We start from the raw sequence: 115,343 nt of genomic DNA on the forward strand, positions 1-115,343 counted from the left end.
AGATACGACGATCGTAGAAGCGAAAGGGTTCAGTTTTCCCATCAGTAAGGAATCCGTCGGCGATCCCGAGATGAACACGCAATATTTGAAGCCTGATACGAGTATTTATTACAATAAAAGCGATTATAATGATCAAATGACGAAGCTGATGAAAAAATATGAGACAGATCAGAAATTGGAGATCACTGATGAGAATTACTTAGAAGTGATGGAATTGATTTACAATTACCCCAATTCCTTTGTCGGTAAGAAGATTTCTTTCAATGGATTCGTGTACGAAGCTGGCAAGAAGGATCAAAAATATGATTTTCTGTTCCGCTTTGGTATTATCCATTGTGTCGCCGATTCCGGTGTCTTTGGTTTGATGACTAAGCTGCCAGATAATCTCACGGTAAAAAATAATCAATGGCTGCATGTTGAAGGAACGATCACTCTTGATTTCTTTGAACCTTTTGATCGGCAGATCCCAGCGGTTGAGGTTAGCAGCGCACAAACCGTCAGCGCGCCAAAAAATCAATATGTTTATCGCGCATTTTAGCAGTCAAAGTCTTCCTGAATAAAGGGAGGCTTTTTTTATTTTGCCACGCTTAACGGAATAGATTTTTTAAGCTGGTTCGTTTAGAATTCAGAAAATTTTTTCGTTAATCTGAGATAGCTGCCGAATTCTGTTGATTTTCTAGTATAATTAAAAGAAAAAGTAGAAGGAACTATAATGACGAATAAAATTTTTCTTGTAGAAGATGACACAACGATCGTTTCAGTCATTCAACAACATTTGACGCAGTGGGCGATGGATTGTTATGTGGCGAACGATTTTCAGCATGTATTTGAGGACTTTCAAAGGATACAGCCGGATTTAGTGATCTTAGATATTTCTTTACCTTATTTTAATGGCTTTTATTGGTGTCAGGAGATCCGGAAGGTTTCTGAAGTGCCGATCATTTTTCTTTCGTCTGCGAAGGATCAGATGAATCAGGTGATGGCTTTGAATATGGGGGCGGATGAATTTATCGAGAAGCCCTTTGAGCTGACTATTTTGTTGGCGAAAATCCAGGCATTGCTGCGCCGCAGTTATCAGTATGGGCAGCAGCTGTCTTATTCCTTTGGCGAGTATCAATTTGTACCGGCAACCAATCAAATTCAATCTGCTACGGATAATCTGCCGCTAACACCGAATGAATCACGAATTTTAAGTGTTCTGTTCGCCACTCAGGGCCAAATCGTTCCCCGAGAGCAAATTATCGAGACCTTGTGGCAAAGCGACGATTTTATTGATAACAATACGCTAGCAGTCAATCTAACACGTTTACGTAAAAAGCTGAAAGATTTTGGAATCGATAGCTTGATTCAAACGGTAAAAAACAAAGGATATATAATAGAGGAAAAAAGATGAAACTACTAAAAAATTTTCTGTATGAACGCCGAATCATCTACAGCATGTATCTGATTTTCTGGGGATTGATCTTTTTGACCTTCTATCTCTATGAATTTAGCTTCGCACCTTTTTTGGATGGTTGGCTGTTTACTTTGTTTGCTCTCGTCGTATACTCTCTAATTGCCTTTTATCGCGCTTTTCGCAGGCAAAAGCAATTGGAACTCTTGGCGACAAAGGATTTACAGTTAAATAGTTTGATTTTTCTACCGAAAGCGGAGACCCTGAGTGAACAGACGTATCAAGAAGTGCTGCGTTTAGTTTTGGAAACCAAGAATGATCAGCAAGAAGAACTCCTGCAAAAACAAAAAAATATGTTGGATGATTTCGGATTATGGCTGCATCAAATCAAAACACCCGTCGCGGCACTGGATTTGTTGATCCAATCGGGGCAGCTAGAACCGCGGACTATGAAAAATGAACTCTTCAAAATTAATGAATATCTGCAAATGATCTTGAATTATATGCGCCAAAACTTAGATCAAGCAGACTTGGTCTTCCAGCAATTATCCATTGAAAAGATCCTAAAGTCTGTCGTGAAAAAATACGCGACGTTCTTCTCCCAAAAGAATCTGAGCTTGCAGTTTGGAGAACTTGAAGGAGTGGTTTATTCAGATCAAAAGTGGTTGATTTTTATTTTGGAGCAGATCATTTTTAACGCAATTAAATACACTGAAAACGGAACGATCAGTATTTCTTTTTTGGATAATCAGTTAACGATCCAAGATACCGGGATCGGGATTCGAGCCGAGGATTTACCAAGAGTCTTCGAAAAGGGATACACCGGAATGAATGGGCGAGAACAGCAGCGAGCTAGCGGACTTGGTTTGTATCTCAGTCAAGAAGCAGCCAGCAAGCTAGGCTGCCAGCTCTATATTGAGTCACAAATAAAACAAGGGACGAAGGTTACGATCGTCTTTCCAGAAGAAATATCTGCCTTTGAATAAATCCAAACTTTCATGATTGTAAGTTTGGATTTATTTTCGTAAGTAGTGTTTTTACAGGAGAGCTTCTATGATGAAGTAGAGGGGATGACCAGTAGTAATGGTCGTTAATTTACTTCAAAAGAAATGAGGGGGAATTCACCGTGAATGAACTACTAAAAGTGGAAAGTATTAAAAAAATTTATCAAACTCAGTTCAAAGGAATGCCTGTAGAAGCATTGCGAAGCATCGATCTATCGGTTGAAAAGGGCGATTATGTAGCGATTATGGGAGAATCAGGGTCAGGAAAAAGTACCCTGCTGAATCTGATTGCTACCTTAGACAAACCTTCAGCGGGGAAGATTCTGTTAGATGGAATGGATTTGAATACCATCAAGGAACATAACGCCGCCGCCTTCCGACGTGATCATCTAGGCTTTGTCTTTCAGGATTTCAATTTGCTCGATACTTTTTCTGTCAAAGATAATATCTTGCTGCCGCTGGTGTTGTCGCGGACACCAGTCAATCAATTAATGAGCGAGCTCAAACCGGTGGTGAAGGCTCTAGGCATCGAAAAACTATTGGAAAAATACCCTTATGAATTGTCCGGCGGGCAAAAACAGCGGGTAGCTGTTGCGCGAGCGATCATTACGAATCCGGAACTATTATTAGCGGATGAGCCGACAGGGGCGTTGGATTCCAAAACCTCTGAACAGCTGCTGCAAATTTTCCAACGTTTGAACCATAATGGACAGACGATATTAATGGTGACCCACAGTTCGATCGCGGCAAGTCACGCAAAACGTGTGCTCTTTATAAAGGATGGGCAGGTCTATCATCAACTGTATCGTGGCAACAAGGATAACTACGAATTTCTCGAAACCATCAACGAGACATTGACAGCCTTGCTATCAAAGGAGGCGTAGCAGATGTTTTATGCAAAATTAGCATTCACAAACTTAAAGAAAAACCATCGCGGATATTTGCCCTTCTTGATATCGATGCTGTTTCTTGTAGCTATCAATACGATGACTCAGATCATTGTCAATAACGAGGGAATGCGTGCTTTACCAGGCGGCGGCTCAGCCAGCGCGATGTTTGGCTTGGGTCATATTATCATTATGATATTTACCGTGATCTTTTCCTTCTATACTAATAGTTTCTTATTGAAACAGCGCAAGAAGGAATTGGGACTCTATAATATTTTAGGCTTGGGGAAGCGTGAACTTTATCAACTATTGATATGGGAATCATTTTTTAGTTTCCTAATAGTCATCTTCAGCGGTTTGATTACCGGTTTAGTTTTATCAAAATTAGCTTTTCTAGTGCTGCATCGAATGATTGGGGTCGGCACGGATTTTGTCTTTAAAATCTCACCGATGAGTCTGGGATTTGTAACGCTCCTATTTGCCGGAATTTTTTTCCTGCTGTTTCTGATCAACTGTCTGCAAATCAGACGAACGAATCCGATCGCTCTTTTACATGGAAGCAAAAAGGGAGAAAAGGAGCCGAAAGCCCGTTGGATTTTGGCTATCATTGGTCTGATATGTATCATCAGCGCTTATTGGATCGCGGTTACGATCGACTCGCCTTTAAATGCATTATCACTATTCTTTGTAGCAGTCATCCTAGTGATTTTCGGCACCTATTTTTTATTTACCGCTGGGAGTATCGCGCTTTTAAAGCTTTTGAAGAAGAATCAACGCTTCTATTATAAAACGAATCACTTTATTTCGGTTTCAAGTATGATGTATCGAATGAAGCAAAACGCGGCTGGGTTAGCGAGTATTTGTATTCTATCAACAATGGTATTAGTCACGGTGGCAACGACTGCGAGTCTCTTTTTAGGAAAAAAGGATGTGGAGCAATCACGTTATCCACGGGATGTTTCAATTTCGACGAATGCCCATCCAGAGCGGGTCAAAAAGACAATTGAAAAGGTTAGTGCTGAAAAGCAAACCCCACTTTCTGATCAAGTTTATTTAACGTCAACTCAAAGCATCATGTTCTCACCTAAGGGCAGTAGGTATAACTATATCGATTTAAAAAATTATTATAGTTCGGAATCCTCAAAGGCTGTTTTAATGCTCTTTATGACCGCGCAAGAATACGAGAAGCACACGAATGAAAAAACAAAGTTGGCTGATGATGAAATTTATTTCTACCCTGTTAGCGGAGAACACAAAGAAAACCAATTAAAAATTGAAAATCAAAGCTTTAACATAAAAAAACGAATCAATAAATTTCCCGGGATCAATCAACAGGCCGAATTGACGGATTCTTTTGTCATAGTAATGGCGAATCAAGAGGTCATCGATCGTTGTTTAAATGAGTGGCTTCCAAAAGATACTGATTCTAAAGAAAAACTGCCTAAATACAGCTTTCTGTTCAACTTTGATAAAAAGAACGAAGAGCAGCGTCTGAATTTTGCTAGAACTTTACGTGAGCAATTGACTCAGGAGTTAGATGAGGGTCAGTATAGTTTTGATGATAAGACCACCTTTGTTGCTGAAAATCGATTGATCACGGCTGGGTTTATGTTCTTAGGAATCACATTTGGTGCCACGTTTATACTGGCGACCGCCTTAATCATCTATTACAAACAAATTTCTGAAGGAATGGACGACCGGGAACGATTTGAGATCTTGCAAAAGGTAGGGATGGGGCATAAAGAGGTCAGGAAGGTTATTCGAAGCCAAGTATCGTTGGTTTTCTCTTTCCCATTAATCATCGCTGTCATTCACTTAGCATTTGCTTTTCCGATCATTCGAAAATTACTTGTCCTGTTCGGCTTAGTAAACTGGCAGCTGTTTTTAATTATTTCAGGAGTCGTTACTATCATTTTTGCGATACTCTATTTTATTGTTTATCGCTTAACAGCTAGAACGTACTATCAATTAGTTGAACGAAAGAGTTAAAAAGCATTGGTCAACGACCAATGCTTTTTCATAGTAGGTAAGTTCGATCGAAGGTGATGCTCAATTTTGCAGGTTCGCTTTGGCTAATAAAGCGGCTGCTGATTTGATCCTGTAATTGCGAATTTGTGGTTTTCTTTAAATCCTCGGGAACAACTAAATCAAAATAAATTGTTTCTGGGGTAGTTGTTTTATCGACCCGCAAATCGTGAAAGCGTAGGTTTTGATGGATGCCTTTCAAAATTTTTTTTAGTTCAGGAGCGATTCGTTTAAAATCGGGATCATCGATGGGGTAAGGATCAAGGTGGCAAACCAGATCAACACCTAAATGTTGTTTGACGTCGTATTCGATCGCATCAATTACCTCATGAGCGTGAGGCAAGCTCCAGTCTTGATTCACTTCGATATGAACAGAAGCAAAAACGCTGTTTGGCCCATAGCTGTGAATCAGCAGATCATGATAACCAATGATATCTGGATAGTTGTCTAAGTGCTGGCGAATGGCTAAGACCTCTTCTTCACGAGGACGTACTCCCATCAAGTCATTAATGAATCCCATAATCATTTTAATTCCTGAATAAATGATATACAGCGCAATCAAGAAGCCGATAAAGCCATCGATGCGCCAACCACTAAACCATTCGATAATTGCGGAAATCAACACAGCAATCGTAGTATAGACATCGTTGATACTGTCTTGAGCAGTGGCCTTTAACGTATCGGAGTCAATTTCACGGCTCAATTTTTGATACATATAAGACTGCCAAAACTTCATCAAAATAGAAATGATCAAAACAGTGTACACGATCGGAGAAAGTAAAATACTGCTCGGATGCAGAATTTTGACGAAAGAACTGTCTAAGAAGCGGAATCCGACATAAGTCACTAAAATAGAAATAATGAATCCGCTAATGTATTCAAAGCGCTCGTGCCCATAGGGGTGATCCTCATCCGCAGGTTTACCCGCGATTTTAAAGCCCGCGAGAGTAATAACAGAGGAGGCCGTATCAGATAGGTTGTTCATGGCATCGGCCATGATTGAAACACTACCTGAAAGTGAACCAATAAAAAATTTGGCGAGGAATAGCATAAGGTTCGAGAACAACCCTAAAATTCCTGCCAAAATTCCAACACTGGTTCGTTTGTTTCCTTTCGAACGTTCAGTAATTTTGTTTATTAGAAATGTCAGCATAAAAATCATCCTTATTAGTCAAGTACTACCAGTATAACTGAAATACTAAACAATAAGAAGTCAAATCCATTGATGAAATAAAGAGGTAAACTTTAAATAAAAAAGTTTACTTTAAATCAACGAGTTCTTTTTTGACATTTTTTAATAGAAAATTTGCGGATATCTCAGCTATTTAAAATGAAAACACTTTATAATATAAGATGTAAAGGGATTCAATAATGGAGGGATGACTATGGAAAGTCAAGTAGATATAACATTATGGAAGATTCAAACGAGTAATGTAGTAACGGCGTTAGAAGATTTTATTGAAGACTGGAAGGTGTCTCACAATAGCGATCTAGATGAATATTTACGCAGCTATCCAGGTTATTTCAAGAGTGATGACTCAACCCGCGAAGCGATTCGCCTTGTGTTGGGGTACGCTAAAGAGCTAATGGATGGCAAACGGGATAGTGTCGGCTTTTACGAAAATAAGATTTGGCGCACAGAAAATGGCGAGAGTGTCCGTATGACGCATTTTCATGAACGTTCAATTTCAAAATTGATGCAAAAAATCGTTAAAGAAAAAGTTTAAAGGCCAATGAACCTGAATAGTCAGCTATTTAGGTTCGTTTTTTGTAACAGTTTAATGACGAAATTCTCGACATTGTATTTGCCGCAAATTAGGAAAATACGGTTTTTGACGTTTGTGGAAGAGTGATGTCATTAATCTGGAATATTATATAAAAATCCTTGAATTATCAGATTGGTACTGATAATTCAAGGATTTTTTTAGTTTTTGCGTATGTTTTATATATAAAATTATTTATTTTGATTGAAAACAACATTTCGAATCCTAAAATTTATATTAAAAAAAAGGTTTTAGTGTTAGACTGGAGGTGAAATAATGACGTGATACTGTTTTTATATTTTGGTTTTATTAGGAGATAATTGCTGTTTTACCAGTCTTTTGAAGAATTTTGCTCATTATTATTCTAAAGAAAATTTTAAAAATTGTTGCTAATTTTGAAGATTTTATGAACTATGCTCGACTCTTTAGACAGGCTTTCAAATTAATGATATTATAGTAAGTAATTAAGGAAAATAATTATATATAGAAATAAATGTAAATTAGAAATGAGGTATAGATGTGAAGTACAATAAGATTGTAAGTTTATTAGCGCTGGGAACTCTATTTGGCCCGACCCTTTTATCTTCACAACAGGCTTTTGCTGAGGAAAGTGGTGTTGTTGGCAGCGAATCTGCCACGACGTCTTCAAGCCAACAAACAACTGAAAGTTCGACTCCGGGAAGCACAGATAGTTCTGAAGAACCGGCTCCTGAACCAGAACCGGCTAAACAATATAATTTATTAGCTAACGGAAACCCTTTTGCCAATAATGCTTTTAGTGATGCTCATGGAAGTCAAATCAGTTTCCAATACACATCAGAAACGGGATTGGTGGCAAATACAGCGGTTCACTATACAGTGACATTAGCTGAAGGGTACAAAGTAAAAGAAGTTAAAGTGATCAATACAGCGACACAGGCGGTAGTTTTATCAAGTACTGATGTTAATGGTGTGTTTACGATGCCGGAATCGGACGTATCCATTCAATTTGAAACGGTGAAGGAAGAAAAGCCAACACCTACACCAACTCCAAAACCAGAGGAGAAACCTAACAATAATACTGGTAACAACAACAGCAATAATCAAAATAATAGTAATCAAGGGACAACTAGCAATAATTCAAGCAATCAAAATACGCAACAGCCGGCTGCCAGCGCTCCGTCTGCGAATCAGGATCAAACTGCAGCGGCAGCTCGACAACCAGATGCGTCGGCGTCAGATGTTCGTGTGCCATCTAATCAAACTGCACCAACCTTTAGTAATGAAGTTCAAACAGCGATTGTTCAAGAAGCGTATCGCCATCTTGGCAAACCGTATGTTTGGGGTGCAAAAGGACCAAATGCCTTTGACTGTTCTGGTTTAGCATATGTTGTTTATGCGAATGCGACTGGTCATAACATTGGTGGCTGGACAGGCGATCAACAATATGCAGGAACTCAAATCCCTGTTAGTGAAGCGCAACCGGGAGACCTATTGTTCTGGGGAGCACCAACAAGTGTTACGACTCACGTAGCGATTTACATTGGCAACGGTCAATATATCCATGCGCCGCAACCAGGCGATGTGGTGAAGATCGGCAGTATCAGTGGCTTTACTCCAACATTTGCGGTTCGTGTAAATGTTTCTGGTTTACCAAAAGCAACCGGCTCATTATCGAATGCCTTTGGCGAATATAGTACAAATCAGCCGTTTATTTTTAATAAGAATCAAACGACGGATCAATTCATCAAGAAGATCGGCGAAACTTCTCGTGAAATCGGGCAAAAGAATGGAATCTACTCTTCAGTTATGATCGCACAAGCGATTTTAGAAAGTGGATCAGGAAATAGCTCTTTAGCAAGCGAGCCAAACTATAATCTATTTGGTATCAAAGGCAAGTATAAGGAGCAGGGCGTTTCTTTCCAAACGTTGGAGCAGGATGCTGGTGGCTCAAGCTTCCAAATTACTTCTGAATTTAGAAAATATCCTTCTTATAAAGAATCATTGGAAGATTACGCGAAATTGATCAAGAAAGGGATCTCCGGAAATACGGATTTCTATAAAGATACTTGGAAAGATCAAACAGAATCCTATAAAGACGCTACCGAACGTTTGCAAGGACGCTATGCGACAGACAAGCAATACGCAGAAAAATTGAATGCGATCATTAAAGCTTATGAATTAACAGAATTTGATCAGGCGAAAGAAAAGACGAATGGACCAGAAGTCAAAACAACGAAAGCTTCTTTTGACGTGAATGACCAGATCCAATCAAAATTGATTGCCAGCATTATCAATAGTCCTCGTATTCCGCAATTGATGTCAACAAAACACTTTGTAAATCTTTTCCGTGGAGAAAGCTTGATTGCCTTAGCTGCAACTGCTTTGCCTGCGAAGAAAGTTTCGGGTCAAGTGTTCCCAACGACATCTTCTAGCTACATCACATTGAGCAACGGACTGTTGGCGGTTATTCCACCAATGAAATAATTTCCAAGCAACTTTTAGCTGTCGAGTGAAAACTTGACAGCTTTTTTCTCTTTAAAAAAGGATCAACTTGTGTGAAAATGGAATCGTATTCATTTTTTTAAAATCGGATTTATTAGTGAATAAAGAAAAGAAAAATTTCACAAGCGAATCGATTTCGTGAAATTTTATAGGAAACTAAAAAAAATTCAAAATACGGTTTATTCCGGCCATTTTTGTTTTTTTAAAACGGGAGAGATGACAATGAAACGAAAACAAGACAGTTTGATAACGAAGCAGCGTTTACTGGAAACAGCATTTCAAAACTTCTATGAAGTGGGTTTTGAAAACACCTCTTTGGATAAAATATCAAAGGATGCAAATGTCAGCCGAGGAGCTGCCTACTGGCATTTTAAAAATAAATCGGAAATTTTTGGCGAGGTCGTTCACATGACGATCGAGAAAATAAAGGCTGAAAAAAAAGCAATCATGCTTGCTGAAGACTTGAGCTTCGAAGAGAAAGTTGTGCAGATACTAGTTGTACCATCGCGGAATCAGGAAGGATTCAAATTCATGCAGCAATCGCTGAAAACCTTAGAGGTCTATCCAGAGTTCGCAGAGCTGCGGGAAATTTTTCGCGAAACCCGCGGTCGACTATATGAGTTTTTCTTAGAAGGATTGAAAAAGGAAGGGCTAAGTGAGAATGATGCTTCAGCGGTTTCCAGTATGCTTTACAATTATTTTGAGGGAATGTATGGTTCTGGAACCCCCGATAACGTTACAAAAAATTACACGGTCGAAGCTATTAGACGCAGTATTTCGATTATTTTTACAAACATTTAAAAAAATGAGGAACTTGTTTGCAGCAACATTTTGCGAACAAGTTCTTTTTTTCACTAATTTGACAGCGCTTTCATAACTTGGTTATATAGGGTTGTAGGATACATACACCGATGTATGTAAAAATGAAAGGGGCTTACGAAAATGGCAATTGAACAAATGGTACAACGGGCACGTGCTGCAATGGAAGAAATCAGTGGTTACGATCAGGCAAAAGTAGATAAGATGCTTTACACAATCTCGAAAGCGGTTTTTGAACAGGCGGAGCCACTAGCTAAGTTGGCGATCGAAGAAACTCGTTTAGGTCGTTTGGATCACAAGATCGGTAAGAACCAAGGAATGGCAACCAATATTTTTGCTAGTTTAAAAGATAAAGCATCTGTCGGTGTGATCAGAGAAATACCTGAAGAAGGGCTAATCGAAATCGCGCATCCAAGAGGAGTTATTGGTTCAGTAACTCCGACGACCAATCCGACGATCACACCGTTAGGAAATGGTTTGATGGCCTTGAAGGGTAAAAACGCGATGATCGTTTCTCCACATCCTCGTTCGAAAAATACCACGAAGGAAACGATCGAATTGATGCGGGAAGCACTTATCAGCGTCGGGGCTCCGCGGGATTTATTGCAGGTAATTGAAGAACCGAGTATCGAATTGTCACAAGAATTAATGAAATCAGTCGACTTGATCGTAGCTACCGGTGGTCCGGGCTTGGTAAAATCGGCTTATTCTAGCGGTCATCCAGCATATGGAGTAGGGCCAGGGAATGTACAGGCGATTTTGGATCGTGATTTTGATGTCGAAGCTGCCGCGGAATTGTCCGTTATTGGTCGTTCCTTTGACAACGGGATTGTCTGTGCTTGCCAACAAAGTTTGTTCTATCCAGAAGAAAAGGAAGCAGAAGTGCTTGAGGCATTACGTGGAAAACAGGCCGCCGTTATTACTGATACTGATGAACTGAATAAATTACGGAATATACTTTTTGTGGACGGAAAAGCAAATCCGGCGATGATCGGGCAAGATCCGAAAGTAATCGCTGGAGCCGCTGGCGTAGAAATTCCGGATGACAGCCAGATTATTGCGGTAAAAGTTGATGCTGTAGGAGAAGCAGAACTGTTCTGCAAAGAAAAAATGGCACCTGTTTTAGCATTAAAAGGCTACGAAGATTTTGAAGAAGCAGTTGCTTTTGCTCGTGAAAATCTATTACTGGAAGGAGCAGGTCATTCGGCGGGCTTGTTCAGCCATACTAAAGAGCATCATATTTATGCAGGAGAAGTATTGCCAGTCAGCCGTTTGGTTATCAATCAGCCAACGATCGACGCGGGCGGCTCACCTGCCAATGGCTTGAATCCAACTGTTTCACTTGGGTGCGGTTCTTGGGGAAATAATATTATTTCGGAAAACTTGACCTATACTCATTTGATCAATATTTCTCGTATCGCGACGCCGATTTCGCCGAAGCATGACGGCAATCCATGGAACTAGGTGAAGGTCATGCGAAAATTTGAGGAATTACTTGCCAACTTTTCTAGTGAAGAAAGGATACGGATCGGTGTTGTTTGCGCCAATGATGAAGTGACGATCCAATCGGTATTTAATGAAAAAGTCAGAGATTTTTTAGAGCCGATTCTAATTGGTAATGAAGAAAAAATAAGCAGAATTTTAGCTCAACAGGGTTTAACCGCAAGAATTGTTCCTGCAGATACGGAGGAAGAGTGTGCCGCGATCGGTGTAGCACTCGTTCGGAGAAATGAGATTGATTTCCTGATGAAGGGGCACATTCAAACACGGACCTTCCTAAAAGCTGTAGTGGATCGAGAAAAAGGAATTGCCTCGAGCAGTTTATTAAGTCACGTAGCGTTGAATGAAATTCCGGCTTACCATAAACTTTTGCTGACTACCGATGGAGGCATGGTCACGAATCCAAGCAAAGCAGATAAGAAAATTTTGATCAAACATGGAATCGAAGTCATGAATAAACTTGGGATCGAAAAACCGAAAGTCGGTTTATTAGCCGCCGCAGAAAAGGTTAATCCGAAGATTTCTTCCAGCGTGGAAGCGGAGGAGATCATGGGCGAGATACGGTCCGAAGCACCTGATAGCTGCTGGATCGATGGACCAATCTCGTTAGATCTTTCCTTAAGTAAAAAAGTAGCAGAGATCAAACATTATGAAAGTCCAGTTGCCGGTGATGCAGATATCGTTGTAGGTCCAGATATTACCACGATGAATGTGCTGGGAAAAAGCTTGACGATTTTGGCTGGGGCTAAAATGGCTGGTTTGATCATGGGGGCCAGTGTACCGATCGTCATGGTATCCCGCGGTTCAACAGAAGAAGAAAAAGCGTATTCGATTCTAGTCGCTATGTATTGCAGCAAGAGGTGATAGCAGATGAAAATTTTAGCAATTAATCCCGGATCGACCTCCACCAAAGTTTCTTATTATGTGGATGGTGAGATCATCAAGGAGCAAGGTATTTCTCATTCAACAGAAGAAATTCGCAAATTTCAGAATGTCGTCGATCAAATGGAATTTCGGAGGGATATTTTATTAGCTTTTATGAAAAGGGAAGGAATCGATCCCAAAGAGCTGGATGCAGTGGCTGGTCGCGGTGGAAGCTTGCCGCCGGTTTCTTCAGGGGCATACGAGGTTAATTCTGAGATGATCGATTATTTGAGAAATGTTACTCAGATTGATCATCCATCCAATTTAGGTGCGATTTTAGCCAATGAGATCAAAGAACAGGGTAACGAAAAAACTATCGCCTTGATTTATGATCCGGTATCGGTGGATGAATTTGAAGAGGTGGCTCGTATTTCAGGCTTGAAAGGAATTGAACGAAAGAGCATCGGACATGCGTTAAACATGCGTGCGGTGGCGATGAAGGTCGCAAGAGAAGAAGGGCTAGATTATCAAAGCACAACTCTGATCGTAGCCCATCTAGGCGGCGGAAATACGATTAGCGTTCACCATAAAGGCAAAATGATCGATTTAATCTCAGATGATGAAGGGCCGTTTTCAACGGAACGGACAGGTGGTCTGCCGTTGAAATATTTGATGCCGATGTGTTATGAGCATTCGTTGAAGGAAATGCTGAGGATCTATAAGCGTGAAGGCGGCTTGAAGTCCTATGCGGGTACAAGTGACGCAAGGAAGATTGAAGAACGTATCCTTTCTGGCGATGAAGAGCTGAAAATCATTTACGACGGTTATATTTATCAGATTGCTAAAGGGATCGGAAGCCTTGCAACGGTAACAAACGGTGTAGTTGATCGAATCGCTTTGACGGGCGGTGTTGCCTATTCGAAAATGGTCGTTGCTGAATTAAGAAAACGAGTCGGATTTATCGCTCCAATCATCGCCGTGCCGGGGGAACACGAGATGATTGCTCTATCAAAAGGAGCGGAGCGGGTAGTGCTGGGGGAAGAGGAATTGAAACAATTTAACAGTCCGACTCTCAAAAGTTAGATGGGCAATAATTTGTCTGAGCAGTTGTTTTGGATAATATCTGTGCAAAATTGAATCGCTAAATTGAGAAAGGAGCAACATAAATGAAAATCAAAGCAGCTTTAGTAAAGGAAAAGGGCGCGCCATATGAAATCACTGAATTGGAATTAGCGGAGGTTGGCTCGAAGGACGTACTGGTAAAAATCGTGGCATCGGGGTTATGTCGTTCAGATTATGGGGAAAGAAATGGAAACAGCATCAATTTTCCAAATGTTTTAGGGCATGAAGGTGCAGGGATCGTTGAAAAAGTTGGAAACGCGGTAACGTCAGTAGCGCCTGGTGATCACGTGATTTTATCTTATGCCTATTGCGGCGAGTGTAAGCACTGTGTGGAAGGCCATCCTTCTTCTTGTGAAAAATGGTTCACTGTAAATAACCTTGGAAAAAATCTGCGGGGAGAATTTATTTTGCATACGGATGATGGCACTGAGGTCAATAACTTCTTTAACCAATCCTCCTTCTCAACTTACAGCTTGACGGAAGAATCCAATGTCGTGAAAGTTGATAAAGATGTCGACTTGCGTTTGCTTGGTCCGTTGGGCTGCGGTCTGGGGACAGGCAGTGGCGCTGTATTGAGTGTATTGCAGCCAAGAGTTGGAGAAGGAATCGCTGTTTTTGGAACTGGCGCGGTAGGGTTCTCAGCTGTTATGGCGGCTAAAATTGCTGGCTGCTATCCAATTGTCGCGATCGATATCAACGATCAGCGTTTAGCGAAGGCGAAAGAACTGGGAGCCAGTCATATCTTCAACAGCAAAGAAGAGGATCCGGAAAAATTCATCATGGATTTGACGGAGGGCAGAGGGCTTGATTATGTTATTGATTCGACTGGTGTGCCGCCTGTGATGACTAAAGCCTTGCATTCGGTTAGTAATTCAGGAACTTTTGTACCATTAGCAGTAACACAGAAAAATTTAGAAGTGAATACTTTCTTCGATCTCGTCTTCGGAAATAAAAAAGTTCGCGGTGTATTGATTGGAGATACCATCGCTAAATATCATTTGCCAAACTTGATCGAATTTTATAAGCGCGGCGAGTTTCCATTTGATCAATTTGTAAAATATTATGATTTTGAAAACATCAATCAAGCGGAAGCAGATTCCATCAGCGGCGAGGTCATCAAGGCAGTTGTAGTAATGGACAAAGATTACCAGCCGCCTAAGTGATTGGAGGAGATATAATGAAAAAAGGGGACATTGTTTGGGCTCTTCTGCTGGCTGGATTACTTGCATTATTCGTTATTCCAGCTACCAGAGATCCCATCCTAGCAGCAAGCGGCGCCCATCCCTATCTGGGCGGCTTTATTCAATTTGCGATCTTAGCGACGATGGGGGATCTTTTTGGGAAACGTATCGCTTCAGGAGATTATCAATTTTCGACGCAAGTATTACTACGAGCGGTTGTTTGGGGAATCATAGGCTGCATGGTCACCCTTGTTTTTCCAGTATTTATGGGAGGCGCCGGACTGGCGCAAGCAGGGAAGTTACTGCCGTTCGCCGGTGTTTCCTTTGTTCAAGCTTTCTGCGGCAGCAGTATCATGAATCTGACTTTTGCCCCGGCGATGAACACCTTTCATCGAATGATGGAATTGTGGATCGAAGCGACCGCAGCTAAAGAGCCAGTGAGTCTAAAAGGATTAATCGGTAAAATCGATTGGGTGGCCTTTGTCACCTTCAACTGGTTGAAAGTCGGGATTTGTTTCTGGATTCCGGTACACACGATTGTATTTCTATTACCAGAAAATGTTCGGGTCGTAGTAGCGGCCTTCAGCTCAATTGCTTTAGGGATTATTCTCTCTTTCGCATCGAAAAAAGGCAGTAATTCGCCGGAAATGACGGAGAAAGAAGCGCTGTAAGATAGATTATGGAAAGAGGCTGTTCTAATCCCTTGGAATGGCCTTTTTATCGTGAGAAGCTTCTCATTTAAGTATCTGTAAAACGGTTGCATGGTATGCTGATAACAGGTGAACTATGCGAGAAAAACGGAAATAGTTGAGGAGAATACTCAGCTTTTTTTGTGTCAAGAAAGGGGTAGTGAAATGTACGAAATCAAGGATTTATCTGGTATTGAATTCTCAAAAATTGCTGCATGTATGAGAGAAGCCTTCTCTGATTACTATGTGAAAATGGAGTTAGGCGATGACGCTCTTTACCATCGTTTTCATAGTGAAAATGTTCGGTATGATTTATCCTGCGGCGCCTTTGTCGGCGATGAATTGGTGGCGGTCTTGCTGAATGCCGTCGGGGAATACAATGGGGAAAAGGTTGCATTTGACGCGGCAACGGGTGTTGTACCTGCGCATCGACGTAAGGGACTTTACTCAAAAATGATGGATTTTTGTATGGAATTATTAAAACAGCACAACTTTGCTTATTATGGGTTAGAAGTAATCCAAACGAATGCGCCAGCAGTCGCGACTTATCGGAAAATGGGCTTGGATGTCGTTAAAGAATATGCCTGCTTCCGAGGAAATGCGAAGGAAACCACTGAAGGGATCGAGGAGTTTCAAGAGCTGCCGATCACCGAGTTCCCATTAGAAAATTTAAAACCACTGCTGCATGACGCCCCTTCTTTTGAAAATCGCATCGAAATTCTGCAGGTTTTTCCTGCTGATTATACGATCATGTATACTGGAACACCGAATCGGTGTGCGGCATTTATTATCTATCAGAAGGAAAATGGCCATGTAAAACAATGGGGAAGACGTGAAGGAAAGCTAACAGAATTGGGCCAGTTGATGGTTAATTTGAGCGGCCGTTATCAAGATGTGCGTCTTCATAATATCAATTTTACTGATCAGGCTTGGATCGAGCGATTAGAAGAATTAGGTTTTGATCATTTTTGTGATCAGTACGAGATGAAAATGGATTGTTAAAAAATGGAGTCCCCGCTAAAAGATGAGCATTTCTTTTAGCGGGGACTTTTTATGGATTGATATTGAGCTCCATTTCCGGTGCATTGACGATCGTGTCTTTGACCGGGCAGGTTTTTTCAATAAAGGCGACAAGATCTTGAATCTCTTCGTCGCTATTGTCCGCCTCAATGTAATAGTTAGTAATGATTTTTGAAAAACCGATCTTTACATCTGGCTTGCCCTTCAAGCGATCTGAATCAATTTCACCTAAGATTTCTACCCGCATTGATTTCAATTTAATCTGTTTTGCCTGATAAAAGAACCGTACTACCATCATTTTGCAGGCTCCTAAAGAACAAAGCAGAGCCTCCAGCGGATTCATCGCTTCATTGCTTCCTCCGACGTTTTTTGGTTCGTCGATCATAAATTCAAACCCGCGAGCCGAGCATTTCAGCTGTAATCCGCCTAAAGATTCTACTTCTGCTTTTAACACTTGTTTTACCATCAAAATCCCTCCAGTCTCTTTTACTTAATCATACGGTTTTTACTCAAAAAATTAAATAACTTGTGCAATTTTTCTCAATATTTCATTTTTTTGCATGTTTTTATTGAAAATAAGGTGAAAATCTTGTATGATACCTGTACATTATGGCTTCGGCCGAGAAGGAAGGAACCTTATGAAATCGGATTTATTTATGGAAATTGACGAAACACCTGCGACTGAAAGCGAAAAGCATGTGAAAACTCACTCAACTTTGATGTCTCAGCTGGAGTATTCAATCAGTAAAAAAATTGATTTGTTTAATTCGAGTTTGCCTCGTTATGCAGTACGTTCAATGTTAGCTTGCTTGTTTTTAGCTTTAGGAACGGCTATTGCTTTTTATATTGCCATTCGCATGCAAGAAGCGATTCCTGGTTTGGAAAAAATGGCGTATGCCTTCATGTTCAGCTGGTCATTGGTTATGATTTTGTTCATGAATGCAGAATTAGGAACATCTAATATGCTATACACGACGATCGGCGTATATAAGAAAAAAATGTCTGTCTCGTTTGCCTTAAAATTATTATTTACCTGTATCTTTTTCAATTTGATCGGCGGGGTACTTTGCGGGTATTTATTATCCTTAACAGCACCTTTTGGCCACTTAGAAGCGGATAACTATATGTTCACCGGAATCGTTTCTAAGCTGACGAAATCAACTACTCAAATTTTAGTAGAAGGCATGTTTGCCAACATTGTAGTAAATACTGCTGTATTGGTAAGCCTGAGAATGAAGGATGATGCAGCGAAAGTTATGTCAATCATCTTTATCATTTTCATCTTTGCTTTCTTGGGTTATGAGCACGTGATTGCCAACTTCCCAGCCTTTTCTCTAGCCTATTTCGCATCTCATGGAACAATCGCTGAAATGACTGCGGGAAATGTGGCTCATAATTTATTCTTCACTTTGATTGGAAACTTTGTCGGGGGCGGACTTGTTATGGGTCTTGGCTACGCATGGTTGAATAATACAGATTCAAAATATGTTGACTAGAAAGAGGTTGTGACAGAAGTGGTCAGCTTCAAGAAATAAGACGGAATTTCCGGAAATTGCCAAGAAACACAGTGACGTAGGAACTGATGTTGAATGGTACCTACCTGGTGCTTCTTAAATTTTTGTGAAATTTCGGCTTATTTCCGAAGAAGCTACTTCTGAAACACCGTTTGTTCGGAAAAGGGACCTGTGACAAGACTTTTGTCACAGGTCCTTTTTTGCGAGTTCTACTTTTCGTGATTTGCTAAAGAATGGGGATAGATTTCAATTTATCAGAGTAAACATTCTTCAAAAGACGACGCGTACGCTTGCGAAGAGACTGAAAGAATCATATAGTTGAATAAATGAATGATTGACGGTTAAGGAGGTTGTTGTATGGATTTGTATTCAAGTATGTTTACCCGTAAGTCGACCCGCAATTTTACATCAAGACCGATGCCTGAGAACAAGCTTAAAGATCTCGATGGCTTTATTGAGACGATCAGGCCGCTTTTACCGAGTGCGAAAATTACTTATAAGCTGGTAGGGCCAGAAGGGGTCAAAGGTATGGGAGTTCCTAAGGCCCCCCATTATTTATTGATCTATGGTGCGGAGCAGCCGTTGAGAAATACTTGTGCGGGTTTCTTATTTCAGCATGTTGATTTATATCTATTCTCTCAAGGTTATGCCTCTCGTTGGATAGGGATGATTAAGCCAAAAGAGTCAGCTGCTGACTTTATTATTGGGATGGCTTTCGGCGAACCTCAGGAACCTGTAAATCGAGGATTGGCCGATTTTGATCGAAAGTCACTAAAGGAAATAGCTGAAGGAAAAGATTCAAGAATCGAAGCGGCGCGTTTAGCGCCATCTGGGTTGAATGGACAGCCGTGGCATTTTATTGTTAATAATGGCATGATTTTTGTTTACTGCAAGAAAAGAATTAATGGATTGCCTGGAATGATGTACAAGCTGACCGACTTGGATGTGGGTATCGCTCTTTGTCATTTGGCAGTTGCGAGTGAACATGCGGGAAAACCTTTTGAATTTGTAATCAGTAAAGGTGCCCCAGCAGCACCAGACGGTTTCATTTATCTTGGTACAGTGAAATAGAAAGAACCCACCAACAGTTTTACTGATTGGTGGGTTCTTTTGTGAGCAAGGTATTCAAATCTAATTGACAAATATCTTTCATGACAAAAGGTGTTTTGCTGCGGTAAGCGGCGGCACCACTTTCAAATAAGACGAATAGCTGATCGTTCTCGACATAGATTTGTTCCAAATAGGGAGGCGTTGCAATGATTTTTATCGCCTGGTCAAGATCAGAAAAATCGGTTGTTCGCTGGATATCGAAAATAAATATTTGTCCCGGCTGTTTGCCCCAAGATTGAGAGAGGAGCAGGTAGTTTTTATAAAAAGTGACACCTTGGATCTTCTGCGGGATCGACAATGTTCCAAAGGGTGATGTTATCACAGCACTATTCGTTGGATTTGCTAATTCCCCATTATCATTGATCGGATAGCAAACAATTTGACCCAGCGTTTGCAAGGAAAATAATGCGACAACCAGATATTCGTGATCGTAGGTCAATGCGGATGCTCGCGGCAGCTCCTTTAAGACAGTCTTTTGCTGATACGAGATTGGAGCAGAATCCGTTGAATAATTTTCGATTTGCTCAAGACTGATTGTTGTTACAGCAGCGTGTTTTCCTGAATTATTACTGATCCAGATTTTTTGATGAATCGGATCATAGGCCAATCCGCCAACGTGAGGCAAGTCAGGTAAAATAATTGTTTTTAGTTTAACGCCAGTGAGGCGGTCTAATACATAGATGACGGAGTTGTGTTGATGATTGTGACAGTAAGCGGAGATCAGCAGGTATTTTTCTGTTAAAGTCATCCCTTGAGGTGTCATCGTCAAACAATCCGTCGGTTCTTTTTTTAGGTTTAAGGTACGTGTTTTCGTTAAGCCAGGAACACGATAGGTTTGTTCAGTTGCGGCATCGAAAAATTCTGGGAAGGCTTGCCAGACGTTTCTGCGATAGTAAAAGGAACCTGTCAAAAATCGATGCAGCCAGTTAATTAATCTAAAAAAAATTTTTTTCATCAATTTCGCCTCCAATGCTTTTATTTTAACAATTTCCGTTGATTAGGAACAGTCAAAGGAATTCAGAAAAATGGAACTTTCTGTTAAAAAATGTTGACAACCTGAAAAAAAGAGCGTATTATTCAAAAAAATAAATGTCTAACAAAAGAGAAGTAACATAAATAAGCCTTTTCAGGGAGCTGATGGTGCTGCGAATCAGTAGGGATTATTATGCGAATGGACTTTTGGACGAAGTTTTGAATGGATAGTAGGAACTTCCGGGAACTCCCGATACAGAGTAAGGTCGTTGTTGGACGACTGAATGAGAAATGCCTTGTTTGGCATATTATTGAGGTGGCACCGTGGATCAACCGCCCTCAAGTCGAGTTTATTTCGACTTGGGGGCTTTTTTGCGAGTTCCACTTGGTGCTTCAGCACCTTAGTGGAATCGTATGCGTGGTGAAAACAAAACATTTTTCGTGGTCCAAGAAAAATGCCCTCTTCAAAGAAGTAGCGGCGAGTTCCACTTGGTGCTTCAGCATCTTAGTGGAATCGTATGCGCAGTGAAAATAAAACATTTTTTCATGGTTCAAGAAAAATGCACCCTTCAAAGAAGTAGCGGCGAGTTCCACTTGGTGCTTCAGCACCTTAGTGGAATCGTATGCGCAGTGAAAATAAAACATTTTTTCATGGTCCAAGAAAAATGCCCCCTTCAAAGAAGTAGCGGCGAGTTCCACTTGGTGCTTCAGCATCTTAGTGGAATTGTATGCGTGGTGAAAGAAAAAATCATTTAAAAATCAAATCATAAGCAAGAGAAGTAGCTAGAAAAGAAAAAATCACAGAAAGTTTCGGTTGATGAGAAGAAACATTTTTTCCCTAGTGAATGGACTTGCTGAAGCGTTCTTGAACAGCAGTAGGGAACGACGGGTGCTCCCGTTACAGAGTACGATCGTTGTTAGACGATTAGAGTTGCTGTGTTCTAACAGTAAAAAGAGGTGGTACCGTGCTGCTTGCGCCCTCAAACCAAAGTTTATTTTGGTTTGAGGGCTTTTCTGCGTTTTATGGCAAAAATTATCAAGTAAAGGAGTTTTATCGTTATGAAGAGAGTAAAAAAGATAATCAATAAAAAGATTAATCCGTTGACGATTTATTACAGCTTGAAGGATGACGGAACATGTTTGTTTGAGAGGAAATCCGAAAAGAAGGATTACGCGATCATAGCTTTCGCACCAGTTAAGCGACTGACCTTTCAAAATGGTGAATTTTTCAATGGGAATGAACACTATCCTTGTTCTGACCCACTAAAGGAAGTTGAAAAATATGTACTTGAAGAGGATGAACATCAATCGGATCTGCTTTTTCAGGGTGGTGCACTTGGCTATGTCGGCTATGATGTAGCGGCTTGCTATGAAACTATCGGTGAGATTCCAACGGATGAGTTAAATGTTCCAGATCTGCAATTTTATCTTTATGAGTCCTACGTGATTTATGACAAGCAAAAGGAAAGCTGCACATTGATCGTTGGCAATACGTATAGCAAGGTGGGAGAAATAGAACTAGCTGCGCGTCTAAAGGATTTGGAACAGAAACTGCTAAAAGAAGTTGCGCTGCCGGAGCTTGAATTGAGTCCCCTGCACTTCACTAGTAATTTCTCTCAATCGGAGTTTGAAGCTGTCGTTAAGCTGGCGAAGGAAAAAATCGTTGCAGGAGATTTATTTCAAGTGGTTCCTTCACAACGGTTAAGCGCTGAATTTTCAATGGAGCCCTTTACCTATTATCGCCAATTAAGGGCCACCAATCCTTCCGCGTATTTATATTATCTTGATTTTCCGGATGTTCAGGTGATCGGGAGTTCGCCAGAAAGTTTGGTAACTGTTGAAGGAAACCTAGTAACTACAAACCCAATTGCGGGAACTAGGAAACGTGGAGCAAATGAGCAAGAAGATGAAGAACTAGCGAAGGATTTACGAAGTGATCCGAAAGAAATTGCAGAACATCGTATGCTGGTGGACCTTGGCAGAAATGACCTCGGGAAGGTTGCAGTAAGAGGAACGGTGGAGGTGCCGACTTACTTAACGATCGAACGCTATCGATACGTGATGCATCTGGTTTCAGTAGTAACCGGAAAGTTGAAATCAGAGCATACAGCCATGGATGCGCTTAAAGCGACGCTGCCTGCAGGGACGGTTAGCGGCGCGCCGAAAATTCGAGCGATGACCCGCATTTATCAATGGGAGACCGTCAAGCGCTCGATTTATGCGGGAGCTGTAGGGTTTTTAGGTCAAAATGATCAGGCTGATTTTGCTATCGCGATTCGTACGATGATAATTAAAGCTGGAATGGCCCATGTCCAAGCGGGAGCAGGAATAGTTTATGATTCAGAACCAACTAGTGAATATTTTGAAACCATGCAAAAAGCCAAAACATTGATGGAGGTAGCGCAATGATTTTGTTAGTCGATAATTATGATTCATTTACCTATAATCTGGTCCAGCTTTTGCCGGAGAATGTCACGATTTTACGCAATGATGATCCGAATTTACTCACTACTGCGGAGGAGGCCGAGGCGATCATTCTTTCGCCGGGTCCGGGAAGACCGGCCGAGGCTGGAAAAATCGAAATGCTGATCCGATACTTTTACCGCAGAAAGCCGATCTTAGGAATTTGTCTTGGTCACCAAGCGATCGGCGAAGTCTTCGGCGGGAAAATTGTCAGTGCGCCAACGATCATGCATGGTAAGCAGTCGCGCCTGCAGGGGCAAAAGGAGCAGAAAGTCATGCGTTATCATTCCTTGATGATTGATCCGAAGGAAGTTCCTCGAGACTTGGAAGTAACTGCTGAGGCTGACGGCTGTATCATGGCAATTCGTCATAAACGTTACCCGGTGTTTGGGCTGCAATTTCATCCGGAATCGATTGGAACGGAGAATGGCGCAAGCTATCTCAATCATTTTTTACAGAAAGCAGGGATTTAAATGCAAGAATTATTCGAAAAAGTTTATCGCGGAAACGATTTAACCGTTCAGGAGATGCAGCAGTTGGGCAAAGCAATCTTTGAACAAGAATTAACTGATAGTCAAATCAGCGGTCTGCTGGTTGGTTTGAAGGTCAAAGGCGTGGCTGCGACGGAACTGACGGGACTGGCGCAAGTCATGCAAGGAAAAGGTACACCGATGCTGACTGCGCCGGCCGGGGTGATGGACAATTGCGGAACCGGCGGGGATCATTCCCATAGCTTTAATATTAGTACCACTGCAGCTTTTGTTTTGGCCGGTGGCGGGATTCCGATGGCAAAGCATGGCAACCGCAGCATTTCCAGTAAATCTGGCAGTGCAGATGTACTAGAGGCATTGGGGATTTCTTTGACTGTCAGTCCTGGAAAAATCGATTATTTACTGAAGGAAGCAGGGATCGCGTTTTTATTTGCACCAACCTTGCATCCGGCGATGGGTGCGGTGATGCATATCCGCAAAGAGCTGGCAACACCAACGATTTTCAATTTGTTGGGACCAATCATTAATCCTTATCCGTTAGAACATCAGTTGATGGGGACTTACGCTGGAGATTCTTTGGTAGAATCAGCGAAAACATTGGGGCAGTTAGGACGGAAACGGGCAATCGTTGTTCATGGTCATGGCGGAATGGATGAAGCAAATTTGGCGGGCACAACTCATTGCGCGCTATATCGAAATGGTGTAGTGGAGGAATTTACTTTTAATCCGGAGGAAGTCGGCTTTAAGCGAGTACCATTAACGGGGATTGTCGGGGGTTCCGTTGAAAAGAATAAAGACATTCTATTATCCGTTTTACGCGGAGTTCCATCTGCTTATTATGAAACGGTCTTACTGAATGCAGGGCTAGGATTTTTAGCCAGCGGACGTGTGAAAAGCTTGAATGAGGGAATCACAGAAGCGGAACATTCGATTCTTTCAGGAGCTGCCTATGACCGCTTAGAACAATTGATCGCAAAACAACAGGAGGTGGCTTAATTGGATTTTTTAACAACAATCTTAGCGGAAAAGGAACAGGAAGTTGAAAATCTAACACCTGTTCAAGCGGTACCAGTCAAACAGCGCCCTTCTTTCTATCAAGTAGTCAAAGAAAATCCAGAAAAAATGCATGTGATTGGAGAAATCAAACGTGCTTCTCCTTCAAAAGGAGCAATCAATGAAGCAGTAGATATCCTGCAGCAGGCTAAGAGCTATGAGCAAGCCGGAGTCAGTGCTATTTCCGTCTTGACCGATCCGGTTTTCTTCAAGGGCAGGATCAATGATCTGGCGGCGGTTGCTCAGGTGGTTGACGTGCCGATTTTGTGCAAAGACTTTATCATTGATGAACGGCAATTAGATCGGGCCAAACAGGCCGGGGCAAGTCTAGTTCTGTTGATTGTTGCGGCTCTTTCAGATAGTCGACTAGCGGCGCTTTATCATAGGGCGGCGGATCGAGGACTTGAAGTTTTGGTGGAGGTTCATGATGCCACCGAATTGGCGAAGGCTCAGGTGATCGGTGCAAGAATCATTGGAATCAATAACCGCAATCTAAAAACGTTTGAGGTTTCGATTCAAACGAGTTTGGATTTGGCGCAACCAGAAGATGAAGCAATTTATATCAGTGAATCCGGCTTTAAAACAGGCGAAGATGTAGCGCAAGTCAAACAGCGTTATCACGGTGTTTTAGTCGGTGAAACATTGATGAGAGCGGCCGAACCAGCAGAAAAAATCAGGGAATTGCAGGTGTGCAGAGAATGACTCAGATCAAAATCTGTGGTTTAAAAAGCCAATCAGCAGTCGACGCAGCAGTGCTGGCTGGAGCAGATTATTTGGGCTTTGTTTTCGCTGAGAGCCCGAGGAGGATGACGCCGAACAAAGTACGTGAGTTGACAAAAGATTTACCGGAAACAATCAAAAAAGTTGGTGTTTTTGTTTCACCGCTTCAAACTGAAGTCGAAGAAATCGCTGATATTGCTGGCTTAGATATGATCCAAATCCATGGGGAAAGTAAACTGACTAAGCTTTCACGACCAATCATTCGAGCTTTCAGCATCAAGGATCAAGAGTCCGTTTATTTTTATCACTACCCGCATCTTTTACTGGACGCCCCGCCAGCTAAGCTGATGGGAGGAAATGGGCAGACCTTTGATTGGCACCTGGCTGATCAAAGACGGTTACCCAAAGAAAAGCTTTGGCTGGCTGGCGGACTGGATGCTGCAAATGTCGGCGAAGCGATTCGCTTTTTTCAGCCTCGAGTGGTGGATGTTTCTAGCGGAGTTGAAACAGCTGGTGAAAAGGATTTAACTAAGATCAATGCTTTTTGCCAGGCAGTAAAAGCAGCGGATGTTCAATTTTAGAATCGATCAATAAAGAATAGATAGTAACCAATTTAAAGGAGTGATCTCATGTATCAAGAACCAAATCAGGAGGGCTTTTACGGGGAATATGGCGGGAAGTTCGTTCCCGAGACATTAATGTACGCGATCCAGGAACTAGAAAAAACGTATGAGGATTCGAAACAAGATCCAGAGTTCCAAGAAGAATTGAAGTACTATTTGAAACAATACGTAGGGCGGGAAAATCCTCTTTATTTCGCGGAACGCTTAACCAATCATCTAGGGGGCGCTAAGATTTATTTGAAGCGCGAAGACTTGAACCATACCGGAGCCCATAAAATTAATAACGCCTTAGGCCAAGTATTGCTGGCAAAAAAAATGGGCAAACGCAAAGTTGTTGCTGAAACAGGCGCTGGTCAACACGGAGTGGCAACAGCTACTGCCGCCGCACTTTTCGGCATGGAATGTACGATTTTTATGGGGGAGATCGATGTGCAGCGTCAAGCTTTGAATGTCTTTCGAATGGAGCTTTTAGGGGCGAAAGTTGAGAGCGTGACTTCCGGCAGCAAAACGCTAAAGGATGCTGTAAACGAGGCGCTGCGGTATTGGGTCGCAACTGTTGAAGACACGCATTATGTCATGGGATCGGTGTTAGGACCGCATCCGTTTCCTGAGATTGTTCGGGATTATCAAAGCGTAATCGGAATCGAGACGCGCAAACAAATTTTGGAAGCAGAAGGGCGTTTGCCTGATTTGGTAATGGCCTGTGTTGGCGGCGGAAGCAACGCGATGGGCATGTTTTATCCATTTATTGAAGACGAGGCAGTTCGCTTGATGGGGGTGGAAGCCTCCGGACATGGATTGGACACTGAGGAGCATGCGGCTTCTATTAATAAAGGAAGTGTCGGAATTTTGCATGGAGCTAAGATGCACCTGCTGCAAGATGATGACGGACAAGTTATAGAAGCCTTCTCGATTTCTGCTGGGCTAGACTATCCCGGAATCGGTCCGGAACACTCTTTCCTGCATGATATCGGTCGGGCAGAATATGCGGCGATCAATGATGAGGAGGCGGTCGAAGCCTTCCATTGTCTCTCTCGCTTGGAGGGAATCATTCCGGCATTGGAGAGTTCCCATGCGTTGGCGCAAGTCGTCAAAGTCGCGCCAATGATGGAAAAAGACCAAATTATTATCGTGAACCTTTCTGGACGCGGCGACAAGGATGTTCAGCAAATTAAAGAACGGATGGAGGCAGCCAAATGAAACCATTGACTCGCACATTAAAAAATAAAGCAAAATCTGAAAAATTATTCGTGCCTTATATCATGGCGGGCGCCCAAGGCTTAGACAAGTTAGAGGAAGAAATCGAAATGTTGGTGGAACAAGGTGCCGCTGCTATTGAACTTGGTGTGCCGTTTTCTGACCCTGTCGCAGATGGTCCGACGATCCAAGCTGCCGGATTACGAGCATTTGAGCAGCAGGTTACATTAAAAAAATTAATTGCTGCTTTGCACGGCATCCACTCGGAGGTTCCATTGATTTTGATGGGCTATAGTAATTCCTTTTTTCATTACGGTATCGAGGAGCTAGTTCGTGATCTGCAGGGGACGGATGTCGAAGGCTTCATTATTCCCGATCTGTCTTATGAGCATCGTGAGCTGGTTCTCCCTGATTTAGGGGATATGGCATTATTGACATTGGTTTCATTAACCAGTCCAACAGAGCGGATCGAACAATTAGTCGCGGAAGCAGAAGGTTTCATTTATGCCGTAACAGTCAATGGCATTACTGGTGCGGATCAAAACTTCCGTGATGACTTGATGGAACACCTCGCGCAGGTCAAAGCAGTCAGCAATATTCCTGTCTTAGCCGGCTTTGGCATCGCCACTAGAGAACATGTTAAAAATTTCCAACAGGTCTGCGACGGTGTAGTGATCGGTTCAAAAATCGTGAAGTCCCTTGAAGAGCAGGGAACCGAAAAAACCGGAAAATTGGTAGCCGAAATCGTTCAATAGGATTTCGTTTGGTGTTTAAATTTATTAGCGTTATACTTGAGGTACCATGAAAAGGGAGAGTGTTTCAAGTATGACAAAAAGAGTAAAAGGTTCATGTACCACTGTACTAGTCGGAAAGAAAGCATCAATTGATGGCTCAACTATTATTTCAAGGAACGATGACGGGCATGAAGCTCTAGACCCGCAACGTTTTGTGGTAGTTCAACCAGAAGAACAGCCAAGACATTATCAAGCAGTAATCAGTGGCGTGAAAGTTGATTTGCCTGACAATCCACTGCGTTACACATCTATGCCAAACTCAATTTTAACGAACGGTATTTGGCCGGCTGCCGGGATCAACAGTGAGAATGTTGCGATGTCCGCAACTGAAACAATCACTACGAATCCGCGAATCCAAGGACTTGATCCTTATGTTGAAGGCGGCATCGGGGAAGAAGATATCGTTACGCTAGTATTGCCTTACATCCACAGCGCGAAAGAAGGGGTCGAACGTCTAGGTTCGCTATTGAAAGAATATGGAACGTATGAACCGAATGGCATCGCCTTTTCTGACCAAGACGAGGTTTGGTGGTTGGAAACAATCGGGGGCCATCACTGGGCAGCCGTTCGTATCCCGGATGATGCCTATGTCGTTGCGCCAAACCGGATGAACATCGATGACTTTGATTTTGATTCAGCAGATACGCTTTGCTCTGACGATCTAAAAGCTTTGATTGAAGACAATCATTTAAATCCTGATTTTGACGGCTACAATTTACGTCACATTTTTGGAAGTTCTTCTATTAAAGATACGGTGTATAACAATCCGCGGGCTTGGTATGGTCAAAAATACTTCACACCAGAAGTGGAACAAGATCCAATGGATCAAGATTTACCGTTCATTTGTCGCGCCAACCGTAAAATTTCGATTGAAGACGTGAAATTTGTGTTAAGTTCTCACTTTGAGAATACGAAATACGATCCTTACGGTGACGGTACTGAAGCAGAAAAAACATTGATTCGTCCAATCGGGATCAACCGAAATCATAATGTACACATTTTGCAAATTCGCAACAATGTACCCGCTGAAATCGCTGGCGTTCATTGGTTAGCGTATGGTGCAAATACATTTAATACGGTTGTACCATTCTACTCAAACGTCAACGACACGCCTACTTGCTATAAAGATGCAACTGGCACCTTTGACATGAACAACATGTACTGGTTAAGCTGTGCGACTGCGTTACTTGGTGATACAGACTACAACTTCTATGTTGATTTCCGTAATACCTTTGAGTTGGAAGCAATGTCCGCTTATCACGGTATCCAAAATGAAACCGATAAAGCTGTTACTGATCAATCCGATGTCCAAAAATTCTTGGAAGCTGCGAATGAAAAACTAGCGGAAGAATCATTTAAACGTCAAACGAAGCTATTCGGCGATATGGTCATTTCTGGTTCAGAACACATGAAATTACGTTACAATTTAAATGACTAACGGGTGTTAAATCTTAAAGGACCTGTGACAAAAGACTTGTCACAGGTCCTTTTTCCGAACAAACGGTGTGTCAGAAGTAGCTTCTTCTTCGCAAGCTACGCATACTGTTACTGCTAAGTTTCACTAAGCAGAGCTAGCATTCGGAAATAAGCCGAAATTTCTTGAGGCTGACCACTTCTGTCACAACCTCTTTTTTTGTCAATGTTTTTTTGCACATTTCTAGAAAAAGGCGAAAAATGTCACAGATTTAGGACATTTTTTTCCGATACTCAAAGACTGATTGACTTTGAATCTTTACCTAGAGTATCGTTTAAGTGTGGTCACAAGCAAATACAAAAAAGGAGGCGACAGCCAGCATGGCCGAATTAAATTTAACAGCCAACCAAGTATTTTCTCTAAAAAGAAAAACACTTGAAAAACGTCTGATGGCTTATTATGAAGAGACCCGTGATGGGAATAAAATCGTTAAACTATTGGTAGCGCTTCAGGTGAGAGATGAGTTGTGTGAAGCAGATTTTTCCTATTTCTTAAAGGAGTTAGTCCGTCATTTATTTTTGAAAACAAAATCGACGCGGGCTTTGCGTCGTTACTTTGTTTATTTGCTGAATTGTCAAATTAATTGCAACATTTCTTCTTGAAAGACTTCCCAACAATTTTTCCAGTTCAATGTTTTTTTAGGACGCATATTTATCTTGCGTAATGCTTCCTGTTTCTCCGTAGGGGGTACCTTTGAAAAATCAGTTCCCTTAGGGAAGAATTCTCTAAATAAACCATTCCCATTTTCGTTAGATCCGCGTTGCCATGGGGAGTATGGATCACAAAAATACATAGGTACGTCTAAATCTTTCTCAATTTCTTTCCAGCAAGAAAACTCTTTCCCACGGTCGACCGTAAAGCTTAAAAATGCCTTGTGACTCCCTAGGTCTTGCACAAAAGCTTTAATCGCTTGTGCCATTGACTTCGCGGTACGATCCCTCATTGAGATCGCCCAATAAAAGCGTGTTTTCCGTTCAATAAACGTTGCTTCGCAGGCTTTGCTTTCCCCTCTGCTAGAAACAACTGTGTCCAACTCCCAATGTCCAAATTCTTCTCGAGTTGACACAGAAGCTGGGCGTTCATCAATGGTATGCCCTACAGTCATTTTGCCTCGTGCCTCTTCTTGTTTTTCTTGTCTTCTGCCTTTATGTCTCAGACACTGTTTAGACACATTAAGAATACCGGCATAGAGCCAATTGTAAATGGTTTTGAATGAAACTATTTGACGATCATTCGCAATTTGTTCAGGGGACCAGCTGTCTTCAAGATCACATTCAATCTGATAAGCGAATTCAGAAGTCCATTTGGACTTCGCACCACAGGCACTGCGCTTCATTTCCGCATCTAATTGCGCATTGTCGGCATTATAGATCAAATCTTCGGGTACTCGTTTCAACTCACGATCAATCGTTGTTCGGCTAACACCAATTCTGTCCGCTATTTCTTGAATACTCTTGGCATCATAAATCATCGTCTCTATACATTTTCGATTATCTCGTGTAAGCTTTTTGTGTGAACCCATCAAAATCACTCCTAGTAGTTTGTTATCCTAAACTCATTTTACTAGAAATTTTTGATGGGTTCTTTGTTGCGATTAATATTACAATTCAGCATTTTAAAGACTATTTTGAGGCAAAAGAGTGGCGGTTATTGAAGCTGCGTTTGCGTTCGATCAAAACATATATCGCTGAAAAGCTTGAGCAATTATATACGCAATTTATCAAAGAACCGCTGCAAGGCTTAGTAGGTTCTTGACGAATAAAATAGCCAATTTAGCTGCAGCCTTTAAAAATAGCAAAGGAAGTGCCTACATTGATGTGTGTAGGATCAAGATACCAGAAAAAGCAAAAAAATTAACGACAATCAATTTATTCAAAAGATTGACGGCGAAAAGCTTAGACGATTTTTTGCTGTAAGAATTGAGCTGTCGATTTTCAATAAAAGAATACAACAGGTGGCGTCTGCCCTGAATAGGGACAACGTATCTGCATAAAATAATTCGACCATTATTTTCCAACTATCTGAAGTATTGAACGAGTTGTGGTAGGAGCTCACTGCTGCTCGGCCAAACAGAGATCGATAAGGATGAAACTGCGCAGTTCAGCCTTATTATGAAAATGGAGAGCCTGATTGACTACCTAAAAGATGATTTTGTCTTAATGATAAATCCAACGTTGGTTAAGACGAGGTCCGTAATAGAACTTCAATAGAATAAAACCTGATCAGTGAGAGTCTCGTAGAAAAAAGATTCTTTCGGTTTCGGGCTATTTTTTGTGCCTGAATTTCTGCTGTGTGATAAGTCGTCTTGCGAGGTGAGACGCTTGCTGCCTGTTATACTGAAAAGAAATAAAAATACGCAGTCAGTAGTTTTCCAGATAGGCGAAAAGGGGAGAGTAGAAACAATGAAAAAAGCAGTATTGATTGTCAATCCCAGCTCTGGGAATGCAAAAGCAAAGGACTATGAACAGCAGGCACGAGAAAAATTGCAAAGTTTTTTTGATGAAGTAGAAGTACGAGAAACTAAAAAGGGCGGAGATGCGACAACCTTTGCAAAAGAAGCCGCGGAAGAAAAAGTGGACAGCGTCTTTGCGATGGGTGGCGATGGAACAGTGAATGAAGCGATCAATGGTTTGGCGGAACAAGAATATCGACCAAAGTTTGGCTTTTTTCCGCTAGGGACAGTGAATGATCTGGGGCGATCATTGAAGATCTCAATGAATCCAGAGGAAGCAATTGCATCATTCGATAGTGAACGCAGGACGAGTTTGGATATTGGCAAAATCAATGACGATTATTTTATGAATGTCGTGTCAGTCGGCAGTATTCCCGAAGCGATCAGCGATGTAGGGGTTGAAGAGAAGACGAGGTTCGGCAAGTTGGCGTATTTCTTGAATGGTATTAAGGAAGTATTCAATGAGGAGAACTATCACTTTACTTTGGAAATCGACGGAGAGCAGACAGAGATTGAAAGCAGCGCGGTTGTCATCGTATTGACGCGAACGATCGGCGGTTTTACTCATATCGTCCCTGAGGCCAAGAATAACGACGGCAAATTGTACTTGCTTTATTTGAAGGATCAAAATATTGCGGATCGGCTGAAAAGTGTACCTGATATTATTAAAGGCATTGATCAATCAACTGAAACGATCGGTTATAGGCCTTTTGAAGAAGGACGATTGACAGTAAGAGAGAAAGCGGAGTTGCATCCGAGTGTGGATGGCGATGAAGGCCCAGAACTGCCGCTGACCTTCAACATATTGCCGCGACATTTGGAAGTCTATTATGGTGCGGAGTAAAAAATAATAAAATGAATCCTTTGCCGATCTAGGTGAAGGTTTTTTTAATAGAAGGATGTTATCTACTTGAGTTTCTCATTAAAACTCTAGCAGTAAAGGGTGTTTAATGTGAGAACGAACCGCTTAAACGAAGAGATGTGGAATAATTTTCGGCAAAATCTATCATTTTTTTCTTCTATTATAGTTATTTTCTTTTTTTCTCAAATATCGTAAATCAAAAGCGCTAGGCTGAACATTTGGCAATTTATAGGTTAAGGATTATAGTTATTATAGAAAGGGTTTTATTTTAGTTTTGTTATTCACAATTGTAGGGAGGAATTAAAATGGATATAGTGACGTTGGCCCGTTTTCAATTTGCCATGACAACGGTTTTTCACTTTTTCTTCGTACCATTCTCGATTGGGATGGTTTTGGTTGTTGCCATTATGGAAACTTTATTTGTTAAAACGAAAAATGAAAAATACCGTCAATTGGCGAAATTCTGGGGGAATATTTTCCTTTTGAGTTTTGCGGTGGGCGTCGTGACTGGGATCATCCAAGAATTTCAATTTGGGATGAACTGGTCAGATTATTCACGGTTCGTCGGAGATATTTTTGGCGCGCCATTAGCAATTGAGGCTTTATTGGCCTTCTTTATGGAGTCGACTTTCTTAGGACTCTGGATGTTTACATGGGATCGCGTGAAACCACGGACACACGTCATTTTTATTTGGTTAGTAACCATTGCTTCGATGTTATCAGCTTTCTGGATTTTAGCGGCAAATAGTTTCATGCAGCATCCAGTTGGTTATGCCCTTCGTAACGGTCGAGCAGAAATGACTGATTTTGGTGCAGTAATCGCCAATCCAAAAGTTTGGTATGAATTCGGTCACGTAATCGCGGCGGCGATAACAATGGGCGGAATGATTGCGGCTGGACTTGCTGCATTCCAATTGTTAAAACGTAAAGATAAAAAGATGCGCGAGTTCTTTATGAAATCCATGCGTATCGGACTAGTCGTCACTTTATTTGGTTCGATCATGGTTTTAGGCGCAGGTGACGCGCAAATGAAGGCCTTGATTGAAGGTCAGCCAATGAAGTTTGCGGCGATGGAAGGAACCTATGAGGATACGGGAGACCCGGCTGCTTGGACCTTGATCGCATGGGACAATGAGCGTGAGCACAAGCAAGTCTTCGGTGTTCAAATTCCATACATGTTAAGTATTCTTTCCTATAATAAACCTTCTGGTTCTATCAAAGGAATGGATACTGTCAACAAAGAATTAGTCAAAAAATACGGCGATCGGAATTATTATCCGCCAGTCAATGTCTTGTTCTGGAATTTCCGGATCATGGCTGGTTTTGGGATGCTGATGCTGCTAGTTTCGATACTCGGCTTGTTCTTCACTCGGAAGAAGAAACCGATACTTTATGAAAAACGCTGGATGTTATGGGTGATGGGGCTTTGTACCTTTGCGCCGTTCTTAGCAAATACAGCGGGGTGGCTAGTCACTGAATTAGGTCGCTATCCTTGGACCGTTTACGGTTTGTTTACGATCGAAGACAGTGTTTCGCCAAATGTTTCTGTTACTTCTTTATTGATCTCAAATATCATTTACTTCCTGTTATTCTCAGGCTTAGCAGTAACGATGATCTATCTGGTGAGACGGGAATTAAATAAGGGACCAGAATTGGAACCAATCAGCGAGGATCGCGATTCGATTGATCCTTTCGACAAGGGGGCGTTCACTCATGAGTAGTTTACAATTATTATGGTTCTTATTGATCGGCGTCCTGTTTTCCGGCTTCTTCTTTTTAGAAGGTTTTGACTTTGGTGTTGGGATGTCTGTGCAAACATTGGCGCATGACGAACATGAAAAAGATCAGATTGTGCAAACGATTGGACCGGTTTGGGATGGCAATGAAGTTTGGCTATTGACGGCTGGCGGTGCGATGTTTGCATCATTTCCATATTGGTATGCGTCATTGTTCAGCGGCTACTATTTGATTCTGTTTATCATTTTATTTGGTCTGATCATTCGCGGCGTATCCTTTGAGTTTCGCGCCAGTATGCCGAAGGAACGTAAACAAATGTGGAACTGGACATTAAGTATCGGCAGTTTTATCGTACCTTTCTTCTTTGGAATTTTGTTTATCAGTATGATTCAGGGGATGCCGTTGGATGCGGATCATAATATGATGGCGACTTTTACTGATTATATCAATTTGTATTCCATCGTTGGTGGAGTAGCGTTGACTTTATTGTGTTACCTGCATGGGTTGAACTATATCGCATTGCGCACGGAAGGTCCGGTTCGTTATCGGGCAAAAAATTACGCGCAAGTTTTATACGGTGTGTTGTATTTTGGGTTAGTTGTATTTACTGTATTGATGTACTTCAAAACAGACTTCTTCCAAAATAACTTCGCGGTAACATTGATTCTATTGGCGGTGATCGTCTTACTAACAGTAATCGCAAATGTCGCGGTCTTTAGAAATAAAGAAATGCTGGCGTTTATGATGAGCGGATTTACATTGATCGCTTTAGTCGTGTTATTGTTCAGCGGATTGTTCCCACGAGTATTAATTAGCTCTATTCCAGGCAATGATTTATTGATCGAAAATGCTTCATCAAGTCCGTACACGTTGAAGGTTATGTCTTACATTTCATTGACGATCTTGCCTTTTGTATTGGCGTATACAGCTTGGACGTACTATATCTTCCGCAAACGGATCAAACATCCTCATGCGGTGGAGGTTCAACAATGATCGACAAGAAGTTAATCCAACTTCCCGGTATCAAAAAAATTCTGATGTTGCTTGCAGGATCTGCTATCCTGCAAGCAATCTTTATAATTGGGCAAGCGTACGGGCTCTCTATGACGATCACCCATTTATGGAACGGTGAAGGGCTAGATAATCAATTCAAATGGATGGTGCTTTTCTTTGGTTCTTTTGGATTGCGTCATTTAATGACTTATTTGCGGGAGCATGTGTTGGAAGAATATGCTTATCAGCAGGCTAAGGATTTGCGCGGTCAATTGCTGCGGAAGATTTTCCGCTTAGGACCGCAGGTGGTACAAAAACAAGGAACCGGCAGCGTGGTCACGACTGCGTTGGATGGTATCGATCAAGTGGAGGAGTACTTGCACTTGATTTTACCGAAAATGCTGAACATGATGATCATTCCATGGATTCTATTAGTCGCGATCTTTCTATTGGACTGGGAATCCGGGGTGGTCCTATTAATCGTCTTTCCGTTGATCATTATTTTTATGATTATTTTGGGGTATGCGGCTCAAAGCAAAGCGGATAAGCAATACAAAGTATTCCAAGTGTTATCAAATCATTTCATTGATTCTCTGCGGGGGATTGATACGCTGAAATTTTTCGGTATCAGCAAGCAATACAGTAAAAGTATCTATATAACGAGTGAACGGTTCCGAAAGGCGACGATGAGTACCTTAAAAATCGCGATTCTTTCAACCTTCGCATTGGATTTCTTTACGACACTCTCCGTTGCGGTGGTGGCAGTCTTACTAGGATTGCGCTTGATTAACGAGGCGATTTTCCTGTTTCCAGCGTTGACTGTCTTGATCTTGGCACCAGAATATTTTTTGCCGATCCGTGATTTTTCAAGTGATTACCATGCGACATTGGATGGTAAAAACGCGATGGATGATGTTAATCAAATTTTGGATTTGCCGGAGAGTCAAGATGTGACTATTGGTTTACCAACTTGGTCCGCAGATAGCCGCCTTGATGTGGCTATGAGTTACAGTTATGCGGATAAACTGGGCTCAGAAGTTGATTTTTCGGTGCATGGATATAAAAAAATTGGGATCATCGGCATGAGTGGTTCAGGAAAATCCACATTGATCAATCTGCTGAGCGGCTTTTTACGGCCTGATGATAGTCAGATCCGCTTTAATGAACAGAAGATCACTGCTTTTGACCAGCCTCAATGGCAGGAACAGTTGATCTACATTCCGCAAACCCCTTACATTTTCCAACGCTCAGTTCGCGAAAATATTGCTTTTTATCATCCTGAGGCTAGTGATGAAGACATCTTAAAAGCCATTGATGTCACTGGTTTAACCGAATTGCTGAATGAATTACCTGAGGGTTTGGATACTAAATTAGGGGAAGGTGCTCGCACATTAAGCGGCGGACAAGCACAGCGAATTGCATTAGCTCGAGCATTCTTGGATCAAGAACGAAAGGTCTTATTGTTCGATGAGCCGACTGCCCATTTAGATATCGAGACGGAAGTAGAGTTAAAAGAGCGGATGCTTCCGTTAATGAATAACCATTTAGTGTTTTTCGCAACACATCGACTGCATTGGTTGGCGGAAATGGATTACTTGCTGGTGATGGATCACGGCAGGCTTGTCGAACAGGGAACACTGGAAGAACTGAAGCAAAAAAATGGCGCCTTTACAAAATTAAGTCAAGCATTGCGAGGTGATGGAGCATGAAGCACATCGGATTATTCGATGTACTAAAAACGGATGAATGGGTCAAACCGTTTTTCAAGCAGTATAAGAAATCTTTGATTCTGGCTTTAACGTTAGGTTTCATCACTTTCTTCTGCGCCGGCGCTTTGATGTTTAATTCAGGCTTCTTAATCAGCCGGGCCGCTTCATTGCCGGAGAACATTCTGCTGATTTATATTCCGATCGTTTTGACTAGAGCCTTCGGAATTGGACGTCCAGTCTTTCGTTATGTGGAGCGGCTTGTCAGCCATAATTGGGTCTTAAAGATGACGTCAAATTTACGAGTGAAGCTGTATGATTCATTGGAACAGGATGCAATATTCTTCAAACAGAATCATCGCACAGGAGATATTCTCGGCTTGCTTTCTGAGGATATCAATCATATTCAAAACTTGTATCTGCGGACGATTTTTCCAACGATCATCGCTTGGCTTCTGTACGTTTTTATTATTATCGGAATAGGCTACTTTTCACCTTTCTTCGCGTTAGCAATGCTGCTGCTATTAGGCATCGTGGTGTTTTTACTGCCGTTGTGGTCAGTAATTATTAACGGTGCACGGCAAGAGCAGCAGAAACAAATGAAGAATCAGCTATATAGCGACTTAACGGATAATGTTTTAGGTGTGTCGGATTGGATATTTAGTCAACGGGGGCAGGATTATGTGAACCATCACGAAGCCTCTGAAGAAGCTTTGCGTGAGGTCAATCGCAAGCTTCAAAGCTTCCAGCGAAAACGCAACTTCATTTTGCAATTGATGTTTGGTGTGATTACAATCGCGCTGTTACTGTGGACTAGCCGTCAATTTCCGGGCAATCACGGAGGAGCGGCCAATTGGATCGCTGCATTTGTTTTATCGGTCTTTCCATTGATTGATGCCTTTGCACCACTACCGGCCGCAGCACAAGAGACTAACAGCTATCAAGATTCGATTAAGAACCTGAACGATTTGCCTCAGATTCATGAGAATCAAGCAGCCGTTCCGGAAGTTTCTGGTCCACTGACATTGAAGATTGAGGATGTTCATTATCATTATCCTGGAAGTAAAAAAGCTGTTTTAGCAGGAATTGATTTGACGCTCCAGCATGGGGATAAAATTGCGATCTTAGGCCGCAGCGGTTCAGGCAAGAGTACGTTGGCCAATTTGATTCGCGGTGATCTGCGAGCGACTGAAGGAGCAGTAACGTTAAATGGGGAGAACACCTCTAAATTTGGCGACGATATCAGCCGTTATCTTGGAGTTATCCATCAAACACCGTATTTGTTTCATACAACGATTGCTAACAATTTGCGAATCGGAAATGAGGCGGCAACTGAAGAAGAGCTCTGGGAAGTATTGAGTCGTGTTGAATTAAAAGAGCTGGTAGAACATTTGCCGGAAGGATTAGCGACGATGGTTGATGAAGCCGGATTACGCTTTTCTGGTGGTGAGCGTCAACGCTTAGCCTTAGCTCGAATTTTATTGCAAGAAGCGCCGATCATTTTGTTGGATGAACCAACTGTCGGGCTTGATCCGGTGACGGAGCAAGCGCTAATCAATACCTTTTTCCATGAACTTCAAGATAAAACAGTGATTTGGATCACCCACCATTTGCAAGGGATCGAGGCCATGGATCAAGTCATCTTTATTGAAGATGGTCACCTGACGATGCAGGGCAGTCCGAATGAATTAGAACAAACCAATGCTCATTATCGTAAATTAAAACAAATCGATAAAGGTATTGTATAAAACTCGAAGGACCTGTGACAAAAGTCTTGTCACAGGTCCTTTTTCCGAACAAACGGTGTGTCAGAAGTAGCTTCTGTCACAACCTCTTTATTTGTTAGCCAGACTAAAATGAAAAGGATAGTGTGGTTTGACGATTATGCATATTAAGCCTTACTATTTAAGTAATATAAGGGATCGAATGAGTATTCATTAATCGAAAAAGGAGAAGTGAGGGATTTGAATAGATCAAAAAATGCGACGAATGAGTTTATTGAAAGTGATTGGAAACTATTTAGAAGTAAAATTGGCGGATGGCAAGAAAACTATCTGGACGGATTGATTAAAGAGTATCTTAAACTTTTAACACAAGAGAAGCAGTCATCTGAAAAATTTTGGACACTTGAAAAAAGAATAAATAAGGATAAAAGAAAATCGGGCGCGGCAATTGAATTGAGACGATCAACGATGATACTAAGCATTTTAGAACTACTCCACGATGAAGTGATCGAAATGGAAGATTTGAATGATTTCAGTCCAACACTTAAAGCGACAATAAATTTTTACAAGAACTAAAGTAGCCGCTTGATGGAAAAAAAAAGTTCAACTTCTCTCTTGACTCCCACGTTACGTGTTGGTCCATACTGATAATAAAGAAAGAATAATGAGGAGGAAATAATTATGGCACGACCAACAACAAAAATTGATTTGATCCAGGTAGGAAATGATGGTTACAAAAAAATGGACGATTTACTGGGCACGATTCCAACGGAGCATTTAAATACTACGTTCACCTTTGATGTTGAAAAGGAAAAGCAGGCTCATTGGAAACGGGATAAAAATTTGCGAGATGTTCTAATTCATTTGTATGAATGGCATCAATTACTGTTGCATTGGGTAAAGGCAAATCAGGCAGGTGAGACGCAGCAATTTTTAAAAGAAGGCTACAACTGGAAAACTTATGGAGCGATGAATATTGAATTTTTAGAAAAGCACCAAACAACTAGTTATGAGGAGGCGCGGGAGCTTTTAGCAGAAAGCCATCAGCAGGTGATGGCGCTGGCCGAAGATTTCTCAAATGATGAATTGTTTTCAAAGGGTGTCTTTCCTTGGGTGGGCGGCAGCCCTTTAGGCAGGTACTTTGTATCAGCTACATCAAGTCATTATGATTGGGCAACCAAGAAAATCAGAAAGTTCAAAAAATCCTTATAAAAAGAAGCAAGAATCGAGAGTAGTTCAAGCTGCTCTTTTTTCGTGTCGTCGAATACATTAAAAATATCGCAAATAAAATAATTCAAAAACAAAATAATTCCTGCTTTTAGGCGAATGACCGACCACCATTTTTTTTGGTACAATGAAAGAAAATGGTGGTTGGAGGTAGGGTATGAAAAAGAGCAAGGTTGTTTTGGCTGCGGGTGTACTAGGTGCCGCAGCAATCGTAATGAAACAAAAGTTGAAAAAGGAGACAGTCACCAAGCATCTGATTCCTCGACATTGGGATGAAGGGGAAATCAATGAGCGGCTGCAGACGTTTACTAAGAAGCTAGCGGCAGGCGACGAAGAAGCGCTCGAAACTTTCGTTTTAGGTAAGGAAGGAAAGTATTTCGCTCCATTAAAGGGGCAAGAATTGCTATTTTTAGAAGCGCATTTTCTGAGCCTATACAAGGTTAAGGAGAATAGCAGCAATAATCTTCGCGGTTTGGTTTCTTATCGTGTGGCAACGCCGAAAAAGGAATATACTTATTTAATCAAAGCGGCTCGTCTGAAAATCGGTGACCATTTGGATTGGTATATTCAGGAGACTATTCAGCAGGATTATGGCATTAAGTATCCTAACCAATACCTGTTGCAGTTGACGCCCGTTCGACCACATGAAGAGCTTTGCCAGGTCGAGACAGATGCGGGAACGATTACCATCAGACTGTTTCAGCAAGATACGCCGAAAGCAGTCAAAAACTGGCGTGGACTTGTTAAGCAAGGTTTCTACGATGGAACGCCTTTTGCACGAGTGATCAAGGATTTTGTAATCCAAGGCGGTGCATTAGACGGATCAGGACAAGAAAATCAGTCAATCTATGGCGGATTTTTCGAGGATGAAGTCGATGAGGGATTGTATCATTTTGATGGGGCGGTATGTCTCGGCAATCATGGCCCTAATACCAATGGCAATCAGTTTTATATTGTAGAGCGGAATCATGTAGACAACGAACAATTGTATCGCATGAATTTGCCGCAAAAGGTTCGGTCACATTATGAAGCGGTTGGCGGCATCCCTGAACTGGATGGACGCTATACCGTATTTGGCCAGGTTATTGAAGGAATGCCTGTTGTTCGTACGATCGCCAACCAAATGACCGACGATGAGGACGCACCGTTAGAACCGATCATGATTCAAAAAATCACGTTTAAAAAGCAAGTCAGAAATAATCTGATATGCTTAGACTGTCGATAAAAGCTGTTCCAAGCTCAAATTACGAGCTTGGAACAGCTTTTTATCTTTTAATTTCTAGCGTTTTATTTTACTGAATTTCGTTGTTTACGAGAACTGGCACATTGTTTCTAATAAGGAGTCGATTATTCCTCTTCAATTACGTGTACGATTGCTTTTTCAAATAATTTCCCATTAGTAATGAATACACGATCCAGCTTATTCAAGACATGATGGATATCAAATTCAATCAATCGCTCTTCGCCGGCCGTCAGTTGATGGTGATGGCGATAATCCCTAGTACGTTTTGGGATATCAATCCAACAGCCGCTATCACGGCTATAAACTGAGTGAGTCACATTGACGGTTCCTTTATCGACTTTAATTCGATATCTTTTAGGTCCAAATGTTTCGATCGGTAATTGATGAGAATGCTTTTTCCAGAATAAATGATGCAGTTCGACGGTTTCCTGCTTATTCGCCATTTTTAGCGGCCTCCTTGATTGTTCCGATACGATACCCCTCATGGTGCTTCAAGAAGACACTCTTCGCCCGTACGATTGTTTGCGAGGTATAAATACCTTGATGTCCGGAAACAAAGTAACTGATGAAGGCGGCAATAATGAAATAGGGCAATGCCTTTGCACCGAAAAGGTCGATGCCCAACATGATCGTTGTCAATGGGGCGTTTGCCGCACAGCCAAAAACGGCGATCATTCCTAGTGCGGCTAAGAAGGCAGGAGAGATGCCAAACAAATTTCCCAGGCTTCCACCCAATGAGGCCCCGATTGAAAACAACGGAGTTACTTCGCCCCCCTGCAAGCCGGCGCCTAAACTCAAGCTAGTTGTGAGCAACTTGATGATTGGATCAAGCAAAGTCGTTTTCCCGACAAAAGCATCATCAATCAATGGCAAACTTAAGCCCATAAACTTTTGACCGTGCATGAAAAAAATAGCGGCTGTCACGATCCCTGATGCAACAAATGCCCGCAACAGGTAGTTTTTGAATAAGCTAGCGTAGAAACGTTTCAATGAATGAGTCAGCAGCGCAAAAAGATGGCCGAAAATGCCGAATAAAGCCGACGCGAAAAGGATGATCGCTAAAAGTTTCAAGTTAAAATGAGGAATCACGCCGATTGGATGCCCTTCATGAACAGTACCTAAGGATTTTGACACATAGTCTGCTAGATAAGAGGAAAAGAAACAAGGGATCAGTGCCTTACGTTCTAAATTTCCAACATATGCCATTTCCATACCAAAGAATCCCCCAGCTAACGGGGTCCCGAAAATCGATGAAAAACCTGCACTAATTCCTGCATGAACCAATTGCTTTCGACAATTTTTTTCCAAATGAAAAGCGTCCGCAGCCTTATTGGCAAAAACGCCCCCGATTTGTACAGCACTTCCTTCACGACCAACAGAGGCACCGAATAGGTGAGAAAGAATCGTGAAAGCAAACGTAAAAAGTGCCATTCGACTCGGCACATCAGTCTCTTTCTCGGTACTTTCAATAATCAGATTATTTCCTTTTTGTGCGCCTTTTCCAAAGGATTGATAAATAAACGCCGTCAGCAGACCGAGAACAGGCAGGAAAAAGAGTAAATAGTGATGCGTTTGACGATAATCTGTCACAAAATGCAATGCCTTCAGCAAATAATGGGAGATCAAGCCAGTAAAAACACTAATAAGTGCAATCAAAAAATAAAGCAGTAGTAAATCCTTTAACTCCTTTCTCGCGTTTTGTTGTGATTGTTGTCGTGTTTCTTCCATTCCAAGACCTCCTAGATTTACCACGCTTATCAGCTGACATTGCGGCTAATAAGCAAAAAAAAAGCCAATGATCCCTACAAAATGAATTGTAGAAGTCATTAGCTTGATTCGCGGTTTAAGAAAATTTCTTAGGGAGACATTCATTCCCTTATTTAATTTCTATCTATTTTTACTGTAAAAAGTGGCAAAAGTCAACCAAAACCTGAGCCCTATTTTTTCTTTGTGGAATTTAAGCGCTTAGAAGTCAACCAATAAAGCAAAATCAACACTATCATAACAATCATACGCAATATCGCCGGCGGGCTCCACACCCAGATGATGAAAGCGGCGATCAATAAATAGAGCAGGGTAGCAACAATCATCAAAAATGCTCCTTTAGTTATTTTATTGATTAGGTAATCAGGTTAACACCTGCAACTATTAATGGAAAAAGTTAAGGAATGATTAAATCATCTTCCTTAACTCTCTTTATAATACCACATTTCCAGTTAGATTTCAAGATTGTCATTTTACCAACAGTATGATATTAAGGCTTTGAAGGGGGAGGATGAAGGAATGTCTAAGTTTGACCTATCGTTATTTAACCAGTTTCTTTCGCAACAAAAGGAGAACCCGCGCTCGGTGATCAATCAGGAGCTTAAAGCCAATCACAAAGCCTTTCAATTGTCGATCGAGGATTTCTCAGAAATCTCGGAAGAACGAAAACAGCTCTTTAAAGAACATCACCTAATGGATTTTAGCTGGGCGAATTCTCAGTCGATTGGGAGCTTCTTAGTTTCTGAACCAATCTTCTACAAAAGTGATTATTTAGCACACTACTCGATACTCCAAGCAGTCTTTTACTATCTGCGGAGCTATCATCCTGGTGGAATAACTGATCAAGAGATTATGGAGGAGATTGAACGACGCTATCAAAAGTATCAAGGGGATGTAGAAATGTTGCAGGGCTCATTTGAAGATTTTCCAGAATTGGAGGAAGACATGTGAAAAATGAATTGTTAGATCCGGCCTTTTATCCATTTTTTATAAAAAAGCTGCAAGAACGACTAAGCGGATCAAGCGTCATGCCGATCGATCAGGCAGAAAGAATTCAGCAGTCCGTTGAATTTGTATTAGCCAACGGAAAAGAGGGGAGTCTGCCAGAACGCTTTGAACAAGGAAAAGAACAGTTGACCCAACGCTTATCGGCGCTTCAAAAACTTTACCAAACAATTCAAGATAATTATCAAAGTTTTGGAATTGAATCATTGGAAGAGAGTCTGGATGAAATCGGCAACTTTTTTTCAGGATACGACCTTGATTACGGAGCAGCAGAAGTAGATCAAGCCTTCCTTGATTATCAACTTGCCGAAGCTGTTCCGGCTGATTTTGTCGGGCTCGATTTTTATGAACGTTATCTGCATAATTTGGCGGCTGAAGCTTCATTCCTCAAACATATTCCAGAAAATCAAATTTATGAGCTGCTCGATCATTATCAGCGAGGGTTAGGGTTCGACTACCGTAAAGATGTGAATAATCTATTTGAGATCGTGTTTAAACAAATGCTCGGCAAATTGCTCCTTTGTAAAAAAGAAATTCATACGTTATTGTTCAATCCAATCGAAGCACAATATGTTTTAGGAAAGGCTGAATTGTCAAATTAATTGCAACATTTCTTCTTGAAAGACTTCCCAACAATTTTTCCAGTTCAATGTTTTTTTAGGACGCATATTTATCTTGCGTAATGCTTCCTGTTTCTCCGTAGGGGGTACCTTTGAAAAATCAGTTCCCTTAGGGAAGAATTCTCTAAATAAACCATTCCCATTTTCGTTAGATCCGCGTTGCCATGGGGAGTATGGATCACAAAAATACATAGGTACGTCTAAATCTTTCTCAATTTCTTTCCAGCAAGAAAACTCTTTCCCACGGTCGACCGTAAAGCTTAAAAATGCCTTGTGACTCCCTAGGTCTTGCACAAAAGCTTTAATCGCTTGTGCCATTGACTTCGCGGTACGATCCCTCATTGAGATCGCCCAATAAAAGCGTGTTTTCCGTTCAATAAACGTTGCTTCGCAGGCTTTGCTTTCCCCTCTGCTAGAAACAACTGTGTCCAACTCCCAATGTCCAAATTCTTCTCGAGTTGACACAGAAGCTGGGCGTTCATCAATGGTATGCCCTACAGTCATTTTGCCTCGTGCCTCTTCTTGTTTTTCTTGTCTTCTGCCTTTATGTCTCAGACACTGTTTAGACACATTAAGAATACCGGCATAGAGCCAATTGTAAATGGTTTTGAATGAAACTATTTGACGATCATTCGCAATTTGTTCAGGGGACCAGCTGTCTTCAAGATCACATTCAATCTGATAAGCGAATTCAGAAGTCCATTTGGACTTCGCACCACAGGCACTGCGCTTCATTTCCGCATCTAATTGCGCATTGTCGGCATTATAGATCAAATCTTCGGGTACTCGTTTCAACTCACGATCAATCGTTGTTCGGCTAACACCAATTCTGTCCGCTATTTCTTGAATACTCTTGGCATCATAAATCATCGTCTCTATACATTTTCGATTATCTCGTGTAAGCTTTTTGTGTGAACCCATCAAAATCACTCCTAGTAGTTTGTTATCCTAAACTCATTTTACTAGAAATTTTTGATGGGTTCTTTGTTGCGATTAATATTACAATTCAGCAAAGATAAAAAGGCAAAAAATATTTCCAGAGCTGGAGAGCGTTTTCCAACAAAATGAGTATTATCGTCGTGTATTCCAGCAGTATCAAGTCACGATCTGTCGATTACTAGATCCTGAGAACGCTGTTCGCTTCTTTATTGTGAATGGGAATAGGAAGAAGACATTAGAATTGCCTTCGACCATGTCAGCAACTCGCTTCAATCAATTACTGGAAGCGTATGATGTCGCGGATCAACCAGAAAAAATACAATTGATTACGGATGAAATTTCAGCTCCAGAAGACTTCAAGGAATACCTGGAAAATAGTGAAGAAAACCCAGAGTTTTATAAAAGTCTTTTTAAAAGCCTTGGTAAAAACTTTATAAAGACTCTCATGCTATTTGTTATGAGAGATTTTGATTGCGCTAAAAGTGAAGATATCCTTGATACGAAAGCTTCTGATGGATTATTGAATCTTTTAAAAGATTATATAAAAACTTTGGATTTTGCTGTTCGTTCTGAACTTTTTGAGGATGTTAATGAGTATCAACTACTTCCTCGGGATATCTCTTAAACCTATGATTCTATCGTAAAGTAAGAACTTTCCCAATAATTTGCTCGACCAGTTTTGTCATACGCAGAGAAAGTTATGAAATAATTGAAGAAAAACCCGCTAATTAGTCGATTGAGCTAGATAAATATAATATAGATAGTTATTTCACGAGCAGTATCCAACGTATATTCTCGATTTTCCGTTAATTTGTAGGCAAATAGCAAATAGCTTTTGCTTAGGAGGAAATGGAAATGAGTACCTATTTAAAATTTATTTTAATTGCCGCCCTTTTTTTAACAACGGGTGCTGCATCTGTCTTAGCAGATTCTGACATGAGTTCTTCTTCTAGTACGACGGAACAGTCAACAGTCAAAAAGGCTACTAGTAAGGAAGATAAAAAAGCTGAGGCTTCATCTGAAAGAACATCGGATACTTCGACTAAACCGTCTGAAACGACAAATCAATCAACGAGCAGTAGTGAGGCTAACGCGCAAAGCAACCATGAGGGAGCATCCGAAACGAAGGCTTCTTCAACTGCCGCGGAGGAAACGACTGCATCTCCAGAAGCGACTGATCAACCAGAACCAGTGGTTAATGAAGCAGAACCAGCGAGCCAAACAGCTGAATCAACAGATAATCAGAATGTAGCAGAGCCAGAACAGCCAACTTCAATTCAAGCGGACCAATTAATGATTAACGGGCAGTTTATTTCTTATTCAAATGCTGGACAAGGAAGTGGTCAAGCAATCATTGACGCTAATCCAAATCAAGTAGCAACTTGGGGTGGAGCAGCCGTGCAATCAGGAAACGACGGAGCCAATACACACTTCATCGGGCATAACCCTGGAATCTTTAATGTTCTATTTTCAGTAGGAGCCGGAGCGAAAGTAGAGGTTTCTGACAGTTCCAATAATGTAACTTCATATACCGTTTCCCAGGTCGTTACAGTTGATGATTCGGGAATGGCGGAAGACGGAACCGATTACTGGGATCAGATCACTGGAACTGGCGGCGGAGAACGTATCACTCTGCAAACATGTATCAATGATGACTATAATCTGATTGTCTTTGCCAATAAATAATCGAGAAAAAAATCAGCCCCATTTAAACAGAAGCGTTTAAACGAGGCTGATTTTCTATTTGTTTAAGATTTGTTGAGAGAAGTAGATTTCCTTGGCAGTTTTTGTTTTTATATTTCCCAGTGCTTTTAAGTGTCTGCGAGATTCATTTTTCTGTGTTGTAATGATAAGGTTCCATAGATTTTCTCGATCAGAAGCAGAGAAGAAATTGTTCACGATTAAGACGTTTTCGCTGTCATAATTTTTGATCGGATTGTTACTTAGAACGATGTCATACTTAGCAAAGTCTTCAAAGTCTTCTGGTCCCGCTGAGATGACAGGCTCTTTGAAGGTATCAACGGAGATCCATTTATTATAATTTGCGGTTAGGAAATCCTGCAGCATTTCTCCATGCTTGCGGCCTAGATCGCTAACGACGAGGATCGTGACTTTTCGTCTCAGCTTTTCTAAGTGTAAGGGCAGGTGGGACCATTCCTTCATTAGTAAGAAAAAGATATTGGTTAAGCGAATGTCGGTCCATAATTCTGGTGATTTCTTTTCGATATCCTGCAAATGGATTTTTACAAGGGTTGAGAAAATCGGATAGACCAGCTGAATCTCACGAGCAAATTTTTGATATTTATCAAACAGCATGATTTGACGGTAAGGATAAAAATTATATTCCACATACCATGACATCATTTGCTGGATGATCTTCCGCCTATCTTCACGATCCAACGGATATTCGATCGCTAGTGAGAGATTTTTTAAAAAGGTATCGATCTTGCTGTTAATCCGCACGATCTGTTCGGGATTGTCCCAATTGTAAAACTCATGGAAAACGGTTCGACTAATTTCTTTGTACCATTTTTGCGGCAGCTCGAAGCCAGTTTCTGCTAATAAATGTTCAGCAAAGGGACGGCTGAAATCCATGACCTTGTCGATCGTATCGTCTTCTTCAGCGTAAATACTTTCTGGCAAGTAAAATCCCTGATGCATTCGGTTTAAAGTCACCAGGAATAAATAGGCTGCCTCTTGAATTTCTCGATCATCTAGCGAAACATCAAAGTCTGTGGAGGTTCGCATAATAAAACAGGTAGTTTCTTCATGATCCAGAGAAAAGGGCCACTGGTTGACCCCATATGCTTCTGTAAAATATTGTTGGTAAAAGAAGCGGACCCACCGTTCATCTGGCCCTGTGATTCGAAAGGGCGATCGTTCAAGTTGAAGACCGCGCCGTTTTAAAAAGTCCTCTAACGCATTGACCATCCGGTAAAAGGAAGCCTCGCTCATAAACAATTCATTGATCCAATAATCCGCGTCCTGATTGGACTCATACAGCATTTTTTCAACAAATTGGAACTCATTCGATTCTTTGTAAATCAGGCCATAGACGTTGCCCATTTTATTTGAAGTAATATTGTTCAGGCGTACGCCTTGGAATTTTGAGTATTCAATATAAATATAATCTCCCCAAAACTCATTGATGAAATCGACATCTGATAATAGCGTTTTCGCGGAGCAATCGATCGTACGGGCAGCCTCTTTAATATCGCACCAGGAAGGCAGCTGATCTAAAAATTCAACGAATTGAATTCGTCGGTAAGTAGAGGAGTTAAGTAGCTGTTTCATATTGACTCCTTTCAAAAATAATTTTTTATGTTTATAATTTTACCGATTTTCTTAAAAAAAAGCGAGCTATTTAGTTAGAGAATAAAATAAATTGTTGAGATAGAAGAAAAAAAGTGAGTATTTTCACAAACAGTGCTATGTTATGATAGAAAAAAAGAAGGAGCTAACTAAACGTGATTAAATTAGAAAAAATTATAGCACCCAAATTAGATGAAAATGTCTTGCCGGTTCAACTGACAGATCAGACGATGGCAGCACGTAAAGATAATTTATTAAAAAGAATGCGGGAAGATGCTTATGATGCAGTCGTGATCTATGCTGACTTGGAACATGGCGGAAATTTTGAGTATTTCACGGGTTTTGTTCCGCGTTTTGAGGAGGCATTATTGGTTGTTCACCAATCCGGTGAAGCTTACTTAGTCTTAGGAAACGAAAACTTGAATAAAGTACCATTTGCTCGGATCGAAGCGAAGGCAGTCCATTTGCCACATTTCTCACTGCCAAATCAACCGATGGAAACAACGTTGAGTGTGCCGGATATTTTGAAACAAACGAAATTAGACACTGCGGCTTCAATTGGGTTGATCGGCTGGAAGAACTTCACTAGTCAACAAGAAGACAATGCCGCATTTTTTGATCTGCCATATTTTTTAGTAGAAGGCTTAAAACAAGCAGCCCCAGCAGCGAATTTCAAGAATGCCGCCTATTTGATGATTGGTGAAAATGGCTTACGGACTACCAACAATGCCAACGAAATCGCTCATTATGAGTTTGGTGCAATGGTCGCTGGGAATTGTATTTTAAATGCGATGGATCAATTGAAACTTGGAAAAAGTGAAATGGAGATCGGCGCGTACTTGAATAATTATGGTCAAACGCCTAGTGTAGTTACGATCATGGCGACTGGCGCACGTTTTGAGAAAGCGAACTTGTATCCAACAGGGAAGAAGATTCAGCTTGGCGATCGTATTTCCATGACTAGTGGATATAAAGGCGGTCTGCAAAGCCGCGGCGGTTATGCGGTCAACACCAGCGAAGAATTGCCTGAAGCTGAGCAGGATTATTTAGATCGTATTGCTAAGCCTTACTTTAATGCGGTCAAGACCTGGTTTGAAACTATCGCTGTTGATAGGACGGGTATGACTTTATACAATCAGATCGAGCAAGTCTTGCCAAAAGCGACATACGGCTGGCATTTAAATCCAGGTCATCTTTGCGCGGATGAGGAATGGTTGGCTTCACCGATTTATCCTGCCTCAACAGAACGAATCAAAAGCGGTATGATTTTCCAATTTGATATTATTCCATCAGTTGCCGGCTATTCTGGTGCTAGCTGTGAAGGTGGCGTAGTACTAGCGGATGAAAGTTTGCGGGCAGCCATCAAAGCGGATTACCCAGAAATGTGGTCACGAATGCAAGCGCGCCGCAGCTATTTAATAGAAGAAATCGGTATCGCACTAAGTGAAGAAGTCTTGCCGATGTCTAATGCGGCGGCCTATTACCGTCCGTTCTTCTTAAATAAAGAAGCCGCGTTAACAGCTAAATAAAGGAAATAATTAATACCTCAGGGGAACAACCTTGAGGTATTTTTTTAATTTACTTAAAGAAATGGACAATATCGTTTTGTCAGTTCAAAAAGCCGCAGCAAACTTAATCGCAGTTATGCTATACTTTTTCTAATAAATTTTTAAGGAAAGACTTAAAGGAGGAACACGGATGCGGATTGGTTTTATCGGTGCGGGAAAAGTAGGAACGAATTTAGCCCGCTATTTTTACAGCAAAAACTTTGCGATTGCCGGTTTTTACAGTAATCATTTTGAGCAAGCTGTCGAAAGTTCGCAAAAAACAAAGAGTCAAGCGTTTACTAGTTTGGCTGAATGCGTCAAGGCGAGTGATTGGTTGTTTCTGACTGTTCCGGATGATTGCTTAGCAGCAGTTTGGTTTGAAGTTGAGCCCTTGATATCAAACGAACAATTCATTTTCCATTGCAGCGGTGCGAAGAGTGCGAGTATTTTTACAACCAAGAAGGTGTCATCCTGCTTTTCGCTGCACCCTTTGCTGGCTTTTGCTAATAAAGAGATGCCATTGGAGCTGATAGCTGAGGCTCCCTTTACATTGGAAGGTTCAAAAAATTTAAAATACGTCGAAAAAATCTTGGCGTCGTTAAATAATCCCTTAGCAGTCATCGCTTCTGAAGAGAAAGTACGATATCATGCCGCCTGTGTATTTGCCAGCAACCTAGTCGTCGGATTGGCAGCTACCGCTGAAGAGGTATTGTTGAATTGCGGTTTGCCGGAAGAATTCGCCCAGAATGCTTGGCGTCAGCTCTTTTTACAAAATACCCAGAATTTACTAGCGATGAGTCCTAGTGAAGCGTTGACTGGACCAGTTGAAAGGAATGATCTTTCAACAGTGAGTGATCACTTAGCAACATTAACAGGCGAAGAAGCAGCTATTTATCGAGCGCTCACTAAAAAGCTGCTTCACATAGCAGCTGCAAATCACCCGGAACGGGATTATCAAGTAATGGAAAGGATGTTGAATCAGTGAAAAATACCGTTTTGACGATGCAAGCACAGAAAGAAAAAGGTGAAAAAATCAGCATGCTGACAGCTTATGATTATTCCACTGCTAAAGTTATGGATCAAGCTGGGATCAATTCACTTCTGGTAGGAGATTCATTAGGGATGGTGATGCTTGGTTATGAGGATACCTTATCCGTTACGATGGAGGATATGATTCACCATTCTCAAGCAGTGGCGAACGGGGCGAAGAATGCGCTTGTAGTGGCTGACCTGCCATTCATGTCCTATCACATCTCGGTTTCCGATGCTGTTTATAATGCGGGCAGATTGATGAAAGAGGGCAGAGCCGCGGCAGTCAAACTGGAAGGCGGCGAAGCCTTTAGCGATACGATCCAAGCAATCACGCGCGCATCTATCCCTGTCATGGGACATATCGGACTGACTCCGCAATCAATCAATGCTTTTGGTGGATTCAAGGTTCAAGGAAAGACGATCGAAGCTGCTGAAAGAATACTGAGAGATGCGCTGGCGGTAGAAAAAGCAGGTGCTTTTGCGATCGTTTTAGAAGCAATTCCCGCCGACCTGGCAGCCCTGATTACGAAAAGACTGACTATCCCGACAATTGGCATCGGCGCCGGTAATCAGACGGATGGGCAGGTTTTGGTTTATCAAGATATGCTGGGAATGTACGGCGACATGCAACCGAAATTTGTTAAACGTTACGCTGAATTAGGTATAGATATGACAGAGGCGATCCAACAATACAAAGCTGAAATCCAACAAGAGGAGTTTCCCGCCCCAGAACATACTTTCAGTATCGCACCAGAAATAATCAAAGTATTAGAGGAAGGTGAGTAAGCGTGGAAACTGTCGAGTCGATCGAAAAAACAAGAACGAAAATCAAATACTGGCGGCAGCTGGGGCAATCGGTTGGTCTAGTACCTACCATGGGCTATTTACACGAAGGACATCAAAGTTTGATTGAAAAAGCCGTTAAAGAAAATGACCATGTGGTTGTCAGTATATTTGTAAATCCGACACAATTCGCACCAAATGAGGATTTAGCCAGTTATCCTCGTGATCTGGAGAAAGATCAGGAGTTATGCGAAAAGGCTGGGGTTCGTTTAATTTTTCATCCTGAGCCACAGGAGATGTATCCGGCTGGTTTTAATACGTATGTAGCAGCCTATGGAACGACGGAAGTGCTAGAAGGCGCCAGTCGGCCAATTCATTTTCGAGGCGTTACGACCGTCGTTTTAAAATTATTGCAGATTGTTCAACCGGATCGCGTTTACTTTGGCCAAAAGGATGCGCAGCAAGTTGCTGTTGTTCAGCAAATGGTTCGCGATCTGAATGTTCCTACAGAAATCATTGCTTGTCCGATCATTCGCGAAGCAGATGGATTGGCCAAAAGTTCACGGAATGTTTACTTATCTGCAACTGAACGAAAGGCTGCGCTAGTGTTAAGTCGTGCATTAGGTTTGGCGAAAAATCAATTAGAGCACGGTATTCGTGATCCACAACTAGTGATTCAAGCAATGGTCGAGGCTATTAATCAGGAACCATTGGCGAAAATTGATTATATAGAAGTTGTTGATCAAAGATCACTGAAAACGGTCAATACGATTGATTCCCCGATTTTAGTACCGATCGCTGTCTATATTGGAAAAACACGATTGATCGATAATTTTTATTGGAATGAATAACGTCAGATGGGACTGATCCAGATAATTCGGATCAGTCCTTTTCCTGCTCTGAGTGTCGTGATATGCTAGATAATGAGGGGAGGGCGGCAAATGATTGAAAGCAGACTATTGCAAATTCTTTTTATTCTATTAGAAAAAGGTTCCGTGACCGCACCAGCGCTGGCAGAGAAATTTGAGGTTTCCGCTCGTACAATTTATCGCGACATTGATGCATTGAGTGCTGCGGGTATTCCAGTTTATGCGGTCAGAGGCAAAGGCGGAGGGATCTTTATCCGTGAAAATTATGTTTTAGATAGAACCTTGTTTTCTGATGAAGAACAAAAAGAACTATTGATCGCTCTTCAAAATTGGAATCTCACCGATGGCACGACGACCAGTCCGCTAGCCGCAAAACTCAGTATGCTCTTCAAAAAGGAGAAGCACGATTGGTTAGAAATTGATTTTTCAGATTGGACCGGCTGGCGAAATGATTTATTTTTGGAAATTCAACGAGCCACTCTTTCTAAAAAAGTTATCAAAATAGGCTATCTAGGAAGCGATGGTCAAATCACCGTACGAAATTTAGAGCCTCTGAAACTGGTTTTTAAAGATAAAGCGTGGTATTTGTATGCCTTTTGTCGTTTGAGAGCGGATGGACGGTTATTTAAGATCACTCGAATACGGGAATTGGATGTTTTGTCAGAATCCTTCACACGTGAAGCACCCGCAAAAGTTTTCTCTAAAAAGCAAATACCGCCTAACCGCGTGATTGAACTGACCCTATGGTTTGATGCAGCCGTTCGTTCTCGAGTTCAAGAAGAATTTGAAATGATTATTCAACAGGAGGATGGGACATCAATCGTTGTCATCTCATTACCTGACGATGAATCTACCATGAATTTTTTACTTTCCTATGGGGATCATTTGGAAATTCAAGCACCACAAGAATATCGCGCAAGAATGGCTGCTCGGATTGAAAAACTGTTAAATAAGTACAGAACTTGACACTCATTTACAAGTTACTGTTGGTAAACTGATGGTAAAGGAGGCGTTTTAAATGAAACCTATCTTAAAAGACCCAGAAGAATTCCCAACAATTGAAAATTTGGCGAACCAGCTTTCCACAGATAATCTAAAGCTTTACCAGCAGTTGTTAGTCGAGCTTCATGATCAATCCTTCATGGAAGACTGGAATTATTATAAGGATGGAAATAATTGGTTAAGCAAAATTTTATTCAAAAAGAAAAACCTCGGCTGGATATCTGTTTGGGAGACAGGCATTAAGGTGACAGTTTATTTTGGTGAAAGAATCTGGCCAACATTGGTCGCCAGCGAATTGTTCAGCAAGCTTGAAGCCAACGGTGCAACGATTCATAAATCGGGAAAATTAACTGCTGTTTTGATCCCGCTTCGGGACGAGACCAGTTTACAAACAGCTGTAGAGACAATTAAATTCAAAAAAAACGCAAAATAGAAGAAGGAGAATGGTCCATGCATCGACTATTCTCCTTCTTCTATTTTGTTTTAGCCGAGTGAAATAATTTCTGAATATCAACCACATGGTGGATAGGAATCAAACCAAACCTTTTCTACAATAGAAGTTGTAAGGAGGAGAGCGTTGATGAAACCATTAATTGAAGTAAAACAATTAGAAAAGAGCTATAAAAGTAAAAAGGTGATCCATGGAATATCCTTTTCAATTTACGAAGGAGAGATTTTATGTCTCCTAGGACCAAATGGCGCCTCAAAAAGTACAACGATCAATATTCTATGTGGTGCACTTGGATTTGATAGCGGAGAGGTAACTTGCAAGGGTGCTCCGATTGATAAAAATTTGCAGGCATTTAAACAACAATTGGGCGTTGTTCCGCAAGATTTAGCTTTATATGAGGATCTGACAGCAGAAAAGAATGTTCAATTTTTCGCTTCTTTATATGGCTTGAAAGGAAAAGAATTGGAAGCGGGAGTCACCTTTGCGTTGTCATCGGTGGGGTTAACCAGTCATCGAACAGAAAAGGTAGCATCCTTTTCCGGTGGTATGAAGCGAAGACTAAACATCGCGTGTGCCCTCGCTCATCGCCCGGCCTTGCTTATTATGGATGAGCCTACGGTAGGAATTGATCCTCAATCTAGAAATCACATATTGAATTCGATCAGAGATATGCAGTTGAAAGGAATGACTGTTCTCTACACCACTCATTATATGGAAGAAGTAGAAGAAATCTCTTCGCGAATTATTATTATGGACCATGGTCAGATTATTGCTGAGGGGACAAAGGAAGCTTTAAAAGAAAAAAATGATGAACGAAAAATCACGATTGAAATCAGTGATTCAAATGAAATTTCGTTGGACTCCTTTTATCAAATTGAAGGTGTAAAAGAAGTGGCATTAAACGAGGATGAATTGTTAATCACTTCAATCAAAGGAATCGAGAATCTCGATCACATTATCGACAAGCTGATTCGTTTGCAACAGAAAATCCAAAATGTTGTTGTTCAAGAGGCTAATTTAGAAACAATCTTTTTGGATTTAACGGGTCGATCTTTAAGAGATTAAGAAAGGAGAAGAACAATGTATCGACTTTTTAGAATTATTCAACGTGATACGATGAATCTGATTACGAATCCTATGTGGATATTCTTTAGTTTAATGTTTCCATTTCTGTTAGTCGCCATATTAGGTTTTTTAACGGGAGGACTGTATGGAGATTATTTTACTAGTTATGACTATTACGGTGTCACACTAATGTTGTTTTCAACGATGTATGCAGCGACTTTTTCAGCCAATAGTTTCATGGAGGAAAAAATCAAAAAGGCCAATTTGCGAATTGTGTATTCACCTATACGTAATTGGTTTATTCCTTTTTCAAAAGCTGTTGCTACTTTTATTTTTACTACTTTCTTTTATACCATCGCCGCTGTGATTTGTCATTTGCTGTTTCAAATAAGATTTGGTGATGGCAAGCTGTTGCAGATATGGCTTTTATTTATTGGAATGAACTTACTATTCAGCTGTATCGGAGTATTGATGTGCTGTATTTTCAAAAGTGAAGGAGTTGCCAATCAAATTCTTAGTATTTTGACTGCTGCGTTGGCAATGCTCTCTGGCTTTCTATTTCCAATCGCTAACTTAGGAGAGACATTTGTCAAGATAAGCAAGTGGCTGCCTACGACTAAGGTGGCACAGACAATCTTCGAAATGATTTACGATCAGAATTCGGCAAACTTTTCTTCAGTTTTTTTGATGCTAGTCGCTTTTTCTGTTTTGATATTGGCAGTATCGACGATTCTATTTAACGGGGAGGGATATGTATGATCGCGATGTTCAGAAATGATGGGGCTAGAACATGGCAGAATAAAGCACGGCTCTTTGTTATGTTAGGTTTGATCCTTGTATCCATTGTTCTAGCAGTTTTTGTTAGCGGTAAAGAAAATTTTTCAACCAAAATTGGACTAATCGGCCCTTCGAAACATGAAGTAGTTTCGGATACTGTAAAAATAGATCGCCTTTCACAAGAACCTGAAAAATCAGCGTTAGCCTTAGGAACGTATGACGCAATTGTTGATATGCGAAGCGGTACTCCCGTGATAACGACCTTTAAAGGTGAGGAATATAAAAAAGAACTGACGGAGTACCTCAAAAATCCTCAGTCTATTCGAAATAGTCAGAAAAACGAAGGAGGCATTGGCAGCATGATTATCGGCTATATGTTGATGTTCGTATTGATGTCCAGTGTAACGAATATGCTGCTGTTTAGTGAAGATAAAGAAAAACACATTATGGAACGAATCAGCACCACACCAGTTAGTTTTATCAAATTATTCGCGAACTATTCATTGTTTTCTTGGCTATTACTGTTTATTCCCAACATTTTGATTCTTGCGAGTATTTCGCTTTTGGGTCTTACCGACATCGGTTTTTCTGTTTCCAATTATCTTGTATTGATTGGTTTGATCGCTCTCTTTGGGGTGTCATTCTCAATTTGCAACGCATCCTTTTTCAAAGTAGCAGATACGGCAAGTATGTTGGGATCGATGATTATGATGATCACCACCATATTATCGGGGAGTTTCTTTTCGCTGGATAACGGCAATAAGTTCTTCAACAGCTTAATCCATTGGTTGCCGCAAAAACAATTTTTGGAGTTAGTTAAAAATATTGAGGCTGGCCAAAGCTATGGAGAAAACTCTCAACGGCTGCTCTATTTGATTGGCGTAAGTACGGTTTTGATGATCGTTGCTATTTTAAAAACAAGAAGGGAGTATGTCCGTAATTGAGTAAACTGATATACTAAGGGTACTTTTATTGGAAGGAAAATCTTTATGCGAAAACACTTATCAACGAATCGCGTTAAAGCACCAGAAATTCTTGGAAAATCTGTTAATAGAGAAGAATTAGCTGGAAAAATACAAATCGGCCTTCAAAAAAAATTGATGATCTTAGAAGCAGGGGCTGGGCATGGTAAAACGACCGCCATCCGAGAGAAGCTTAGTTATCTCCCTTCAGATCGATGGCATTGGTTGACCCTTAATGAAGATTGTGATCACTTGATCGTTTTCTGGAGCTATCTGATCGAAACACTGAAGGGCCGGTTGGATTCGACAAAGGAGGAACTTCTTGTCTATTTTCAATCAGGAATGAACTCTGAAAATATTGAAGAATTTATTCTCTTTTTAGTAAATAGCTTAACTCTTGAAACAGATGAGTATCTAGTCCTCGATGATTTTCATACTGTAAAAAATGAAGCAGTTCTTCATTCCTTCGAACGTTTTTTAGAAGAACTCCCAGATAATTTGCATGTAGTAATCACAACTAGGTATCAGCCGGAGTTGTATTTAACGAAATTTCTATTGGCAGAACAACTTCAGTATATCCGGGAAGACGATTTTCTTTTATCTGATAATGAGGGAACGACCTTTATTCAGCAAAATTCTCGTGAAGAGCTTTCTCAAGAAACGAAGAACTATTTACTTGAAACTGCGATGGGCTGGATCGGTGGATTAAAACTGTTGATGGCGGTTAAAAAGATCAATCAACCTCATGCTGAAAAAATCAGCTTTGAAAATAAAATCCTTTCAGAATATCTAGCAAGAGAAATATTTGGCAACTTATCGAAAGAGGAGCAGGATTTTTTGGTTATCTCAGGATTCTTTCCCTTCGTCTATCCCAACGTAAGTCGAGAAATTTTTCCAAAGGTCAATTTCTTGTCCATGATTGAGGGGTTGCTGGAAAAGAATCTTATGATTACTTGTATTGATAATGTGGAGCAAAAATTTACTTTTCATCCGATCCTTAAAGAATATCTAGTTAAAGAATTTCAAACATTGCCGGTCGAACAACAACGAAACTTAAGAAAACAAACGGCAGTCGTTTTTATCGAAGATGGATACCTAGATGAAGGGATTTCTTTATTATTCGAATTAGGTGAATATCCGCAGCTTATGAATCTGATCGTGGAAAATCAACAATCTTTTCGGCGAATGTATTATATCGAGCAAATTCCGAAAGAAATTGCGTTGACGAATATCGATTTTGCTTTTCAAAAATTTGTCTATTATTATTCCAATCTTGATTATGATAATTGCTACGACTTGATTGAAGCGCTGGAAGAAAAATATCCTGAAAAAAAAGAAATTCGAGCGTTAAGCGGCATTAAATTACTGCTTGGTTCTGACTATTTAACAACTGCTCAGACACCGAACACAATTCAAGAAATTAATCAACTGAAGCTGGATGATGTATCTAAAGCACTCATTTTCTTGAAAAGTGCTGTGATTCTCTTTTTTAAGGAAAGCTATCAGCAAGCAAAACAATTCATTGAAGCAAGTGAAAAATTGAATCAAAAGAGTAAAAGTAATTTTTTGAGCTATTTTAATCAGACATTATTAGCGCAAATTTGCGAGGAGACGGGTGAGCTGAACAAAGGCCTGTCTATTTTGACAAAAGTCTATCAGAGTCTAGATAGTTTAGGAATCAATTCCAAGATGAAAGAGACCTATCAAGTTAGTTTTTTTATCACGATAACTGGTATTCATTTGAAACAATTAAATTTGGCGGCTGCGGCAGATACATTGAAAAGAGCTGACACAAACAAACACCCACACATCCGAGCGTCCTATTTATATAATTTAGCAGAATTGCATTATCTTGCCGGTGATGAAGAAAAAGGCTGGCAAGTATTTAAAGAATTGGAAACTGGAGCAACAGGTAGCTACAGCAATCCCTTTACACAATCCGGTATTATGAAATACGTTCTAAAAATTGATCAGCTGCCGGGCTATTATGAGGAGCAATTTATCGAAGCCTATGAACAGCATCCTGAACTTCATAATATGGCCTATCAGTTATTTTATGGCATGATCCTGTTAAAAAGAGGGGACTATCAAGGATGTATATATGTGACTGATGGAATTTTAGAAAAGAGTCGAAAGCAACGTATTTACGCTAAAATCATTGAGGCTAATCTATTAAAATTGGCAGCATTGCTGCAAATGGCCGGAGATAATTCCAGGCAGCTGCTGAATATTTATCATGAGTGCTTATATTATGGCAGTGAAAATCAAATCTTGAATGACTTCTTTCTTTTTCGCCAAGAAATTGCTCAACTTATTGAACTGCTGAAAGATAAAATCGAAGCAAATTTGGAACCACGCGAGAAAGATTTTCATCACAAAATAATGAATTTATGCTGTGTCAGCTTAGGTTCTTTATTGACTGAGCGAGAGATCGAGATCTTAAGAGAAATGGCTAAAGGCCTGACTAATAAAGCGATTGGTGATAAATTGTTTATTTCAGTAGCGACAGTCAAAACCCATATTTTAAACATCTATCGTAAATTGGAGGTTAGTTCCCGTGTAACTGCCGTTGATAAGGCGAAGCAAATGCATTTAATCTAACTAGTTTATAAGAACGTGCTTTGTTCAATGCCAATTATTCCGCTTGCTAATTCATTCCTTTATGCTAAAATTTTCCTCCTACCGCCAAGCAATCCCCCTATCTACGACAGAATTACTTATGTCGTAGATAGGGGGATCATTTTTTTATAAAAGTTCAATTAACTTTTTTCCAGTAGTTTCTTCCAAAATAATCGATGTTGATACCTTGCCATATGCCATCATTGCCGCCAATAATTTTTCTACCTCAGCAATTGTTTGGGCGCGTCCCTGCATGATATAGTTTTCTTCTCCCGTGACGGAATCAATTGATAAAGTAGGATTGAGCTGGCGAGCTCTTTTTATGAACTCATTAAAGTGGATCGTTAAATTACTGATCTTTACATAGAAGGGAATACAGAAACCTAATTTACTATAATCAATTTCAATAGTAAAATTCCGCAAAACACCAATATCAACCATTTTTTCAATTCGTCGTTTGACACTTGGTTCAGACATCCTCACAGTTTTTGAAAGATCTTTGATACGCATGCGGCTGTCCGCTGATAACAGTTTTAAAATCTTTAAATCAGTCTCATCAATCGTATCCATAATCGAGTCCCCCTTTTTAGGTAAAACAGCATCAATTTATTGAAATAATTATTTTAGCCAAAAAATAAATTACTATTTGTAGTTTAAACGAAAAAAAAGAGGAAATAAACTTTTTTTTAGCATATTCAACGTAAAAAGCTTTTCGCTATAATAAGTACAAGGTTTGAAAGCGCTTTTAAACTTGTTAGCAGAAGGAGGAAATAAGTGAATAAATGGATGAAATTTTTCTTGCTTTATGCAGGCGGGACGTTGATCGGAATGTCACAGCTGAAGATAGCCCCGGTGATTACCCCATTGTCTCAGTACCTTCATACATCGTTGACACAGATGTCTTTGTTGACCTCGGTTTTTACGATTTCAGGTATCTTTATAGCGATTCCAGGTGGGGCGCTCGCTACTAAAATTGGGGCAAAGAAATTGCTATTGGTGATTATCGGACTATTAGCGGTAGGGAATTTTTTAGGGACAATTGCGGGTTCATTTTCTTTACTGTTAGTAACTCGGGTAATTGAAGGTGTCTCATTTTCGACGATTGTGATGACAGCTGTAGTCCTAATCAGTTATTGGTTTAAGGATAGCTCTCATTCTGGAACAGCGATCGGTATTTTTACGACCTTTCCAGCTTTAGCCTCATTGATTTCAATGAATTTGTTTTTACCATTGTCTGAGAGATTTGGACACTTTGCTAGTTGGTATTTAATTGGTGGCTTATCCATAATTATGTGGATTCTATATTTCCTATTTTTGGATGCCCCGGTAGAGGATACCCAAGCAATAGAAGAGAAGGCGGGTTCACCATTTAAGGCGGTGATAAAGAACAAGACGATATGGATATTAGGGATTTTACAAGGTTGTATGGCTTTTGTTTTATATGCCTATATTGCATTATATCCAGTTTTATTTAGTGATTATTACCACCTTTCTCAAGCAACGGCGAACTTTTATTCAGGATTATTTGGGTTGTTTGGGATTCCCTTTGGTGTAGTGGCAGGCTTTTTACTAGATCGAGTAAAGAAATCAGGTATCGTAATTTTAGGAGCTTTCACAACATTGGCGTTGTCCTGTTTAGCCGCACCATTTTTAGGAGGAATAAGCGGGTTAATTATAGCCCAAGTTTTTTTCTTGTCGGCAGCCGCAATGCTAGCATCCTCTTCAATTACGATTTTAGTTCCTCGAGCAGCAGGAAATGAGCGCTTGATTGGCTATTCTATGAGTTTAGTCAATTTGTTTTATTACACAGCAATCGTGATTGGTGCACCAGTCATTTCTAAAATAATTGAGAACTTCTCTTGGGTGGCTGGGTTATTGGTCCTGACAGGTATCGCAGTTCTCGGTGTGGCTGGATCAATTATCTATTTATTAACAACGAAAGAAACGCTTAAAAATTAGGAGGGAACAACGTGAATACAACATTTCAAACAGGTTTATACTATGCAAAAGAATTAGATACAAAAGATAAGTTGCACCAATATCGTGAAGATTTCTTTGTTCAACCAGGAGAAATCTATATGGATGGCAACTCTTTAGGGATGGCTTCTAGAGCTGCTGTAGCTAGTATTGAAAAGATGATTGAGCGCTGGAAAAAAGAAGGGGTTCAGGCTTGGAATGATTTATATATATATGGCGAAAAAATCTCCGCTTTAATGGCACCGTTGGTTAATGCGACACCGCAAGAGATTACGGTGACTGGCAGCACAACTTCCGATATTCATTCAGCATTGACAACTTTCTATCACCCTACGGAAGATCGCTATAAAATTTTGGTCGATGATTTAAATTTCCCAACAGATCGTTATGCCGTTGATAGTATTGTTGAATTAAAAGGGTATTCAATTGAGGATGCTGTTAAGGTTGTGCGAAGTTCAGATGGAGAATTTATTGACGAAGATGCGGTCATTGAAGCGATGACAGATGATGTAGCCGTGATTTTATTACCGACTGTTTTATATCGAAGCGCACAGATTATCGATATGAAGCGTTTGACGGAAGAGGCGCATAAGCGTGGAATTATTATTGGCTTTGATTTGTGTCATGCGATTGGTGCAATTGAAATTGATTTTAAAGAAATTCAACCAGATTTTGCTGTTTGGTGTACGTATAAGTATTTAAATGGCGGACTTGGATCAACTGCTGGCTTATATATCAATCAAAAACATTTTGATAAGAAACCGGGTTTAGCAGGGTGGTTTGGTAATCGCAACGACACTCAATTCCAACTAAAACATCAATTTGAACCACAACCTGATGCAAGCGGCTGGCAAATTGGATCACCGGCAATTTTTTCAATGGCCGGCTTGGAAGGGTCTTTACAAATTTTCAATCAATTAGGAATGAAAAAAATTAGAGAAAATTCTTTGAATAAAACCGCTTATTTAATGTATTTAATCGATCAAGAATTGGCTGATTATGGGTATTCTTATGGGAATAGTACAGATGATCGAGTGCGTGGCGGGCACGTTTGCCTGCAACATGAAGAGGCTTATCGGATTGCGGCTGCATTGAGAAATAATGGTGTTGTTCCAGATTTTCGTGAACCTAATGTGATTCGCCTAGCTCCAATTGCTTTATATACCTCTTATGAAGAGATCAATTTGGTGGTTCAAACACTGAAAAAGATTGTTGCGGAAAAGATCTATGAGGATTACAGTAATACTCGTTCTTCTGTAGTATAAGAAAATATAAAAAAAGGGGGGATAATTCATGATAATAGGTATCCCAAAAGAAATCAAAAATAACGAGAACCGGGTTGCTTTGCCGCCATCTGCAGTATTCGATTTAACAAATCGCGGACACAAAGTTTTAGTCGAAACAAAGGCGGGCTTGGGTTCTGCAATTACAGATGAAGAGTATGAAGAAGCTGGTGCTACAATCGTCCCCGATGCGATGAGTGTTTGGTCGGCAGAAATGGTTATGAAAGTTAAGGAACCACTGGCTGAAGAATACCGCTACTTTCGAAACGGTTTATTATTATTTACGTATCTGCATTTAGCCGCAAATAAACCGCTAACTGAAGCATTATTGAAAGCAGGTGTGAATTCAATCGCTTATGAGAATGTTCAGCCTGCCGATAACTCATTACCACTACTTGCACCGATGAGCGAAATCGCTGGACGTATGGCTGCGCAGATAGGAGCAAATTTTTTAGAACGTGTTAACGACGGACGCGGTGTATTACTTTCAGGCGTTCCAGGTGTTGTACGTGGAAATGTCGTTGTTATTGGCGGGGGAGTCGTTGGTATGAATGCAGCGAAAATCGCTGCTGGTCTTGGGGCAAATGTAACGATTATGGATGTGAGTGTTCCCCGTTTGAAACAATTAGATTTGATTTTTGAAGGGAATATCCAAACCCTAATGTCTAATAGCTATAATATTCAAGAAGTATTGAAATCAGCTGATTTAGTTATTGGTGCTGTTTTGATTCCTGGTCATAGAGCACCAACGTTAGTTTCAAAAGAAATGGTCTCAGGTATGCCTTTCCATTCGGTAATTGTTGATGTAGCGATTGATCAAGGTGGGATTTTCGAGACAACAGATAAAGTAACAACTCATGACAATCCAACTTATGTCAAAGAAGAGGTAGTTCATTACACTGTTGCAAACATGCCTGGTGCTGTTCCGCAAACCGCGACTTATGCATTGTCAAATTCAACAATGGAATACGCCAATCTATTAGCAAACAATGAACTAGTAAACTTACTAGAAAATAATTTGGCATTACGCCGCGGACTGAATACCTATGAGGGCAAACTGACAATTGAGGCCGTTGCAAATGATTTAGACTTACCCTATACCTCTGTGGACACAGTATTGAAAGTTCAATCAAAGGGTTGAAAAGGATCGTCTCAAATAATTTAAGACGAAAAGGGTGCTTAGTTTTTAGTAACGGTAGATGAAGTTTGAATTAATAAAATGAATATTGCTTTACCTATAATCAACTAAGCTTTTTGCTTGGTTGATTTTTTCTGTGTTCATGACTTGCATTGTTCTAATTATTATGAAATTAACAAAAATAATGTTATTTGTCTAGTTAAGTTTTGTTGTAAGTTTATTTGTAAGGGGATAATAATTTAATTAAACTTCTCTTTGTAAAATTGATAAATGTAAGCGCTTTATTTTATAGTTTAAGTATTAACAAATAATTTTGTTGCGAAATAAGAGGATTAATTTTGGATATATCCATTATGGATTTTTTCCTATCCTATTTCAACGAAGTCGCAATCTAAGAGTTATTGACTGAACGCAGCAAAAAGGGAGGAGCGATGAAAGTAATTATTCAGGCAGAGTTATTTGAAGCCGGATGACTTTTTTAGAAAGTTGGTCCGAAGAAGAATTTGATATTCAGATTCCGAGATCAATTGTTGAAACGGAATGGAGGTGTTTCTCAAAAACTGATACTTTATAAGTATTATAGTAAGCTCTATTGATTTTTTTGTTGCTCAGCCTGTCGTATAGATGCCCAATGTAGAATTTGAGCTTTCCATAAAGGAGTAATAGCGTGAACGACAAAATAAAAGTAGCTTTTTTATTCATATTTTTCGTGATTTTTTTGTTCTTTGGTAATGATAAGATACTTGCGGAATCATCCCAGGATTTGATTACTAATAAAGGAGAAATTGTTCCATATAGCCATTTTACAATCACCGATACGTATAGCTATAAAGGGGATCAAACAATACGAAATACAGAAAATAGATGTTCAAGGGAACGCTCTTTTCAGGAAGAAACGACTATTGGGATGGATGATAGAGAAAAAATAGTAAATACAAGAGTTTTCCCTTACTCTGCATGTGCTTTTGTGGCGGCGACTTACTCGAATGGTGAAACTTACATTGGTTCAGGAAGTATGATCTCTCCAGACACCGTATTGACAGCAGGACATGTAATCTATAATAAAAATTTAAAACAATGGCCGAAATCAGTCACTGTTTATCCCGGTATTGATGGATCGTATGCTCCTTTTGGGCAGTCTAACAGCACAAAGTTGGCTTCACTATTGGGATGGACCAGAAGATTCGATTCTAAATATGATATAGGAATGATTAGGTTAGATGATCCTATAGGAATAAACACAGGATGGTTTGGTCTAACGAGTACTGCTAAAACGGGACTAACTGTAACTAGTATTGGTTATCCTGGAGATAAACCTAAACAAACGATGTGGACGAATTCTGGCAAAATTTCTTCAATAACTCAAAATAATGTCTATTATCGACTTGATACGTTTGGTGGACAAAGCGGCAGTCCTGTCTTCAATTCATCAAACCAAATAGTAGCGGTTCATGCTTATGCACAATATCATCGTAATTTCGGTACCCGAACAAATTCAACAATCATTAATTGGGTCAAGAAAGATATAAGTAATATGAGATCTTTTTATGGAAAGTACGGTCCAAATTGGGTCAGACATTTTCATGTAGAAAGGGATACCGCAGGAAATACATTGCGAACACACTATGAAGGGGTTGACAGGTATGAAAAATAGTCCTTTGACTAACCTTACATTGAATGACGAGGTGTTCGTAAAAACAATTGACGGTGTCTTTCGAATAGGAACAATCATAGCATTTGGTGAACATACCGTGATTGTTTGTTGTGGGGCTTATCGGTATGTAGCAAGAAAAGAAGAATTAATAATTCAAGGATACAAATTACCCCCGTATAAGAAAAAGATAGGCGACAATTTTTCTAGAACGATTGTTTTATATTAACACTAAACAGTGCTAATTATTGTAAAGTGAATGTCTTAAGGAGGAGAAAATATAAGTTGTTAAAAAAGAATAAAGTATGGCTGATCATTTTTGCTGTAATTCTTATTTCTATAAAAATCACTTTTAAAACGACTGCCTCTAAAAGTAGTACAGATGACCTTGGACCAGTAAAAATCGAAAAACAAATGGATAGTAAAAAAGTGACAAAGATCAAGAAATCCAGAAATAAAACAGCCGCTGCTGAAATTCCAATCTTTCGCATTTTTAATCCCAATTCAGGACAACAGCTTCATACAACAAATGTCCATGAGCGTGATAACTTAGTAGAACTAGGGTGGCAATCTAGGGAAACTAGTTTATATTGCACAGATTCAGGGCAACAATTATTTAGACTGTATAATCCAAACTCTGGAGAACATCTCTATACATTAAACACAATTGAAAGAGAGCTATTAACAGAATATGGCTGGCGAGATGAGGGCGTTGCATGGGTAACACCACGGAACGGATTACCTGTATATAGATTATTTAATAAGGATTCAAAGGATCGTACTACTCATCATTACACTACGCAAATAAGTGAACGTGAGACTCTATTAGCATCTGGTTGGCGAGATGAAGGTATTTCTTGGTATACAACCACAATTCAGACGCCAATTCCAACGTATCTAAATTTTTTAGGAATTAACAGGGATCTCGTTATTGACGAATTAAGTAAGCATGAAAATGATAGATACTATTTAGGAACACCGTATAAAAAATTGGGTCATGGTGAAGTTATGCTTCCAGGAATCGGTATGAATTGTACTGGATTTGTAGCAAAAGTTATCGAAAACGCCGGGGGAGATCTTATTCAAATTACTAAAATATCGTATCATTGGGGAGGGATAGCTAATGCTTATAATTGGAGAAATACATTAGGAAAAAAACTAACATCATACTCATTTAATAATATATCTGAATTATTGGAAAGTAATCAAGCTAGGAAGGGTGACATCATTTATTTTGAGCCGGATTATTCTGAACTGAATCACGATTGTCATATCGGCTTTTTTTGGGGAGAGGACTCAAATGACAATAGGATGTGGCATTCTACTCCTTCGGAAAATAAGATAGGCGAAATCTACTCTCCAGCCGGATATTCGAAAGTAATTATTTATCGTATATAAAAAATAGAAAAGCTAAGGAATTAAGGACAATTTTTTCTCTAGGGAAATAGGTTCGGTTACTTGAATTTAATATTGTCGGTTACTCGATAGTGTAAAAGAGAGGAAAAGGTTAAAATGAAAGGAATTATACTAACTTAATCAAGAAAACTTAGCGATAGGATTGAAAGATACTCTTGAGCTTTTTTCGGTAAGAGTAGGGCAACTTGACACATTGGCCTTGTTTGCTGGTCAAAATATTTCTGATTTCAGTGAAAATCAAGAGCTAAAAAAGAGTTAGAGTGATACGAAAGATAGCGTTTTAATATTCTGTGATCTAGCCTTTGGGCGTCAGCAAGTGTTGTTACAAAATTATTGATAAATATCGACTACAGAGAAAAGATTCAGGTTATTACATGAATGAATTTACCAATAGTTCTGGTTTATAGTCAACTAAGGTTAAAAAGTTGATTTTAATGCAATGTTGAAGTTGGAAAATCAGGTATTATAAATTTAAACGAGAGCTTAATTCAATAATCTATACAAATTATGGATTATATTACTTGTAAATAATTGTTTGATCTGAACGAATTTTTTGAATAAACGATCTAAAGGAATCAATTGAAGAGAAAAAGGCTTTTTTATGGTTTGAGAATAATGTTAGTTTTTCTCAAACCATAACATAGGAAAAACGAAAGAACTGATTAAACCATGAATTCAGTAATATCAAACGCAATTACTCTTTTATTGAATTTTTTTGGCGTTGTACAATAAATTTTCTAAAAAAAGAATCCGCATTCTATTATGCAACAAATACAATGAAGCGTTAGATGAAATCAGATTTAAGTTGTTAAGCAGCAAGTATTGATAATGAAATGCTGTCAATGAGTGATTTAAAGCGAGTTCAGTTAGATAGTTGTACGATTTGTACGTATAAATGCTCATAGAATAACGTTTGACTAACAGATTAAGGCTGATGGTTGCTGATAAGGTCAATTTGGTGCTGTAAACGGAACTGGTGGCATTCAATAGCAGTCGACTTTAAAATCAAAGACTACGTTTAGCTGTCATTCCAATAGATTTATCGTTCATAAGCGATTGATGTCGATAAATAATAGGAAATCATGTTTTCGTAACAATATCTATTTTCCCGAAAGCATAGATATTATTTGATTAGGAAACACCAAATATGATCCAAATGTATGCTTTTGAAGGATCAGTAGTGATTTGTTGCAGGTTGACAATTTGTACACGTACCATCAAATCTACTACAACTCAATCAATGATTTTTGGGAAAATCTATTAAAAACTGCATTTGATCAACAAGTTCAACAGATTAAATCAGCCAAACATCAGATTAAATGGATCAGCTATCTAGTTACAAAAATTAAGCTTCCGATATGTATTCTAAAGAAAAAATCTTGATGCTTCTCTCCTTTTTGTAAAAATTAGTTATTTTATACTCGCTTGTTCTATTCATGCTTTAGCGAAAGAACCATTTTTCACTAATATATATAGAGTTTTTTATTAGTATCCCCTTTCTATTAAAATGGAATATCGTTATTTTATAATTGACAAATCGGTATATACCTATTATTATGTAATTAGAGGATAGAGTTCCCTCTCCTATTATAAAATGAAAGGACTGATTCAAATGAGTCGTGAACTATTACGAGAACGCTATGAAAAAGAGTTCGAAAAATTGCCGGACTTCATTCAAAAATACCTCTTATATTTAGAAGCTATCCCCCGTTCGACCAATACACTTTATGAGTATTCTAAAGAATATCGACGATTTCTAAGCTGGCTCTCTTCCGAAAATATCATTTGTGTAAATGATATTTCAGAGATTTGCCTAAACGATTTTGAAAGACTGAATAAAGACAAAATTGTTTTATACAAGTCCTTTTTAAATCAATCTCCTAAACGAACCTTCGAAGGGAAATCAGAGAATGACGTTGCTCAATCGCCTTTGAGTGAAAGAAATACTCATAGGTTGAAGGTTACTGTCCAACGAAGCATCACTGCCCTTCGTTCCCTATTCAAATATTTAGCGAACGAGGAAGTCGAAGAATTTGATGAACAGACTGGCGAATATACTATTCGTCCAATGCTGAGAAGAAACATCATGGTCAATATTGAAAACGGTGGTGTCGATGCATCTGATGCTGTTCGAAAAGATAAAATCGAAAAAATGCTTTACCTAGATTCAGATGCAATCGATTTTGTTGACTATGTTTATTCCGGTTACGGCAACACCTTAACTTCGCGTCAAGCCAAAACCGCTTACGAAAAAAATCGTATTAGAGATACTGCTATTCTGGCCTTGTTTCTTGGTTCGGGCATTCGTTTGTCTGAACTTGTCAATACTAATGTCAATGATCTCAATTATGATGGTTTGTACATTCAGGTTCAACGCAAGGGCGACACCATGGATCATGCTATGATCTCCCCCATTTTTATTGATTACATTCAGGAATATATTGATCAGCGGAAAAATTTGTACAACGCAGATGAGTCGGTGCCGGCTCTTTTTCTAACGAAACACAAAAATGTCGCCAAACGCATGGAAGGCGGTTCGATTGAAAAAATGATCGATAAATATTCGACTGCTTTCGGAAAACGTACGACTCCCCACAAACTTCGCCATAGTGTTGGTACGATGGCCTTTAGAAAGACCAAAAATCTCAAAACCGTCAGCGAGATTTTAGGTCAGCGCGGTACTTCTGCGACAGAGATTTATACACATATCGTAAAAAAAGAAAAACGTTCTGTTATTGATGACTTGTGGACGTAAAGAGAAAGAGGACACCTTTATCAGGAGGTCCTCTTTTGTTTAGAAAAATTCGGTTTTTTGTATGGACAGTAAATCTTCATACAGCATATTTGTATTCACCTTATACAAGTAACTTCTTGTCGTATGCTTTATTTCCTGCGGTAAGAGAGTACGTATTTCCTCTTCATTAAACCCAATTTGAATTTTTTTATCATGCTGAATTGTAATATTAATCGCAACAAAGAACCCATCAAAAATTTCTAGTAAAATGAGTTTAGGATAACAAACTACTAGGAGTGATTTTGATGGGTTCACACAAAAAGCTTACACGAGATAATCGAAAATGTATAGAGACGATGATTTATGATGCCAAGAGTATTCAAGAAATAGCGGACAGAATTGGTGTTAGCCGAACAACGATTGATCGTGAGTTGAAACGAGTACCCGAAGATTTGATCTATAATGCCGACAATGCGCAATTAGATGCGGAAATGAAGCGCAGTGCCTGTGGTGCGAAGTCCAAATGGACTTCTGAATTCGCTTATCAGATTGAATGTGATCTTGAAGACAGCTGGTCCCCTGAACAAATTGCGAATGATCGTCAAATAGTTTCATTCAAAACCATTTACAATTGGCTCTATGCCGGTATTCTTAATGTGTCTAAACAGTGTCTGAGACATAAAGGCAGAAGACAAGAAAAACAAGAAGAGGCACGAGGCAAAATGACTGTAGGGCATACCATTGATGAACGCCCAGCTTCTGTGTCAACTCGAGAAGAATTTGGACATTGGGAGTTGGACACAGTTGTTTCTAGCAGAGGGGAAAGCAAAGCCTGCGAAGCAACGTTTATTGAACGGAAAACACGCTTTTATTGGGCGATCTCAATGAGGGATCGTACCGCGAAGTCAATGGCACAAGCGATTAAAGCTTTTGTGCAAGACCTAGGGAGTCACAAGGCATTTTTAAGCTTTACGGTCGACCGTGGGAAAGAGTTTTCTTGCTGGAAAGAAATTGAGAAAGATTTAGACGTACCTATGTATTTTTGTGATCCATACTCCCCATGGCAACGCGGATCTAACGAAAATGGGAATGGTTTATTTAGAGAATTCTTCCCTAAGGGAACTGATTTTTCAAAGGTACCCCCTACGGAGAAACAGGAAGCATTACGCAAGATAAATATGCGTCCTAAAAAAACATTGAACTGGAAAAATTGTTGGGAAGTCTTTCAAGAAGAAATGTTGCAATTAATTTGACAATTCAGCTCATCAAAAATAATCGGACGTTTCACTAGTTTTGGGTACTGGCTGAGCAATACCAATAATTGATTGAAAGATAGTTCATCAAAATCAATGTTCAAGGCTCGATAAATTTTTGATTTTTTTGAAATAATTTTGTCTACTCCACTTGGACAGAGTGTGATAAGTTGCTTTAATTCCTCTTTGCTTAAAGGATCATGATCAATATTTCTTTCGACAAAGGGAATGTCATACTCCTGAAACCAAGCCTTTGTTTTTCGACATGACGTACAAGAATTTCCAAGTAAAACAGTAACCATTTTTTTCTCCTCCTTTTTTTCTATATTAATTAAGAAGTAAGAGGTTGGATTATTCTATTTTTATAAAGATAAAGAGTAAATTGTAGAGAAGGCATTCGTCACTCTTGACGAAGGTCAAAAAGATGATCCGATAGCTGTTTGAACATGTCCTTTATTTTTTGTGAAGTGATATCGCCATCAATCAAATAAATGATCTTGGTTTTTTCAGGCAAATCATTTATGAAGCAGTCACTGATAATGATATCGCAGGTTCTCATCGCCTTCTTTTTTAAAAGAACATTGTTTGATCCGAAATGCTGCTCGATCTGAGAACACAGATCGTCATTGATATAGTAATCTCTTGTAAAATTCACCCCGATAACGATTTTTTCTTTCTCACAATACCGATCGTAAATATGAATGAGGTCTTCTAACAACCATTGCTGATTTTGTTGTTCAATAAAAGGATAGCGTGTTTGATTTATTTGTTTAAAATGCTGGTAAAACTGTCTAACCTTCTCCTCTATGTCTGTTTGCTCTTTTTCAGCATAAATGAGATAACTGGCCATTGTTGTATTAGGGTGATTTTTAGTTAATACATCATAATAAATCTGGTTCCTCAAAAAATTTAAAATATAGATGATTTTTTCATCCTCAGGTATCCTTAATTTAAACTCATTTGCAAACGTTTCAATTAATTCCTTTGAATAGCTGAACTGGGAAGATCCTTTTGTTCTTAATAATTCGTATTGTTTAACATTAATCTCACTGGTTTCTGTTTTAGAGATCAATATTCTGGATAAAATATTGATGATACTGCGTAATTCATTGCTCAAATGGGAGTCAGGCTTCAATATATCAAAATAAGGATCAGCAAATATTTCTGCGTTGGGTAAATTCTGGAGCTGCTCTCGGATATCACCTATTGAATTGATAGGGAAATTTTTTAAACAGAAATGAATTAGTAAGTATAATTTATCCAGCATACCACTTTCCAAATTTTGGATGGCCTCCTTTTTCACATAAATATTCAAGGTAGGCATCACTTGTTGCTGGTGATTTTTGCTGAAATGAACAGCGATATTAGAATGGATATTCCAATAAATATCAAGGATACAATAGTGGAGCTGCAGCTCGTTTCCTACGATTGTTTTTTTGCCAGGTTTGGAAAAATCGATTTTGACCCCATAGTGAAAAAGAAAAGCATTGATGTCTTTCATTCGAGAATAAATATAGGAAACACTGAAATTTGTTTTTTCGCTGATACTCAATACAGAGTTTGTGTCTTTTCTTAACAGCGAAACGAGAATCGTGTAATTAGTAGACTGCTCGCAATAGTTTATCAATAAACGATAATAATATTCCGCAAGTTTATTGTAAGGTACATTGATTTTGATAAAGTTGTTTCGCTTTAGAATTGGGTGTTCTGTTAATTTCAACGATAGAACATCTTTTTCAAGTTCTTTAATATGCTGAATTGTCAAATTAATTGCAACATTTCTTCTTGAAAGACTTCCCAACAATTTTTCCAGTTCAATGTTTTTTTAGGACGCATATTTATCTTGCGTAATGCTTCCTGTTTCTCCGTAGGGGGTACCTTTGAAAAATCAGTTCCCTTAGGGAAGAATTCTCTAAATAAACCATTCCCATTTTCGTTAGATCCGCGTTGCCATGGGGAGTATGGATCACAAAAATACATAGGTACGTCTAAATCTTTCTCAATTTCTTTCCAGCAAGAAAACTCTTTCCCACGGTCGACCGTAAAGCTTAAAAATGCCTTGTGACTCCCTAGGTCTTGCACAAAAGCTTTAATCGCTTGTGCCATTGACTTCGCGGTACGATCCCTCATTGAGATCGCCCAATAAAAGCGTGTTTTCCGTTCAATAAACGTTGCTTCGCAGGCTTTGCTTTCCCCTCTGCTAGAAACAACTGTGTCCAACTCCCAATGTCCAAATTCTTCTCGAGTTGACACAGAAGCTGGGCGTTCATCAATGGTATGCCCTACAGTCATTTTGCCTCGTGCCTCTTCTTGTTTTTCTTGTCTTCTGCCTTTATGTCTCAGACACTGTTTAGACACATTAAGAATACCGGCATAGAGCCAATTGTAAATGGTTTTGAATGAAACTATTTGACGATCATTCGCAATTTGTTCAGGGGACCAGCTGTCTTCAAGATCACATTCAATCTGATAAGCGAATTCAGAAGTCCATTTGGACTTCGCACCACAGGCACTGCGCTTCATTTCCGCATCTAATTGCGCATTGTCGGCATTATAGATCAAATCTTCGGGTACTCGTTTCAACTCACGATCAATCGTTGTTCGGCTAACACCAATTCTGTCCGCTATTTCTTGAATACTCTTGGCATCATAAATCATCGTCTCTATACATTTTCGATTATCTCGTGTAAGCTTTTTGTGTGAACCCATCAAAATCACTCCTAGTAGTTTGTTATCCTAAACTCATTTTACTAGAAATTTTTGATGGGTTCTTTGTTGCGATTAATATTACAATTCAGCATATAAATAGAAAAATTCAGCAACGACATTTGGAAACGTTCTGCTAGATAATCGCTAGTTATATAGAAAGGATTATCTGCTAGAAATTGAAGGATCGATAATTTTATTCGATTTTTTTTATCTAAAAGATATTCTTGTATAAGCTCCTGACTGTTCATGGGGTTCATCCTCAATAATTTTTGCTTCTATTCTAACGTAGTAAAGAGTCATTTTTCTAAGGATACGCTTAGGAAAATTTTCAGGATCAAAAAAATAGATCCAACAGACCCATTTTTTTTTATTATTCTTAGTCGACGGATTTAACCACTTTACATGGGGAACCATAAGCTAGGACATTTTTAGGAATACTTTTTGTAACAAGACTACCTGCTCCGATCACGGAACTCTCTCCAATCGTCACGCCGGGTAAAACGATTGATCCCGCACCGATCCAAACATTTTTTTCGATCACAACAGGCAAATTGTACTGTGCTTTTTTTAAGCGCAATTCTGATGCTACTGGATGCGTTCCAGCACAAATTGTTACATTCGGCCCGATCATGACATCATCTTGGATATCGATTTTTGTATCATCTACAAGAGATAAACCAAAATTGGCATAGACATTTTTACCAAAGTAAGTATTCTTGCCCCAATTCGCGTGAAACGGTTGTTCAATATACGCCCCCTTACCAAAGCTTCCCAGCAGATCGTTCAAGATTGCTGATTTTTCCTGTCGCTTACTTGGCAGCGTATGGTTAAATTGAAAAAGCAAATCGCGATAAAACGCCTGTTCATCCTTTAGTTCATTAGTCTCAAAATAATTTTCTCCAGAATCCATCTGTTTCTTCATTAACGGATTAGTCAAGATTCTTTCCTCCATTCAAGGTATTACGCTGGATAGGGCGTTTTTTGTGTAAAAAGATGGCAATTAAAATGACCATTAGCAAGATACTTAAGAGTTTAAATGGTGCGAATAGATCGGTTGTTCCGGAAATGAATTGCAGTGAACTCAAGCCAAATGGTGCGATAAAGTTTCCGAGATTGCAGCCAATCAAAATAATCGAAGTTGCTGCGGTCATTCTTGTTGGCGAAGCATAGATATTTAGTGAATTATATATGAAGGGAAAAATCAAACTGCCGGGAATGCCACTGATAAAGTAGCCAATCAGCAATAAGACAAAATTATTTTTCGAGAGGGCAATCATAAATGTGGCTAACGCTAACAATGCCAAACCAAGATATAAGCACTTTTCCCCTAACAAACGGTTGAAAAAGCCGAATAGTGATCCCGTAATAATTCCAATAATCGGCATTATCGCTAAGAAAGTGGAGGAATTATAATTTGCTCCCCTGATATCAGTTACCATCGTAGGAAAGCGAACGCCAATTGCAACAAAGGTCATAACTAAAAACAAAGCGAAAAGCGCTAACAAGTAAACTGAAGGTTTCAGCTCCCCTTTTTTATTAGCCAGTTCTTTTTTTGAATCATTGATTTCTGGAACAAAAAGAGTAAATAGAAGTAGAATTGGAAAAGCGATCAGATAAATGCTGAAGGAAAATCTCCAGCCGAATGTTAACAGCACACCTGCTAGCAAGGTTAAAATAGCATTCCCAATATTTTCCGCCGCCCCACGGTAGCCTAATAATGACGCTCGTTCTTCTGGTTCATCTCGAAACAGCAGGTTGATAATTGAGACAGCAAGAGAATTAAACAGGCCAAAACCTGCACCTAAAATGAAGCGACTGATCAGAATTGGAATATATTGGTTCAAAAATAATGGTGCTGCCCCACCACCGAAACCAACTAACAGTAAACCAAGCTGGACAGTACGTTTTGTTCCAATTTTATCGGCGATGAAACTGGAAAGGACAACGAAAATCACTACAGCTAATGCCGGTAACGTTGCGACTAATTCAACCTGTGTTGTTGACATGGAAAGAGCCTTCCGCATTTGCGGTAACGCGCCGTTGATGGATAAGGCGCTTGTTAGTAAGAGTGAGATCGACAAGATGGATAAACGTGTCATGATACTGTTTTTATTGATCATTTTTTTCTCCTTTTAATACAAATTGTTTCTCTTCAACTAATCCTTTTGAATCAGGATTAGTTGAAGAGACAGATGGACAGTTAAACTTTTTTCAAATGAAGCAGAGTAGTTTGGAAATCACCATAAAAATCAGGAACATTGATTCCGAGACTCATTAATTCATCACCATAATACTCTTGACCTGTGGTTTGATCTTGGTAGCAGACCGTTTCCTCTAATCCAGTCAAAAAGACTTCATGGAAAACCGGCTGTGCCGATGCCAAAGTACGTGCCATCATAACTAATGCTTCTGATTTATCCTCTGAGACAAACATCCAAGCAGTCAAATTGTCTTCAAAAGGACTCTTCAAACGATAGAATTCGCCGAATTGTACTAGTGGACGGATCGTTTGGTATTGTTGTACTTGATTTTTTACGATTACTTTTTCTTCATCTGACATTTCCGTTAAATCCAGTTCATAACCAAAGACACCACTCATTGCTACATCTCCTCTTGTTTTCAGAGAGGTGATTCGCCCAGTTTGATGATTTGGCACTGCCGAAACATGAGCAGTCATAGAAGAAATTGGATAAGCCAAGCTGGTTCCGTATTGAATCTTCAAGCGTTCCACCGCATCAGTGTTATCCGTCGGCCAAGATTGCGGCATATAATATAAGAAGCCGGCATCAAACCGTCCTCCTCCGCCAGAACAGCCTTCCCATAAAATCTTGGGATAACGAGCGAGCAGGTTTTCCATTAACTCATATACACCAAGAATATGACGATGAGTGGTTTCTCCTTGTCTTTTCGCAGGAAGATCGATCGAATAAATATCTGACAAACTGCGATTCATGTCCCATTTGATGTAATCGATCGGCACCTCATCTAAAATGGCGCAAATTTGTTTTTCGATATTTCGTCGAACTTTTTTACGCCCCATATCTAATAAATGTTGGTCGCGAGAGGAAGACGGTGTACGATCTGGTTCTTGCATCAAATAATCAGGATGTTCTTCATATAATTTAGAGTCAACGGAAATCATTTCGGGCTCAAACCAAACACCAAATTGCAAGCCTTTTCCATGAACGTAATCCGCGATTCCTTTCAATCCATTCGTCAGTTTGCCCTCGTATTCAAACCAATCACCTAAGGAAGAGTTGTCCGAATCGCGATGACCAAACCAGCCATCATCCAAAACAAACATTTCGATACCTAAATCAGCAGCCTCATCAACGATCTGTTCAATTTTTTTGCTGTCAAAATCAAAGTAAGTGGCTTCCCAATTATTAACTAATATAGGCCGCTCTTTAAATTGATGTTGCCCACGTACTACTCTTTCTCGCAGCAAATGATGAAGAGTGCCGCTCATGCCATTTAACCCTTGATCTGAGTACGTCAAAATAACTTCAGGCGTTTGGAATATTTCTTCAGGAGCTAACTCCCATGAGAAATTGTAGTCGTTAATTCCTGCTAAGACACGAACTTGATCGATTTGATCCTTTTCCAATTCAAAGGCGTGATTGCCAGAATAGACTAAATGTATTCCAATTGCTGGCCCCTTTAACTCATTTGTATCATGATTGACTAGAGCGATGAAGCTGTTCATATGATGGCTTGACGCGCCGCGGCGGCTTTCAAAGCTTTGAACACCAGCGTGGATTTTTTCACGATTGATTTGTCGTTCCCGCAGATGAGCACCAGGTAAAGAAATGACTTCATCATAAATTCCGTTATTAGTTAGATCTATTTGCATTGAAGCGATTTTTTCTAGGAGAATCCTTTTACTAGTTTTATTAATAGCTTTGACCGAACGTGTAATCACTGCACGTTCGTGATAGATTGTATAGGATAGTTCCAGATAGATTTCTTGATCACGATCTTTCAAAATAATGATCAGTGTTGTAGCCTCTTCTTTGTCCAGCACGTAGGATTGCGGCAGCCCCTCTAATTCCGGTTTGCCTGACTCGATTCGATAATCGAAATACCGCAGGTCGTGTAAATTTGACCCGTTTTCACGCTGAATGATTGATGCAGGGAGACGGTAATCCATCGATCCGTGACTTGAATACTCCTGAGGCAGCGTATCTTTCGAGTAAGCCCTTTCAGAGTTGCCAGGTACATTCCCCGAAAAGCCGCGGTCTCTGCGTGGGTAATGTTTGTTTCCGTGATAATGCTGGATAGCTTTGCCAAAGTAGAGATGGTTAAGGATACCGTCCTCTTCAATTTGAATAATGTAAGAAATTTCATTGTTGCGTAAATGAAAAACCTGTGTTTCTTGATCGAATAGTACATATGAATGTTTCATTTGTTGTTCCTCCTTGTTTTCCATCGAGAGCGTCAGCTTTTTGAAAGAAAAAGAATTATCTCTCGACTTGTTGTTTACCTTATAATGTTTACTAAACAATGTTGTCAAGAAGAAATCAAAAAAAAGAGAACTTTTTTTCAAAGCTCTCTAATCAATTATTTATTGGGAATAAAACTTTCTCGTACGACTAGTTTTGAAGGGAAAGTCATAATAACGGGTTCTTGACGTTCATCTTCAATTCGTTCTTTGGCTAATCTTACGGCAGCTTTTGCAATCTCTTGGGCACTGATATGAACTGTCGTCAAGCTTGGTGTCAGAAATTCCGCGATCTCGATATCATCAAAGCTGGCAATTTCGATATCCTTTCCGACAGTGATGTTTGCAGATTGCAAGGAACGGTAAACGCCCACTGACAATGGATCACTTCCAACTAAAAGTGCTGTCGGGAGTTTTTGATCAGTTTCCAACCATTCGTCCATCATGCGTTTACCTTCAAGTGGTTCCCATAAACCTAACTGTCCTTGTTTCTCGAGCCCTTTCTTCGTCATAAATTCTTGATAGGCACGGAAGCGTTTTTCGTTTTCGTTATAGATTTTTTCGCCAGCCTCATTAATCTCAATATTAAACCCACCAATATAACCGATACGACGGTGCCCCTTCTCATAGAAAAGTTGCAGCACCCGTTTGGTCATTCGCTCAAAATCAGCGTAAACCATATCTACTTCTTGGTTGATGTCGGGATTATCCAGTACGACAATGTTTTTGTTTTGTTTACTCAATCGTTTCACAGCTTCTTCCGAAACCGTGCCAACGATAATGATTGCTCCTAGTTTATCAAAGTCCTGCCATGTCTTTGGACTATCTTCCAAATTATAGACTCGATTCATGCCTAAATGCAGACGACGTGCTTCCTGCTCCAGACCAATTCTAAGAGCATTAAAATAAGGATCGTCCAACTCTTTTTGTCGGCTAGTAGTAGTAATGACACCGATCGATGGTAATCTCCGCTTTACATATTTACGCTTATCGATATCATAATTCAGCTCTTTGATTGCGTTATAGATCCGCTCTTTGGTTGAATCAGCAACTGAAAGTGTCGGATCGTTGTTTAATACCCTTGAAACGGCTCCTGGACTGACCCCCGCTCGTCTAGCGACATCACGAATTCCCACCATTATTGTTCACCTCTATTGTTTACTAAACAATAATTGATTTTTTGTTATTCGTCAACTATATTCTGCTATAAACTGTTTGATTGCTTCTGCAACCTCCTCAGCATTCGTACCGATGGCAGGGTGTCCTGGTTTTTCAAATAATTTGAATTCGGCGCAAGGGACTTCGTTGACTATTGCTTGGTATTCTTCTGCTACATTAGAACGAATCAAACCATCGTTTGTTGTCCCGGTCAATAATAATGGCGTTCTCAGATTTTCTATTGATTCAAAGAATAATGGTTTGCTTGATTTGAGCAAACGCAGCAGCGAGTCCGTGTCTTTTTCAACAACTTCCCGCCAATCTTCACCGATAAACCATTCATAAATCTGAGAAGTCTCTGGATCTTTCGACACTGTTGTCCGTTCTGAAACCAGCTCTTTGGCGAACCCTTCGTGGGCAGTTCTTCCATCAAAGCTGTCAGCGGTAACAGTAGAAAATAAATCTGGTCGTAAAAGCGCCGCGTTGATCGCCACCCAGGCCCCACCACTAGTTCCTACCACATTTATTTTTGTCATCTCTAGATGTTCGATTAAAGCAATGGTCTGAAGGGCTTCGTCTTTCCAGAGTTCGGTGGGAAATTTTTCTGTGCGTTCTGATTGTCCATAGCCTAAAAAATCTATCAAAATAATTTGGAAGCCCTCGTAAAGCGGCAGCATATAGGTAAACAACTTGGAGGATGAGGTATTGCCATGTAAAAAAAGAAGTGGTTCTCCCTCGCCGATTATTTCATAATAAACTTGTTTTCCCGAATAGTTGAAGAAACTCATAGCCATCTCTCCTATCTTTTTTATTTCTTATAAAGAAAAAGTGATCACTTATGTTATGATCAGCGCCATAATTAGTAATCACTTTCTTATTTCAGTATTCGTCAATTGTATTCTGCAATAAATTGATTGATTGTCTCAGCTACTTCCTCAGCACTAGTTCCGATAGAGGGATGACCGGGATTTTCAAATATTTTGAATTGTCCACGCACGACTTCACCAGCAATTGCGCGATATTCTTTCTCTATATTAGGTCGAATCGTATCGTCCTTTTTCGTAGCGGTTAGCAATAAAGGTGCTTGTAAAATTTGCAGAGAATCGAAAAATAATTCTCTTCTAGAAATAATTAACCGCCACATAGAATCCATGTCCTGTTCAACTACTTCTTTCCAGTCATCTCCGATACACCAATGATAGAACTGCGAAGTCTCAGGATCGGCAACCGATGATGAATGTTCGGTTAATAATAGTTCATGAAAACCATCATGGAATGATCGTCCATCAAAACTGTCTGCAGTAACTGTTGAAATGAGATCTGGTCTAAGAAATGCTGCATTGATCGCTACCCACGCGCCCCCGCTAGTTCCAACTAAGTTTGCTTCTTTAATATCTAAATGTTCTAATAAGGCAACCGTTTGACGAGCTTCATCCTTCCAAAGTTCAGTAGGAAATTTATCCAAGCGATCAGAGTGGCCGTAACCTAAAAAATCAATCAGAATCACCTGGAAATCATTGTAAAGAGGCAAAATGGGTGCAAATAATTTTGATGACGAGGTATTTCCATGCAAGAAAATGAGCGGTCTTCCTTCTCCGATAGATTCGTAAAAGATGTTCTTTCCCTTATAGCTGAAAAAACTCACTACAATCCCTCCTTAGAACTTTATACATTCATATTTAGTATACCAAGAAAGAATCGCTGCATGAATTATTTCTTTTAACGATATCTTTATAAAAAATAAAATAAAAGGGTTTGACATTTTATGATAAAAATGATTTAAATTATTATATTCCCTGCTTAGTATTCATTTGTTTAAAGATTCTGATTGAAAAGATAGCGATCAATACGGTTACAAGGGATGTTGCGATAATCAATACTAGCAACATTGACTCAGATGCTGCGGCCGCGAAACTGCCATACATTACCTGTCCTAATGGTACCGCTAATGTCGTAACTATCATGACTAGTGACATGATTCGTCCAAGCAATGCTTTATCTGAAACCAGTTGGATATAAACGATTAATTGAACCGAAACTACGGTAACAACGCCCATGGCACTTGCAACGATAATCGTCATCATCCAAAAAGCGAGCATCGCGTTTTGAATAATTCCAAATGGAATCACTAATAAGCCAAATAGAATAGAAACTAAAATTAGGTTTTTCGTGATACTTGTTTCATTCAAACGATTGGCGATTACGCCATATACAACAGTTCCCAACAAACTGCCGAGTGCAAAAATTGTATTCATTACACCAAATTGTGCATCACTTACGCCTAATTGGATACGTGAAACATATGGAATAATTACTTGAATAAATGAGGCTAAGAAAAAGTTCAATAAGAATGCGACTAAGGCTACCTTTACGATCACTTTTTGCGCTTTTAAATACTGAGCAACCTCTTTTAAATCACCTGCGACTACTTGAAAAAGTGTGCCTTCTGCAGCCGTTTGTGTTTGAACTGGAATGGCCAATAGTACTTCACAAAAAATCGCGATTATGAACAATACGCCGGTGATTACGAAAATTTGATAAACTGCATCAAAGCGATAAATGATCCCAGCGATAATTGGTCCTAAAACGGTTCCCAGTGTTCCGATTGAGCTGATGATTCCATTCGCTCTTGGAATCTCTTCTTCCGTACATATAACTGGAATGGCTGATTGAACAACTGGTGTTTCAAAAGCTGAGACCATTCCGATGATAACCGTCAAAACCCCTATTGCTGGAACAGGATTAGCCAAGCGAGTAACTAAAAATAGCCCAACAGAGAGAACTAAATAGAGGCCATCCATGACTAGCATCAAATTTCTTTTTGGCAAGCGATCTGCCAACACGCCGCAAAATGGTAAACAAATCAAACGTCCAACAACTGACAATGAAGCGATCACACTAAATGTAAGTGCCGATTTTGTTATATCCAACACATATAAGGAAATTACAAACTGAACGATTGTAGTTCCTAAAACTGAAAATAACTGACTCCCGATTAATAAATTGAAATTTTTATTTTTACTCATAATAAATACCCTACTTTCCAAGCCTTAAAGTGACAACTACAAGAAAACTAATTAACATACCTACCGTTGGTATCTATAACTTTAAAAAAAATAGCTCATTCATTGCTATCTTTTTTAATATACTCAAACATCCTATAGGCTTCTTCCATAATCGCATCATTGAAAATTGGAATTCCTATACCATCAAACATTTTTTTTGTGAAAAGAATTTTTCGCTTTAACTGCTCTTCTGAAAAAACGGTGAGGTGCATCCCAATCCAAGTATTTAGATGCATCATCAAGAGATCTGCTACTTCTTCAGGAAATTCTGTGTCTATTGATCCGTCCTTGACGCCCTCTTCTACGATTTTTTTGATTTCAGGGATGACGGTGTTAAACATATCAATGATTTGTTCCCCTATGAATCGTGGACTTCGTAATGTGACCGCGGCTGAATAACTTAATTTCATACGTGAATAGTCGGTAAAAGCATCCAAAAGCGCGCTTTGTAATTTTTCTAAACCAGTGTTTCCTTGATGCTTTTTCAAGCTTTCTTCGGCAGTTTCCGCCGGTTCAATGATTGTTTCAAAAATTTCGAACTTTGATTTGAAATGCTGATAGATCGCACCCTTGGTCATTCCGTCTAATCCATTCACGATATCCTGAATCGAGGTATTATCATACCCCTTTTTAAGAAACAATTCTTTTGAGACAGAGAGAATTTTTCTCCTCGTTTCTTCAGGATTTCTTCCTCTCGGCATGGCGTCAACTCCTTTACATACCGTCGGTATCTATATAGAAAATACCTTCATTTAATTTAGATGTCAAACAGTTTTCAAAAAAAAAGTGGATTGATACTTCTTTTTAAATACGGATATACTTAATTATCCAGTACCATATGCTGATAAATCCTTTTAATATCTTGATGTAAAAGCTTTTTTACCTGATTTTTCTCGCGACTGCTCTTCATTTGATTTATGCTATAGGAAAGACAAAAAATGATTTGAGGTATTTTTAATGGATGTTGGAGAGCGTTTAAAGGAACGAAGAAATGAATTACAGTTGAAACAGGGTTATGTTGCCGAAGAATTGGGCATCACTCGTCAAACAATGTCTAATTGGGAAAATGGCAGAAGTTACCCGGACATCGAACGGATTATTCGTTTATCAGAAATCTATGATTTGTCATTAGACGAATTGCTGAAAGGAGATCAAGAAATGGTCAAGCATTTACAGGAAAATACTGTCGTGAATCATTTTCTAAAAATTTTTATTGGGATGCTTTTGCTCAATGTTTTATTGATGATTGTATTGCTGCTCAACCAAACAATGAGTGAGCTGTTCTTATTTATTATTTTTGCTTTGATCGGTGCCAATAGCCTTTCGCTTTTTTACTTGATCATAAAAAAAATTTAGGAGCTGATTTTTATGAGTGAGACAATAATAATATTTCTTTTGATGGGACTACTGCTGCTAGCAGCTGGATGTATGTGGTATTATATTTTTTCTCTTGTGATGATGGATGCTAAAAGCCGTGGAATCAAGAATCCCAAATTCTGGTCGATCGTGGCTTCTGGGGGTCAAAACGGCGGTGGTCTGTTCCTCTATCTTTTCACACGTCGAAGGACAATCAGTCGAATGAACTCTGCTGAGACTACTCAGTTTCTCACGCTTAAACGAAAAATTTATTGTTTATTGGCAGTAATGTTCTTCCTCTTTCTATTGTTTGTTATCGTTGTTTTTCGTTTCAGCTGATTTAAAAAGCAGAGCTGATTATATCACCAGCTCTGCTTCTGTTATGTTCTATTAAGTGCAACAGGTTTTATTCTTTGAAAAAAACGTAATTGATACCTAGCGTTATTCAGTTTGATTGAATAAAGACGAAAGCTGTTCACTATTTTCAGCTAAGATATCTAATAAGGTTCGATTCCAATGACGTGCGTCCTTAGTAGAACTACCAAACACATAGTCCTCTTGCCCATAATCGATTACATCGAACCCAGGAATAGCTTTACTTGCTTTGGCAGTTCGATAACCAGCAATATCAGCCAGAGAAAAGGAAACTTCATTTGTATTGCTATAGTTGATCCAGCTACTTATATCTGTTCCAGATGCAGTGGTTTCAGTACCATTTTTTGTTTGAGGCTCTGCTTTCTCTTTTTTGATTGTTGCAGCTCCATCCACGTATTCACCATACATCTGATCAATCGATAAGCTAAAGGAATCACCAAGTATTTCAGATGGTACATGACCGCCATCCCACTGCCACTCAATTGTGGCATCTACTCCTGCGTTCAGCCAAGCAATTTGTAAATTTAAAGAAGCAAACATAGACATATCGCCTTCGGAAGCCCCCATAATAATTTTCGTCCATGTCGGATCTTCAGTGTCTTTTGCGTCAATATAATTCAACGGATTGTACAAATCAACGATGTTGTTGCCATATTTGTCCCCTTTCTCAATTTCTGTGATGTCAGATTTATAGCCTTCCAACATTTCTGCATATGTCTCATACTCAGTGGAATCTACACCTCCAGAAACAGATTGCGATGTTCCTGCATCAGGTGTTCCAACTTCACCGTCAGCACCATCCATACTCGGTGGTCCTTCTCCGTTACCCATTACGCCGTTCGGTGGGCCATCACCCATCCCTTCTGGTCCGTTCTCTGAGGAGGTACCTTTCGTATAGCGTCCTTCAATGAATGCCGATGCACGATCCTCAGAGTTCATTGATGCTACCTCTTCATCACTTAAAGCTGTTCCCTCTTCATTAAACCATGTCCAATCTTCTGCATAATCAAGATTATCTAAATACCATTGGAGATTTTCTGTAAATTCTGCAAGATATAGATCTAGATAAGTACCATAATAGCCATTTGTTTCTGGATACTTTTCTAAGTCATATTTTATCGTTAATGGGATGGTATCCTTTTTATCGCCGTCGCCATTTAAGTCGAATCCAACTGCGCTCTCTGAAACAGTAAGCTCCTGTTTATTGATATAGTCCATATAGCTTTTTGATAGATGTTCTGCGAGTTGACTCTGAAAAGATGTACTGAACTCATAATTAGTATCCATATAATATTCAAAAGCCATCGCTGTATCCGCTTCGTATAACGAAGTGATTGCACTGTAGGCGATACATCCCCAAGCACCATCGGATAGTTCTTGGTCTTTTCCGTTAATCGTAACAGAAGTAGAAAAACTTCCATCAGTGTTTTCATAGACACCAACTGCACCAGCCTCAATCTCATAATCGTAATAATCAGAATTATTAGAAGTTGCCGCAAACATAGCCGCATGAGCCCCACCACCAGAACCGCCAGTGGAAACAAAATAATCAGCATTGCCAGGTAGATTACCTAATAAAATATTATATTTTACATAGCGTGCAGCATTTTTCTGATCCACTAAGCATAAAGGTGCATCTCCAGTGTAGTACTCTTCGCCTGCATCGTTTGTAGCAGTATCCTGTTTACCTCGATTACCGCAAGATACATTTATGTAACCTTCACTCGCATAAGAGGTTGAAGCAGTTGAATTATTGGACGAACCATAGCCTGCTGCCCCAGTGTTTAAAATTACTGGAGCAGCATCCGCAGTATACACCTGACCATTAGTACTGGTAATTTTACTTTCATAATTGATTATCAAAGCTCCTTTAACAACATCCGAGTAGTTATCCGTGGTAATGTCAGATTTACCGTCACTATTTGTATCAATACCAATAACATAGGCACCAGGAACACAAACGGAAACGCCTTGTTGATCTTCAATTTCCGGATTTGCAACAGCTGTAACAACTGACAATGTCCAAGCATCCTTATCTTGTGAATAAGACCATTCTTGTTCTTGATTGTTTTTCAAATTCAAAGATTGTTCGATCTTCTTTTTACTTCCCACATCCTTTATCACAGTTTTGTTTGTCTTTATCTCTTCTGTATTCTCTTTCTTTTCACTAGTTGTATCTGTACTTTCGCATCCACTTAATAAAAATACACCCGTAAGAATAGTTAACCCTATCAGAACAATTTTATTGTTCATCATTTCTCCTCCTCGACTAATTGATCGCTCTTACACTAATTTAATCAGTAAGACTTAAATAAAACTTAATCCAATTGACTTGGGGAGAGGTTTTACCAGCGGCCAGTATGTCTCTAAGATGCCAAAAAGCTCTCGTTGAAAATTTGATACTCAACGAGAGCTTTTTCCAATTTATTACTATGTTCAAATGCTTTATTTTACAATCGTTCAATCGTTTTTTTTTCCAGTTCTAGCAAGTATTGTTTTCGTTCCAAACCGCCAGCGTAGCCTGTCAAGTTGCCATCACTTCCAATTACACGATGACATGGAACAACAATGGCCATTTTATTCGATCCATTTGCTCGGCCTACCGCACGAACTTTATTTTTATCTCCTAAACGAAGCGCGATATCTCGATAACTTAGAGTTTCTCCACTAGGAATCGTTTCTAATATCTTCCAAACTTCTTTTTGGAAAGGCGAACCATCATAAAACAATGGTAATGAGAATTCTGTTCGCGTGCCTTTGAAGTATTCGTCTAATTGCTCCTCAACCTGCTGATTGATTACTGTTTGACCGTAGATGATCCGGAAGTTGTATTTTTCCCGTAGCTGCTCGATCTCTCGTTCCAAACCACGACGGTCTTCAAATTCCAACAAATACAAATAGTTATAATCACTCAAACAAAGCATTCGGCCGATTGGTGTTGAAATGAACGAAGCATTCAATGTTCGTGCATCGACTTTTTTGGCTGGATTCCCCATGATTTTTGTAAAAGCATCGTTGAATCCGCTGGACGATTCATAACCTGCTTCAAGCTGCTGATCAATTACTTTGCCTCCACGACTGATTTCTTTAAAGGCTAACCCCATTCGACGCGCACGTGCATATTGAACAAAGGTCATATTGTAAACATCTTTGAATTTTCTGCGTGCTGTCGCGGACTTTAATCCGATGGCTGAAAAATCGGATTCTTTCCAACGTTTTTCTGGATGTTCTTCTACTGCATTGACTAACAGCTGTACCTCTTCAGGAATTGCTTGCGGAAATGACAAAGGCTGACAGATTTTACATGGACGATAACCTGCCAGTAACGCTTCTTCTGCTGTTGGATAAAATTCACAGTTTTCAAATTTAGGTTTTCTGGCACGACAAGTTGGATGACAAAAAATTCCTGTCGTTTTGATGCCAGCAAAAAATATGCCATCATAATTTCGATCTTTTTCCTTTAACGCATGATAATATTCTTCCTTTTTTTTCTTTGAAGTAATCATCACTACTGCCTCCCCTTACCACAACTTTATTCTTAAAGTATAAACTCAGTTCAAAAAAATATCTTTCGAAAAATGAACAACTATTTTCTTTTTTTATATTTATTAAATAACTCGTATTAATACACATGTTCTAATTCAAGGATAAATTTTATGTATAAAATAACTACAGTTTGACAATAATGATTCTCTGTCATATACTTTTAGCTATAAAGGAGTTGGCGCAGATGAATCAACAAGAAGCCAATCGACGAATGGAGGAAGAAATCCAATTTTTCCCTTGGTTCGTTCAGAATTATTTTCGTAAAAAGAGCGGTGATCAGTATTCTTCTATCACCTTATATGAGTATGCCAAGGAATATCGGCGATTTTTGACTTGGCTTATCCAGGAAAGCTTTTCTTCCGCAGACAAACTATCAGAAATTACTTTAGCAGAATTTGCAGCACTTTGGCCAGAAGATCTGGAATTTTATAAAGCTCATCTTGTAAAAGCGCCGAAAATTTTAAAAGAATCTACCAAGAAACGCTTGGAGGAAAGTGAACACGCGCTTCCATTGCGGCAAAATGCGACCGTTCAACGGGGAGTCACTGCCTTGCGTTCTCTCTTCAGTTATTTGAGTGAAGCGATCGATCGTACTACCGGCAAACCTTATCTTGAACACAATATGATGGGAAAAGTCGCAAATGTCAAGGATAATAAAACGATGGCTGAACGCGGAGCTGCGATTGAAAAGAAACTTTTCTTAGATGAGGAAGCATTGGATTTTTTGGATTTTGTTGAGAATCGCTATATAGATACTTTAAAAACACGACAAGCAATTACGGCATTTAAGAAAAATCAAGTGCGAGATCTTGCGATTATTGGACTCTTTCTTGGAACAGGTATGCGTTTGTCCGAATTGGTGAATATGAATTTGCAGGATCTCGATCTGAATACAGGCGAAGCGCGGGTCTATCGAAAAGGTGGAAAATGGGATATGGTCGTCATCTCTCCAATTGCTATCGAATACTTGACTGTCTATCTAGCACAACGGACTTTGCTGTATCAGCCGGATGAAAATGAAACAGCACTTTTTTTAACTCGTTATCGTGGCAAAGCTAAACGTATCGCCAGCGGAGCCGTCGAAGCGATGGTAGGAAAATATTCAGAGGCCTTTAAAATCAGAATTTCGCCTCACAAACTACGGCACTCAGTAGCGACTCAGTTATATAGTAAAACCAATTCCTTAGTTCAAGTCGCTGAACAGCTCGGACAATCTGGAACTTCCGCTACCACTGTCTATACTCATATCGCTGGAAAGAAAAAACGGGATGCGATGAATGATTTGTGGACGTGATGTATGATTGGCAATAAATTTTAGAAAAACGATAGTTAGATAGCAAAAAACAGCTAAGAAATTTGAAGGAATCCATAAAGTTAGACTAGGAAATTAACTTTTCGAATTCGGTTCAAATGATACTTATTTCATAGCTGTTTTTTGTTTTATTTTTTATATATTGGGATGAATGATCAATTTAATTACACTACGATCAGTCATGTTTCGATCCAACGCATCGAAATAGTGATCCAGATCATATTCTTCTGTTAGTAAAATTTTGGTGTTTACTTTTCCTGTTGCAATCGCATCAACTGCACGGTCGAAATCTCCTGTTTGACTTAAGGTTGATAGATACGTACATTCTTTATCCCAAAAAGTTGAGAAAGGAAAAGCTAAGTCGGCACCGCCATGATAATAACCATAACCTAGAATCTTGCCGCCCATCTTCATTAATTTTGCTGATTCATAGACAAGCTCCTGTGCACCTGTGGCATCAATCAAACAATCCGCTCCGTGCGGCATCTTACTAAAAAGCTCCTTCTCATGTTTCGAATAATCATTGCGATCCATCAAAATTGTGTCGATGCCTAAATTTTCTAAGACATCTAGTTTTTCTTGAGTTGAGCCTATCACTATCACCTTGGAAGCATTGGAATGTTTAGCTAATTGCGCTAAAATCATGCCCTGCGGCCCAGCACCTAAAACAACAATCTCATCTCCATATTTGATATTCAACTGATCCATCGCATGGATACAACAGCCAACTGGTTCCGCCATTGCCGCCTCGTTAAAGGATAGGTGATCGGGAATTTTATAAACTTTGTCTTCAGAGACTAAAACATATTCCGCCATGCCGCCATTTACATTGTGGCCTAACGAGCCAAAGTTTCTGCAGTGGAGAGGCTTATTTTTTTTGCAATAGTAACATTCGCCACATGGCAGAGTATTATCTACTGTCACTCGGTCACCGACACTGACCGCTTTAACGCCAGCCCCTATTTCATGAACGAAGCCTGCAAATTCATGTCCTGGTACCACTGGATAAACAGATAGAGCTGTTCCTGTCGTATCATGCCCTTCTTCAACGCCGATGCAAATTCCGCAGGATTCCACTTTAACGATTACTTGTTTCTCTTCGCAAGTTGGATAAGGTATGTCGGTCACCGAACCATTTTTGCGTCCGGCTTCGGTATAATATAATGCTTTCATTTTTTCACCCCTCATTTGTTCTTAAATACATAGATCGTACTAAATGATTCAATGGTTTTCCTTCGATAAACCGTGTCACTTCAGAAAGAATTACTTGTAAGCTCGCTAATTTTGAGGTCATTTGAGAATGATCTTTTTGTGCATCGACGATCAAAATACCTGATTTTTCAGCAGTAGTCATATCAACATATTGATGTGCATTTCCTAAACAACAGATCAATAGTAAATTTGAGGCTTGCTTTATCAAAGTTTCGGTAACTCTTGTTCTATTTGTGACGATGATATCGGCTTCTTGAACCTCTCTATTGAATAAAATAGAATCGTTGCTATTTAAGATAGATACATGAACGTTTTTAGAATCATCGAATGGATATAATTTTGCTACAGTTAAAATTTCTTCGCTTGAAAGCAGGTTATCAGCTAGAAATAGAATATTCATTTCTATCACATTCTTTCTTTAACTTACTTAGACCGTCAATGACAAAATCTTATCGTTGACATCCACTTTGTCGGGCCCCTCTTCGCTAACATTTTGATATTCATTCGTATTTGTAATAATTACAGGAATCGTAGTTTGGTAGCCTGCTTCTTCAAGTGCTTCTTTATCAAACTCCAATAGCAGCTGCCCTTCTTTAACGGAATCCCCATTACGTACATGCAAGGTGAAGTGCTTTCCCTTTAGTTCGACTGTGTCCAGGCCTACATGGATCAAAATCTCTGCATTTTTATCAGATAAAATCCCAATCGCGTGTTTGGTTGGAAAGACCATGTTGATTTTTCCTGAAACTGGTGAATACACTTTTCCATCCTCAGGGATTATCGCGCAGCCCTTTCCTAATGATTCTTTAGAAAATACTTCATCAGTTACATCACACAAAGGAATTTTCTTTCCTTTGGCAACACTTTTTAAATTTTCTCGTTCTAAAATTACTTCTTCGTTTGATGAATCGATTACAACGACTTCTTTGTTTTTTTCAACGATGGCTTCACTGCCTTCTACATTTTTAAGTTCTTCCTGAATCGTATCCTCTTTCACGCCAATGGCGAAAGTTACCGCACAAGAAGTTAGAAATGAGCCTAAATAAGCAATGACATATCCTGCAAATCCAGCACCAAAAAATGTGGGGAAGGTAATAAATCCTTGCAGCGCAATCGTCATCCCAGATGCACCAAAAGCTGCAGCAACACCGCCGAAAACAGCACCTGTCATACAAGCAATTGTAAATGGACGCTTCAACGGGACATTGACCCCGTAAATTGCCGGTTCAGTGATTCCGAAAACACCGGAAATAAATGCTGGCATCGCAACTTGTTTCATCTTTTTATTTTTTGTTCTCAATAATACGCCTAAAACGGCACCTGTTTGGGCAGCAGTTGCAGGTCCGATGCTCCCGCTAATCGTATCTCTGCCAGTCACCAAAATGTTGTTTAATTGAATGGGTGTGAATCCCCAATGAACCCCAAACATTACTAATACTGACCAGAAGCCACCAATCAAAGTTCCGGCAATAATTGGATTTAGATCATAGATAAATTTATAACCGTTCGCCAATTGTGTTGCTAAAAGAACACAGATTGGTCCTAGTACTAGCATGGTCAATGGGATCACGATCAGTAAACAAAAGAACGGCGTCATGATATTGCGAATGTTGTCATGTAATCTTCTTCTAAAGAACTTCTCAATATAAGAGAGTACATAGATAGAAATGATGATTGGAATTACCTGCCCTGTATATTTTGCCATTACTAAAGGAATACCTGCGAATGAATAATTGATTCCTGAATCATAAGCGGTTACAAAATCCGGCATAATCAAACAAGTCGCGATCGCCATTGCCAATAATGGATTGACTCTGAATTTTTTCGCGGCGGTATAGGCTACAAAGACGGGTAAGAAGTAGAAGAAATTGTTAGCAATGGTATTTAAAATCAAATAAGTTCCACCATCAGTATCAATCAAGTTATAGGTGGTAAAGATCGAAAGAATCCCCATGATCATCCCTGATGCAGCTAATAAATGTACCAAAGGACCAAAAATTGCTGAAATCATTGTTACGAATTTCTGAACGATATTTTGACCGTCGTTGACCGCAGCGCCAGCTTCATTACCAGTCAATCCTAACAATGCTTGAACTTCTTCACAGACTTCACCAACATTGTTTCCTATAACGACTTGAAACATTCCGCCACCTTCAACGATTGCTAGGACACCATCCATGTTTTCAACATATTTTCGATCTGGTAGTGTTTTGTCTTCTAAAGTAAAACGCAAGCGAGTCGCGCAATTATAAACGTCAAGAATATTACCTGGCCCACCAACATGTTCAACTAGTTCTTTTGCCATTTTTTTTGAATCCAATTTGGTTCCCCCTTTATTTAGCTAAAATCAAGACACCCTTCATGTAGTCATCGTCACTCATCTTTTTGATCGTAGGCAGCAAATCTTCTAAAGAATCGAACTTATGAGTAAATATTTTATCCAAATTCAGTTCTTTATGACGCTTTAAAATATGAAATGCTTTATCAAAGGCCTGTGGATGGTTCGCTACTAGACCTGTAATTTTTACATTTTTAGAAAAGACTAATTGCGGCAGATCTAATTCTTTTACCTCGCCCCAACCAAACGGTACACCAATCTCGACATATGTTCCTAGTTTGCGTGTCATTTGCAATGCTTCCACAGAGGCGGCAACATTATTGGCACACTGAATAACTAAATTAGCTCCCCCGTCTGTCATATCGATAACTTTTTGAATCCGTTCTGCTTCAGACAGTCCTTTGATATTGATCAAATCGTCCGCATTAGAAATAGCTTGGGCGATCTGCAATTTAGCATCACTGGTTCCTGTTAATATGACTCTTTCACACCCCATCATTTTTAGGACCAACGCAGTTAATGCTGCAATCGGACCTGCTCCAGTGACAACTGCTTGTGTACTTGTATTGAGACTTTCATTTAAGACTCCAGCTTCCGTTTGAGCCATTTCGACTGCACGAACTGCCACGGCTAAAGGATCGAGCAATGACGCAATTTCACTGGGCATATCGGTAGGGATTTTCCAGACATAAGTACCAGGGAAAATGTATAGATATTCGGCAAAACCGCCCTTGAAATGGGGATAAATATCAACTCCGGCCTCAATCTCGCTCTTACCGATGGTTTCTGAGCCGCCGTAACAAAATCCATTGTCGCAAATCATACAGACACCGTCACCGTGACGCATGCATCCTCCACAATAACCGCAGGTAATCCATGGATAAATTGCGATTCGATCCCCTAGTTCCAATTCTCCGCCAAATACATGGATCTTTCGATTGGCATCTTTTCCAAGTTTAACGATTTCTCCGCATAATTCATGTCCTATTGCTGTAGGTGTTTCTGGCGTTCCTTTGATCCCATGACCATCCGAACCGCAAATTGAAGCGGCCTCGATTTTGATTAGCAGTCCGTCAGTTTGAATATCCGGCAGTTCTCTTTCCTGAACTTCTAAGTCATAGGGACCTTTAAAAACAGCTTGTTTTGCCTTTGTCATTCGTTAACATCCTTTCGCATAAAGTTTCTGCTGATTGCGCTTTCAACAGGCTTGAAAAAAATTTGATAGCTATCGTGAAGCGTCTGCTCCTCTAGACAAATAGTAACAAGGAAACATCCGATTATTAACTAAACTCAGAATGATTGAAATAGCATTTCTCAATTAGCGGACATTAGATAGAGATAATCTGATTTCCTGTTTCAAAGAAAAACGTCTAACGAAATGGCGTTAGACGTTCGTTGAAAAACTATTTTTGATTATCACTGTCATTTGCTTCATCAATCAACTGCTTTGTATCGGATGTTCGGTGAATTTCATATTTCTTTGCAAATTCCAGCCGCTTATTCAAGTTTTTATTGTAATCAATCGAGAAGATGCAGGAATACAACACATCCAAAATGAAATCCATCGATCCTACCGAAGAATATGCGCCGATTTTATGATTCAACTTTTCCCGGGTTGAACAATACAAATTCACGTTTGCTGTTTTTGCAATAGTATTAGAGCCAATATTGGTCACGCTGATAATCGTTACGTTTTTTTCTTTCAAATGAGTAACAATTTCTCTAAGAAATTTATCCTCACCTGAGTAGCTTAAGATGATTGCACAATCGTCTGCTCCAACTTGTTCTGTTTCATATGTCTGCTCAGAATGGATCAACGAGACAGTGACTTTTCTTCCAAAGCGGATCATTTTATATTTGAATTGTTCAGCCAGCATTAATGAGACGCTTGTTCCGAAAATATAGATCGCTTGTGCCTTGTTCAATAAATGGGCGGCTTCGTGAAGGACCTTATAATCCAGCAACGCAATCGTATCGTGGATCGTCTCGATTTCAAGAGCGCCGATCTTATTAGCAATGGTCATAAAGCTATCATTTGCTTTAAAGGGAATATTGGCATCCACTTCAGAAAAATGCGAGTCCAGATATTTTGTTTCCGAGAAAAGACTTTCCTTCAAATCATTCCAACCGGAGAAGCCTATTTTTTTAGCTAATCTCACCGCTGTTGCTGGAGACGTAAAAGTATTTTTGGCTATTTCGGCTGTTGATAAATCATTCACCTCTAAGCCTAGACTAAGAATGAATTCAGCGACAATTTTTTCAGAAGATGTTAAATCGGGACAATTTTCTATTTTTTCTTTTACCAGCATGAAAGAATCCTCCTATCTGTTATAAAATCAGTTTTAATCCCCTCAGATTATCAGGATAAAAACGTCATGGCAATCTATTTTTGAAACTTCGCGAAAAAACAGCAATCCAACAGTGATTGCTGTCCATTCACTTATTTCGATAAACTAAGTTGAGCAAAAATCTCTGATTTTCCCACCTTTTGATAATTCACGTTTAATTCACCAGTAAATTCGGGGAAAACACAAATGACGACGTTCTCTTTTCCTTTGTATGCTAGATAATCAAAATCTACTATCGCTAATAATTCGCCAGCAGCTACCTTCTCATCCTTTTTGACCATGATAGAAAAACCTTTACCTTCAAGCTCAACGGTATCGATGCCGATATGGATCAGCACATTGATTCCTTTCTCAGTTTCAAGCATGATCGCGTGTTTTGTTGGGAAAATAGCAGTAACTTTTCCATCTACTGGAGAGAGTATCTCATTCTTGCTGGGCTCGACCCCAAAGCCTTTCCCCATCATTTCACCAGAGAAAACGGGATCCTTTATTTCACTTAATGGAATTACTAAGCCTTCAATCGGTGTTGAGATATCAATCGTTTTCTTTTTAAAAAAACTGAACATTCTTCGATTGCCTCCTTTTAAACGAAGTAAACAACAGGAACAAAGCTAGCGGACACCTACAGTCAATAAAATATTCGCAAATGTTCTTGTTTCGGCACTGCCGACCACTAGCCGGACATTTTTTGCCATAGCGGCATCATAAAAGGCATAGCGATCCAGCTTTTCTGCAGGAACATCGATCAGCAGGTCTGTAAAATCTTCGAAAATTTTTGGAGAACTGCTGTCTTGCGGAGCCATCAATTCATATTTTTCAAAATTAACGACACTTTTTAAGGACTTCAAAATATCTGTGACATTCGGGATGTTTTCGCTTAAAGCCAAATTGATTACCCGTGAATGCTCATTGACGTTTTCATACATCGGATAGTTGCCGTCCGTGATCAAAATTTTATCTCCGTGACCACATTTAGCTACTTCAAATAATAAATCAGGATTTAATAGATTCCCTGTAAGCATCGACTTCTCTCCTAACTCTTAATAATTTTTTGCTTGACCAAGACAATTCAAAATACTCATTTTGTGCAAGACGACCTCTTTGACCGCTTTTTTTGGTTCAACAAAAACTTGATGGGGCTCTAATAAGCTTGTATCCTTTTCCAACACTTCTTTAGTCGCTTTGAAAAAGACACTCTTGATGTCGCTGGAGATATTGACTTTGGCGACGCCATACTTCACCGATTCCGATACCTCCGTATCAGGATTTCCTGAACCACCATGTAAAACAAACGGGATATCAAGCTGTGAATACAATATCTGCAGCAGTTCAATATTCAGCTTTGGCACGAAGTCTTTTGGATATAAGCCATGAGCAGTACCGATTGCAATCGCTAATGTATCGATCCCTGTCTCAGATACAAACTGTTTCGCTAAGTCCGGATCAGTGTAGATAATTTCAGATGAACCGCCCTCTGCACTGCCATTGTCTCCAATTGTACCGATTTCCGCTTCTACAGACACACCAACTGAATGTGCTAATGCAACAACTTCTTTCGTAATCGTCATATTGTCCTCAAATGACTCATGCGAGGCATCAATCATCACCGAAGTGTAGCCGTTTCTAATAGCTTTCATAACGTCTTCTACTGAACCGCCATGATCTAAATGGATGACTACGGGTACTTTTGAACACAATGCCAAATCCTTCAATGCCTCAATGAATGAATTTCCAACATATTCTAGTTCAATCGGATGTACCTCCAAGATAACTGGGGAATCCGTTTCTTCCGCTGCCTCAATAATTACCTTCGCCATATCATAGTTGCAGATATTGAAAGCTGGTACCGCAAACTTATTTTCTCTCGCTACTGCTAGTAAATCTTTCATGTTGATTAACATTTGTCATTCTCCTCTTCTATCGTGTGCACTATTCATTACCTTATATTTATTGGTCTAATTCAGTTTCTTCTATTTGCTTTGCCAACTGACGAATGTATTGAATATCATAGGTTTCGCTGATCGCGCCAACGCTTTGAATAGAAACTGCTGATGTGGCCATGCCGAATTTCGCTGCCTTTTCTAAATCCAAATGTTGAAGCAGACCAAAATTAAATCCTGCAACAAAATTGTCGCCTGCACCAGTAGTGTCCGCAACGGAAACTTTCGCGGGTAAAAATTGCTTTTCAATCGTTTGATTTTTACAAAGTACCCCTTCAGCCCCCAATTTGATCACAACATTTGCTGCACCTAGTTCTAGCAATTTCCGAGCACTGGCAACCATGTCATCTTCATCAAGCAGCAACCGGACTTCGTCTTCACTAGGAACAAAATAATCGATATATGGTAAGGCTGGAGCCAACAGTTCATAAGTTGCTTCGCCGAGATTATCCACCATGTCAGCAACAACTTTTATACCAAATGATTTCACTTGTTTCAGAAAATCGACCAACTCTTCACCGACCATTTTCTTACTGCCGCCGAGGCTGCCAATGGAAAGAATGCTCGTTTTAGTAGAAAAAATGGTCCGATCAATCTCAGTTATCGAAAATTCATCCACACTACCAGTTAATGTTTTGATAAAGCGGCGGTCGCCATTTTCCTCGATCAATACTACAGACATCGAGGTAGCGTAATCACCATGCACGATTTGCGACTCATTTATTGGTGTTTTGTTTGAAATGAAATCGGTCAAAAATCCACCAAAATAATCATTTCCTACAGAGGTAATCAGTCCGACCGATCGGTTCATTTTGGAGAGGACGACTGCTTGATTCAAGGCGTCCCCGCCAGTCGCTAAGTTCATGGATTCAGCGATAATATCTTTAGTTTCAGACTGTTCTTTTGAGATGCCGCTGATTAAAAGATCTACGACCGACATCCCTAAGCAAAGGATTTCACTATTCATCGTCATTCTCCTTTACGTTTACTCCGCGATTTTGACGACCACTTTGACATTGGTTTCTTTTTCATAAAGAGCGGTATCAAATGCTTTTTTCGCATCTTTCAAATCAAAAATACTTGAGACGATTTGTTCAATATTAACTTGACCACTGGCCAATGCGCCGATTGCGATCGGATAAATATTGCGATATCTAAAGACAGATTTGATTGTAATTTCTTTATTCATGATTTCTAAAAAGTTGTAGACCGTATCCTGAACGGTATTTCCAATCAATGTAATCGTCCCGCCTCGTTTGGCTAACTTTCCAGTCAAGGAAGTCGTTATGGGACTGCCGGCAGTTTCAAAGACGATTTCAGCACCTTCTCCATTCGTCAATTCCAGCACGCGTTCGATCACATCTTCTTCGGTTGAATTGATGACATGATCAGCACCAAGCTCTTTGGCCTTTTCTAAACGAAGATCATGAATATCTACCACAATCGTGCGGTCAACACTATATAATTTAGCAGCTAATAAAGTAACTAAACCGATGCAGCCTGAACCTAGGATCACGGCTGTTTTACCCGGCCCCGCCTCTGCTTGCCGAGCACCATGGATTCCGACCGCTAGAGGCTCGATCAAAGCTCCGCTTAATAAGGAAACATTGTCTGGAAGCTTAAAACAAAGCTCTGCCGGATGATTCACTTTTTCCCGCATTGCACCTAAATAGCGTGGTGCCGATAGGAATTTAACATGGGGGCATAGATTGTATTTTCCGCCCTTACATTGTTCACATTTTCCGCAAGTAATTCCCGGCTCGATCGCCACTCGGTCGCCTACGTTCAGATCAGTGACCCCTTCACCAATTTCAGAAACAACACCTGCCGCTTCGTGTCCTAAAATGTAGGGATAAACATCTCTAAATCCGTCCTCGCCATCCTTATAAAAATGCACATCTGAACCGCAAACTCCGCAATAAGCAATATCTATCGTTACATATCCTTTTTCAGGGCGATCATTGGTGGTCTCCCGTACTTCCATTTCTTCTTGACCTAATACAAATGCCGCGCGATCTTTTTTTGTCATTTTTAACTACCTCTCTTTATTCATCAAAGTCATAAGTGAAAACAACTTTTACCGCTTCTTTGTCTGCCATCAATTGGAACCCTTTTTCCCATTCAGACAGCCCTAAGCGATGTGTAATCATTGAATCGATATCCAGTTTCTTGAATTCCAGCAAGCGGATCGCATTCCGCCAAGTGGTTGAATCATACGCCATATGGCCAATAATGCTGATCGCCCATGAAGTGATCGCGTTGATCTGGAAATCAAGCGGTTTGTAGCCATTTCCCATTCGAACGATTTCACCGTTTGAACGAACCATCTCGATTGCTTGTTGCAAACCTGAACCCGATCCAGAGCATTCCATTACTAAACCTAAATTATCTTTTCCGCAGATTTCTTGGCAGCGAGTAACGACCTCTTCTTTAGAGCCATTCACAACATGTGTCGCTCCGACCTTAAGAGCAATATCAAAACGGACATCCTTATCTCGTTCAAGACCTACAACGATAATGTTTGAAGCCCCCATGATTTTTGCGATTTGGACGCAGAATAATCCAATCGGACCTGCACCGATTACAACAACATCCTGGCCCGGCAAAAATTTCGTTCTTTGAGCGATCGCTTTATAGCCATTACATATCGGATCTAATAAGCAGGCTTCTTCATAGCTCACCTTTTCAGGTAGTTCCCAGATCGCGTGCCTATGAACCGCCAGTAATTCACCAGGAATCAAACAGTATTTTGTGAACCCGCCACCCCATGGATTATTTTCAAATCCGATATTGATTTTTTCTTTACAAGTTAGAAAATCGCCTGCCTCACAGGATGGGCATTTCCCGCATACATACCCGGTATTATCAGAAACAACTCGTTGACCGATCTTCCAATCAACGACCTCTTCACCGACTTCAGAAATGATTCCTGAAAACTCATGACCGCGAATGTGATTCAATTCTTTGGCCTGGTTCTCGATGCCGAAATTAGGCATGTCAGCGCCACAGATTGCGGCAGCTTTGACTTCAATAACGACATCCCGTGGCCCGCATGAGGGCTCTGGAACATCGACTAGTCGATACCCGCCTGGCTCTTTTTCAGGTCCAAATTTTGCTAATGCTTTCATCATTTATTCCTCCGTTTACTTTACATGCCTAATGCGTCGATTAAATCTGATTTCAGTACATCGGCTTTTGGTCCATAAATCGCCTGAACGCCATTATCTTTGATCACTAAGCCCACAGCACCTAATGACTTCCAATCGGCTTCCCCGCCAACTAATGAAATATTCTTAACGGTAACTCTAAGACGAGTCATGCAAGCATCTACTTCTTCAATATTGCCTGAACCGCCTAAAAGACTGATAATTCCCTTGACTTGAGCATCCTCGGAAATGATCTCCTGACTGGCTTTCGCATCAGCCGGACTATCTAAATCATCGATATAATTTCCTAGACGTCCCGGTGTTGCCAATCTAAAACGCTTGATCATAAAGTTTGAGATGAAATAAGTACCGACAAAGAAAATCACACATTGAATCAAGAAATTGATAATGTCTCCTGTCAGCCCAGCTTTGACCATCAGCGGTGTTCGAGCAATAGTCTCAATGAAGCCAAACGCTGTGATTCTTAGATGAAAGAAATCAACCATCCCAAAGGCAAATCCCTGAATAATGGCATAAACTACGTAAAGCACTGGTGCTACAAAAACAAACATGAATTCTAATGGCTCAGTCACCCCAGTTAAGAAAGCTGTTGCGGCAGCAGCAATGAATAGAGATTGATATTTTTTCCGTTTATCTGCATCAACGTTTCGATACATTGCAAGTGTCAGCCCCATCAAAGTTGCAGAACAGCCGACCATTTGCGCATATTTGAATCTAGCCGGTACCATACTATTTAGCAGATCACCATAAGCACTGCCTCCGGCTGCTTTAAGATTGCCTAGATCACTTGCCCACGCTAACCAAACCGGATCTTGTCCAAAAACTTGAGTTCCAGCGTTTGTCCCGGTCAGGATCGTATATGCCCCGCCGACTGCTGAATAGTTTACGGGAACGGTAATCATATGATGAAGACCAAATGGCAAGAGCAACCGTTCTAAAACACCATAGATGAACGGTGCGATGAAGGGAGCATCGTCGCCGGAAGTAAGCAGCCAGACACCAAAGTGGTTTAATCCGGTTTGGATCAATGGCCAGATGACCGCAATCACTAATGATGCGACGATCGACCAGAAAATGACAACAAGCGGAACAAATCTTTTCCCGTTGAAGAAAGCCAAGGCAGGCGGCAATTTTCTAAAGTTATAGTATTTGTTATAGACGATCGCGCCTAAGAACCCAGCGATGATTCCGACGAATACCCCCATATTCAATGCTGGAGCATCCAAAACGCTTGTAAAGAATCCTTCTACCGCTATTTTTGTTCCAAATAACGTATGAGTAGTAGCACCTTGAGTATTCAGCATTTCGGATGTTACACCGAAAATAACACCCGTTAAGCGATTGATCAGAACAAATGCCGTTAGACCCGCAAAAGCGCCTCCAGCTCGTTCTTTGGCCCAGGTCCCGCCGATTGCTACAGAGAAAAGAACATGTAGATTTCCAATGATCCCCCAGCCGATCCCGCCGATCATTTCACCGAACGTATTTAGAACGGGAATATCACCGCCAACCATCGTAATAACTGTCCCTAAACTAATCGCTAACCCTGCTGCCGGCATTACCGCGACAACTACCATCAGCGCTTTTCCGAATTTTTGCAGGAATTCGAAATTGATCAAACTTTTCATTTTTTGCATCGTATTCACCTTTTCTGCGTAATTTTTTAAATCTTTTTCATCTTGTATTCATTCATGGAGCAGTTATAATAAGTAAGTAAACATCCTGTTAGTTACCAAAAAAATTTTTAATGATGTCTGTCCAACTCTTAGCCGCTCATTTAGCAATGAGTGCTAAACACTCCCTTCAGCTAAATATGAGTGTGTCTTGCTAGATGATACATGTGACGATTATTCAAATTTTAAAAAATAAGTACTTTACTATGAGATAGGAGGCCCATAATGTTACTACATGAACAATTGGAAAAGGATGAACTTTTCTCCCCGACAGAAAAAGCGGTTGCAGATTTTGTCATTGACCAGCGAGAGAAGGTTCAAGATCTGTCCACCAAAGAAATTGCGAAACTGACTTTCACCTCTCAAGCTACAGCGGTTAGACTTTCTCAAAAGCTCGGCTTTTCTGGCTGGAGTGCTTTTAAAGAAGCATATGTTCAAGAAATAAATTATATAGACTCCCATTTTTCATCCATTGATCCCAACATACCTTTCAACTCTCACGAGAGTTTTATGACGATTGCCAATAAGGTTGGATCATTAATTAAGGAGAGTGTCGATGATACCTTAGCATTGCTTGATTATCAGATTTTGCATCAATGTATTCATTTGATCGACAAATCCGCGATTACACAAATCTTTGCGGTAAGTACGCCTCTGCTATTTGCTGAAGAATTCAAACTAAAAATGGCTCGGATTGGAAAAAGTGTCAGAATCAATACGCTGCAACAGGAACAAGCAAACGAAGCCATCAACTTAACTAGCAAAGATTGTGCGATCCTCATTTCTTATACTGGCGAAAGTGATATTGTTGTTGAAATCGCTGAAATCTTAAAAAAGAACAGGGTTCCCATGATCGTCATTTCGAGTATTGGCGACAACACATTGGCTAACTATGCGACCTACAAAATCGAATGTACAACGAGAGAAAAGCTTTATTCCAAAATCGATTCTTATACATCCAATGAATCATTTAGCTTTATTCTGGATATTTTATATTCTGGTCTTTTCTCGATTGACTATGATAAAAATTTAGCGATAAAAATTGAGAATGCGAAACGAACGGAAAAGCATCGCTACTCAAACTCAAAAGTAATTAAAGAGTGACTTTTTTTGATGATCGATCATTCATGCTGTATTCTTAATTACAACTAAAGGATAGCAAAATGTAAGTGCTTTAAATAGCTTGTTTTCGCTTTCTGTAGCGTCATATCAATTTTCAATCAAGATAAACTCCATAAGTTGAAATCGAGTTTCAATTTTTGGAGTTTATCTTCTTAAAAATGAAAAAACAATCCTGATGAATCTTACTCATCAGGATTGTTTTTTTAATGGTTTAATCAGCTAAAATATAGCGTAAAATGATTGATTTTTGTTGCGTAACTTCATCCATTACTGTGACAAAACTTTCACGGCTGTTTCCGCTCAACTTCTTACCGCCGCCAAATGGTAATTCTGAGGCGCGGAATCCGCCTGACCCATTGATTGCGACATGCCCTGTTTGTAATTCCTTCGCTACTTTAAACGCAGTCTTCATGTCTTGAGTCAATACACCAGAGCCTAGTCCATAATTAGAACCATTTGCAATTGCAATCGCTTCATCTATAGTGTCAAATTCAATCACTGGGAAAACTGGGCCAAATACTTCCATGTCTTTGGCAATTTCCATGTCTGGTGTCACATCAGTCAATACAGCAGGAACGTAGAACGCTTTATCTCTTGTACCGCCGTAGGCTAATTTTGCTCCAGCCGCTACGGTATCATTAACTTGTTGTTCCACGCCTTTCGCGGCAGTTTTTGTGATCAGTGGTCCCATATCTGTCGTTTCGTCCATTGGATTGCCAATAACTAACGGTTCGATTTGTTCTTTGATCAAACGTTCAACAAATTCTTTGGCTTTCGAACGATGAACAATAAAACGCTTCGCTGCACTACATGCTTGTCCGGAATTACGGCATTTGTCTCCAGCTTCTTTTACAACGAGATCCATATCGGCATCTGCACAAACGATGAATGGATCATTTCCGCCTAACTCAAACTGATAACCAGTCAAACTTTCTGCCGCGTTTTTAGCAATGCTCTTACCAACGCCGGTACTTCCAGTAAAGTTAACAGATGCAATGCGAGAATCCTTGACAATCGCGTCACCAATAACCGCGCCGCTGCCTGTCAAACATTGCACCACGCTACCTGGAATCCCCACTTCGACTAAAATTTCATGGAGCATCATTAATGCCAATGGGTTTGGTGACGGCGCTTTAACTAAAACGGCATTTCCTGTTGCTAAGGCCGCGCCAATTTTGTGTGCCCATAAGGCAACTGGAAAATTAAATGGAATGATACAAGCAATAACACCTAACGGTTCATGGATAGTGAACTGAATATCGTCTTCGTAACCTGGTTCTGTTCCCCCTGTCGGCATTGTCTTACCATAATGATGCAAGGCTACCTCACAAGCGCCCTCTACGATGTAAGCCACTGAATCAAATTCCCAAACCGCTTCCTTCATGTAAGGTTTCCCGGTTTCTTTGGCTAGAACTTCGCCTAATTCTAAGCGGCGTTCTTTTACTAGACGAGCAAATTCACGCAGTTTAGCTACTCGATCTCTTAGAAGCTCCTTGTTCCATTCTTTTTGTCCTTCAACCGCATAATCGATCGCTTGTTTGATATCTGCTAATGAAGCTTTTGGTACAGTATCCATAATTTCTTGCGTTGCGGGATTCACGATATTTTGTGTTTGTCCATCACTGGCATCGACTTTTTTTCCGTTGATTAGCATTTTCATTGTGTAGTTCCTCCTAAGAAAACTGTTTTATTTTTCATTATTTGCTGAATTGTAATATTAATCGCAACAAAGAACCCATCAAAAATTTCTAGTAAAATGAGTTTAGGATAACAAACTACTAGGAGTGATTTTGATGGGTTCACACAAAAAGCTTACACGAGATAATCGAAAATGTATAGAGACGATGATTTATGATGCCAAGAGTATTCAAGAAATAGCGGACAGAATTGGTGTTAGCCGAACAACGATTGATCGTGAGTTGAAACGAGTACCCGAAGATTTGATCTATAATGCCGACAATGCGCAATTAGATGCGGAAATGAAGCGCAGTGCCTGTGGTGCGAAGTCCAAATGGACTTCTGAATTCGCTTATCAGATTGAATGTGATCTTGAAGACAGCTGGTCCCCTGAACAAATTGCGAATGATCGTCAAATAGTTTCATTCAAAACCATTTACAATTGGCTCTATGCCGGTATTCTTAATGTGTCTAAACAGTGTCTGAGACATAAAGGCAGAAGACAAGAAAAACAAGAAGAGGCACGAGGCAAAATGACTGTAGGGCATACCATTGATGAACGCCCAGCTTCTGTGTCAACTCGAGAAGAATTTGGACATTGGGAGTTGGACACAGTTGTTTCTAGCAGAGGGGAAAGCAAAGCCTGCGAAGCAACGTTTATTGAACGGAAAACACGCTTTTATTGGGCGATCTCAATGAGGGATCGTACCGCGAAGTCAATGGCACAAGCGATTAAAGCTTTTGTGCAAGACCTAGGGAGTCACAAGGCATTTTTAAGCTTTACGGTCGACCGTGGGAAAGAGTTTTCTTGCTGGAAAGAAATTGAGAAAGATTTAGACGTACCTATGTATTTTTGTGATCCATACTCCCCATGGCAACGCGGATCTAACGAAAATGGGAATGGTTTATTTAGAGAATTCTTCCCTAAGGGAACTGATTTTTCAAAGGTACCCCCTACGGAGAAACAGGAAGCATTACGCAAGATAAATATGCGTCCTAAAAAAACATTGAACTGGAAAAATTGTTGGGAAGTCTTTCAAGAAGAAATGTTGCAATTAATTTGACAATTCAGCATTTAAAATAAAATCCATGTTAAGGGTCAAACCTAATCCTGGTTCGTCTGTCATTTCCATAAACCCATTGATTGGTTTTGGCTGATCAAGAAAGACCTTATCGGTGATCTCTTCAAAAATTTTCAAGCGTTCTAAGAACAATGCATTCGAAAAACTACCAACTAAATGCAGATGGATATTTTCCATTGCATGGGGGGCGAATTTAATGTTCCACACTTGTGTCAAATAGCAGACTTTCAGCATTTCTGTGATCCCACCCGCTCGTGTTCCATCTAACTGCACGATATCTGCCGCCTCATTCAATATCAAATCTCGAGCGCCGTATTTTGTGTACTCATGTTCCCCAGTCCCTAAAGGAATATCGGTTTTTTGCTTGAAACGTTTCAATCCAGGAATATCATCTGCGAAAACAGGCTCTTCAAACAAGAAAATATTATAAGGGCGAATATCATTGGCTAGCTGTGCGGCTGTTGCTGCATCCCAAACATTATTGGCATCCACCATAATGGTAATGTCCTCGCCTAACGCTTCACGAACCATCTTCACCCGTTTCACATCGCGACGTGGATTCGTTCCACCTTCAACGCCGACTTTGAATTTAACCATGTTATAGCCTTGAGCAACAAAAGACTGCATTTCTTCAACCAGCTCTTCATCGGAGTATGAGGTCCAGCCGCCGCTAGCATACACCGGAACTTTTTTCTTCGTTCCGCCAAATAGTTTGTATAATGGCAAATTCAAAATTTTTCCTTTTAAGTCCCATAAGGCGATATCAATTGCGCTTAAGGCACAATAAGTCAAACCTTTCCGCCCCACTCCACGTAGATAATGGAATAACTCTTCCCAAATGGCTTCCGTTTCAAAAGGGTCTCTGCCAATGATTTTTGGAGCAATACTCTCTAAAATCAAGGCCTTCGTAGCTTCTCCGCCAACTTCGTTATACGTCAGCCCAATTCCTTCTTTTCCGTTTTCGGTAATCACACGAACAACGGTATAACCAATCGTTTCAACAGTTCTAGTAGCATCAGTAAAGTTCGCTTTGATGTCATTCGCGACTAAATGCACGTGTACTTCTTTAATTACGTCTATATTCACAAGCTCTTCCCTCTTTCTATAATTTCTTACTTTCGATCAGGCTCATTACCTCATCATAGTTTGGCAGCGATGGCTGTGCCCCTAGACGTGATACAGTAATTGCGGAAGTTGCGACTGCCCAACTAACCGCCGTTTCGACAGACACCTCTGAGGCTAAACCGAATGCAAAACCACCAATAAAGGAATCTCCAGCCGCTGTTGTATCCTGTGCGACAACCTTATAGGCATCCTTGAAGAGCGTGATTTCTTTTGTTTTCACTAACACGCCACGATCACCTAATGTTATGATGACATTTTTGAAGCCTTTGGTTCGTAAAGCTTCCGCTGCCCGCAAAGCTGCTTCGTCGTCCGTTACTTCAATGCCTGTAAGGAGTTCTGCTTCTGTTTCATTTGGAATCACCCAATCAATCAGCGAATTGAATTTTTCATCAATCGTTTGTGCTGGTGCGGGGTTGAAGAGGACTTGTTTACCATACTTTTTGGCCAGTTCAATGGATCGATAGACAACCGGCAAAGGTATTTCTAATTGTAGAATGATAATGTCGCTTTTAGAAATCAGTTCTTCACATTGTTCAAGCTCTGCGATCGTCAATTCCATATTCGCTCCTGGAACCACAATGATCCGATTATTTCCTTGGGCATCTAGGGTAATACTTCCTACACCTGTTTTAGTTTTAGGATCACGGTAGATATTATTGGTATTGATTTTTTCTGTTTCTAAGGCTGTTATATGTTCTGCGCCAAAAGCATCGCTGCCGACTTTACCGATCATGGATACGTCACTGCCTAAGCGTGCCGCAGCGACAGCTTGGTTTGCCCCTTTTCCGCCAGTAAACTGATTGAACGCTGTTCCAATGATCGTCTCGCCATTTTTAGGCGGTCGTTCAGTCTGAACGACTAGATCGGTCATAAAACTGCCGATGACTAGAATTTTTTTCATTACTGACACCTCCTATTGACTACTTTTAATTCCTAAACTGCCGCCAGGATGACACACGGCAAAGTCAGATTTTCCGAAATTTTTCTCTTTCGATAACGTTAAAGCCAAAGCATCGCCGATAACTAAAGTAGCTGTCGAGCTGTTGGTTGGTGCAAGGTCTAATGGATCTGCTTCCCGTTCGACGGATAAATTTAAGTGGATATCACTGCTCGCGGCAATTGATGAATTAGGGTTGCTGGTCATCGAGATGATAAAAGCGCCTCTTTGGCGAATCGAAGGGATCGTCGCGATGACTTCACCTGTTTCACCACTATTGGAAATCATGATGACGATGTCTTCTGACTGAATCATACCCAAATCACCGTGTAAAGCTTCTGTTGCGTGGACAAAGAAAGAAGAAGTTCCGGTACTGGAAAAAGTTGCCGCCAGTTTTTTACCGATAATTCCTGATTTGCCTACACCCAGAAAAATAATTTTTCCACGACATTCCATAATTTTGTCTAACACCTGGTCATACGTCTTGCCATCGATTTTTTGATAGACTTCATTTAAGCATTCGATTTCTTCACTAATGATTTTTCGAACATATTCTGAATGACTCATTTTTTTCCTCCTTCTTTACATCGCTTTTGAGTAAACATAGTTTTCTAATGCATAGGCGACCCCAGATTCATCATTGGATTTAGTGATGATATCCGCAATTTTTTTCATTTCATCACCAGCATTTCCCATCACAATACTCAAGCCGACATTTTCCAGCATTTCGCGGTCATTCTCCTCATCACCGATACCGATCGTATTTTCTTCAGCGATGTTCAAGTATCTTGCTAGATCAGAAATTCCCGTCCATTTGTTTACACCCTGTTTCATCACTTCCAAGCTGTCTCTGACACTGCGAACGATATGGTATTCTTCAAAAAGCGCCTTTGGAATAGTCTCGATCAGTTGGTCGACGACCTCTGATGTATTTTCGATAAATTGCAGTTTTAATATTCCATTTGATTTTTCTGCTGGAACATTATCTAGAACCTCCATGATGCACTCTTGTGCGATGATATTCCTTGCCATGCCGTCATTGATTTTTCGGCAGTAGGTATAAATGCCGTCATAATCGTGGAAACAAAGATGCGTATCTTCCTGTTCACTGATATGATTAAACAATTCAAAATCATCTGTATTCAAGGTTTGGGAGGAAATCACTTTCCCAGTCTCTAGTTCTAAAACTAAAGCACCATTATGAGTGATCACGTATTCAATTGATTTTTCCGGCAACATCTCAAGGATCGGTTTCAGACCAAAAACAGGTCTGCCGGAACATAATGCAATATGAACACCATTCTGTTTCGCTATTTTAATGGCTTCAAATACTTCTTTTGTCACTTTATGATCGCTATCCAGCAAAGTGCCATCGATATCGATTGCGACTATTTTTTCCATTTCTTCACTTCCTCAACTATTTCTTCATCCTGTGACTTGAGATTAACAACTTTAGTCAGCCATTTATAGTGAATGCAGAGCATTTGAAAACCTGATTCACTTTTTCTTCTTCAAGTGATTTGTTTTTTGAAATTACTATTCAAAATGATAAAAAAAGCCGAGAATCCAAAAATGATTGGGATTCTCGGCAGATACGTCATGTGCTAGTTGCTATAGTCTTTTTTTAAAGGCTGCGTGCCGAAGACCTTCATTTTCGATGATACAGTCTCCACTACTGCCTCATAAGCGGCATCCTTCAACTCAATATAATGAACATTTCCGTTGGTTTCATCTAAACGTTTCTCGATAGCTTGAGTCGCGGCCAATGACATTCCCGTAAAGAAATTCACTTTGTTGATTCCATGTTTGACAGCTGCTTGGAACTGCTCATCTGGCAGTCCAGATCCGCCATGCAAGACTAATGGAACATCGACTTGCCGTTTGATTTCAGCTAATAACTCTGTGGCGATTTTTGGATCCCCTTTATAGACACCATGAACGGTCCCCACCGCTACTGCTAGTGCATCGACGCCGGTTTCTTTAACGAATCGAACGGCATCTTCCGGTTTAGTATAGGTACTTTCATCAACCACCGCAGCTTGTAATTCTCCCTCGGGACTGCCAACGTGACCAATCTCGCCCTCTACACTGACACCGCAGGCATGTGCGACTTTGACAACTTCTTTAGTGATCCGAATATTTTCTTCGATCGGTAATGTAGAACCGTCGAACATTACCGAGCTAGCCCCCCCATGAATGGCCTTCATACAGGTTTCAAAATCTGGTCCATGATCTAAATGGAGACAAATCGGCGCTGTTGCCCGACGCGCGCGATCCAACATTTTTGGCCAATAGAAACTTAGGTCATTTACCTCTGCGAAAAATGGCGGAATCTGTAAAATGACAGGTTTATTTTCTTGTTCTGCCGCCGAAATGATTGCTTCCATAAAATTATCATCCAAAAAGTTGAACGCTCCGACTGCATAATTTCCCTCAACGCTTTCTGATAAAATCTCCTTCAATGTTACTAAACTCATTGTGATATCCCTCTTTCTGCTTTTTGATATTTAGTTAAATATTTTTGTCCTCGTTCTTTGTTTGGTTCGAAACTTTTCTCTACTTTGACCATTTGGGTAATGCCGTCTTGATAATCTGAAAAAATCCCTAATCCAACACCGGCAATGATCGCAGCACCAATCGAAGAAACTTCTTTATTTTTAACTCGTTCAACTGGCAGGTTAAACACGTCAGCTTTTAATTGTGCCCATGGGTCTGACTGACTGCCTCCGCCGCCAATCCGTAACCGTTTTACTGATTGTTCAGCCTTTAATTGCTGGATTATTTTAGCCAGTTCATAAACTGACCCTTCTAGAATTGTTTTATACAGATCATCGATCGAAAAGGATAGATCAAAGTCCGACAACCGATTTCTACGAGATGAATTTTGTAATAACAAGGTTGCTGGTTGAATCGTATCCCAGTTAATTGATTCATTTAACGCTGAAAAATCTTTTTCTCCATGAACGATTTCACGCATGAACCATTCCAAATAAGCGCCGGCAATAATTGATCCTCCGACAATCACTGTCCCTTTTTCAATTCCATGAGTTACCTCGATATCTGGGTAGTTCCGTTGATCTGGACGCTGATCTACGGTCCTGATCGATCCAAGTAAATCAAAGGTTCCCATGATATTTCCGATTAAAGAAGGATCGGATGCATCAACGCCAAGCCCTAGAATCGCGCATTCAGAATCATGAGCACCTAAAATGACTGGCAGTTCTTTGCCAAAATTAGTCTGTCCAATTGATGAGATAAAACCGACTGTTGTTGCGCTTTCTTGAATCGTTTGCTCCACGGTTTCTTTTTCGACCTGCAAATAGTCGATCAGCTCTTGATTCCATTCACCGCTCTGAATATCTAATAAGCACTTGCGGCTCGCTAAGGTATAATCCGTTTGATCCGCTAAACCTAATTGACTCATAATAAATTGCTGCAAATTCCAGATTTTTTTGGTTTCATCCATAGCTGTTCGTGCATGATTTTGCAGCCAAAGTAATTTAACCGGCAGCAGTTCTGGTAATATTTTTGATCCGGTTGCTTTCAAAAAGGCCTCTTCGCCGAAATCCTGTTTCAGTGTCTCTGCTTCGGCTTCCCCCCGACGATCAAAGGAGACGATCATATTCCCGATCGGTTGCTGCTTTTCATCTGCTAAGATCAAGCTATCCCCTAAAAAGGAAAACGATAAAGCTAGAAATTCTGCGTCTTCTCTTCGATTCCAGACAGTTTCTATGACCTGTTTGGTCTTGTTCCAAAGATCCTGAAGATCGATTTCCGCGTAATGATAATCAGGATGTAAGACCTCAATTTTTTGACAGGAAATCGTTCTAATTTCTCCTGATAATGTGACTTGCGAGGCACGGACATTGGAGGTTCCAAAATCGACGACCAAAATACATGATTCTTTCATAATGCACCACCTAGCCTACGCGATTAACTAACGCCTTGCCTGCTACAAAATTCTTCAAATCTGGTTCAATAAAGCGCAGTGAGATTTGTCCGACATTACTTGCCGTACCGGCTAAGTGAGGTGTCAAAGTGACATTATCCAGAGCCAGTAAAGGATTATCTGCAGGTAATGGCTCGTTGGCAAAGACATCTAAGGCTGCACCGCCGATGTCTTTTGCCTGAAGTGCCGCAATCAATGCTGGCTCATCCACTAATCCAGCACGAGCAGTATTTACGAAGAACGCTGTTTTTTTCATCTTATTGAATTCAGCTGCCCCAAATAGACCTTCCGTTTCTTTTGTTAAGCGGGCATGCATACTGACAAAATCAGCCTCGGTTAACAAATCATCCAATCCGACCAATTCAAAATCAAAGCCTTCTTGACCCGTTTTCTGATAGAAGGGATCGTAAACTTTGATCGTTGTACCAAATGGGATCAAGCGTTTCGTTACCTCACGGCCAATCAACCCAAACCCAATAATGCCAACGACCTTATCTGCTAAGCTTTGTGAATAGCTAAAGTTATCAAAACGAATTACCCATTTTCCTTTCGTTCCTTGAAGGTTGCTACGAACCATATTGCGTGATTCGGCGATAATCATCCCAACAGAATAATCAGCAACAGGTCCGGCTAATCGACCAGGAGCGTTCACAACGGGAATTCCTTGTTCCTTGGCATAAGCGACATTCACATTTTCAATTCCGCTGCGTAAAATACAGATCAAACGTAATTTTTTTGCGGCATCAATAATCGCTTGGTTAACACCAACAAAGTGAGTCACTAGGACATCCGCATCTTTGACAGCTGCGAGTAGTTCTTGACTTGGCTCCAACCATTCCGGTCCATTTTTTTCAGTCTTTAAGATACTGTCGGCAATAGCCTCTTTGCTGTTGCCCATGGATTCATTGAATACTGCAATCTCGACATCTCCAAGCAGATTTCGATAATTCTTGGTCGTTTCCAGAATAACTTCTCTTGTCACTGTTTCATCTTCCAAATATAAAACTTTCATGATTCCCTTCCTTTCTAATGCGTGTTCTTTTGTTTGCAAGGTCATGATAGCAACTATTCATTGTTGAAAATCATTTTGGAAAAGTCTTGAAATAGCATTTCTTAAATACCTGAAAACCGTCCTAGTTATTTTGATTGCTTATTTCAAAATTTCTGACGGATAAAAAAGACCGTAACAATCTAAGATCGTCGCGGTCCATTAAACAGTGCTGTATTGTTTTAACTTGAAAATCCTAATTGATAAAGATTTTTCATTTCGACGGCCGTTTCAAAAAGAACGGAGGTTGCCAGCAAGTGGGTTGAGGCGTAGAGTAAACGAGCTTCGTCAATTGTTTCGTCTTCTGTAACTGACTGAGTCAGCAAACTTTTTTCCAGCGCTCGGATTTGTTGCAATAACTCAGTAATATCTTGTAATTTTTTCTCAACTTGACTAAATTTTTTATCCTTCATCAAGCTAAAACATGTTCGAATATCCGATTTTGCGGCAGTAGAATATAAAATCATTTGTTGAATTGCTTCAGTGGTAGAATGGGTCATCGTGCGCTCCTTGCAGATTTTTAGTAAAAAAAGAGTCATAATCAAAGCAACGAATCTTCATCAGATTACGTGTACTTGTACTTATGAACTCTCAAGTTATTATTCTAATTCAACAATTTCAAAACATCTTTGACGCTGTCAAATTCAGTTGGGGTTAATGCACTTGCTGGTGCTCGACATTCTCCCGCATCAATCCCTTGAAGCGTCAAAGCAGCCTTGATCCCTTTGAATACCCCGACTTTGATCAAAACGGCAACGATTTGATTGATTTTCGCTTGATGGTACGCCGCCTCTTTTAACTCTCCAGCATCATAGCAAGCCTTTAAAGCAATTAATTCTTCTGCCATAAAATTACCTGTACTGAAAATTCCAGCATTGGCTCCGACAGACAATGCCGGAAGAAGCAGCTCATCATGACCAATAAAAAGATCTAGCTCCGGGTGACTTGAACGAACGGTTTCGAATTGATATAAGTCATAGGACGTGTGCTTCATGCCGATGATTTTTGGATTCGCAAACAGTTGATCCAAGTCATCATTACTAAAATGCACGCCAGACATTCCTGGGATATTGTAGAGAATCAACGGCTTATCAACTTCATTCCCCAGTTGCTGATAATACGTGTTTAATTCTTGCTGAGAATAGCTGTAATAAATCGGCGGGATCGATGAAATAGCTGCGACATCTTGTCCTTCCGCGTGTTTTCCTAAGTCTAGTGCCTTTTTAGTCGAAAGCTCTCCAATATTAACAATTACTTTTGCACGCTGATCAACCAATTTCACTACTTGCTCTAAAAGCTCTTTGCGTTCTTCTAAGTCCAGTAAGTAACATTCTCCCGAAGTGCCGCATAAATAAAAACCTTCCACTCCTTTTTCAATGTTTCTTTCAATAATTTCCTCCAACGCAGACCAATTGATTTGATCTTTCTCATTGAAGGGAGTTATCAATGCTGGGAAAACTCCGTTAAATTTCATATTGACCCTCCTGTTTCTTTTCGGTAAGAATAGCAAATGATTTAAAAGATCAATATACTTTTTAAGGTTTTTGAAAAACCGATTCAAGAATCAGCGACTCTTGCGGCAGTATATTGAAACTTTAAATCAAAATAGCCAGTTTCTTAAGGGAACAACGATTGTGAAGTGTTTAAAGTATAAACCTAACAGTAGCCCACTCAAAAGCTAGTATCAAACCAGTAACTAAGTACTATTTTTTGTTTCTACGACAAATAGCCCGCCTCTCAGCGAGCTAAAATTTTTCTGCATAAGAGCAGTTCAAATGATTATTACTTATCTATCCACCTCATACCAACGTTGGATTTTGATGAGGCGAAAGTTTTCAGCTATTCTCGTTTTCGAATGCGGTCAATCAGCCGCTTTCGTTTTCTTATTGGTTTTTCTGGCGGAGATTGGGCGGCGGCCTGAGACTCAGATGTCACCTTCTCCTCCTCCACTGCTTGTGTGATGATCAGCTTCGCCGGAACCGATTGATCATCCACCTCAACATTTAACAATGAAGCATGCGGTACCATACAGGCGAGAACCAACATAGAGGCTTGGTCTTCGTCCAATTGCCATGGATCGACTCCTTGGGGAAGTTCGATCGTTTTGATCAGTACACCGGATTCGGGTCTTGCTTCAACAATAGTCAAGTCTTGCGGATCCTGGATATTTTCCAGATTTTGGATAGGTGGAGCAGACATCTGCGTCTGTGGTGGGATTTCTTCCGTTAATGCGACTGATTCTTTGATCACTGGTTCATTGATAGGTGCCTTTTTATCCTCTGGATTATCAAAAAGTATTTCAACTTTTTCTACGATCACGGTCGCGTGAAGAACCTCTTTAAATAAGCCAATCCCGTCCTTTTCGAACAGATCTAGCTTCGTTAATTTAGTTAAGGCAGACTTTATTTCTTGTGCTGTTTTTGACGGATCAAAGTTTTTCAAGCGAAGATGATGTGAT

General features: G+C 40.0%; 107 protein-coding genes, 1 pseudogene, 1 riboswitch and 2 other annotated features (2 of these 111 running past the window's edge). Of the genes and pseudogenes, 61 read left to right on the top strand and 47 right to left on the bottom strand.

What is annotated here, in order from left to right; genetic code table 11:
- The 5 genes from IGI38_RS18080 to IGI38_RS18100 all read left to right on the top strand — a co-directional run.
- Window positions 1-538 carry the 3' portion of a TIGR03943 family putative permease subunit gene (locus IGI38_RS18080; RefSeq protein ID WP_438733128.1) on the top strand. 299 nt of this gene lie to the left of the window's left edge, so only the last 538 of its 837 coding nucleotides appear in the window; its start codon lies off the left edge, out of view; the stop codon is at window positions 536-538.
- A 174-nt stretch (window positions 539-712) separates the two neighbouring features.
- The gene (locus IGI38_RS18085; RefSeq protein ID WP_438733130.1) at window positions 713-1,393 is read left to right on the top strand and encodes a response regulator transcription factor; all 681 of its coding nucleotides are present in this window, start codon (window positions 713-715) and stop codon (window positions 1,391-1,393) included.
- Entirely contained in the window at window positions 1,390-2,379 is a 990-nt protein-coding gene (locus tag IGI38_RS18090; RefSeq protein WP_438733132.1) for a sensor histidine kinase, read from the top strand. Before IGI38_RS18085 ends, IGI38_RS18090 begins: the two co-directional genes overlap by 4 nt.
- 140 nt (window positions 2,380-2,519) lie before the next feature.
- Window positions 2,520-3,281, top strand: a complete 762-nt coding sequence (locus IGI38_RS18095) for an ABC transporter ATP-binding protein (protein ID WP_438733134.1) — start codon at window positions 2,520-2,522, stop codon at window positions 3,279-3,281.
- A gap of 3 nt (window positions 3,282-3,284) precedes the next feature.
- Window positions 3,285-5,273, top strand: a complete 1,989-nt coding sequence (locus IGI38_RS18100) for an FtsX-like permease family protein (RefSeq protein WP_438733136.1) — start codon at window positions 3,285-3,287, stop codon at window positions 5,271-5,273.
- Window positions 5,274-5,301: 28 nt separating this feature from the next.
- Here the strand turns inward: IGI38_RS18100 and IGI38_RS18105 are convergent, their stop codons facing one another.
- Window positions 5,302-6,462, bottom strand: a complete 1,161-nt coding sequence (locus IGI38_RS18105) for a cation diffusion facilitator family transporter (RefSeq protein WP_438733138.1) — start codon at window positions 6,460-6,462, stop codon at window positions 5,302-5,304.
- A 232-nt stretch (window positions 6,463-6,694) separates the two neighbouring features.
- On the opposite strand from IGI38_RS18105, the gene IGI38_RS18110 reads away from it, so the two are divergent.
- The 9 genes from IGI38_RS18110 to IGI38_RS18150 all read left to right on the top strand — a co-directional run bounded on the left by IGI38_RS18110 (window position 6,695) and on the right by IGI38_RS18150 (window position 16,733).
- Complete coding sequence (locus IGI38_RS18110) at window positions 6,695-7,036, top strand: hypothetical protein (protein WP_438733140.1); 342 nt, start codon at window positions 6,695-6,697, stop codon at window positions 7,034-7,036.
- Window positions 7,037-7,591: 555 nt separating this feature from the next.
- Window positions 7,592-9,538, top strand: a complete 1,947-nt coding sequence (locus IGI38_RS18115; protein ID WP_438733142.1) for a glucosaminidase domain-containing protein — start codon at window positions 7,592-7,594, stop codon at window positions 9,536-9,538.
- A gap of 240 nt (window positions 9,539-9,778) precedes the next feature.
- Window positions 9,779-10,357, top strand: coding sequence for a TetR/AcrR family transcriptional regulator (locus tag IGI38_RS18120; RefSeq protein ID WP_438733144.1), 579 nt, complete (start codon window positions 9,779-9,781; stop codon window positions 10,355-10,357).
- Window positions 10,358-10,498: 141 nt separating this feature from the next.
- Window positions 10,499-11,839, top strand: a complete 1,341-nt coding sequence (locus IGI38_RS18125; RefSeq protein WP_438733146.1) for an aldehyde dehydrogenase family protein — start codon at window positions 10,499-10,501, stop codon at window positions 11,837-11,839.
- Window positions 11,840-11,848: 9 nt separating this feature from the next.
- A complete protein-coding gene (locus IGI38_RS18130) occupies window positions 11,849-12,739 on the top strand; it encodes a phosphate acyltransferase (protein ID WP_438733148.1) in 891 nt (296 codons plus the stop codon).
- Window positions 12,740-12,745: 6 nt separating this feature from the next.
- Window positions 12,746-13,822: a butyrate kinase gene (gene buk / locus IGI38_RS18135; protein ID WP_438733150.1), complete on the top strand. Its 1,077-nt coding sequence runs from the start codon at window positions 12,746-12,748 to the stop codon at window positions 13,820-13,822.
- Between the two features lie 83 nt (window positions 13,823-13,905).
- Window positions 13,906-15,024 carry an NAD(P)-dependent alcohol dehydrogenase gene (locus tag IGI38_RS18140; protein ID WP_438733152.1) on the top strand — a complete coding sequence of 373 codons (1,119 nt, stop codon included), beginning with the start codon at window positions 13,906-13,908 and terminating at the stop codon, window positions 15,022-15,024.
- A 14-nt stretch (window positions 15,025-15,038) separates the two neighbouring features.
- A complete protein-coding gene (locus tag IGI38_RS18145; RefSeq protein ID WP_438733153.1) occupies window positions 15,039-15,713 on the top strand; it encodes a hypothetical protein in 675 nt (224 codons plus the stop codon).
- Between the two features lie 183 nt (window positions 15,714-15,896).
- Window positions 15,897-16,733 carry a GNAT family N-acetyltransferase gene (locus IGI38_RS18150; protein ID WP_438733155.1) on the top strand — a complete coding sequence of 279 codons (837 nt, stop codon included), beginning with the start codon at window positions 15,897-15,899 and terminating at the stop codon, window positions 16,731-16,733.
- Window positions 16,734-16,782: 49 nt separating this feature from the next.
- On the opposite strand, the gene IGI38_RS18155 is transcribed toward IGI38_RS18150, so the two are convergent.
- Window positions 16,783-17,217, bottom strand: a complete 435-nt coding sequence (locus tag IGI38_RS18155; protein WP_438733157.1) for an OsmC family protein — start codon at window positions 17,215-17,217, stop codon at window positions 16,783-16,785.
- 172 nt (window positions 17,218-17,389) lie between these two features.
- On the opposite strand from IGI38_RS18155, the gene IGI38_RS18160 reads away from it, so the two are divergent.
- Both IGI38_RS18160 and IGI38_RS18165 read left to right on the top strand, forming a co-directional pair.
- The gene (locus IGI38_RS18160; protein WP_438733159.1) at window positions 17,390-18,247 is read left to right on the top strand and encodes a formate/nitrite transporter family protein; all 858 of its coding nucleotides are present in this window, start codon (window positions 17,390-17,392) and stop codon (window positions 18,245-18,247) included.
- 375 nt (window positions 18,248-18,622) lie between these two features.
- Window positions 18,623-19,336 (top strand): nitroreductase family protein, encoded by a 714-nt coding sequence (locus tag IGI38_RS18165; protein WP_438733161.1) that lies wholly within the window; start codon window positions 18,623-18,625, stop codon window positions 19,334-19,336.
- Window positions 19,337-19,355: 19 nt separating this feature from the next.
- Here the strand turns inward: IGI38_RS18165 and IGI38_RS18170 are convergent, their stop codons facing one another.
- Complete coding sequence (locus tag IGI38_RS18170) at window positions 19,356-20,330, bottom strand: YncE family protein (protein WP_438733163.1); 975 nt, start codon at window positions 20,328-20,330, stop codon at window positions 19,356-19,358.
- A 130-nt stretch (window positions 20,331-20,460) separates the two neighbouring features.
- Window positions 20,461-20,691: a binding site (T-box leader), on the top strand.
- A 413-nt stretch (window positions 20,692-21,104) separates the two neighbouring features.
- Window positions 21,105-21,332: a binding site (T-box leader), on the top strand.
- Window positions 21,333-21,406: 74 nt separating this feature from the next.
- On the opposite strand from IGI38_RS18170, the gene trpE reads away from it, so the two are divergent.
- The 9 genes from trpE (at window position 21,407) to IGI38_RS18215 (ending at window position 29,764) form a co-directional block, all read left to right on the top strand.
- Window positions 21,407-22,756: an anthranilate synthase component I gene (trpE, locus tag IGI38_RS18175; protein ID WP_438733165.1), complete on the top strand. Its 1,350-nt coding sequence runs from the start codon at window positions 21,407-21,409 to the stop codon at window positions 22,754-22,756.
- A complete protein-coding gene (locus IGI38_RS18180; protein WP_438733167.1) occupies window positions 22,753-23,283 on the top strand; it encodes an anthranilate synthase component II in 531 nt (176 codons plus the stop codon). Before trpE ends, IGI38_RS18180 begins: the two co-directional genes overlap by 4 nt.
- Window positions 23,284-24,297 (top strand): anthranilate phosphoribosyltransferase, encoded by a 1,014-nt coding sequence (trpD, locus tag IGI38_RS18185; RefSeq protein ID WP_438733169.1) that lies wholly within the window; start codon window positions 23,284-23,286, stop codon window positions 24,295-24,297.
- Window positions 24,298-25,056, top strand: a complete 759-nt coding sequence (trpC, locus tag IGI38_RS18190; RefSeq protein WP_438733171.1) for an indole-3-glycerol phosphate synthase TrpC — start codon at window positions 24,298-24,300, stop codon at window positions 25,054-25,056.
- Entirely contained in the window at window positions 25,053-25,655 is a 603-nt protein-coding gene (locus IGI38_RS18195) for a phosphoribosylanthranilate isomerase (protein ID WP_438733173.1), read from the top strand. The genes trpC and IGI38_RS18195 overlap by 4 nt, the downstream gene beginning before the upstream one ends.
- A 48-nt stretch (window positions 25,656-25,703) precedes the next feature.
- On the top strand, window positions 25,704-26,897 hold the full coding sequence (trpB, locus tag IGI38_RS18200; RefSeq protein WP_438733175.1) for a tryptophan synthase subunit beta: 1,194 nt from the start codon (window positions 25,704-25,706) through the stop codon (window positions 26,895-26,897).
- A complete protein-coding gene (gene trpA, locus IGI38_RS18205) occupies window positions 26,894-27,649 on the top strand; it encodes a tryptophan synthase subunit alpha (RefSeq protein ID WP_438733177.1) in 756 nt (251 codons plus the stop codon). Before trpB ends, trpA begins: the two co-directional genes overlap by 4 nt.
- Before the next feature lie 70 nt (window positions 27,650-27,719).
- The gene (locus tag IGI38_RS18210) at window positions 27,720-29,126 is read left to right on the top strand and encodes a C69 family dipeptidase (RefSeq protein WP_438733179.1); all 1,407 of its coding nucleotides are present in this window, start codon (window positions 27,720-27,722) and stop codon (window positions 29,124-29,126) included.
- A gap of 356 nt (window positions 29,127-29,482) precedes the next feature.
- Window positions 29,483-29,764 (top strand): hypothetical protein, encoded by a 282-nt coding sequence (locus tag IGI38_RS18215; protein WP_438733181.1) that lies wholly within the window; start codon window positions 29,483-29,485, stop codon window positions 29,762-29,764.
- Here the strand turns inward: IGI38_RS18215 and IGI38_RS18220 are convergent.
- Window positions 29,737-30,633 (bottom strand): IS30 family transposase, encoded by an 897-nt coding sequence (locus IGI38_RS18220; protein WP_438728590.1) that lies wholly within the window; start codon window positions 30,631-30,633, stop codon window positions 29,737-29,739. The two genes, IGI38_RS18215 and IGI38_RS18220, sit on opposite strands and share 28 nt — an antisense overlap.
- A gap of 41 nt (window positions 30,634-30,674) precedes the next feature.
- Here IGI38_RS18220 and IGI38_RS18225 point away from each other — a divergent pair, with 41 nt between their 5' ends.
- The 9 genes from IGI38_RS18225 (at window position 30,675) to IGI38_RS18265 (ending at window position 41,088) form a co-directional block, all read left to right on the top strand.
- Window positions 30,675-30,917, top strand: a complete 243-nt coding sequence (locus IGI38_RS18225) for a hypothetical protein (RefSeq protein WP_438733407.1) — start codon at window positions 30,675-30,677, stop codon at window positions 30,915-30,917.
- Window positions 30,918-31,564: 647 nt separating this feature from the next.
- Window positions 31,565-32,458, top strand: a complete 894-nt coding sequence (locus IGI38_RS18230) for a diacylglycerol/lipid kinase family protein (protein ID WP_438733183.1) — start codon at window positions 31,565-31,567, stop codon at window positions 32,456-32,458.
- A 323-nt stretch (window positions 32,459-32,781) separates the two neighbouring features.
- Complete coding sequence (locus IGI38_RS18235) at window positions 32,782-34,197, top strand: cytochrome ubiquinol oxidase subunit I (RefSeq protein WP_438733184.1); 1,416 nt, start codon at window positions 32,782-32,784, stop codon at window positions 34,195-34,197.
- Complete coding sequence (gene cydB / locus IGI38_RS18240; RefSeq protein ID WP_438733186.1) at window positions 34,190-35,206, top strand: cytochrome d ubiquinol oxidase subunit II; 1,017 nt, start codon at window positions 34,190-34,192, stop codon at window positions 35,204-35,206. The genes IGI38_RS18235 and cydB overlap by 8 nt, the downstream gene beginning before the upstream one ends.
- Entirely contained in the window at window positions 35,203-36,915 is a 1,713-nt protein-coding gene (gene cydD, locus IGI38_RS18245; protein ID WP_438733188.1) for a thiol reductant ABC exporter subunit CydD, read from the top strand. The genes cydB and cydD overlap by 4 nt, the downstream gene beginning before the upstream one ends.
- Window positions 36,912-38,660 (top strand): thiol reductant ABC exporter subunit CydC, encoded by a 1,749-nt coding sequence (gene cydC / locus IGI38_RS18250; protein ID WP_438733189.1) that lies wholly within the window; start codon window positions 36,912-36,914, stop codon window positions 38,658-38,660. Before cydD ends, cydC begins: the two co-directional genes overlap by 4 nt.
- Before the next feature lie 216 nt (window positions 38,661-38,876).
- Entirely contained in the window at window positions 38,877-39,212 is a 336-nt protein-coding gene (locus IGI38_RS18255) for a multidrug transporter (RefSeq protein ID WP_438733191.1), read from the top strand.
- A gap of 105 nt (window positions 39,213-39,317) precedes the next feature.
- On the top strand, window positions 39,318-39,848 hold the full coding sequence (locus IGI38_RS18260; protein WP_438733193.1) for a ClbS/DfsB family four-helix bundle protein: 531 nt from the start codon (window positions 39,318-39,320) through the stop codon (window positions 39,846-39,848).
- A 172-nt stretch (window positions 39,849-40,020) separates the two neighbouring features.
- Window positions 40,021-41,088, top strand: a complete 1,068-nt coding sequence (locus IGI38_RS18265) for a peptidylprolyl isomerase (RefSeq protein WP_438733195.1) — start codon at window positions 40,021-40,023, stop codon at window positions 41,086-41,088.
- 122 nt (window positions 41,089-41,210) lie between these two features.
- Here the strand turns inward: IGI38_RS18265 and IGI38_RS18270 are convergent, their stop codons facing one another.
- The 3 genes from IGI38_RS18270 to IGI38_RS18280 all read right to left on the bottom strand — a co-directional run bounded on the left by IGI38_RS18270 (window position 41,211) and on the right by IGI38_RS18280 (window position 43,196).
- Window positions 41,211-41,549, bottom strand: coding sequence for a hypothetical protein (locus IGI38_RS18270; protein ID WP_438733196.1), 339 nt, complete (start codon window positions 41,547-41,549; stop codon window positions 41,211-41,213).
- On the bottom strand, window positions 41,539-42,834 hold the full coding sequence (locus tag IGI38_RS18275) for a chloride channel protein (protein ID WP_438733198.1): 1,296 nt from the start codon (window positions 42,832-42,834) through the stop codon (window positions 41,539-41,541). The genes IGI38_RS18270 and IGI38_RS18275 overlap by 11 nt, the downstream gene beginning before the upstream one ends.
- Before the next feature lie 82 nt (window positions 42,835-42,916).
- Window positions 42,917-42,991, bottom strand: a riboswitch (Fluoride riboswitch).
- Between the two features lie 52 nt (window positions 42,992-43,043).
- Window positions 43,044-43,196, bottom strand: a complete 153-nt coding sequence (locus tag IGI38_RS18280; protein WP_438733200.1) for a hypothetical protein — start codon at window positions 43,194-43,196, stop codon at window positions 43,044-43,046.
- A gap of 193 nt (window positions 43,197-43,389) precedes the next feature.
- Here IGI38_RS18280 and IGI38_RS18285 point away from each other — a divergent pair, with 193 nt between their 5' ends.
- Together IGI38_RS18285 and IGI38_RS18290 are read left to right on the top strand one after the other, a co-directional pair.
- Complete coding sequence (locus IGI38_RS18285) at window positions 43,390-43,821, top strand: DUF6323 family protein (protein ID WP_438733202.1); 432 nt, start codon at window positions 43,390-43,392, stop codon at window positions 43,819-43,821.
- Window positions 43,818-44,477: a DUF6179 domain-containing protein gene (locus IGI38_RS18290; RefSeq protein ID WP_438733204.1), complete on the top strand. Its 660-nt coding sequence runs from the start codon at window positions 43,818-43,820 to the stop codon at window positions 44,475-44,477. Before IGI38_RS18285 ends, IGI38_RS18290 begins: the two co-directional genes overlap by 4 nt.
- Here the strand turns inward: IGI38_RS18290 and IGI38_RS18295 are convergent.
- Window positions 44,469-45,416, bottom strand: a complete 948-nt coding sequence (locus tag IGI38_RS18295; RefSeq protein ID WP_438725454.1) for an IS30 family transposase — start codon at window positions 45,414-45,416, stop codon at window positions 44,469-44,471. The genes IGI38_RS18290 and IGI38_RS18295 overlap by 9 nt on opposite strands.
- Window positions 45,417-45,687: 271 nt before the next feature.
- Between IGI38_RS18295 and IGI38_RS18300 the strand changes: the two genes are divergently transcribed.
- Both IGI38_RS18300 and IGI38_RS18305 read left to right on the top strand, forming a co-directional pair.
- Window positions 45,688-46,059, top strand: coding sequence for a hypothetical protein (locus IGI38_RS18300; RefSeq protein WP_438733206.1), 372 nt, complete (start codon window positions 45,688-45,690; stop codon window positions 46,057-46,059).
- A 230-nt stretch (window positions 46,060-46,289) separates the two neighbouring features.
- Window positions 46,290-47,120, top strand: coding sequence for a sortase domain-containing protein (locus IGI38_RS18305; RefSeq protein ID WP_438733207.1), 831 nt, complete (start codon window positions 46,290-46,292; stop codon window positions 47,118-47,120).
- A 54-nt stretch (window positions 47,121-47,174) separates the two neighbouring features.
- Here the strand turns inward: IGI38_RS18305 and IGI38_RS18310 are convergent, their stop codons facing one another.
- Entirely contained in the window at window positions 47,175-48,728 is a 1,554-nt protein-coding gene (locus tag IGI38_RS18310; protein ID WP_438733209.1) for a helix-turn-helix domain-containing protein, read from the bottom strand.
- A gap of 173 nt (window positions 48,729-48,901) precedes the next feature.
- On the opposite strand from IGI38_RS18310, the gene IGI38_RS18315 reads away from it, so the two are divergent.
- The 10 genes from IGI38_RS18315 (at window position 48,902) to IGI38_RS18360 (ending at window position 59,835) form a co-directional block, all read left to right on the top strand.
- On the top strand, window positions 48,902-50,275 hold the full coding sequence (locus IGI38_RS18315) for a M24 family metallopeptidase (RefSeq protein WP_438733211.1): 1,374 nt from the start codon (window positions 48,902-48,904) through the stop codon (window positions 50,273-50,275).
- A gap of 169 nt (window positions 50,276-50,444) precedes the next feature.
- Window positions 50,445-51,278: a Rossmann-like and DUF2520 domain-containing protein gene (locus tag IGI38_RS18320; protein ID WP_438733213.1), complete on the top strand. Its 834-nt coding sequence runs from the start codon at window positions 50,445-50,447 to the stop codon at window positions 51,276-51,278.
- Window positions 51,275-52,111 (top strand): 3-methyl-2-oxobutanoate hydroxymethyltransferase, encoded by an 837-nt coding sequence (panB, locus tag IGI38_RS18325; RefSeq protein WP_438733214.1) that lies wholly within the window; start codon window positions 51,275-51,277, stop codon window positions 52,109-52,111. Before IGI38_RS18320 ends, panB begins: the two co-directional genes overlap by 4 nt.
- A gap of 2 nt (window positions 52,112-52,113) precedes the next feature.
- Window positions 52,114-52,959: a pantoate--beta-alanine ligase gene (gene panC / locus IGI38_RS18330; RefSeq protein WP_438733216.1), complete on the top strand. Its 846-nt coding sequence runs from the start codon at window positions 52,114-52,116 to the stop codon at window positions 52,957-52,959.
- Between the two features lie 90 nt (window positions 52,960-53,049).
- The gene (locus IGI38_RS18335) at window positions 53,050-53,943 is read left to right on the top strand and encodes a helix-turn-helix transcriptional regulator (RefSeq protein WP_438733218.1); all 894 of its coding nucleotides are present in this window, start codon (window positions 53,050-53,052) and stop codon (window positions 53,941-53,943) included.
- Between the two features lie 52 nt (window positions 53,944-53,995).
- Complete coding sequence (locus IGI38_RS18340) at window positions 53,996-54,412, top strand: DUF3788 family protein (RefSeq protein ID WP_438733220.1); 417 nt, start codon at window positions 53,996-53,998, stop codon at window positions 54,410-54,412.
- Between the two features lie 147 nt (window positions 54,413-54,559).
- A complete protein-coding gene (locus IGI38_RS18345; RefSeq protein ID WP_438733222.1) occupies window positions 54,560-55,495 on the top strand; it encodes an ABC transporter ATP-binding protein in 936 nt (311 codons plus the stop codon).
- A gap of 15 nt (window positions 55,496-55,510) precedes the next feature.
- Window positions 55,511-56,254, top strand: a complete 744-nt coding sequence (locus tag IGI38_RS18350) for an ABC transporter permease (protein WP_438733224.1) — start codon at window positions 55,511-55,513, stop codon at window positions 56,252-56,254.
- The gene (locus IGI38_RS18355) at window positions 56,251-57,216 is read left to right on the top strand and encodes an ABC transporter permease (RefSeq protein WP_438733225.1); all 966 of its coding nucleotides are present in this window, start codon (window positions 56,251-56,253) and stop codon (window positions 57,214-57,216) included. The genes IGI38_RS18350 and IGI38_RS18355 overlap by 4 nt, the downstream gene beginning before the upstream one ends.
- A 45-nt stretch (window positions 57,217-57,261) precedes the next feature.
- The gene (locus IGI38_RS18360) at window positions 57,262-59,835 is read left to right on the top strand and encodes a LuxR C-terminal-related transcriptional regulator (protein WP_438733227.1); all 2,574 of its coding nucleotides are present in this window, start codon (window positions 57,262-57,264) and stop codon (window positions 59,833-59,835) included.
- A gap of 144 nt (window positions 59,836-59,979) precedes the next feature.
- Here IGI38_RS18360 and IGI38_RS18365 read toward each other — a convergent pair whose 3' ends face one another.
- Entirely contained in the window at window positions 59,980-60,423 is a 444-nt protein-coding gene (locus IGI38_RS18365) for an Lrp/AsnC family transcriptional regulator (RefSeq protein WP_438733229.1), read from the bottom strand.
- 204 nt (window positions 60,424-60,627) lie between these two features.
- Here IGI38_RS18365 and IGI38_RS18370 point away from each other — a divergent pair, with 204 nt between their 5' ends.
- The 8 genes from IGI38_RS18370 (at window position 60,628) to IGI38_RS18405 (ending at window position 71,305) form a co-directional block, all read left to right on the top strand.
- Window positions 60,628-61,812: an MFS transporter gene (locus tag IGI38_RS18370; protein ID WP_438733231.1), complete on the top strand. Its 1,185-nt coding sequence runs from the start codon at window positions 60,628-60,630 to the stop codon at window positions 61,810-61,812.
- Window positions 61,813-61,823: 11 nt separating this feature from the next.
- Window positions 61,824-63,095, top strand: a complete 1,272-nt coding sequence (gene kynU, locus IGI38_RS18375) for a kynureninase (protein ID WP_438733233.1) — start codon at window positions 61,824-61,826, stop codon at window positions 63,093-63,095.
- Window positions 63,096-63,123: 28 nt separating this feature from the next.
- Window positions 63,124-64,254, top strand: coding sequence for an alanine dehydrogenase (ald, locus tag IGI38_RS18380; protein WP_438733235.1), 1,131 nt, complete (start codon window positions 63,124-63,126; stop codon window positions 64,252-64,254).
- Between the two features lie 664 nt (window positions 64,255-64,918).
- Window positions 64,919-65,905 (top strand): trypsin-like serine peptidase, encoded by a 987-nt coding sequence (locus tag IGI38_RS18385; RefSeq protein ID WP_438733237.1) that lies wholly within the window; start codon window positions 64,919-64,921, stop codon window positions 65,903-65,905.
- Window positions 65,895-66,131 carry a hypothetical protein gene (locus IGI38_RS18390; protein WP_438733239.1) on the top strand — a complete coding sequence of 79 codons (237 nt, stop codon included), beginning with the start codon at window positions 65,895-65,897 and terminating at the stop codon, window positions 66,129-66,131. The genes IGI38_RS18385 and IGI38_RS18390 overlap by 11 nt, the downstream gene beginning before the upstream one ends.
- A 56-nt stretch (window positions 66,132-66,187) precedes the next feature.
- Window positions 66,188-67,300, top strand: a complete 1,113-nt coding sequence (locus IGI38_RS18395; RefSeq protein ID WP_438733241.1) for a hypothetical protein — start codon at window positions 66,188-66,190, stop codon at window positions 67,298-67,300.
- 1,630 nt (window positions 67,301-68,930) lie between these two features.
- Window positions 68,931-70,073 carry a tyrosine recombinase XerS gene (xerS, locus tag IGI38_RS18400; protein ID WP_438733242.1) on the top strand — a complete coding sequence of 381 codons (1,143 nt, stop codon included), beginning with the start codon at window positions 68,931-68,933 and terminating at the stop codon, window positions 70,071-70,073.
- Between the two features lie 284 nt (window positions 70,074-70,357).
- The gene (locus tag IGI38_RS18405) at window positions 70,358-71,305 is read left to right on the top strand and encodes an IS30 family transposase (RefSeq protein WP_438725454.1); all 948 of its coding nucleotides are present in this window, start codon (window positions 70,358-70,360) and stop codon (window positions 71,303-71,305) included.
- Here the strand turns inward: IGI38_RS18405 and spx are convergent.
- From spx to IGI38_RS18465, 12 genes are all read right to left on the bottom strand, one after another.
- The gene (spx, locus tag IGI38_RS18410) at window positions 71,278-71,607 is read right to left on the bottom strand and encodes a transcriptional regulator Spx (protein WP_438733244.1); all 330 of its coding nucleotides are present in this window, start codon (window positions 71,605-71,607) and stop codon (window positions 71,278-71,280) included. The two genes, IGI38_RS18405 and spx, sit on opposite strands and share 28 nt — an antisense overlap.
- A 98-nt stretch (window positions 71,608-71,705) precedes the next feature.
- A complete protein-coding gene (locus IGI38_RS18415; RefSeq protein ID WP_438733246.1) occupies window positions 71,706-73,025 on the bottom strand; it encodes a helix-turn-helix domain-containing protein in 1,320 nt (439 codons plus the stop codon).
- A gap of 41 nt (window positions 73,026-73,066) precedes the next feature.
- On the bottom strand, window positions 73,067-74,014 hold the full coding sequence (locus IGI38_RS18420) for an IS30 family transposase (RefSeq protein WP_438725454.1): 948 nt from the start codon (window positions 74,012-74,014) through the stop codon (window positions 73,067-73,069).
- 41 nt (window positions 74,015-74,055) lie between these two features.
- Entirely contained in the window at window positions 74,056-74,262 is a 207-nt protein-coding gene (locus tag IGI38_RS18425; RefSeq protein WP_438733248.1) for a hypothetical protein, read from the bottom strand.
- A 128-nt stretch (window positions 74,263-74,390) separates the two neighbouring features.
- The gene (locus IGI38_RS18430; protein WP_438733250.1) at window positions 74,391-74,966 is read right to left on the bottom strand and encodes a sugar O-acetyltransferase; all 576 of its coding nucleotides are present in this window, start codon (window positions 74,964-74,966) and stop codon (window positions 74,391-74,393) included.
- Window positions 74,944-76,134, bottom strand: coding sequence for an MFS transporter (locus tag IGI38_RS18435; RefSeq protein WP_438733252.1), 1,191 nt, complete (start codon window positions 76,132-76,134; stop codon window positions 74,944-74,946). Before IGI38_RS18435 ends, IGI38_RS18430 begins: the two co-directional genes overlap by 23 nt.
- 80 nt (window positions 76,135-76,214) lie before the next feature.
- A complete protein-coding gene (locus tag IGI38_RS18440; protein ID WP_438733254.1) occupies window positions 76,215-78,419 on the bottom strand; it encodes an alpha-galactosidase in 2,205 nt (734 codons plus the stop codon).
- 155 nt (window positions 78,420-78,574) lie between these two features.
- Window positions 78,575-79,594 (bottom strand): LacI family DNA-binding transcriptional regulator, encoded by a 1,020-nt coding sequence (locus IGI38_RS18445; RefSeq protein WP_438733256.1) that lies wholly within the window; start codon window positions 79,592-79,594, stop codon window positions 78,575-78,577.
- A gap of 51 nt (window positions 79,595-79,645) precedes the next feature.
- Window positions 79,646-80,401 carry an alpha/beta fold hydrolase gene (locus IGI38_RS18450; RefSeq protein ID WP_438733258.1) on the bottom strand — a complete coding sequence of 252 codons (756 nt, stop codon included), beginning with the start codon at window positions 80,399-80,401 and terminating at the stop codon, window positions 79,646-79,648.
- 101 nt (window positions 80,402-80,502) lie between these two features.
- On the bottom strand, window positions 80,503-81,258 hold the full coding sequence (locus tag IGI38_RS18455; protein ID WP_438733260.1) for an alpha/beta fold hydrolase: 756 nt from the start codon (window positions 81,256-81,258) through the stop codon (window positions 80,503-80,505).
- A gap of 142 nt (window positions 81,259-81,400) precedes the next feature.
- The gene (locus IGI38_RS18460; RefSeq protein ID WP_438733261.1) at window positions 81,401-82,639 is read right to left on the bottom strand and encodes an MFS transporter; all 1,239 of its coding nucleotides are present in this window, start codon (window positions 82,637-82,639) and stop codon (window positions 81,401-81,403) included.
- 95 nt (window positions 82,640-82,734) lie between these two features.
- Window positions 82,735-83,379: a TetR/AcrR family transcriptional regulator gene (locus IGI38_RS18465; protein WP_438733262.1), complete on the bottom strand. Its 645-nt coding sequence runs from the start codon at window positions 83,377-83,379 to the stop codon at window positions 82,735-82,737.
- Between the two features lie 256 nt (window positions 83,380-83,635).
- On the opposite strand from IGI38_RS18465, the gene IGI38_RS18470 reads away from it, so the two are divergent.
- Together IGI38_RS18470 and IGI38_RS18475 are read left to right on the top strand one after the other, a co-directional pair.
- On the top strand, window positions 83,636-84,034 hold the full coding sequence (locus IGI38_RS18470; protein ID WP_438733264.1) for a helix-turn-helix domain-containing protein: 399 nt from the start codon (window positions 83,636-83,638) through the stop codon (window positions 84,032-84,034).
- A 12-nt stretch (window positions 84,035-84,046) separates the two neighbouring features.
- Window positions 84,047-84,373 (top strand): hypothetical protein, encoded by a 327-nt coding sequence (locus tag IGI38_RS18475; protein ID WP_438733266.1) that lies wholly within the window; start codon window positions 84,047-84,049, stop codon window positions 84,371-84,373.
- Window positions 84,374-84,475: 102 nt separating this feature from the next.
- Here the strand turns inward: IGI38_RS18475 and IGI38_RS18480 are convergent, their stop codons facing one another.
- Window positions 84,476-86,662 (bottom strand): hypothetical protein, encoded by a 2,187-nt coding sequence (locus IGI38_RS18480; protein ID WP_438733268.1) that lies wholly within the window; start codon window positions 86,660-86,662, stop codon window positions 84,476-84,478.
- Window positions 86,663-86,859: 197 nt separating this feature from the next.
- Window positions 86,860-87,915 carry a bifunctional transcriptional activator/DNA repair enzyme AdaA gene (locus IGI38_RS18485; RefSeq protein ID WP_438733269.1) on the bottom strand — a complete coding sequence of 352 codons (1,056 nt, stop codon included), beginning with the start codon at window positions 87,913-87,915 and terminating at the stop codon, window positions 86,860-86,862.
- A gap of 224 nt (window positions 87,916-88,139) precedes the next feature.
- Here IGI38_RS18485 and xerS (IGI38_RS18490) point away from each other — a divergent pair, with 224 nt between their 5' ends.
- On the top strand, window positions 88,140-89,249 hold the full coding sequence (gene xerS, locus IGI38_RS18490) for a tyrosine recombinase XerS (protein ID WP_438733271.1): 1,110 nt from the start codon (window positions 88,140-88,142) through the stop codon (window positions 89,247-89,249).
- A 153-nt stretch (window positions 89,250-89,402) separates the two neighbouring features.
- Here xerS (IGI38_RS18490) and IGI38_RS18495 read toward each other — a convergent pair whose 3' ends face one another.
- From IGI38_RS18495 to IGI38_RS18550, 12 genes and pseudogenes are all read right to left on the bottom strand, one after another.
- Window positions 89,403-90,440, bottom strand: a complete 1,038-nt coding sequence (locus tag IGI38_RS18495) for an alcohol dehydrogenase catalytic domain-containing protein (RefSeq protein WP_438733273.1) — start codon at window positions 90,438-90,440, stop codon at window positions 89,403-89,405.
- A 4-nt stretch (window positions 90,441-90,444) separates the two neighbouring features.
- Window positions 90,445-90,879, bottom strand: coding sequence for a hypothetical protein (locus tag IGI38_RS18500; RefSeq protein ID WP_438733275.1), 435 nt, complete (start codon window positions 90,877-90,879; stop codon window positions 90,445-90,447).
- 27 nt (window positions 90,880-90,906) lie between these two features.
- Window positions 90,907-92,799, bottom strand: coding sequence for a beta-glucoside-specific PTS transporter subunit IIABC (locus tag IGI38_RS18505; protein WP_438733277.1), 1,893 nt, complete (start codon window positions 92,797-92,799; stop codon window positions 90,907-90,909).
- Window positions 92,800-92,812: 13 nt separating this feature from the next.
- A complete protein-coding gene (locus tag IGI38_RS18510) occupies window positions 92,813-93,973 on the bottom strand; it encodes a zinc-dependent alcohol dehydrogenase (RefSeq protein WP_438733279.1) in 1,161 nt (386 codons plus the stop codon).
- Between the two features lie 247 nt (window positions 93,974-94,220).
- Window positions 94,221-95,126, bottom strand: coding sequence for a MurR/RpiR family transcriptional regulator (locus IGI38_RS18515; protein WP_438733280.1), 906 nt, complete (start codon window positions 95,124-95,126; stop codon window positions 94,221-94,223).
- 131 nt (window positions 95,127-95,257) lie between these two features.
- Window positions 95,258-95,731 carry a PTS sugar transporter subunit IIA gene (locus IGI38_RS18520; protein ID WP_438733282.1) on the bottom strand — a complete coding sequence of 158 codons (474 nt, stop codon included), beginning with the start codon at window positions 95,729-95,731 and terminating at the stop codon, window positions 95,258-95,260.
- A 45-nt stretch (window positions 95,732-95,776) separates the two neighbouring features.
- Complete coding sequence (locus tag IGI38_RS18525; protein WP_438733284.1) at window positions 95,777-96,187, bottom strand: RbsD/FucU domain-containing protein; 411 nt, start codon at window positions 96,185-96,187, stop codon at window positions 95,777-95,779.
- A gap of 18 nt (window positions 96,188-96,205) precedes the next feature.
- Window positions 96,206-97,066: a ketose-bisphosphate aldolase gene (locus IGI38_RS18530; protein ID WP_438733286.1), complete on the bottom strand. Its 861-nt coding sequence runs from the start codon at window positions 97,064-97,066 to the stop codon at window positions 96,206-96,208.
- A gap of 46 nt (window positions 97,067-97,112) precedes the next feature.
- On the bottom strand, window positions 97,113-98,072 hold the full coding sequence (locus tag IGI38_RS18535) for a carbohydrate kinase family protein (protein ID WP_438733288.1): 960 nt from the start codon (window positions 98,070-98,072) through the stop codon (window positions 97,113-97,115).
- Between the two features lie 18 nt (window positions 98,073-98,090).
- Complete coding sequence (locus tag IGI38_RS18540; protein WP_438733290.1) at window positions 98,091-99,134, bottom strand: NAD(P)-dependent alcohol dehydrogenase; 1,044 nt, start codon at window positions 99,132-99,134, stop codon at window positions 98,091-98,093.
- A gap of 16 nt (window positions 99,135-99,150) precedes the next feature.
- The gene (locus IGI38_RS18545; protein WP_438733292.1) at window positions 99,151-100,236 is read right to left on the bottom strand and encodes a zinc-binding dehydrogenase; all 1,086 of its coding nucleotides are present in this window, start codon (window positions 100,234-100,236) and stop codon (window positions 99,151-99,153) included.
- Between the two features lie 26 nt (window positions 100,237-100,262).
- Window positions 100,263-101,900: pseudogene (locus IGI38_RS18550) on the bottom strand (PTS transporter subunit IIBC); the annotation flags it as partial.
- A gap of 270 nt (window positions 101,901-102,170) precedes the next feature.
- Between IGI38_RS18550 and IGI38_RS18555 the strand changes: the two are divergent.
- Window positions 102,171-103,049 (top strand): MurR/RpiR family transcriptional regulator, encoded by an 879-nt coding sequence (locus IGI38_RS18555; protein WP_438733294.1) that lies wholly within the window; start codon window positions 102,171-102,173, stop codon window positions 103,047-103,049.
- A 229-nt stretch (window positions 103,050-103,278) separates the two neighbouring features.
- Here IGI38_RS18555 and IGI38_RS18560 read toward each other — a convergent pair whose 3' ends face one another.
- Complete coding sequence (locus IGI38_RS18560; RefSeq protein ID WP_438733296.1) at window positions 103,279-104,727, bottom strand: aldehyde dehydrogenase family protein; 1,449 nt, start codon at window positions 104,725-104,727, stop codon at window positions 103,279-103,281.
- Window positions 104,728-104,860: 133 nt separating this feature from the next.
- On the opposite strand from IGI38_RS18560, the gene IGI38_RS18565 reads away from it, so the two are divergent.
- Entirely contained in the window at window positions 104,861-105,808 is a 948-nt protein-coding gene (locus tag IGI38_RS18565; RefSeq protein ID WP_438725454.1) for an IS30 family transposase, read from the top strand.
- Here the strand turns inward: IGI38_RS18565 and IGI38_RS18570 are convergent.
- From IGI38_RS18570 to IGI38_RS18615, 10 genes are all read right to left on the bottom strand, one after another.
- A complete protein-coding gene (locus IGI38_RS18570) occupies window positions 105,800-106,912 on the bottom strand; it encodes a mandelate racemase/muconate lactonizing enzyme family protein (RefSeq protein WP_438733298.1) in 1,113 nt (370 codons plus the stop codon). The two genes, IGI38_RS18565 and IGI38_RS18570, sit on opposite strands and share 9 nt — an antisense overlap.
- A gap of 16 nt (window positions 106,913-106,928) precedes the next feature.
- Window positions 106,929-107,852 carry a ribokinase gene (gene rbsK, locus IGI38_RS18575; protein ID WP_438733300.1) on the bottom strand — a complete coding sequence of 308 codons (924 nt, stop codon included), beginning with the start codon at window positions 107,850-107,852 and terminating at the stop codon, window positions 106,929-106,931.
- Window positions 107,853-107,864: 12 nt separating this feature from the next.
- The gene (locus IGI38_RS18580; RefSeq protein ID WP_438733301.1) at window positions 107,865-108,455 is read right to left on the bottom strand and encodes a KpsF/GutQ family sugar-phosphate isomerase; all 591 of its coding nucleotides are present in this window, start codon (window positions 108,453-108,455) and stop codon (window positions 107,865-107,867) included.
- A 15-nt stretch (window positions 108,456-108,470) separates the two neighbouring features.
- Window positions 108,471-109,289: a Cof-type HAD-IIB family hydrolase gene (locus IGI38_RS18585; protein WP_438733303.1), complete on the bottom strand. Its 819-nt coding sequence runs from the start codon at window positions 109,287-109,289 to the stop codon at window positions 108,471-108,473.
- A 203-nt stretch (window positions 109,290-109,492) separates the two neighbouring features.
- Entirely contained in the window at window positions 109,493-110,365 is an 873-nt protein-coding gene (locus IGI38_RS18590) for a class II fructose-bisphosphate aldolase (RefSeq protein ID WP_438733306.1), read from the bottom strand.
- Window positions 110,362-111,798 (bottom strand): FGGY-family carbohydrate kinase, encoded by a 1,437-nt coding sequence (locus IGI38_RS18595; RefSeq protein WP_438733307.1) that lies wholly within the window; start codon window positions 111,796-111,798, stop codon window positions 110,362-110,364. Before IGI38_RS18595 ends, IGI38_RS18590 begins: the two co-directional genes overlap by 4 nt.
- Before the next feature lie 10 nt (window positions 111,799-111,808).
- Entirely contained in the window at window positions 111,809-112,849 is a 1,041-nt protein-coding gene (locus IGI38_RS18600; protein ID WP_438733309.1) for a 2-hydroxyacid dehydrogenase, read from the bottom strand.
- Between the two features lie 218 nt (window positions 112,850-113,067).
- Complete coding sequence (locus IGI38_RS18605; protein ID WP_438733311.1) at window positions 113,068-113,385, bottom strand: PTS lactose/cellobiose transporter subunit IIA; 318 nt, start codon at window positions 113,383-113,385, stop codon at window positions 113,068-113,070.
- A gap of 104 nt (window positions 113,386-113,489) precedes the next feature.
- Window positions 113,490-114,359 carry a dihydrodipicolinate synthase family protein gene (locus IGI38_RS18610; protein ID WP_438733312.1) on the bottom strand — a complete coding sequence of 290 codons (870 nt, stop codon included), beginning with the start codon at window positions 114,357-114,359 and terminating at the stop codon, window positions 113,490-113,492.
- A 365-nt stretch (window positions 114,360-114,724) separates the two neighbouring features.
- On the bottom strand, window positions 114,725-115,343 hold the 3' portion of the coding sequence (locus IGI38_RS18615) for a DUF2922 family protein (protein WP_438733313.1). The gene runs 50 nt beyond the window's last position; 619 of the gene's 669 nt are visible here — the last part of the coding sequence; its start codon lies beyond the right edge, outside the window; it ends in the stop codon at window positions 114,725-114,727.

Source organism: Enterococcus sp. AZ128 (assembly GCF_051714485.1).
Taxonomy (GTDB): Bacteria; Bacillota; Bacilli; order Lactobacillales; family Enterococcaceae; genus Enterococcus_A.

Coding starts and splice junctions, on each gene's coding strand:
- IGI38_RS18085 (WP_438733130.1), top strand. CDS start 713: ATGACGAATAAAATTTTTCTTGTAGAAGATGACACAACGATCGTTTCA.
- IGI38_RS18090 (WP_438733132.1), top strand. CDS start 1,390: ATGAAACTACTAAAAAATTTTCTGTATGAACGCCGAATCATCTACAGC.
- IGI38_RS18100 (WP_438733136.1), top strand. CDS start 3,285: ATGTTTTATGCAAAATTAGCATTCACAAACTTAAAGAAAAACCATCGC.
- IGI38_RS18105 (WP_438733138.1), bottom strand. CDS start 6,462: ATGCTGACATTTCTAATAAACAAAATTACTGAACGTTCGAAAGGAAAC.
- IGI38_RS18110 (WP_438733140.1), top strand. CDS start 6,695: ATGGAAAGTCAAGTAGATATAACATTATGGAAGATTCAAACGAGTAAT.
- IGI38_RS18120 (WP_438733144.1), top strand. CDS start 9,779: ATGAAACGAAAACAAGACAGTTTGATAACGAAGCAGCGTTTACTGGAA.
- IGI38_RS18125 (WP_438733146.1), top strand. CDS start 10,499: ATGGCAATTGAACAAATGGTACAACGGGCACGTGCTGCAATGGAAGAA.
- IGI38_RS18130 (WP_438733148.1), top strand. CDS start 11,849: ATGCGAAAATTTGAGGAATTACTTGCCAACTTTTCTAGTGAAGAAAGG.
- buk (WP_438733150.1), top strand. CDS start 12,746: ATGAAAATTTTAGCAATTAATCCCGGATCGACCTCCACCAAAGTTTCT.
- IGI38_RS18140 (WP_438733152.1), top strand. CDS start 13,906: ATGAAAATCAAAGCAGCTTTAGTAAAGGAAAAGGGCGCGCCATATGAA.
- IGI38_RS18145 (WP_438733153.1), top strand. CDS start 15,039: ATGAAAAAAGGGGACATTGTTTGGGCTCTTCTGCTGGCTGGATTACTT.
- IGI38_RS18150 (WP_438733155.1), top strand. CDS start 15,897: ATGTACGAAATCAAGGATTTATCTGGTATTGAATTCTCAAAAATTGCT.
- IGI38_RS18155 (WP_438733157.1), bottom strand. CDS start 17,217: ATGGTAAAACAAGTGTTAAAAGCAGAAGTAGAATCTTTAGGCGGATTA.
- IGI38_RS18160 (WP_438733159.1), top strand. CDS start 17,390: ATGAAATCGGATTTATTTATGGAAATTGACGAAACACCTGCGACTGAA.
- IGI38_RS18165 (WP_438733161.1), top strand. CDS start 18,623: ATGGATTTGTATTCAAGTATGTTTACCCGTAAGTCGACCCGCAATTTT.
- IGI38_RS18170 (WP_438733163.1), bottom strand. CDS start 20,330: ATGAAAAAAATTTTTTTTAGATTAATTAACTGGCTGCATCGATTTTTG.
- trpE (WP_438733165.1), top strand. CDS start 21,407: ATGAAGAGAGTAAAAAAGATAATCAATAAAAAGATTAATCCGTTGACG.
- IGI38_RS18180 (WP_438733167.1), top strand. CDS start 22,753: ATGATTTTGTTAGTCGATAATTATGATTCATTTACCTATAATCTGGTC.
- trpD (WP_438733169.1), top strand. CDS start 23,284: ATGCAAGAATTATTCGAAAAAGTTTATCGCGGAAACGATTTAACCGTT.
- IGI38_RS18195 (WP_438733173.1), top strand. CDS start 25,053: ATGACTCAGATCAAAATCTGTGGTTTAAAAAGCCAATCAGCAGTCGAC.
- trpB (WP_438733175.1), top strand. CDS start 25,704: ATGTATCAAGAACCAAATCAGGAGGGCTTTTACGGGGAATATGGCGGG.
- trpA (WP_438733177.1), top strand. CDS start 26,894: ATGAAACCATTGACTCGCACATTAAAAAATAAAGCAAAATCTGAAAAA.
- IGI38_RS18210 (WP_438733179.1), top strand. CDS start 27,720: ATGACAAAAAGAGTAAAAGGTTCATGTACCACTGTACTAGTCGGAAAG.
- IGI38_RS18215 (WP_438733181.1), top strand. CDS start 29,483: ATGGCCGAATTAAATTTAACAGCCAACCAAGTATTTTCTCTAAAAAGA.
- IGI38_RS18220 (WP_438728590.1), bottom strand. CDS start 30,633: ATGATTTATGATGCCAAGAGTATTCAAGAAATAGCGGACAGAATTGGT.
- IGI38_RS18230 (WP_438733183.1), top strand. CDS start 31,565: ATGAAAAAAGCAGTATTGATTGTCAATCCCAGCTCTGGGAATGCAAAA.
- IGI38_RS18235 (WP_438733184.1), top strand. CDS start 32,782: ATGGATATAGTGACGTTGGCCCGTTTTCAATTTGCCATGACAACGGTT.
- cydB (WP_438733186.1), top strand. CDS start 34,190: ATGAGTAGTTTACAATTATTATGGTTCTTATTGATCGGCGTCCTGTTT.
- cydD (WP_438733188.1), top strand. CDS start 35,203: ATGATCGACAAGAAGTTAATCCAACTTCCCGGTATCAAAAAAATTCTG.
- cydC (WP_438733189.1), top strand. CDS start 36,912: ATGAAGCACATCGGATTATTCGATGTACTAAAAACGGATGAATGGGTC.
- IGI38_RS18260 (WP_438733193.1), top strand. CDS start 39,318: ATGGCACGACCAACAACAAAAATTGATTTGATCCAGGTAGGAAATGAT.
- IGI38_RS18265 (WP_438733195.1), top strand. CDS start 40,021: ATGAAAAAGAGCAAGGTTGTTTTGGCTGCGGGTGTACTAGGTGCCGCA.
- IGI38_RS18270 (WP_438733196.1), bottom strand. CDS start 41,549: ATGGCGAATAAGCAGGAAACCGTCGAACTGCATCATTTATTCTGGAAA.
- IGI38_RS18275 (WP_438733198.1), bottom strand. CDS start 42,834: ATGGAAGAAACACGACAACAATCACAACAAAACGCGAGAAAGGAGTTA.
- IGI38_RS18280 (WP_438733200.1), bottom strand. CDS start 43,196: ATGATTGTTGCTACCCTGCTCTATTTATTGATCGCCGCTTTCATCATC.
- IGI38_RS18285 (WP_438733202.1), top strand. CDS start 43,390: ATGTCTAAGTTTGACCTATCGTTATTTAACCAGTTTCTTTCGCAACAA.
- IGI38_RS18295 (WP_438725454.1), bottom strand. CDS start 45,416: ATGGGTTCACACAAAAAGCTTACACGAGATAATCGAAAATGTATAGAG.
- IGI38_RS18300 (WP_438733206.1), top strand. CDS start 45,688: ATGTCAGCAACTCGCTTCAATCAATTACTGGAAGCGTATGATGTCGCG.
- IGI38_RS18305 (WP_438733207.1), top strand. CDS start 46,290: ATGAGTACCTATTTAAAATTTATTTTAATTGCCGCCCTTTTTTTAACA.
- IGI38_RS18310 (WP_438733209.1), bottom strand. CDS start 48,728: ATGAAACAGCTACTTAACTCCTCTACTTACCGACGAATTCAATTCGTT.
- IGI38_RS18320 (WP_438733213.1), top strand. CDS start 50,445: ATGCGGATTGGTTTTATCGGTGCGGGAAAAGTAGGAACGAATTTAGCC.
- IGI38_RS18335 (WP_438733218.1), top strand. CDS start 53,050: ATGATTGAAAGCAGACTATTGCAAATTCTTTTTATTCTATTAGAAAAA.
- IGI38_RS18340 (WP_438733220.1), top strand. CDS start 53,996: ATGAAACCTATCTTAAAAGACCCAGAAGAATTCCCAACAATTGAAAAT.
- IGI38_RS18345 (WP_438733222.1), top strand. CDS start 54,560: ATGAAACCATTAATTGAAGTAAAACAATTAGAAAAGAGCTATAAAAGT.
- IGI38_RS18350 (WP_438733224.1), top strand. CDS start 55,511: ATGTATCGACTTTTTAGAATTATTCAACGTGATACGATGAATCTGATT.
- IGI38_RS18355 (WP_438733225.1), top strand. CDS start 56,251: ATGATCGCGATGTTCAGAAATGATGGGGCTAGAACATGGCAGAATAAA.
- IGI38_RS18360 (WP_438733227.1), top strand. CDS start 57,262: ATGCGAAAACACTTATCAACGAATCGCGTTAAAGCACCAGAAATTCTT.
- IGI38_RS18365 (WP_438733229.1), bottom strand. CDS start 60,423: ATGGATACGATTGATGAGACTGATTTAAAGATTTTAAAACTGTTATCA.
- ald (WP_438733235.1), top strand. CDS start 63,124: ATGATAATAGGTATCCCAAAAGAAATCAAAAATAACGAGAACCGGGTT.
- IGI38_RS18390 (WP_438733239.1), top strand. CDS start 65,895: ATGAAAAATAGTCCTTTGACTAACCTTACATTGAATGACGAGGTGTTC.
- xerS (WP_438733242.1), top strand. CDS start 68,931: ATGAGTCGTGAACTATTACGAGAACGCTATGAAAAAGAGTTCGAAAAA.
- IGI38_RS18405 (WP_438725454.1), top strand. CDS start 70,358: ATGGGTTCACACAAAAAGCTTACACGAGATAATCGAAAATGTATAGAG.
- spx (WP_438733244.1), bottom strand. CDS start 71,607: ATGGTTACTGTTTTACTTGGAAATTCTTGTACGTCATGTCGAAAAACA.
- IGI38_RS18420 (WP_438725454.1), bottom strand. CDS start 74,014: ATGGGTTCACACAAAAAGCTTACACGAGATAATCGAAAATGTATAGAG.
- IGI38_RS18425 (WP_438733248.1), bottom strand. CDS start 74,262: ATGAACAGTCAGGAGCTTATACAAGAATATCTTTTAGATAAAAAAAAT.
- IGI38_RS18430 (WP_438733250.1), bottom strand. CDS start 74,966: ATGGAGGAAAGAATCTTGACTAATCCGTTAATGAAGAAACAGATGGAT.
- IGI38_RS18435 (WP_438733252.1), bottom strand. CDS start 76,134: ATGATCAATAAAAACAGTATCATGACACGTTTATCCATCTTGTCGATC.
- IGI38_RS18440 (WP_438733254.1), bottom strand. CDS start 78,419: ATGAAACATTCATATGTACTATTCGATCAAGAAACACAGGTTTTTCAT.
- IGI38_RS18445 (WP_438733256.1), bottom strand. CDS start 79,594: ATGGTGGGAATTCGTGATGTCGCTAGACGAGCGGGGGTCAGTCCAGGA.
- IGI38_RS18450 (WP_438733258.1), bottom strand. CDS start 80,401: ATGAGTTTCTTCAACTATTCGGGAAAACAAGTTTATTATGAAATAATC.
- IGI38_RS18460 (WP_438733261.1), bottom strand. CDS start 82,639: ATGAGTAAAAATAAAAATTTCAATTTATTAATCGGGAGTCAGTTATTT.
- IGI38_RS18465 (WP_438733262.1), bottom strand. CDS start 83,379: ATGCCGAGAGGAAGAAATCCTGAAGAAACGAGGAGAAAAATTCTCTCT.
- IGI38_RS18470 (WP_438733264.1), top strand. CDS start 83,636: ATGGATGTTGGAGAGCGTTTAAAGGAACGAAGAAATGAATTACAGTTG.
- IGI38_RS18475 (WP_438733266.1), top strand. CDS start 84,047: ATGAGTGAGACAATAATAATATTTCTTTTGATGGGACTACTGCTGCTA.
- IGI38_RS18480 (WP_438733268.1), bottom strand. CDS start 86,662: ATGAACAATAAAATTGTTCTGATAGGGTTAACTATTCTTACGGGTGTA.
- IGI38_RS18485 (WP_438733269.1), bottom strand. CDS start 87,915: ATGATTACTTCAAAGAAAAAAAAGGAAGAATATTATCATGCGTTAAAG.
- xerS (WP_438733271.1), top strand. CDS start 88,140: ATGAATCAACAAGAAGCCAATCGACGAATGGAGGAAGAAATCCAATTT.
- IGI38_RS18495 (WP_438733273.1), bottom strand. CDS start 90,440: ATGAAAGCATTATATTATACCGAAGCCGGACGCAAAAATGGTTCGGTG.
- IGI38_RS18500 (WP_438733275.1), bottom strand. CDS start 90,879: ATGAATATTCTATTTCTAGCTGATAACCTGCTTTCAAGCGAAGAAATT.
- IGI38_RS18510 (WP_438733279.1), bottom strand. CDS start 93,973: ATGACAAAGGCAAAACAAGCTGTTTTTAAAGGTCCCTATGACTTAGAA.
- IGI38_RS18515 (WP_438733280.1), bottom strand. CDS start 95,126: ATGCTGGTAAAAGAAAAAATAGAAAATTGTCCCGATTTAACATCTTCT.
- IGI38_RS18520 (WP_438733282.1), bottom strand. CDS start 95,731: ATGTTCAGTTTTTTTAAAAAGAAAACGATTGATATCTCAACACCGATT.
- IGI38_RS18525 (WP_438733284.1), bottom strand. CDS start 96,187: ATGCTTACAGGGAATCTATTAAATCCTGATTTATTATTTGAAGTAGCT.
- IGI38_RS18530 (WP_438733286.1), bottom strand. CDS start 97,066: ATGTTAATCAACATGAAAGATTTACTAGCAGTAGCGAGAGAAAATAAG.
- IGI38_RS18535 (WP_438733288.1), bottom strand. CDS start 98,072: ATGAATAGTGAAATCCTTTGCTTAGGGATGTCGGTCGTAGATCTTTTA.
- IGI38_RS18540 (WP_438733290.1), bottom strand. CDS start 99,134: ATGACAAAAAAAGATCGCGCGGCATTTGTATTAGGTCAAGAAGAAATG.
- IGI38_RS18545 (WP_438733292.1), bottom strand. CDS start 100,236: ATGATGAAAGCATTAGCAAAATTTGGACCTGAAAAAGAGCCAGGCGGG.
- IGI38_RS18555 (WP_438733294.1), top strand. CDS start 102,171: ATGTTACTACATGAACAATTGGAAAAGGATGAACTTTTCTCCCCGACA.
- IGI38_RS18560 (WP_438733296.1), bottom strand. CDS start 104,727: ATGAAAATGCTAATCAACGGAAAAAAAGTCGATGCCAGTGATGGACAA.
- IGI38_RS18565 (WP_438725454.1), top strand. CDS start 104,861: ATGGGTTCACACAAAAAGCTTACACGAGATAATCGAAAATGTATAGAG.
- rbsK (WP_438733300.1), bottom strand. CDS start 107,852: ATGAAAAAAATTCTAGTCATCGGCAGTTTTATGACCGATCTAGTCGTT.
- IGI38_RS18580 (WP_438733301.1), bottom strand. CDS start 108,455: ATGAGTCATTCAGAATATGTTCGAAAAATCATTAGTGAAGAAATCGAA.
- IGI38_RS18585 (WP_438733303.1), bottom strand. CDS start 109,289: ATGGAAAAAATAGTCGCAATCGATATCGATGGCACTTTGCTGGATAGC.
- IGI38_RS18590 (WP_438733306.1), bottom strand. CDS start 110,365: ATGAGTTTAGTAACATTGAAGGAGATTTTATCAGAAAGCGTTGAGGGA.
- IGI38_RS18595 (WP_438733307.1), bottom strand. CDS start 111,798: ATGAAAGAATCATGTATTTTGGTCGTCGATTTTGGAACCTCCAATGTC.
- IGI38_RS18600 (WP_438733309.1), bottom strand. CDS start 112,849: ATGAAAGTTTTATATTTGGAAGATGAAACAGTGACAAGAGAAGTTATT.
- IGI38_RS18605 (WP_438733311.1), bottom strand. CDS start 113,385: ATGACCCATTCTACCACTGAAGCAATTCAACAAATGATTTTATATTCT.
- IGI38_RS18610 (WP_438733312.1), bottom strand. CDS start 114,359: ATGAAATTTAACGGAGTTTTCCCAGCATTGATAACTCCCTTCAATGAG.